Annotated in this window: 91 protein-coding genes, 1 tRNA gene, 1 other RNA gene and 1 riboswitch (2 of these 94 running past the window's edge); of the genes, 35 read left to right on the top strand and 58 right to left on the bottom strand. The window is 65.9% G+C overall.

What is annotated here, in order from left to right; translation table 11 throughout:
• Window positions 1-619: the 5' portion of an acetyl-CoA C-acetyltransferase gene (locus tag G154_RS22930; RefSeq protein ID WP_019514531.1), read on the bottom strand. The gene continues 593 nt to the left of window position 1, outside the view; the window shows 619 of its 1,212 coding nt (coding positions 1-619); its start codon is at window positions 617-619; the stop codon falls past the left edge of the window.
• A complete protein-coding gene (fabG, locus tag G154_RS22925) occupies window positions 619-1,359 on the bottom strand; it encodes a 3-oxoacyl-ACP reductase FabG (protein WP_019514530.1) in 741 nt (246 codons plus the stop codon). Before fabG ends, G154_RS22930 begins: the two co-directional genes overlap by 1 nt.
• 92 nt (window positions 1,360-1,451) lie before the next feature.
• On the opposite strand from fabG, the gene G154_RS22920 reads away from it, so the two are divergent.
• On the top strand, window positions 1,452-2,651 hold the full coding sequence (locus tag G154_RS22920) for an acyl-CoA dehydrogenase family protein (RefSeq protein ID WP_019514529.1): 1,200 nt from the start codon (window positions 1,452-1,454) through the stop codon (window positions 2,649-2,651).
• 8 nt (window positions 2,652-2,659) lie between these two features.
• Here the strand turns inward: G154_RS22920 and G154_RS22915 are convergent, their stop codons facing one another.
• Window positions 2,660-3,112: a MaoC family dehydratase gene (locus G154_RS22915; RefSeq protein WP_019514528.1), complete on the bottom strand. Its 453-nt coding sequence runs from the start codon at window positions 3,110-3,112 to the stop codon at window positions 2,660-2,662.
• 410 nt (window positions 3,113-3,522) lie between these two features.
• On the opposite strand from G154_RS22915, the gene G154_RS22910 reads away from it, so the two are divergent.
• From G154_RS22910 to G154_RS22900, 3 genes are read left to right on the top strand one after another with little or no spacing between them, the layout of a single operon-like run.
• Window positions 3,523-4,281, top strand: coding sequence for a hypothetical protein (locus G154_RS22910; RefSeq protein ID WP_019514527.1), 759 nt, complete (start codon window positions 3,523-3,525; stop codon window positions 4,279-4,281).
• Entirely contained in the window at window positions 4,278-6,422 is a 2,145-nt protein-coding gene (locus G154_RS22905) for an Rv1355c family protein (RefSeq protein ID WP_019514526.1), read from the top strand. The genes G154_RS22910 and G154_RS22905 overlap by 4 nt, the downstream gene beginning before the upstream one ends.
• Window positions 6,423-8,264: a bifunctional diguanylate cyclase/phosphodiesterase gene (locus G154_RS22900; RefSeq protein ID WP_019514525.1), complete on the top strand. Its 1,842-nt coding sequence runs from the start codon at window positions 6,423-6,425 to the stop codon at window positions 8,262-8,264.
• Window positions 8,265-8,279: 15 nt separating this feature from the next.
• Here the strand turns inward: G154_RS22900 and G154_RS22895 are convergent, their stop codons facing one another.
• On the bottom strand, window positions 8,280-9,116 hold the full coding sequence (locus G154_RS22895; RefSeq protein ID WP_019514524.1) for an FAD-binding protein: 837 nt from the start codon (window positions 9,114-9,116) through the stop codon (window positions 8,280-8,282).
• A gap of 312 nt (window positions 9,117-9,428) precedes the next feature.
• Here G154_RS22895 and G154_RS22890 point away from each other — a divergent pair, with 312 nt between their 5' ends.
• From G154_RS22890 to G154_RS22870, 5 genes are all read left to right on the top strand, one after another.
• Window positions 9,429-10,661, top strand: a complete 1,233-nt coding sequence (locus tag G154_RS22890; protein WP_019514523.1) for an acyl-CoA dehydrogenase family protein — start codon at window positions 9,429-9,431, stop codon at window positions 10,659-10,661.
• Window positions 10,662-11,777: an acyl-CoA dehydrogenase family protein gene (locus G154_RS22885; protein WP_019514522.1), complete on the top strand. Its 1,116-nt coding sequence runs from the start codon at window positions 10,662-10,664 to the stop codon at window positions 11,775-11,777. It abuts the gene before it with no gap.
• A gap of 59 nt (window positions 11,778-11,836) precedes the next feature.
• Window positions 11,837-12,073, top strand: coding sequence for a hypothetical protein (locus tag G154_RS22880; RefSeq protein WP_019514521.1), 237 nt, complete (start codon window positions 11,837-11,839; stop codon window positions 12,071-12,073).
• 143 nt (window positions 12,074-12,216) lie between these two features.
• Window positions 12,217-12,798 (top strand): hypothetical protein, encoded by a 582-nt coding sequence (locus G154_RS22875; protein ID WP_045546495.1) that lies wholly within the window; start codon window positions 12,217-12,219, stop codon window positions 12,796-12,798.
• Between the two features lie 22 nt (window positions 12,799-12,820).
• Window positions 12,821-14,254, top strand: a complete 1,434-nt coding sequence (locus tag G154_RS22870; protein ID WP_019514519.1) for an AMP-binding protein — start codon at window positions 12,821-12,823, stop codon at window positions 14,252-14,254.
• Here the strand turns inward: G154_RS22870 and G154_RS22865 are convergent, their stop codons facing one another.
• The 6 genes from G154_RS22865 to G154_RS22840 form a co-directional block, all read right to left on the bottom strand.
• The gene (locus G154_RS22865) at window positions 14,255-15,019 is read right to left on the bottom strand and encodes a DUF2127 domain-containing protein (RefSeq protein ID WP_031601413.1); all 765 of its coding nucleotides are present in this window, start codon (window positions 15,017-15,019) and stop codon (window positions 14,255-14,257) included.
• Between the two features lie 107 nt (window positions 15,020-15,126).
• Window positions 15,127-16,896, bottom strand: a complete 1,770-nt coding sequence (locus G154_RS22860; protein ID WP_019514517.1) for an ABC transporter ATP-binding protein — start codon at window positions 16,894-16,896, stop codon at window positions 15,127-15,129.
• Window positions 16,893-18,569 (bottom strand): ABC transporter ATP-binding protein, encoded by a 1,677-nt coding sequence (locus G154_RS22855; protein WP_023985526.1) that lies wholly within the window; start codon window positions 18,567-18,569, stop codon window positions 16,893-16,895. Before G154_RS22855 ends, G154_RS22860 begins: the two co-directional genes overlap by 4 nt.
• Before the next feature lie 207 nt (window positions 18,570-18,776).
• On the bottom strand, window positions 18,777-20,114 hold the full coding sequence (locus G154_RS22850) for a lysine N(6)-hydroxylase/L-ornithine N(5)-oxygenase family protein (protein WP_019514515.1): 1,338 nt from the start codon (window positions 20,112-20,114) through the stop codon (window positions 18,777-18,779).
• The gene (gene panD / locus G154_RS22845; protein ID WP_023985525.1) at window positions 20,114-20,521 is read right to left on the bottom strand and encodes an aspartate 1-decarboxylase; all 408 of its coding nucleotides are present in this window, start codon (window positions 20,519-20,521) and stop codon (window positions 20,114-20,116) included. The genes G154_RS22850 and panD overlap by 1 nt, the downstream gene beginning before the upstream one ends.
• Before the next feature lie 219 nt (window positions 20,522-20,740).
• Window positions 20,741-21,955, bottom strand: coding sequence for an oxygenase MpaB family protein (locus G154_RS22840; protein ID WP_019514513.1), 1,215 nt, complete (start codon window positions 21,953-21,955; stop codon window positions 20,741-20,743).
• Between the two features lie 70 nt (window positions 21,956-22,025).
• Between G154_RS22840 and G154_RS22835 the strand changes: the two genes are divergently transcribed.
• Window positions 22,026-22,667, top strand: coding sequence for a TetR/AcrR family transcriptional regulator (locus G154_RS22835; protein ID WP_019514512.1), 642 nt, complete (start codon window positions 22,026-22,028; stop codon window positions 22,665-22,667).
• A 53-nt stretch (window positions 22,668-22,720) separates the two neighbouring features.
• Here G154_RS22835 and G154_RS22830 read toward each other — a convergent pair whose 3' ends face one another.
• The 4 genes from G154_RS22830 to G154_RS22815 are packed head-to-tail and all read right to left on the bottom strand — an operon-like array spanning window position 22,721 to window position 26,851.
• Window positions 22,721-23,155, bottom strand: coding sequence for a DUF5078 domain-containing protein (locus tag G154_RS22830; protein WP_023985524.1), 435 nt, complete (start codon window positions 23,153-23,155; stop codon window positions 22,721-22,723).
• Between the two features lie 38 nt (window positions 23,156-23,193).
• Window positions 23,194-23,532 carry a DUF732 domain-containing protein gene (locus G154_RS22825; protein ID WP_023985523.1) on the bottom strand — a complete coding sequence of 113 codons (339 nt, stop codon included), beginning with the start codon at window positions 23,530-23,532 and terminating at the stop codon, window positions 23,194-23,196.
• Window positions 23,529-26,432, bottom strand: coding sequence for an RND family transporter (locus G154_RS22820; RefSeq protein ID WP_019514509.1), 2,904 nt, complete (start codon window positions 26,430-26,432; stop codon window positions 23,529-23,531). Before G154_RS22820 ends, G154_RS22825 begins: the two co-directional genes overlap by 4 nt.
• Entirely contained in the window at window positions 26,429-26,851 is a 423-nt protein-coding gene (locus tag G154_RS22815; RefSeq protein ID WP_019514508.1) for an MmpS family transport accessory protein, read from the bottom strand. The genes G154_RS22820 and G154_RS22815 overlap by 4 nt, the downstream gene beginning before the upstream one ends.
• 202 nt (window positions 26,852-27,053) lie before the next feature.
• Here G154_RS22815 and G154_RS22810 point away from each other — a divergent pair, with 202 nt between their 5' ends.
• Window positions 27,054-27,707: a TetR/AcrR family transcriptional regulator gene (locus G154_RS22810; RefSeq protein WP_023985522.1), complete on the top strand. Its 654-nt coding sequence runs from the start codon at window positions 27,054-27,056 to the stop codon at window positions 27,705-27,707.
• Window positions 27,708-27,747: 40 nt separating this feature from the next.
• On the opposite strand, the gene G154_RS22805 is transcribed toward G154_RS22810, so the two are convergent.
• From G154_RS22805 to pgm, 4 genes are all read right to left on the bottom strand, one after another.
• Window positions 27,748-28,329, bottom strand: coding sequence for a GNAT family N-acetyltransferase (locus tag G154_RS22805; RefSeq protein WP_019514506.1), 582 nt, complete (start codon window positions 28,327-28,329; stop codon window positions 27,748-27,750).
• Between the two features lie 140 nt (window positions 28,330-28,469).
• Window positions 28,470-28,542 (bottom strand) — tRNA-Ala (locus tag G154_RS22800).
• Window positions 28,543-28,598: 56 nt separating this feature from the next.
• Entirely contained in the window at window positions 28,599-29,867 is a 1,269-nt protein-coding gene (locus G154_RS22795; protein WP_019514505.1) for an MFS transporter, read from the bottom strand.
• On the bottom strand, window positions 29,864-31,498 hold the full coding sequence (pgm, locus tag G154_RS22790) for a phosphoglucomutase (alpha-D-glucose-1,6-bisphosphate-dependent) (RefSeq protein ID WP_019514504.1): 1,635 nt from the start codon (window positions 31,496-31,498) through the stop codon (window positions 29,864-29,866). The genes G154_RS22795 and pgm overlap by 4 nt, the downstream gene beginning before the upstream one ends.
• A 95-nt stretch (window positions 31,499-31,593) precedes the next feature.
• Between pgm and G154_RS22785 the strand changes: the two genes are divergently transcribed.
• The gene (locus G154_RS22785) at window positions 31,594-32,265 is read left to right on the top strand and encodes a hemerythrin domain-containing protein (protein ID WP_031601412.1); all 672 of its coding nucleotides are present in this window, start codon (window positions 31,594-31,596) and stop codon (window positions 32,263-32,265) included.
• Between the two features lie 77 nt (window positions 32,266-32,342).
• On the opposite strand, the gene G154_RS22780 is transcribed toward G154_RS22785, so the two are convergent.
• Complete coding sequence (locus G154_RS22780) at window positions 32,343-35,603, bottom strand: BTAD domain-containing putative transcriptional regulator (protein ID WP_019514502.1); 3,261 nt, start codon at window positions 35,601-35,603, stop codon at window positions 32,343-32,345.
• Between the two features lie 119 nt (window positions 35,604-35,722).
• A riboswitch (Fluoride riboswitch) is annotated at window positions 35,723-35,810 on the top strand.
• 15 nt (window positions 35,811-35,825) lie between these two features.
• On the opposite strand from G154_RS22780, the gene G154_RS22775 reads away from it, so the two are divergent.
• From G154_RS22775 to mbtN, 5 genes are all read left to right on the top strand, one after another.
• Window positions 35,826-36,317, top strand: a complete 492-nt coding sequence (locus tag G154_RS22775; RefSeq protein ID WP_019514500.1) for a CrcB family protein — start codon at window positions 35,826-35,828, stop codon at window positions 36,315-36,317.
• On the top strand, window positions 36,314-36,679 hold the full coding sequence (gene crcB / locus G154_RS22770; RefSeq protein ID WP_019514499.1) for a fluoride efflux transporter CrcB: 366 nt from the start codon (window positions 36,314-36,316) through the stop codon (window positions 36,677-36,679). The genes G154_RS22775 and crcB overlap by 4 nt, the downstream gene beginning before the upstream one ends.
• 84 nt (window positions 36,680-36,763) lie before the next feature.
• Complete coding sequence (locus tag G154_RS22765; RefSeq protein ID WP_023985519.1) at window positions 36,764-37,033, top strand: acyl carrier protein; 270 nt, start codon at window positions 36,764-36,766, stop codon at window positions 37,031-37,033.
• A gap of 17 nt (window positions 37,034-37,050) precedes the next feature.
• Window positions 37,051-38,625 carry a long-chain-fatty acid--ACP ligase MbtM gene (gene mbtM, locus G154_RS22760; RefSeq protein WP_115657296.1) on the top strand — a complete coding sequence of 525 codons (1,575 nt, stop codon included), beginning with the start codon at window positions 37,051-37,053 and terminating at the stop codon, window positions 38,623-38,625.
• Between the two features lie 5 nt (window positions 38,626-38,630).
• Entirely contained in the window at window positions 38,631-39,803 is a 1,173-nt protein-coding gene (gene mbtN, locus G154_RS22755; protein ID WP_234713081.1) for a mycobactin biosynthesis acyl-ACP dehydrogenase MbtN, read from the top strand.
• A gap of 16 nt (window positions 39,804-39,819) precedes the next feature.
• Here mbtN and G154_RS22750 read toward each other — a convergent pair whose 3' ends face one another.
• Window positions 39,820-40,449: a GNAT family N-acetyltransferase gene (locus tag G154_RS22750; RefSeq protein ID WP_019514495.1), complete on the bottom strand. Its 630-nt coding sequence runs from the start codon at window positions 40,447-40,449 to the stop codon at window positions 39,820-39,822.
• 256 nt (window positions 40,450-40,705) lie between these two features.
• Here G154_RS22750 and G154_RS22745 point away from each other — a divergent pair, with 256 nt between their 5' ends.
• Complete coding sequence (locus G154_RS22745) at window positions 40,706-42,319, top strand: patatin-like phospholipase family protein (RefSeq protein WP_234713082.1); 1,614 nt, start codon at window positions 40,706-40,708, stop codon at window positions 42,317-42,319.
• Here the strand turns inward: G154_RS22745 and G154_RS22740 are convergent.
• From G154_RS22740 to G154_RS22725, 4 genes are read right to left on the bottom strand one after another with little or no spacing between them, the layout of a single operon-like run.
• Complete coding sequence (locus tag G154_RS22740; RefSeq protein WP_019514492.1) at window positions 42,316-42,711, bottom strand: DUF2237 family protein; 396 nt, start codon at window positions 42,709-42,711, stop codon at window positions 42,316-42,318. The genes G154_RS22745 and G154_RS22740 overlap by 4 nt on opposite strands.
• A 7-nt stretch (window positions 42,712-42,718) precedes the next feature.
• On the bottom strand, window positions 42,719-43,873 hold the full coding sequence (nagA, locus tag G154_RS22735) for an N-acetylglucosamine-6-phosphate deacetylase (protein ID WP_019514491.1): 1,155 nt from the start codon (window positions 43,871-43,873) through the stop codon (window positions 42,719-42,721).
• Window positions 43,874-44,659, bottom strand: a complete 786-nt coding sequence (nagB, locus tag G154_RS22730) for a glucosamine-6-phosphate deaminase (RefSeq protein WP_019514490.1) — start codon at window positions 44,657-44,659, stop codon at window positions 43,874-43,876. It abuts the gene before it with no gap.
• A complete protein-coding gene (locus G154_RS22725) occupies window positions 44,659-45,120 on the bottom strand; it encodes a PTS glucose transporter subunit IIA (protein ID WP_019514489.1) in 462 nt (153 codons plus the stop codon). The genes nagB and G154_RS22725 overlap by 1 nt, the downstream gene beginning before the upstream one ends.
• A gap of 82 nt (window positions 45,121-45,202) precedes the next feature.
• On the opposite strand from G154_RS22725, the gene G154_RS22720 reads away from it, so the two are divergent.
• Entirely contained in the window at window positions 45,203-46,747 is a 1,545-nt protein-coding gene (locus G154_RS22720; protein WP_019514488.1) for a PTS transporter subunit EIIC, read from the top strand.
• 3 nt (window positions 46,748-46,750) lie between these two features.
• Here G154_RS22720 and G154_RS22715 read toward each other — a convergent pair whose 3' ends face one another.
• Both G154_RS22715 and G154_RS22710 read right to left on the bottom strand, forming a co-directional pair.
• Window positions 46,751-47,299, bottom strand: a complete 549-nt coding sequence (locus tag G154_RS22715; protein WP_019514487.1) for a chorismate mutase — start codon at window positions 47,297-47,299, stop codon at window positions 46,751-46,753.
• On the bottom strand, window positions 47,299-49,059 hold the full coding sequence (locus tag G154_RS22710) for an amidohydrolase family protein (protein ID WP_019514486.1): 1,761 nt from the start codon (window positions 49,057-49,059) through the stop codon (window positions 47,299-47,301). The genes G154_RS22715 and G154_RS22710 overlap by 1 nt, the downstream gene beginning before the upstream one ends.
• A gap of 285 nt (window positions 49,060-49,344) precedes the next feature.
• On the opposite strand from G154_RS22710, the gene G154_RS22705 reads away from it, so the two are divergent.
• Entirely contained in the window at window positions 49,345-50,166 is an 822-nt protein-coding gene (locus tag G154_RS22705) for a hypothetical protein (RefSeq protein WP_019514485.1), read from the top strand.
• Between the two features lie 2 nt (window positions 50,167-50,168).
• On the opposite strand, the gene G154_RS22700 is transcribed toward G154_RS22705, so the two are convergent.
• The gene (locus G154_RS22700) at window positions 50,169-51,164 is read right to left on the bottom strand and encodes an LmeA family phospholipid-binding protein (RefSeq protein ID WP_019514484.1); all 996 of its coding nucleotides are present in this window, start codon (window positions 51,162-51,164) and stop codon (window positions 50,169-50,171) included.
• Window positions 51,165-51,286: 122 nt separating this feature from the next.
• Between G154_RS22700 and G154_RS22695 the strand changes: the two genes are divergently transcribed.
• Window positions 51,287-53,053, top strand: coding sequence for a sulfatase-like hydrolase/transferase (locus G154_RS22695; protein ID WP_031601410.1), 1,767 nt, complete (start codon window positions 51,287-51,289; stop codon window positions 53,051-53,053).
• 1 nt (window position 53,054) lies between these two features.
• On the opposite strand, the gene G154_RS22690 is transcribed toward G154_RS22695, so the two are convergent.
• A complete protein-coding gene (locus G154_RS22690) occupies window positions 53,055-53,738 on the bottom strand; it encodes a YceI family protein (protein WP_019514482.1) in 684 nt (227 codons plus the stop codon).
• Between the two features lie 4 nt (window positions 53,739-53,742).
• Window positions 53,743-54,315, bottom strand: coding sequence for a TIGR00730 family Rossman fold protein (locus G154_RS22685; protein ID WP_019514481.1), 573 nt, complete (start codon window positions 54,313-54,315; stop codon window positions 53,743-53,745).
• A 49-nt stretch (window positions 54,316-54,364) separates the two neighbouring features.
• Here G154_RS22685 and G154_RS22680 point away from each other — a divergent pair, with 49 nt between their 5' ends.
• The 3 genes from G154_RS22680 to G154_RS22670 are packed head-to-tail and all read left to right on the top strand — an operon-like array spanning window position 54,365 to window position 56,606.
• Complete coding sequence (locus G154_RS22680; RefSeq protein ID WP_023985517.1) at window positions 54,365-55,984, top strand: peptide chain release factor 3; 1,620 nt, start codon at window positions 54,365-54,367, stop codon at window positions 55,982-55,984.
• A 44-nt stretch (window positions 55,985-56,028) separates the two neighbouring features.
• Complete coding sequence (locus tag G154_RS22675; RefSeq protein ID WP_019514479.1) at window positions 56,029-56,235, top strand: CopG family transcriptional regulator; 207 nt, start codon at window positions 56,029-56,031, stop codon at window positions 56,233-56,235.
• Complete coding sequence (locus tag G154_RS22670) at window positions 56,232-56,606, top strand: type II toxin-antitoxin system death-on-curing family toxin (protein ID WP_019514478.1); 375 nt, start codon at window positions 56,232-56,234, stop codon at window positions 56,604-56,606. The genes G154_RS22675 and G154_RS22670 overlap by 4 nt, the downstream gene beginning before the upstream one ends.
• Here the strand turns inward: G154_RS22670 and G154_RS22665 are convergent, their stop codons facing one another.
• The 18 genes from G154_RS22665 to G154_RS22580 form a co-directional block, all read right to left on the bottom strand.
• Complete coding sequence (locus G154_RS22665) at window positions 56,607-57,551, bottom strand: mechanosensitive ion channel family protein (protein WP_019514477.1); 945 nt, start codon at window positions 57,549-57,551, stop codon at window positions 56,607-56,609. It abuts the gene before it with no gap.
• Between the two features lie 30 nt (window positions 57,552-57,581).
• Window positions 57,582-58,079 carry an O-acetyl-ADP-ribose deacetylase gene (locus G154_RS22660; RefSeq protein ID WP_019514476.1) on the bottom strand — a complete coding sequence of 166 codons (498 nt, stop codon included), beginning with the start codon at window positions 58,077-58,079 and terminating at the stop codon, window positions 57,582-57,584.
• Window positions 58,080-58,086: 7 nt separating this feature from the next.
• On the bottom strand, window positions 58,087-61,188 hold the full coding sequence (locus G154_RS22655) for a DUF87 domain-containing protein (protein WP_019514475.1): 3,102 nt from the start codon (window positions 61,186-61,188) through the stop codon (window positions 58,087-58,089).
• Complete coding sequence (locus G154_RS22650) at window positions 61,188-61,799, bottom strand: hypothetical protein (RefSeq protein WP_019514474.1); 612 nt, start codon at window positions 61,797-61,799, stop codon at window positions 61,188-61,190. The genes G154_RS22655 and G154_RS22650 overlap by 1 nt, the downstream gene beginning before the upstream one ends.
• 39 nt (window positions 61,800-61,838) lie before the next feature.
• A complete protein-coding gene (locus tag G154_RS22645) occupies window positions 61,839-62,807 on the bottom strand; it encodes a hypothetical protein (RefSeq protein WP_019514473.1) in 969 nt (322 codons plus the stop codon).
• 254 nt (window positions 62,808-63,061) lie between these two features.
• Window positions 63,062-63,721, bottom strand: coding sequence for a hypothetical protein (locus G154_RS22640; RefSeq protein WP_019514472.1), 660 nt, complete (start codon window positions 63,719-63,721; stop codon window positions 63,062-63,064).
• 334 nt (window positions 63,722-64,055) lie between these two features.
• Entirely contained in the window at window positions 64,056-65,060 is a 1,005-nt protein-coding gene (locus G154_RS22635) for a CBS domain-containing protein (RefSeq protein WP_157884744.1), read from the bottom strand.
• 186 nt (window positions 65,061-65,246) lie between these two features.
• Window positions 65,247-65,930: a hypothetical protein gene (locus tag G154_RS22630; RefSeq protein ID WP_019514470.1), complete on the bottom strand. Its 684-nt coding sequence runs from the start codon at window positions 65,928-65,930 to the stop codon at window positions 65,247-65,249.
• A 77-nt stretch (window positions 65,931-66,007) separates the two neighbouring features.
• Window positions 66,008-68,227: a 3'-5' exonuclease gene (locus tag G154_RS22625; protein WP_019514469.1), complete on the bottom strand. Its 2,220-nt coding sequence runs from the start codon at window positions 68,225-68,227 to the stop codon at window positions 66,008-66,010.
• The gene (locus G154_RS22620; protein ID WP_023985516.1) at window positions 68,228-74,608 is read right to left on the bottom strand and encodes a DEAD/DEAH box helicase; all 6,381 of its coding nucleotides are present in this window, start codon (window positions 74,606-74,608) and stop codon (window positions 68,228-68,230) included.
• 3 nt (window positions 74,609-74,611) lie between these two features.
• Window positions 74,612-75,313 carry a hypothetical protein gene (locus tag G154_RS22615; protein ID WP_023985515.1) on the bottom strand — a complete coding sequence of 234 codons (702 nt, stop codon included), beginning with the start codon at window positions 75,311-75,313 and terminating at the stop codon, window positions 74,612-74,614.
• Window positions 75,314-75,315: 2 nt separating this feature from the next.
• A complete protein-coding gene (locus tag G154_RS22610) occupies window positions 75,316-79,914 on the bottom strand; it encodes a DNA methyltransferase (protein ID WP_019514466.1) in 4,599 nt (1,532 codons plus the stop codon).
• Between the two features lie 3 nt (window positions 79,915-79,917).
• Entirely contained in the window at window positions 79,918-82,815 is a 2,898-nt protein-coding gene (locus tag G154_RS22605) for a helicase-related protein (protein WP_023985514.1), read from the bottom strand.
• Window positions 82,816-83,526: 711 nt separating this feature from the next.
• A complete protein-coding gene (locus G154_RS22600) occupies window positions 83,527-83,817 on the bottom strand; it encodes a hypothetical protein (RefSeq protein ID WP_162269041.1) in 291 nt (96 codons plus the stop codon).
• Window positions 83,818-83,921: 104 nt separating this feature from the next.
• Window positions 83,922-85,655 carry a DUF1998 domain-containing protein gene (drmB, locus tag G154_RS22595; RefSeq protein WP_019514463.1) on the bottom strand — a complete coding sequence of 578 codons (1,734 nt, stop codon included), beginning with the start codon at window positions 85,653-85,655 and terminating at the stop codon, window positions 83,922-83,924.
• On the bottom strand, window positions 85,652-88,861 hold the full coding sequence (locus G154_RS22590; protein ID WP_019514462.1) for a helicase-related protein: 3,210 nt from the start codon (window positions 88,859-88,861) through the stop codon (window positions 85,652-85,654). Before G154_RS22590 ends, drmB begins: the two co-directional genes overlap by 4 nt.
• Window positions 88,862-88,875: 14 nt before the next feature.
• Window positions 88,876-90,690: a UvrD-helicase domain-containing protein gene (locus G154_RS22585; protein WP_019514461.1), complete on the bottom strand. Its 1,815-nt coding sequence runs from the start codon at window positions 90,688-90,690 to the stop codon at window positions 88,876-88,878.
• On the bottom strand, window positions 90,680-95,350 hold the full coding sequence (locus G154_RS22580) for a DEAD/DEAH box helicase (protein ID WP_019514460.1): 4,671 nt from the start codon (window positions 95,348-95,350) through the stop codon (window positions 90,680-90,682). Before G154_RS22580 ends, G154_RS22585 begins: the two co-directional genes overlap by 11 nt.
• A gap of 213 nt (window positions 95,351-95,563) precedes the next feature.
• Between G154_RS22580 and G154_RS22575 the strand changes: the two genes are divergently transcribed.
• The gene (locus G154_RS22575) at window positions 95,564-96,697 is read left to right on the top strand and encodes a DNA cytosine methyltransferase (protein ID WP_234713076.1); all 1,134 of its coding nucleotides are present in this window, start codon (window positions 95,564-95,566) and stop codon (window positions 96,695-96,697) included.
• Here the strand turns inward: G154_RS22575 and G154_RS26135 are convergent.
• The gene (locus tag G154_RS26135) at window positions 96,673-97,125 is read right to left on the bottom strand and encodes a very short patch repair endonuclease (RefSeq protein ID WP_267885072.1); all 453 of its coding nucleotides are present in this window, start codon (window positions 97,123-97,125) and stop codon (window positions 96,673-96,675) included. The genes G154_RS22575 and G154_RS26135 overlap by 25 nt on opposite strands.
• Between G154_RS26135 and G154_RS26595 the strand changes: the two genes are divergently transcribed.
• The 4 genes from G154_RS26595 to G154_RS22560 all read left to right on the top strand — a co-directional run bounded on the left by G154_RS26595 (window position 97,110) and on the right by G154_RS22560 (window position 100,329).
• Window positions 97,110-97,607, top strand: coding sequence for a hypothetical protein (locus tag G154_RS26595; RefSeq protein ID WP_131701311.1), 498 nt, complete (start codon window positions 97,110-97,112; stop codon window positions 97,605-97,607). The genes G154_RS26135 and G154_RS26595 overlap by 16 nt on opposite strands.
• A 272-nt stretch (window positions 97,608-97,879) precedes the next feature.
• Window positions 97,880-98,257, top strand: a complete 378-nt coding sequence (locus G154_RS22570; RefSeq protein WP_019514458.1) for a hypothetical protein — start codon at window positions 97,880-97,882, stop codon at window positions 98,255-98,257.
• 69 nt (window positions 98,258-98,326) lie between these two features.
• Window positions 98,327-99,610 (top strand): hypothetical protein, encoded by a 1,284-nt coding sequence (locus G154_RS22565; RefSeq protein WP_234713077.1) that lies wholly within the window; start codon window positions 98,327-98,329, stop codon window positions 99,608-99,610.
• Window positions 99,607-100,329, top strand: a complete 723-nt coding sequence (locus G154_RS22560; RefSeq protein WP_019514456.1) for a hypothetical protein — start codon at window positions 99,607-99,609, stop codon at window positions 100,327-100,329. Before G154_RS22565 ends, G154_RS22560 begins: the two co-directional genes overlap by 4 nt.
• 89 nt (window positions 100,330-100,418) lie before the next feature.
• Here G154_RS22560 and G154_RS22555 read toward each other — a convergent pair whose 3' ends face one another.
• From G154_RS22555 to G154_RS22545, 3 genes are all read right to left on the bottom strand, one after another.
• The gene (locus G154_RS22555; RefSeq protein ID WP_019514455.1) at window positions 100,419-101,513 is read right to left on the bottom strand and encodes an acyl-CoA desaturase; all 1,095 of its coding nucleotides are present in this window, start codon (window positions 101,511-101,513) and stop codon (window positions 100,419-100,421) included.
• A 221-nt stretch (window positions 101,514-101,734) separates the two neighbouring features.
• Window positions 101,735-102,244, bottom strand: coding sequence for a hypothetical protein (locus G154_RS22550; RefSeq protein WP_019514454.1), 510 nt, complete (start codon window positions 102,242-102,244; stop codon window positions 101,735-101,737).
• A 75-nt stretch (window positions 102,245-102,319) separates the two neighbouring features.
• Entirely contained in the window at window positions 102,320-102,955 is a 636-nt protein-coding gene (locus G154_RS22545; RefSeq protein WP_019514453.1) for a TetR/AcrR family transcriptional regulator, read from the bottom strand.
• Between the two features lie 186 nt (window positions 102,956-103,141).
• Here G154_RS22545 and G154_RS22540 point away from each other — a divergent pair, with 186 nt between their 5' ends.
• Window positions 103,142-103,393 carry a hypothetical protein gene (locus G154_RS22540; protein WP_019514451.1) on the top strand — a complete coding sequence of 84 codons (252 nt, stop codon included), beginning with the start codon at window positions 103,142-103,144 and terminating at the stop codon, window positions 103,391-103,393.
• Here G154_RS22540 and G154_RS22535 read toward each other — a convergent pair whose 3' ends face one another.
• Together G154_RS22535 and G154_RS22530 are read right to left on the bottom strand one after the other, a co-directional pair.
• Window positions 103,394-104,509 carry a PDR/VanB family oxidoreductase gene (locus tag G154_RS22535; protein ID WP_110806982.1) on the bottom strand — a complete coding sequence of 372 codons (1,116 nt, stop codon included), beginning with the start codon at window positions 104,507-104,509 and terminating at the stop codon, window positions 103,394-103,396.
• The gene (locus G154_RS22530; RefSeq protein WP_045546498.1) at window positions 104,506-105,411 is read right to left on the bottom strand and encodes a metal-dependent hydrolase; all 906 of its coding nucleotides are present in this window, start codon (window positions 105,409-105,411) and stop codon (window positions 104,506-104,508) included. The genes G154_RS22535 and G154_RS22530 overlap by 4 nt, the downstream gene beginning before the upstream one ends.
• A 103-nt stretch (window positions 105,412-105,514) precedes the next feature.
• Here G154_RS22530 and G154_RS22525 point away from each other — a divergent pair, with 103 nt between their 5' ends.
• Genes G154_RS22525 through G154_RS22515 form a run of 3 tightly spaced genes read left to right on the top strand, consistent with a single transcriptional unit; the run spans window position 105,515 to window position 107,234 of the window.
• Window positions 105,515-106,024: a MarR family winged helix-turn-helix transcriptional regulator gene (locus tag G154_RS22525; RefSeq protein ID WP_045546485.1), complete on the top strand. Its 510-nt coding sequence runs from the start codon at window positions 105,515-105,517 to the stop codon at window positions 106,022-106,024.
• Between the two features lie 33 nt (window positions 106,025-106,057).
• A complete protein-coding gene (locus G154_RS22520) occupies window positions 106,058-106,429 on the top strand; it encodes a nuclear transport factor 2 family protein (protein WP_023985510.1) in 372 nt (123 codons plus the stop codon).
• Between the two features lie 55 nt (window positions 106,430-106,484).
• A complete protein-coding gene (locus G154_RS22515; protein WP_019514446.1) occupies window positions 106,485-107,234 on the top strand; it encodes an SDR family oxidoreductase in 750 nt (249 codons plus the stop codon).
• Between the two features lies 1 nt (window position 107,235).
• Here the strand turns inward: G154_RS22515 and G154_RS22510 are convergent, their stop codons facing one another.
• Both G154_RS22510 and G154_RS22505 read right to left on the bottom strand, forming a co-directional pair.
• Window positions 107,236-108,666 carry an SDR family NAD(P)-dependent oxidoreductase gene (locus G154_RS22510; protein WP_019514445.1) on the bottom strand — a complete coding sequence of 477 codons (1,431 nt, stop codon included), beginning with the start codon at window positions 108,664-108,666 and terminating at the stop codon, window positions 107,236-107,238.
• A gap of 40 nt (window positions 108,667-108,706) precedes the next feature.
• A complete protein-coding gene (locus G154_RS22505; protein WP_019514444.1) occupies window positions 108,707-111,544 on the bottom strand; it encodes an RND family transporter in 2,838 nt (945 codons plus the stop codon).
• A gap of 162 nt (window positions 111,545-111,706) precedes the next feature.
• Between G154_RS22505 and G154_RS22500 the strand changes: the two genes are divergently transcribed.
• Window positions 111,707-112,669: a DNA polymerase domain-containing protein gene (locus G154_RS22500; protein ID WP_019514443.1), complete on the top strand. Its 963-nt coding sequence runs from the start codon at window positions 111,707-111,709 to the stop codon at window positions 112,667-112,669.
• A gap of 45 nt (window positions 112,670-112,714) precedes the next feature.
• Entirely contained in the window at window positions 112,715-112,942 is a 228-nt protein-coding gene (locus tag G154_RS22495) for a hypothetical protein (protein ID WP_019514442.1), read from the top strand.
• Here the strand turns inward: G154_RS22495 and G154_RS22490 are convergent.
• From G154_RS22490 to G154_RS22485, 3 genes are all read right to left on the bottom strand, one after another.
• A complete protein-coding gene (locus G154_RS22490; RefSeq protein WP_019514441.1) occupies window positions 112,911-113,831 on the bottom strand; it encodes an alpha/beta fold hydrolase in 921 nt (306 codons plus the stop codon). The two genes, G154_RS22495 and G154_RS22490, sit on opposite strands and share 32 nt — an antisense overlap.
• A 168-nt stretch (window positions 113,832-113,999) precedes the next feature.
• Window positions 114,000-114,368: a transfer-messenger RNA gene (ssrA, locus tag G154_RS26130) on the bottom strand.
• 65 nt (window positions 114,369-114,433) lie between these two features.
• On the bottom strand, window positions 114,434-115,343 hold the final stretch of the coding sequence (locus tag G154_RS22485) for a bifunctional diguanylate cyclase/phosphodiesterase (protein WP_023985509.1). 1,364 nt of this gene lie beyond the right edge of the window; only the last 910 of its 2,274 coding nucleotides appear in the window; its start codon lies off the right edge, out of view; it ends in the stop codon at window positions 114,434-114,436.

Here is a 115,343-nt window from a genome sequence, read left to right as displayed (position 1 = left end):
TCACCGGGATGATCTCGTCGGCCAACACCCCGCTTTTTTGGGCGGCGACGGCGTTCTGGTGTGAGCGGACCGCGAGTTCGTCCTGCTCGATCCGCGAGATGCCGTAGCGGCGGCGCAGATTCTCGGCGGTCTCGAGCATGCCGCCGGGCACGGGATGAAACCTGCCGCCCGCGGTGGTCCGGCCGCGAGCCAGGCCGTCATGCACGGCGATACCGCCCCGGGACCCGCCCCAGCGCATATCCGTGGAATAGAAGGCCACGTTGCTCATCGACTCGGCGCCGCCGGCGATCACCAGATCGCTTCCGCCACTGCCGACTTGCAGTGCCGCCTGGATGACTGCCTGCAGCCCTGATCCGCAACGACGGTCGACCTGCATACCCGGCACGGTGGTGGGCAGACCGGAATCGAGGGCCACCACGCGACCGATCGCCGGGGCCTCGCTGGACGGATAGCAGTGCCCCAGCACGACATCGTCGATATCGTCGGGATCGATCCCCGTGCGTTCCAGCAGACCCTGCAGTGCGGCGACACCGAGATCTACCGCGGTCAGCGCCGCGAACATCCCGCCGTAGCGGCCGATCGGTGTGCGTACCGGCTCGCAGATGACGGTGTCGCGCACTAGATGTGCCGCCCGCCGGTCACTTCGAGCACCGTGCCGGTCATATAGGACGACAGATCCGAGGCCAGGAACAGTGCCACCGAGGCGACCTCACTCGGTTCGGCCGCACGGCCCATCGGGATCTCGGCGAGCTTCTGATCCCAGATCCGCTGCGGCATGGCCTCGGTCATCGCCGACCGGATGAGTCCGGGCTGGATGGCGTTGACCCGCACACCAAGATGGGCAACTTCCTTGGCGGCCGCCTTGGTCAAACCGACGATCCCGGCCTTTGCCGCCGAGTAGTTGGTCTGCCCCACCAGCCCGACCTTGCCTGAGATCGACGAGATGTTCACGATGGCACCGCTTTTCGCCTCACGCATGATGTTCGCGGCCAACCGGGTGCCGTTCCACGACCCCTTCAGATGTACCGAGATGACCTGATCGAACTGCTCCTCGGTCATCTTGCGCATGGTGGCGTCGCGGGTGATACCTGCGTTGTTGACCATGACGTCGAGGCTGCCGAAGGTGTCGACGGCCGCGCCGACGAGTGCGCCGACCTCGCCGGCGTCGGTGACATCGCACCGCACCGCCTTGGCCACCGAGCTACCACCCAGACGCTGCACCGCTGCCTCGGTGGCTTCCGGGTTCAGGTCGCCGAGCACCACCCGGGCGCCTTCGGACACGAACCGCTCGGCGATGGCGAATCCGATTCCCTGGGCACCACCGGTGATCACCGCGGTCCGGCCATCCAACAAAGCCATGAAACCACCCTCCTCAGGCACGAGCCTTCCAAAAACATAAAATATGATATTTGTGGGATCAAACCACATCCGGACGTACAGGAGGGCCCCAGATGGCCGAGAGCGTCACCACATCACCGTCACCAGAGACCGTCTCGGATGCCGACTTTGCCGATATCCTCGCGGCCACCAAGCAGTTCATCCGCACCCAGGTGGTGCCGAGGGAACTCGAAATCATGTCCACCGACCGCGTGCCTGATGACCTGCGGGACCAAGCCAAGAAGATGGGCCTGTTCGGGTATGCGATTCCCCAGGAGTGGGGCGGGTTGGGACTGAACCTTGTCCAGGACGTCGAGCTGGCTTTCGAGTTCGGCTACACCAGCCTGGCGTTGCGGTCGATGTTCGGCACCAACAACGGCATCGCCGGTCAGGTCCTGGTCGGCTTCGGCACCGACGAGCAGAAGACCCGATGGTTGGAGGGAATCGCCTCGGGCGCGGTGGTCGCGTCCTTCGCGCTCACCGAGCCAGGGGCCGGTTCGAACCCGGCCGGGTTGCGCACCAAGGCCGTTCGCGATGGTGACGGATGGGTGATCACCGGCCAGAAGCAGTACATCACCAACGCTCCGGACGCCGATCTGTTCATCGTCTTCGCCCGCACCCGACCCGCGGATGACGACGGTCCCGGTATCGCGGTCTTCCTGGTCCCCGCGGACGCAGCGGGCGTCACCGTCGGCGCCAAGGACTCCAAGATGGGCCAGGAGGGCGCCTGGACCGCCGATGTGAACTTCGACGAGGTGCGCGTCGGCAACGACACCCTCATCGGCGGTAGCGAAGACATCGGCTACCGGGCGGCGATGACCTCGCTGGCACGGGGGCGGGTACACATCGCCGCACTGGCCGTCGGCAGTGCGCAGCGCGCACTCGACGAGTCGGTCTCCTACGCCGCGACCGCCACCCAGGGCGGCACGCCGATCGGCAGCTTCCAACTGGTACAGGCGATGCTCGCCGATCAGCAGACCGGGGTGATGGCCGGTCGGGCGATGGTCCGTGAGGCCGCTCGCCTCTGGGTCACCGGCGAAGACCGCCGTATCGCACCGTCGTCGGCGAAGCTCTTCTGCACCGAGATGGCAGGCAAGGTCGCCGATCTCGCCGTCCAGATCCACGGCGGCAGCGGCTACATGCGCGATGTTCCCGTGGAGCGCATCTACCGCGAGGTTCGGTTACTGCGCCTCTACGAGGGCACCAGCGAGATCCAGCGGCTCATCATCGGCGGTGGGCTGGTCAAGAATGCCCAGCGCCAGATGACGAGTTGAGCCGTCCGCTAGGCGATGTAGCGGATGATGGACTCTGCGACGGCGGCCGGCTTCTCGGACCCCTCGATCTCCACGGTGATGGTGACCGTCGACTGAGCGGCACCCGCCAGCTCGGCCACATCGGTGATGACCGCGCGCGCCCGGATGCGCGCACCGACCTTGACCGGGGTGATGAACCGCACCTTGTTGTAGCCGTAGTTCACCGCCAGCGAGATGCCCTTCACACCGTAGAGGTGGTGCGAGAAGTAGGGCAGCAACGACAGCGTCAGCAGCCCGTGGGCGATGGTTCCACCGAACGGTCCACTCGCCGCACGTTCGGGTTCGACGTGGATCCACTGCCGGTCCTCGGTGGCTTCGGCAAATTGGTTCACGCGCGCCTGGTCGATCTCCAGCCAGTCGGTCGGCCCGAGCTCGGTGCCTGCCGCGCCCACCAGCTCGTCCAGACTCTCGAAAACCTTCATGCGCACTCCTCCAGTCGACAACGGTTGCCCCGTCATGCATAGCCTCCCGTTCGCGCCGCGTCGGCACCGGGTGGGCCCCTGCGACACCTGACGTTCACGTGCAAGAGCAGCGAATTGACCGAACGCCCCAACTTTCACCCGAGTCGTAGAAAACTCGGCGGGATGATGATCGAATTTGCCGCAACTGACGCTGGCGATAATTTTGCCAGAGTCAGACCCATTTCAATTATCGGCCGGTGAATTGCTGCGATCCGTGAATGGCGATTCTGGCAACTACTGTCAGTCCGTGACACTTATTTAAATCTGGCATTTGCGCAGGATATAGCGATACTTAACCCGACTATTTGAAATTATCCAGGGACCATACGCCCGCGTGGCAACCTCCCTGTACCGATCGGTGGGTCAAGTTTATGAGCGTGTCAATCGCCGAAGCCAGCGTTAGCGCACTCCCGGACAATGCGTCGGTTCAGTGGTGGGATCGCGATACCGAGTGCACCCTGGTGCTCGCGACGCCGGCGGCCGAACCCGAACTATGGGACGACTTCCTCGACGGCGCCCTGCGCAGTTATCGCAAACACGGGGTCGAACAGGCAATCGAGCCGAGCGCGGTGGCCGATCCCGCCACCACCTCGCTGTTCCTGACCGCGATCGACGATGCGGGTCGGGTGATCGGCGGCGTGCGCGCCCAGGGGCCCTACCGTCAAGCCGACGAATCGCACGCCCTCGTGGAGTGGGCCGGCCAGGACGCTTTGCCGAGGGTCCGCAAGATGATCGCCGACCGCATCCCGTTCGGCGTCGTCGAGATCAAGACCGCATGGACGGCCGACGACCGGCGGGGCGACCGCGAGCGCACTCGCCTGCTCACCCCGGCGCTGGCACGCATGCCATTGCACTCGACGCTGGTGCTTGGCGCTAAGTTCGCCATGGCCACCGCGGCGGCCCATGTCCTGGCGCGCTGGGAATCCTCGGGCGGTGTCGTTGCCACCCGCATCCCGGCCACGCCGTACCCCGACGAGAGATATGAGACGAAGATGATGTGGTGGGACTACGCGGAATTCACCCGCACCGCCGACCCGGACCAGATCCTCGCGATCCGCGCCGAGGCGCGGGCACTCGCCCCGATGCTCGAGGGCACCGACGCAGTCCCGGCGATGTTGACCGGCCTGTGACCGACACGCACGCCGCCATCGTTCTCGCCGAAGATCATCCCGAAGACGCAAAACTGTTGTGGCAGTTGCGCGCCCGGGCCGATATCGAATTCGTCGACAACATCGGCAGACAACACAACGCGCTGGCTTCCCTGACACCGCCCGTCGACGCCGACATGCTCGCCGAACCGCATCGATGGGTCTACTACCCGTGGCGACGGTCCGTGGTGGGCATGTTGGGTCCGCGCGCTTACCGACGATTGCGCCTGGATCGCAACCGAAACCTGATCACCGACTCCGAGCAGCACACCCTGGCAGCGCTGCGGATCGGCGTGATCGGTCTCAGCGTCGGACATGTGATCGCCCATACCCTTGCCGCACAGGGGATCTGCGGTGAGCTACACCTCGCGGACTTCGACGAGCTCGAAGCCGCGAACCTCAATCGGGTGCCCGCCACAGTCTTCGACGAAGGGGTCAACAAGGCCATCATCGCGGGCCGCCGCATCGCCGAACTGGATCCGTACGTGCGGGTACAGGTACACCCCGAGGCTGTCACCGCCGACACCATCGATGCCTTCCTCGACGGACTGGACATCATCGTCGAGGAATGTGACTCGCTGGACACCAAGGCGCTGGTCCGCGAAGCGGCCAGGCACAGGCGGATCCCGGTGTTGATGACCACCAGCGACCGCGGGCTGGTCGACGTCGAGCGCTTCGACATCGACCCCGATCGCCCGATCTTGCACGGAATGCTGGGCACGGTGAACACCACGGATCTGGCCGGGCTGAGCAGCACCGACAAGGTGCCATACGTGCTCGGCCTGCTGGACGCCAAGTCGCTGTCCCCGCGCATGGCGGCTTCCTTGTGCGAAGTCGGCGAAACACTGTCGACCTGGCCGCAATTGGCCGGTGAGGTGGTTCTCGGTGCAGCACTCATCGCCGAGTCCGTTCGCCGCATCGGCCTCGGCGAACCGTTGGCATCCGGACGGACGCGATTGGATGTCGCAGCCGCCCTTGACAATGTGACCGATCCGCTCCGCACACCGCGGTCCCCGCACGACGGCGGAGTCGAAGTCGAGCGCGAACAAACCGAATTCGGTTCGGTCCTGGACGCCATGGCCTACGCCGCGCATCGGGCACCCTCGGGCGGCAACTCCCAGCCATGGTCGATCGCGGTCCGCGAGGACAGCCTCGATCTACGCATCGACCCGGGACGCACCAGCCAGATGGATGTCGAATTCCGCGGTAGCGCAGTCGCACTCGGTGCCGCAGCGCTGAACGCCCGAATCGCGGCGGCGGCCCATGGGCACGGAACGCGACTGCTCACCGGCACCGGGGAGCACACACCGCTGAAGATCTCGGTCGAATTGGCGGGGACAGCCGATCCCGCACTCGCCGAGATGTATGAGCCGATGCTCGAACGCAGCACGAACCGCCATCTCGGGGTACCGGTCGCCTTCAGCGCCGACCTGCGGGAGGCGCTGCACGCGGCGGCGCTCGCCCACGGTGGTCGGTTGCGGCTGCTCACTGAGCGGGACGAAATTCGGGAATGTGCCGAGGTTCTCGCTGCTGCCGATCGAATTCGCTATCTGACCAGTCGACTCCATTCGGAAATGTTTGCTGAGATCTGGTCACCCGGCGATCCGGCGCCCGAGTACGGCATCGACGTGCGCACGCTGGAGTTGGCGCCATCCGATCTGGCGGTACTCGACGTCTTGCGCCGCTCGGACGTGATGGACGAATTGGCCCGGTGGGACGCGGGTTCGGCGCTGGGCAACAATACACGTGACCGGGTGGGCGGAGCGTCGGCCGTGGCCGTCATCACCACCGACGGCCATGACCTCGCCGACTACGCGAGGGCGGGGGCGGCGGTCGAAGCGGTGTGGATCACTGCCCAGACAGCGGGTTTGGCCACGCAACCGGTGTCGCCCGCCTTCCTCTACGCCCATACAGATCACGAATTGGCACAGTTGGCCCCGGCATATCCCGAACAACTCGGGCGCCTGCAATACACTCTCCGCAGGCTCACCGGAACCCCGCCGGAGGAAGCGCAGGCATTGGTCATGAAGATCACCAGTGCACCGCGCCCGTCCCTGCGGAGTCGCCGGAGCCCACTGCTCCACACAACGTCGCGCCCCGCGACACCACATCGAGAGGTCTAGGTGCCCCGCAGCCTCGAACTTGTCGTCACGGCGGCCGCGACGCGACTCAGCGCCGTCGACGCCGCGACCGCAGCGAGCGTGAGCCAGCAGGTACTTGCCGAACTGGTCACCTACTTCAATGTCGATTTCAGCTTCCTGCGCCACAACGACCATGCGATCCATGCAACCCGCTTGATCGCCGACTGGCCGCCGCGTCCGGCCGATCTCGATCCCGATCCGCTCGAACTGATCTATTTCGCCGACGCCGACCCGGTATTCGCGATGGCCGAGCACCTCAAGGAACCAACGGTGTTCCGACCCGAGGCCACCGACGACTATCAGCACACCATCGAGGCGGGACGGCAGATACCGACCACCTCGATGGCCTGCGTGCCGCTGTTGTCCGGCGACGTGACCACCGGGGTACTGGGCTTCGTCAAGGTCGGCGTCCGGGAGTGGAGCGCAGAGGAACTCAACGCCCTGGTGGCGATCGCCACCCTGTTCGCCCACGTCCAGGCGCGGGTGGAAGCCGAGGACCGCCTGCGGTTCCTGGCCGAGCATGACGACCTCACCGGACTGCACAACCGGCGCGCGCTGGTGGCCCAGTTGGATTCCCGGCTCACCGAAGGCGAGCCGGGGCCCGTCGCGGCCCTCTACGTCGACATCGACCGGCTCAAGGCGATCAACGACTACCTCGGACATACCGCGGGCGATTCCTTCATCCGCGTGATCGCCGATCGTCTCACCGAAGCCGTGGGGATCGGCGTGATCGCCCGCCTGGGAGGTGACGAGTTCGTGGTGGTGCCAGACTCCCCCACCACCATCGACAAGGCCGAAGCCCTGGCCCACCAGATCCAGGACGTTCTGTCCCAGCGGGTGCCCATCGACGGCGAGATGGTGACCCGGTCGGTGAGTATCGGTGTCGCAGTGGGCGTTCCGGGCCGGCACTCAACCTCCGACCTGATGCGCCGGGCAGATCAGGCGATGCTGACCGCAAAGAAGGCCGGCGGCAATGAGGTGACGGTGTACTCGGATGCGATCGCAGCGGAGAGCGAGTTCCGCAACGATATCGAATTGCACCTGCAGAACGTCATCGAGACCGGCGCCCTGTTCCTGCGATTCCTACCCGAGATCGACATGCGCACCGGCAAGGTGCTCGCCACCGAGGCCCTGGTCCGCTGGCAGCATCCCACCCGTGGCCTGCTGTCGCCCGACGCCTTCATCGGGGTTGCCGAATCCATCAACCTGGCCGGTGAACTGGGTCGGTGGGTCATGCGCACCGCCTGTGCGGAGTTCGCCCGCTGGCAGGCTGCCGGCGTCGGACACGATATCGTCCTGCGGGTCAACGTGTCACCGGTGCAACTGGTGGCCGACGGTTTCGTCGAGTCGGTCGCGGCAATACTCGACGAGTACGCCATCGACCCCGGATCGGTCTGCCTGGAAATCACCGAGAGCGTCGTTGTCCAGGACATCGACACCACACGCATCACCCTCGCCGGTCTCCACAAGGTGGGCGTGCAGGTCGCCATCGACGATTTCGGCACCGGGTACAGCGTGCTGTCGCTGCTGAAATCCCTTCCGGTGGAGGCATTGAAGATCGACAAGAGCTTCGTTCGTGACTTGGGATCCAGCCCGGGGGATCTGGCCATCGTGCGCGCGATCGTCGCGCTGGCCGAGGCGTTCGGACTGCAACTGGTCGCCGAGGGTGTGGAAACCGAGGCCGCCGCCGTGACGCTGTTACGCCATGGTTGCCATCGCGCTCAAGGCTTTCTGCTCTCTCGCCCCATCCCCGGTGAGGAGATGGAGGCGCTGCTGCGCAGGGGCCACGTCCCGGTGGATTTCACCCCGGGACTTCGACCCTGACGGGCCGCCACCCGCTCATGTCGCGGGCGGTGGCTCGACCTCGCGCAGCACCTCCAGCCTGCCGAAACGGCCCGCTCGCCTACCGACGAGACCGATCCGGTCGCCGGCGTCGAGGCGCTGCTCGGCCGGCACAGCCTGGGTGCCCGTGATCGCCACGCCGATCCGGGCACGCACCGCCCAGGCGCCCTCCGGGGTATCGAGAACGACACCGTCGACCCAACCATCCTCACCGAACACCAGGCGTTGCAACGTGCACTCCTCGGAGATCTCGATCCCCCGGTCGTCGGCCATCTCGTCGAGAAAATCACCGAGAGTTCGCCCCGGCGTGGCCACCTCACCCAGTACGGCAACATCGACGGCCGTTCCGTCGGTGCTGCGCATCGGCACGGTCGGCCAGTAGTCCACTCTGGTGAACAGCACGCCGAAGGGCGACCCCAGACAGGTTGCCGCCCAATCCCACAACCGGGAACCCACGAACGTGTCGATCGGGCGACGACGGTTCGGCTCGGCGCGTTCGACGCGGTACACCTCGCTCGTCGCCAAGTCGGGCGCATCGGCGGTCGGCAGTTCGGCGCTCAGCGCGTCGAAGTAATCGGCGGTCGCCGGGTCGTCGAGTCGAGGCAGCCAACCGTGGACATCGTCGGCATGGCCGCTCTGGACCGCCGAGGCGGGCCGGGCCACCACGATCTCGAGGTCGCCGGCGGCCGCGACGATAGCGCATGCCAGACCTGCCGGTCCGGCACCGACGGCGACGACGTCAGCCTCGTAATCCCAATCATGGCTATCACCATTGCCATAGCTGAACTCGTCGTGGGAGTCGGCACCATTGCCGTGCGATTCGCGGCCGGTCATGCCTCTCCAACCGCATTCACGTCGCCGATATACCCCGCCATGTGACGCGGAAACGGATGTGCCGCGTTCCGCGCGGGGGTACGGGGGAGTTTGCCAGCGCGGACCGCGGGAACGTCTTGACGATAGCATTCGGCATATCGGCCCCGTCGCCGGCCGGTCGCCTCGGTCGCCATCGGGGGCTGCAGACAGATCATTCGCACGAGCCACCCTATGTCGCCGTGGCGGCAGAACAACCATGGCCGGGGTTTCCCAACACCATGTCGGGCTGCTAGTTATATAGCTAGGTTAGATAGCCGAACACTAGGAGAGCCCGTGGACCTGAGCTGGTCAGAGGCGGACACCGCGTTCCGCGATGAGGTCCGTCAGTTCATGGCGGAGAAGATGACACCGGAGATCTCCCGGGCCGGCCGGCTGATGACCAGCGTCTACAGCGATCACGAGGCCAGCCTGGCGTGGCAGGCCATCCTGCACGAACGTGGCTGGGCGGCGCCGGCGTGGCCGGTGGAGTATGGCGGCTGTGACTGGAGCCTGACCCAGCACTACATCTTCAGCCGCGAATCCCAACTCGCCGGCGCGCCGTCGCTGTCACCGATGGGCATCCGGATGGTCGCCCACGCGATCGTGAAATTCGGCACACCCGAACAGAGAGAGTTCTTCCTACCGCGCATCCTCACCGCCGAGGTCTTTTTCTGTCAGGGCTACTCCGAGCCCGAGTCCGGTTCCGACCTCGCCTCGTTGAGCATGGCCGCCACCGATGATGGCGATCACCTGGTCTGCACCGGCAGCAAGATCTGGACCACCCACGCCACCGAGGCGAACTGGATGTTCGCGCTGGTGAGGACCTCTCGCACGGGCAAGAAACAGCACGGCATCACCTTCGTCCTTGTCGATATGACCACCCCTGGTATCGAGGTGCGCCCGCTGGTCATGACCTCCGGCGAAGAAGTCCAGAGCCAGGTGTTCTTCGACGCGGTCCGCATTCCGAAGGCCAACATCCTCGGCAACATCGACGAGGGCTGGACCGTGGCCAAGTACCTGCTCGAATTCGAGCGCGGCGGCGGCGCCACGGCGCCGGCGCTCCAGGTGATGGCCGAGGACATCGCACAGGTCGCGGCGAGGCAACCAGGCCCCGGCGGCGGTGTCCTCATCGACGACCCCGCCTTTGCCAGGAAACTCGCCGACGCGCGCATCCGCACCGAGGTGCTGGAGATTCTCGAATACCGCGTCCTGGCAGCACTTGCCGGCGGAGGGAATCCCGGTGCGGCCTCCTCGATGCTGAAGGTGATCTCCACCGAACTGAGCCAGACGCTGACCGAACTCGCATTGGAGGCGGCCGGACCGTGCGGTCGGGTCTACCAACCGCACGCGACGTGCCCGGGCGGGCCGATCGCCGATTTCGAACCTCCGGCCGACGGCTACGTGTCAGGTGAACCGTGGCAGGCCGTTGCACCGCTTCGTTACTTCAACGACCGAGCCGGCTCGATCTACGCGGGCAGCAACGAGATTCAGCGAAACATCCTCGCCAAAGCAGAGTTGGGACTCTAGATGGACTTCACCCTGACCGACGAACAGGACCTGCTACGCGACGGGCTGAACAAGTTTCTCTCATCGCGTTACAGTCTCGAATCCAGCCGCGCGGCAGCAAAACTCGGGCCGGGTTGGCAGCCCGCCATCTGGCGGACGTTCGCCGACGAACTGGGCATCCTCGGTGCGGCGCTGCCCGAGCGGGTCGGCGGGATCAGCGGCGGGCCGGTCGAGGTGATGGTGATCGCCGAAGAGCTGGGCCGGGCGCTGGTCATCGAGCCCTACGTCGACACCGTGGTGGTCGCCGGCGGCCTGCTCCAGCGTGCCGGAGGCGATATCGCCGATGCACTACTGGAGCGGATCGCGGGCGGCGAGGCCATCGTGTCGCTGGCCACCGCCGAAACGTCATCCGGGGATCGCTGGCAGGACGCGTCCACCACCGCCGTCGCCGACGATGCGGGCTGGGTGCTCGACGGCGCCAAGATCGCGGTGCCCAACGCTCCGCTGGCCACACATCTGCTGGTGACGGCCACCACGTCAGCGGGGCTGTCGCTGTTCCTCGTCGACCTGGCCGGCCAACCCGCCGGCCTGAGCATGCACGGTTATCGCACCATCGACGACCGCCGAGCGGCTGATATCGAACTCGTCGGCGTCCCGGCGATCATGCTCGGCACCGACGGTCAGGCCTGGGACTCGCTGGCACGCGCGCGGGACGAGGGTGCCGCGGCGGTGGCCGCGGAGACCGTGGGTTGCATGCGAAAGGTGTTGGCCGACACCGTCGAGTACTGCAAACAACGTCACCAGTTCGGCACGCCGATCGGCAGCTTCCAGGTGCTGCAGCACCGGATGGTGGACATGCACATGGAGGTGGAGCAGTCGGTGGCCGCGGTGTACCTCGCCGTACTCAACCTCGACGCCGACGCCGAAAAGCGGGCGAGAGCGGTATCGGCGGCGAAGGCGACCGTCGGCCGGGCGGCCCGGTTTGTCGGCCAGAACGCGGTGCAACTACACGGTGGGATGGGGATGACCGAGGAGTTGGCTATCGGCCATTACTTCAAGCGGTTGACGGCCATGCAGTACGAGTTCGGTTCCGCCGACAGCCACACCATGCGATACGCAGAGCTCACTCGCCCCTGAGAACTTCTCTCAGATCTTTGCTGCCATCGCCGCTTGACGATAGGTACGCTGATCTTGTCATGGAGATCTCAGCGCTCACCGTTGCTGCCTACCTGGTGGTGGGCGTGGCGAGTGGCGCCTGGTTCTGGCGCATCATCCGACTCAGTGGACACCGGGTCAACCTCGCGTTGGTCGTGGTGAGCGCCGTGTTCGGCGGGCTCTGGCCGGTCATGATGCCCGGAGTGACGCTCTATAGGTTCGCGCTCGGGCGGCCCGGCAGGCGGCCCCGCGACGTACCCGCGGCCGCGCAGGGCTGAGCCCAACCCGCCAGCACTGGACAGTTGTCTGGCCGGCGCCCGCAAGGAGAACCCGACCGTGCGCACCGGGCATGGTCGACGCCGATAATCCCTTGTCGAAGCTCCACATTGCGATCCATTCGGCGCAGCTCTATCTTGGACACATGTCCAGCGCAGCGGCGGCTGATGTCACCTACCTGTGGGACCAGGCGTCCCGGCGCAAGCGCACCCACCGTCGGGTGTTCGGCGCCGCGACGGCGATCCTGGACGCCCGTGCCGAACTGTCGCTGACCGAGCTTGCCGCACGGGCACGGATCACGCCGGCCGACGTCTCGGCCCACTTCCCGACCGTCGATACCGTCTTCGCCGAGCTGTACCTGACCCGCCTGCACGATCTGGCCCTGGTCATCGACCCGACCGCACCGATGCGCGCCAGGGTCGGCGATCAACTGCGTGCGATCACACTGGTGATGGCCGATGAGCCGCTGCTCGCGGCGGCATGCGCCAGGGCACTGCTGTGTGAGGACGACGACGCGGTCGCCGGGGTGCGCGCACGGGTGGCCGCCGAGGTGCACCGCCGCAGCGCTGCCGCGCTCGGGGTCGGAGCGTGGCCGGAAGTACTCGAAACCGTGGAGACGTTGTTCTGGGGCGCCCTGCTGCAGGTACGCGCCGGAGTCATGACCTACCACGACATGGCCGACCGGCTGGACACCATGCTCGCACTGGTCTTGCCCGATATCGATTGAGCACCGCGTAACGTCACCGGCGATGAGCATAGATCTGATCCACGAGCTGGTGTCGGCCGCGGCCGCGAAGGCTCCGGACCGCGCCGCCGTCATCGGTGCCGACGGTGAATCGATCAGCTTCGCGCAGTTCGACTCTCAGGTTCGTCGGCTCGCATCCTGGGTGGCCGCGCACAGCGCGCCCGGGGATCGCATCGCGGTCGTCGCCGACAACAGTCCCGACTATGCCCGGCTCTACTACGCCGTCCCGCGTAGCGGCCGCATCCTCACCATGATCAACCAACGCCTCAGCCCCGCAGAGCAGCTCACCGCGCTCGGCTCGGCCGAGCCGACCCTGGTGCTCGGTGACCGCGGCTACCTGGATGCGCTCCCCCATTCCTCGGTACCTTTCGGCGATGTCGACTGGAAACGGTTTCCCGCCGATGTGTGCGCCGATGCCCCAGCGCCCGACGATCCGGCCTGGCTGCTGTTCACCAGCGGTTCGACCGGCACTCCCAAGGGGGTGCTGCACACCCACCGGTCGATCACCACAGCGGTGCGCGGCACGGCGGCGGGCCGGGCGGTGCCCTCCGGTGGGGTCTATCTGCTGCCGTTCCCGATGTGTCACATCGCCGGCTACAACATGCTGGTCCACCATTCCCGCGCCTCGACGGTGCTGCCGGTGGCGGCTTTTCGGCCCGATACCTTCGTTTCCACGGTGCACGCGCACGGTGTCACGTCGTGTTCGTTGGCCCCGACCATGTTGCACAGCCTGTTGGCCCATCTCGAGCAGACCGGGCAGACTCTGCCGACCCTGCGCGATATCAGCTATGGCTCGGCGGCCATCCCGGCCGATCTGCTGCGCCGCGCCGTGGACACGTTGGGAGTGGGATTCCACCAGGGCTACGGCATGACCGAAACCGGCGGCAACGTCACATTTCTGGGACCGGACGACCATCGCAGCGCGGACCCGGCAATCCTGCGCAGTGCCGGCCGACCACACGCCGAGGTCGAGGTCCGGATCGCGGCGAACGGTGAAATCCTGGTCCGCGGGGCACAGGTGGCCGCACGGTACTGGCCGGACAGCCCGGTTACCGTCGACGGCTGGTTGCCCACCGGTGATATCGGCATCCGCGACGAGCACGGCAGGCTGGTGGTCACCGACCGGCTCAAGGACGTCATCATCACCGGTGGTGAGAACGTCTCCTCCCGAGAGGTCGAGGACGTGCTGTCACTGCATCCGTGCGTGGGGCAGGTCGCGGTCGTCGGCGTCCCGGATCCCTACTGGGGCGAGGCGATCTGCGCCGTCGTCGTGGCGGTGACACCGGTGCGCGCCGAAGAGCTGATCACCCATGTGCGCGCCCGACTCGCTGCGTTCAAACGTCCAAGGCATGTGCTCTTCGTCGACCGGTTGCCGTTGACCAGCAACGGCAAGGTGGCCAAGGAGGCCGTGCGCCATCAGGCCCGCGCGGCGGTGTGATCAGGCGCGGTTCAGGCCGGCGCGCTCGACGCTGAGCAGACTCTCGGTGTGGTGCTCGGCGTGGTAAGCCGCGCCGCCACCGTTGAGTCCGAACAGCCGCTTGCTCCACAACAACCACACCACTGCCACGATGTTGATCAGCACCGCAAGCACCCGGAGTGCGGTCACCTTCTCGGTCAGCTCGTAGATCTCCAAAGGCAAGAAGGCACTGGTGGCAATGACGGCGAAATACTCGCCCCACCGTTTCATCGACCACAGCCCGACGGCCTCGATCAGTTCGATGAGGGCGTAGCCGATCAGGCCGATGCCGACCCACAGCAGGGTGGTCTCCGACAGCGTGAAGGCCTCCCCGATGTGCTGCACGATCTTCGAGTCCTCGATGTTCCAACCGATCTGATCGCTGAGCGGCTTGATCAACGGCAACTCGGCCTCGAACTTCTGCTGGTACTCGGCGCGGGCGCCGCGCAGCTTGAACACCGCCACCGCACCCAGCAGGACGATCAGCGCCCGGATGACCCGTTCGACGGCCAGCACCCGCATCAGGGTGCGGTCGCGCAGCAACCGGCCGCGCGGTACCTCGGGGGCGGTATCGGCGGGACCGCGCCCGCGCGGCGGACCCACGACGAACGTTTCGCAGCGCAGGCAGCGCCACGCCTCCCCGACCGGGGTGTCCACCCGCAGCCGGTCGCGCAACTCGGGCTCGTCGGGGGCGAAGGTCGCGTGCCCGTGCAGACCGCACGACCGCAGCGCGAAATCGATCCGCATCGCATCCTCCCGGCGCCGGCCCGCCATCTCGGCGCGCATCCTCGTACCGTCAGCGTACGAGAACGCCTATGGCGCAGACCACGCCGGTCAGTGCCGGCGTGGTCGGCTCAGTTTCCCTCGGATGCCGTGTGGTGGGCGGTCCAGGCGCGCCACAGCTGAGCGTAACTGCCCTGTGCCGCCACGAGTTCGTCGTGCGTGCCCTCCTCGATGATCGCGCCGTGCGCCATCACGATGATCCGGTCGGCGGTGGCCGCCTGGGTCAACCGGTGCGCCACGATGAGGGTGGTGCGCCCGGCGGTGACGGCGGCCGCGGCCCGTTCCAGGTCGCGCGCACCGAGGCTGCCCGCCTCGGCGGTCGCCTCGTCGAGGATCGCCACGGCCGGATCGAGCAACAGCAACCGCGCCAGGGCAACCTGCTGGGCCTGGGCGGCGGTGAGCTCGTGGCCGCCCTCACCCACGATGGTGTGCACACCGTCGCTGAGTGTGGCGACCCATTGTTCTGCTCCGACGGTGTGCAGCGCCGCCGCGATCTCGTCGTCGGAGGCATCCGGTTTGGCGAGCCGCAGATCCTCGGCGAGCGCCCCGGCGAACACGTGGACGTCCTGGCTGATGATGGCGACATGCCGACGACGCTGCTCGGCGGTCATGTCGTCCAGCAACACACCGCCGATCCGGACCTGGCCGCGCTGCGGGTGCAGGACCCCGGCCGCAATACCGGCCACGGTCGATTTGCCGGCACCGGTCGAACCGACAAGTGCCACCCGTTGCCCGGGGTCCAGCCGGATGCTGACATCGCGCAGGACGGGATGATCTCCGTCATAGCTGAATTCGAGGTTGGTCAGCTCCAGCGAGGTGTCGCGTGGTGGCACCTCGGTCCCGCTGACGGCAGGCGGTTGTGGAATGCTCACCAGACCGACCAGCCTGGCCAGACTGGCACCGGCGGACTGCGCCTCGTCGGCGGTGAACAGCAGCATGCTGATCGGGTTGAAGAGTCGATGGAACAACAGCGCCGCGGCGGTGGTCTGGCCGACGGTGACGGCGCCGTCGGAGACCAACCAGAAGCCGGTCACCAAAATGACGGAAAGTCCGATGAATTCGGAGCCGTTGACCCGCCCGACGAACCGGGTGAAGAACGTGAACACCCCGATGGAGATGTCCCGCACCCGCGCCGAGGCATCCTCGATATCACGCTGGTGAGACGCGTGCGAATGGTAGGCGTGCACGGTGGGCGCGCCCAGCATGCTTTCCATCAGCACCTGCGACCGCTCTGCGATGACGCGCCGTTCCTCGGCGTACCGCGGCGCCGACCGCGGCAGATACCACCGCAATGCCAACAGGTAGAACGGAATCGAGACGGCGCCGGCGATGGCCAGTCGCCAATCCACGCCGAGCATCGACGCCAGCGTCAACGCCGTCAGCATCAGCGCCGAGAACATCGTCGGGATGACCTCGTTGACGGCCTTGGCGATGGTCGCGACGTCGGTGCTGACCCGCGACAGCAGATCTCCGCGTCCTACCCGCTCCACCGTGGTCGTCGGCAGGGCGAGGGCGCGGTCCACACCCGCCTCACGCAGATCGGCCAGCATCACCGAACCGAGCCGGGCGATCAGATAATTCGACGCACCCGTGGCCGCGCCGCCCACCAGTGCCGCGGCGACCAGCGCGGCCGCGATGGTCACGATGACCGAGGACGGTGAACCGTCGATGATCCGGTCGACGAGAGCGCCGAGCACGTACACCGGCAAGACCGCGGCCCCCGCGGCGAGGATTCCGACCAACACCGTGCCCACGAGTACCCCTGGGCGACCGCGGAGTTCGTGGCGCAACCATCGCCACGTCGCGCGACCGCTTGCGACGGGCAGAATATCGGCGCTCATCGCAACACCGCCGATCGATACTCCGGACGAAGCATCAGATCCTCGTGGGTGCCCTCGAGCGTCACCCGGCCGTCGTCGACGAGCACGACGCGGTCGGACACCGCCAACAGGGCCGGACTGCACGTCACGATGACGGTGGCGAAGCCTTCTGCGTCCGGTCCGTGGCGCAGGCCCGCGATCCCTTGTGCCACCGCATCTTCGGTGACCGCGTCCACCGCCGTCGTGGGTTCATGTAGCACGAGCACCGGCGCTGCCCGCAGCAAGGCGCGCGCCAGCGTCAGCCGCTGGCGCTGACCACCCGAAAGACTGGAGCCGCGTTCGGTCACGATGTGGTCGAGGCCGTCGGGGTGGGCATCGATGACATCCACCGCATTCGACGCGTGCAGCGCACCGGCGAGGACATCCGGATCTCGCCCAGCACCGAGATTACTGCGCACCGAACCGGTGAACAGGTCGGTCCGGTGTGGTTCGACCAGCAGGGCGCGGCGCGCCTCGTCGAGACCGAGATCTTCCAGAGGCACACCAGCGACCCGGATCTGGCCGGTGTACTCCTCGCGTGCGACACGGCCGGACAGCACGCCGACCAGAGCCTCCGCGTCACTCGACCTGGTCGTGACCACCCCGACGAACTGTCCCGGTGCCACCGTCAAGCTGATATCCCTGAGCCCGCCGTACCCGACCCGGTCGAGCGCGATGCCGTGCGGTGCAGCTCCATCGAGGGTCGTTGCACCGGGTGTCAATGCGAACGTGGCGTCCTCGATCCAGCCGACACGTTCAGCCGAGGCGCGCGCCTCGGCGATCCAGCTCGGGGCCTCGGCCATCGTGCCGAATGGTTCGAGCAGGAATTGGGCGAGTCCGATCACGGTGATGAGCTGTCCGACGGTGATGCTCCCCCGCAGCGCCAGCCAGCCGGCCAGCACCGCGATCCCGACCGCCAACAGTGAGCTCAGCACGCTGGAGAAGCCGAGATACACACCCTGGGCGCGCGCCGCTCTGATGCTGGCGCGCAGGGCATCCCGGCTGACGGTGCGGTAGCGCGCGGCAGCGGCGTGTTCGGCACCGATACCGCGCAGCGGCCGCAGACCGGCAACCAGATCGGCCGACATCGCGGTGGCCTCACCGGCGGCCTCCTGTTGTTCGGCGACTCGCCGGGTGATCACCGGTCCGCCGAACTGCAACGCGAACAGGATCACCGGTGTGCCGATCAACACCGCGAGACCGAGCGGCACGTCGATGGTCAGCAGCACCGTGGCACACACCACGATGGCGGTGATGGCACCGGCGATCCGCGGGATGTAGTCCAGCAGGTAGGACACGTTGTCGGCGTCGGTGCTGGCGATCGACAGGAGTTCACCGGAGCGCTGCGAGGTCCGCAGGCGCCGTGGGTCCAGGATCCTGGCCGCCAGGTCGATGCGCAGCTGGTGTCCCTCAGTGGCGATCGCGCGCATCAGGTGTCGAGCACCGAAGCGGTAGCACGAGGTCAGCACGGCGAACAGCGCCGCCAGGACACCGATCCAGATGACCAACTGCGTGGCGTCGCCGGGTTTGACGGCGCGATCGACGAGCACACCGATGAGTACCGGAACCATTGCCTCGCAGAGCTGATGGCCGCAGATCAGCAATGACCCGCTGGTCAGCCTGCGCGCGTTACGGGTGACGGTGCGCCACAGGATGGCGGCCCCGGTCCGGGTCCGCCCGCCACCGTCTCCGGGGGTGACATCGGAGCTCGAGTCGTCCAACGGATTGCCCGACAATGAAACTCCTATGCGCCTGCATCGTTTCCGGAGCGCCTGCCGCGTGCCCGGTCGAACGTCCCGACACTAGCAAAGCTGCACAGCAGCAACGCAACCCATATATCTGACCGATCCGCGCAGGTCACCTCAGTGGCCGACCGCCAGTTCGGGGGTCCGCTCGGCCAGTCCGACATGCTCGGCGATGGAGCTCACGATCTCACCGCTGCGTACCGCGATGTTGGACAGCAGCGACGAACTGAGGCCGTGCGTATGTTCGGTACCGCCCTGCAGGTAGATGGCGCCGGATATCTGCCTGCTGACCTCGAGTCGGTAATCGCGGGTCAGCTCGGGTCGATCGGGCCCGAATCGCGCGAGATCGTACAGCTCACCGAGCATGTCGGGAAGCGGCATCGGGATGAAGCCGGTGGCGTAGACCACGGCATCGCAGTCCAACACATCGACCGAGCGGGTCGGCAGATGCTCGATCGTCACCTGCACACCGCTGTCACTTTCGACGGCTTGTCGCACCTCCGACGCGCCGCGGAAGAACAGTCGTCGACGACCGGCGACGCGCTCGGCATACTCCTTGGTGTACAGGTCCTCGATCAGAGGCAGATCCACGCAGGAGTAGTTGGTCGACCGGTGATAGTCGATCAGGCGTTGCCGCACAGATGTTTCCGCGGCGTAGAAGTCGTCCACCGCGGCGGGATCGAAGATCCGGTTGGCGTAGGGACTGTCGTCGGCCGGACTGTATCCGTACTTGGCGAAGACCCCGTGAACCTCCGCGTCGGGATACGTGGAGTGCAGGTAGTCGGTGACTTCCGCGGCGCTCTGACCCGCACCCACCACGACGAATCGATCGTGGGCGGTCGACGGGACATCCTTGATCTTGGTCAGCAATTCGTGGTTGTGGAACTGGCGCGCGGTTTCGGTGACACCGCGCGGCAGATGCGGCTTCAGGCCGCCCGCCAGCACGACCGTCCTGGCCAGCAGGGTTTCCCGACGCGACGTCTCGACATGCTCGACATCGATTGCCAGACAGTGTCCCTCATCGCGCACGGCGAGCGCCCTGGTGCCGTAGCGCACCGTTGCCGCCACCCGTTCGGCGGCCCACTCCAGATAATCGTGGAACTCCAAGCGCGTCGGGAAGAAGGTCTGGTGGTTGATGAAGTCGTTGAGACGCCCGCGATCGGTCACATAGCTCAGGAACGTGTATCGGCTCTGCACGTTGCGTTGACTGGCGAGATCCTTGAGGAAGGAGATCTGCATGGTAGTGCCGGGGATGAGCATCCCGGTGTGCCAACCGAATCGGGGCTTCGCCTCGACGAACTCGGCAGTGATCCGCCCGGCTGCGGGCCGTTGTTCGTTGAACTCCTCGATCGCGATGGCCAGGCCCAGGTTGGACGGGCCGAAGCCCACGCCGACGACATCGAGAACCCGCCGGCCACCGTTGGCGCTGGTGCCGTTCACGGCGGTGCTGGACATCAGGCTCCCGTGAGCTGGTCGACAGCCCCGGGCACCGGCTCGGACGGATCGCTGCCCAGCGCGACGATCCGGTTGTCGCCGTCGACGTGGACAACCCGCGGAATGTGTTCGCCGAGCTCGCTTTCCTCGACCGTGCGGTAGGTGAGAATGATCACGAGATCACCCGGGTGCACCAGATGTGCTGCGGCACCGTTGATTCCGATGACGCCCGAGCCGGCCGCGCCGGTTATCGCATAGGTGGTCAGGCGCGCTCCGTTGGTGATATCGACGACGTCGACCTGCTCGCCGTCCAGGATGTCCGCCGCCCGCATGAGATCCTGGTCGATGGTGATCGAACCGACGTAGTGCAGGTCAGCTTGGGTGACAGTGGCGCGATGCACCTTGCCCCCCAACATGGTTCGGAACACAAGTCCCTCCATCACTTATTGAGTTCGACTCCCCGCAGACCTACGGATCTGCGTTCAAGCGTAGGTTAACCTACCCTTATATCGGTCACAACGCTACATGCCGCCCATGGCACCGGCGGCCTCGCCACCGCCCGCAACCGGTACTTTTCGGTACCACCTGCTCACGCACCCTCACCAGCGCTTCGGCGAATATTCGCCCGCGTCAGTAAAGGCTCGGATTCAGGCGACCTGCACCACGTGCGCGGCGGAATCGCCGATCCGAGCCTGGGCATCGCCGATCATCGTGTGAAGTAACGCCTTCTGCTCTCGATCACCCCGGGCGGCATCGGCATCGGCCAGCGCGGGCCGCACCAGCACCCGCAGGCTGCGCAGCATATTGACCGGTAGACGCAACGCCGGGTACCACGGCAGCACATGGGCCGGCAGGCCCAGCGCGCGCATGGCCCGCGGTCCCAGGAAGGCGCTCGTCACCGACAGGTGCTGCGCCCGGGCCACCCTACGGCGGATACCGCTGAGATTCTCGTAGTGCCACCCCATCGGATCCTGGGCCATCGGCACCGCCAGCGCCCTGGTGGACTCGTCGGGTTGCGCCAGCGCCGTCAACGTGTGGAACAGCACCCGGATGCCATCGCGGTAATCGCACGGCAACCATTCGTCGTCGACCCCGATGAGCCATCCGACGTAGCGGGTCAGGTGTGCGATGCCGGCATAGTCGCCCGGGGACAACAGCAGGCCCATACCGATTCCGCCCGCAGAGGGCGCGATCAGGGCGCCGACCAATGTCGCCGCCATATCGGTCTGGTTGATGGGCAGACCCCATTCCGCGCCGCGCCAGTCGGGCATGGCCGCCACGTGGCGCCGCACCATCGCATGGATCAGACGAACCCGCAGGGTCGATCGGTAGCCGACACCGCCGGGGTCCATACCGTTTTCGGAGATGACGTCCATCGCCCACTGCATCGTCTCGGCGAATCGCTTGTTCGACCCCTTCTCAAGGGCGCCCGTGCGCACCAGGGTCTTGTTGAACCCGGAGAACTGGTATCCACCCAGCAGTGAGACATCACGCGCGATATACATGCCGTCGGCACCGCCGCGGCGCATGGCCCGTTCGCCGCGCCGGATCAGCTTCCAGTCGACCCAATCGGGCACCGTCTCCACAATGTCGAAGAACTCGCGCAGCGGCGCCGGCGCGTCCGGGACCCCGGCGATCCCCTGGGCCAGCGCGCGCTCGAACAGCGGCCGCGTTTCCGCCATACCGGCTTGCAGCATCCACTCGACCAGTCGGTCGGCGGCCTCGTCACCGACGGTCAGCCGCTCACCCAGCCTGCGCCACTGGTCGTGATCGGGTTGGTCGAGTCCGAGGAGGCCGGCAAGCAGTCGGATAGCGCCAGGTACCGCACCCGGACGGTGCGGGTGTCGCGTCGGCACGCTCATCTCGGCTCCGTTCTACACACTTTGGATTACATGCGTCGTCCGAATTTAGGGCGCGGGTAGGGTGCTGTCAATGAACCGCGCGAAGGTGGAGCGGGATTACGGCGGGATCAGCGCAACCGACCGTCGCGCCGATCGCAGACGCCGCCTGCTCGCCGCGGGCCGCCAACTCTGGGGCGAATCCGGGGTGGCGGAAGTCACCGTCCGCGGCGTGTGCGCCCAGGCCGGGCTGATCACCCGGTACTTCTATGAGCAGTTCGACAACCGCGAGGCATTGATCTTCGCGGTGGCCGATGATGTGCGCGATCAACTGTTGGCCGCGATGGTCGCGGCGGGTGTGGGCGATCCCGGCACGCTGGCCGACAAACTGCGCTCGGCCTTGACGGCGTTCCTGGAGATCATTGCCGCCGACCCGCACGTGCATCGGATCTCCACCGGGGACGTCAGCACCGTGCCCGGCCTGACCGAACACCGCGGCAAGATCCTGGATCTCATCACCGACGAGGTGACCCTGCGGGCGCCCGACGTCCTCGACGGCGAGGTGCCCGGACCGGCCGAGTTGCGCCGCGGCGCGCTCTTCATCGTCGGCGGGGTCAACCAGCTGATCGAGGACTGGTTGTCCGATCCGCAACTGGCGCCCGCGGAGTTGGCCGCGGTGGCCGCCGAGATGTGTGTGGCGCTGTTCCGCGGGCTCGCACACTCCCCTACCCAGTGATTTCGGCGCGCTGACGATCGCTGCGCGAGCGCGAGCGCGCCGAAATCATCGGGTCAACGGGCGACGGGCCAGGCCCACACGGACATGTCACCGCGCGGGTAGTTCATGCACACCGCGGCGGCCTTGGCCACCACGCCCTTGTTGTTGAAGAACACCTTGGCCCAGTTGCCCCAGCGGGTGGCCACCTGCTCGTAGTAGATGTTGGTGGCGGTGTCCTCGGAGTACTGGCGGCGTCCCGCGGCATCGAGTGAATAGAACCAATGGATGCGGTCGACGGCCATCTGCTGCACATCGAGGGGCCGGTTGCTCTTGTCCAACATGTACCGCTCGAAGTAGATCGGGCTGGTGTCGCGTGCCGCGGCCAGATACTGCTCGGCGTCACACTGGGTTTCGATCTGCTTGCTGGGGATGGGGTACTCGTCGGTGGCATCGGCCTGCGCCGACGGCGAGCCGAGCACCGCCGCCGACAACGCGGCGACGGCCAGCATGAGTGTGGTTCGGACGGGCCGGTTGTGGGTGTGGGCGTTCATGGCTGCTCCTGATTGACCGTCAACTTGTCCAGGTGCACCGGGCAGTACATGCGCAGTGCGGTCCCGAGGAACTGATAGACCTGCGCGGTGCTGTTCGTCCGCGCCAGGTTCTGCGCCAGGAAATGCGCGGAATCCGTTGCGGTGGCGTCGACTCCGGTGTCGATTCGCTTACAGGTGATCTTGGCCATCCAGGCGTTGAAGTCTCGCTGGCCGTAGATCCCGAAGCCGTGCAGTTCGTTGGCGAAGTCGGTGTCCCGATCGGCGACCGCGGTGGCGGTTCCGATCGGCAACACCATCGTCAACGCCGCGGCCGCCGCGATCACAAATCGTCTCATGAGAGCACCTCTTCCGGACTGCGCTGCAACGGTTTCGGCCACGGCTGCGGCTTCGGGCGTGGCCGCACCTGCAGTGGCCACCAGAACCACCGGCCCATCAGCGCCGCGATCGACGGTGTCATCAACGACCGCACGATCAGGGTGTCGAAGAGCAGACCCAAGCCGATGGTGCTGCCCACCTGGCCGATCACGATCATGTCGGAGACCAGCATGCCGATCATGGTGAAGGCGAACACGAAGCCGGCCGCGGTGACCACCGAGCCCGTACCGGCCATGGATCGGATGATCCCCGTGTGGATGCCGGCGTGCACCTCTTCCTTCATGCGCGAGACAAGGAGCAGATTGTAGTCCGCACCGACAGCCAGCAGCACGATCACCGACATCGGTAGCACCATCCAGCCCAACGGGATTCCGACGATGTGCTGCCACACCAGGACCGAGAGGCCGAACGCCGAACCGAGACTGAGCACGACGGTGCCGACGATGACGGCTGCCGCCGCCACGGCCCGGGTCAGGATCACCATGATCAAGAAGATCAGGATCAGCGAGGCGACCGCGGCGATCAGCAGGTCGTAGTCGGCACCCTGCTGCATGTCCTTGTACATTGCGGCGCTGCCACCGACATAGACCGTGGACCCTTCCAGCGGGGTGCCCTTGATGGCGTCGGCCACGGCGACCCGCATCGGATCGATGCGCTCGGTACCGTCCTCGGTCAGCGGATCACCCTGATGGAAGACCGTGAAACGCACGGCCTTTCCGTCCGGCGACATCATCAGCTTCATACCGCGCTGGAAGTCCGCGGTCTGGAAAGCCTCGGGCGGCAGGTAGAACGTGTCGTCGTTGCGGGCGGCGTCGAAGGCCTCCCCCATCGCGGTGTTGTCGTCCAGGTTGGCCATGTTCTGGTCCTGCTGCATACGCTGCGCCTGGTACTGGTTCAGCATGATCTGCTTCTGGTTCTTCAGCGTCTGGATCTGTGCCGGCAGTACCGCAGCCATCTGTGGCGTGAGCCGAGCCATCTCCTGCAGATCGGGGACGATTTCGGTGAAATCGTCACTCATGGTGCTGATGCCGTCCAGGCTGTCGAACACCGACCGCATCGACCAGCACAGCGGGATGTCGAAGCAGTGCGGTTCCCAGTAGAAGTAGTTGCGCAGCGGCCGGAACTGATCATCGAAGTCCGCCAGGTGATCACGCACCTCGTTGAGATTGTCCGAGGTGTCGGACATCTTGTCCGCCATCCGCCGGGTCACCTCGGCGAGTTGCAGCGTGACGTTGTACATGGTTTCCATCGAGTCGATGCTCACCTGCAGGTCGTTGGCCTGCTGCAACGTGTTGTCCAGTACCGTCTGCTGGAAGTCGTTGTTCATGATCTGGCCGTTTCCGCTCTGGGACACGGTGTAGGCCAGCGTCGAATGCTTGATCGGCTTGCCGTCGGGCCGGGTGATGGTGGTGACCGAGGCGATACCGTGCACCTTGATCAACGCCTTGGCGATCTTGTCGATCACCAGGAAGTCCGCCGGATTACGCAGATCGTGGTCGGCCTCGACCATCACCAGATCGGGATTCATCTTGGCGTCCGAGAAGTGCCGGTCCGCGGCGGCGTAGCCGACGTTGGCGGGCACGGTGTCGGGCAGATAGATCCGGTCGTTGTAGGTGGTGTGGTAGCCGGGCAGGGTCAGCAAGCCGACCAGGCACAGGACCATCGCACCGACCAGGATGGCGCCGGGCCAGCGCACCGTGGCGGTGCCGAGCTTGCGCCAACCACGCGCCCGCGCAGTGCCCTTGGGCTCCAGCACCTTGCCGAATCGCGTCACGATCGAGATCAGCGCGGGACCCATCGTCAGCGCGGCGGCCACCACGATCGTCATACCGACGGCCAGCGGGAAGCCCATGCTCTGGAAGTAGGGCAGCCGGGTGAAGTGCAGGCACAGCGTCGCGCCGGCGATCGTCATACCCGAGGCGAGCACCACGTGTGCCGTGCCGTGGAACATGTCGTAGTAGGCGTCTTCGCGGTCCAGTCCCGACCGGCGGGCCTCTTGATATCGACCGATCAGGAAGATCGCGTAGTCGGTGGCCGCGGCGATGGCCAGCGTCACCACCATGCTGGTGGCGAACGTCGTCAGGCCGAACACCTCGTAAAAGCCGAGGAATGAGACGATTCCGCGCGCGGACAGCAGGCCGACGAAGACCATCGACATGACCACCGCCGTCGTGACGACCGACCGGTAGATGATCAACAGCATCACGATGATGATGCCGATCGTCACGCCCTCGATGGTCTTCATGCTGGCGTCACCGACGATGTTCTGATCGGTGGTCAGCGCGGCGGGACCGGTGACATATGCCGCGACGCCGGAAGGTGCTGGCGTACTTTCTACGAGGTCACGGACCGTCTGCACCGACTCGTTGGCCAGCGCCTCGCCCTGGTCACCGGCGATGTAGACCTGAACGTAGGCGGCCTTGCCGTCGATGCTCTGCGCACCGGCCGCGGTCAGGCTGTCGCCCCAGAAGTCCTGGACGTGCTGGACGTGCTTGGTGTCGGCGTTGAGCTTTCGGACGATTTCGTCGTAGAACGTGTGCGCATCGGCGCCGAGGGGTTGATCGCCTTCGAGCACGATCATCACCGAGCTGGAGGTGTCGTACTCCTGGAACTTCTCGCCGACATGCTTGGTGGCGATCAGCGCGGGCGCGTCGTTCGGGCTCATGGAGACCGCGCGGAGCTTGCCGACCTCTTCGAGCTGCGGGACGACGGTGTTCAGGATCGCGACGATGGCGATCCAGATGAGCACGATCGGCACGGCGAAGGCGCGGATGAAGCGCGGCAGCTTGGGCCGGCTTGCGGCGGCATGGCGGGCGGGCGGGATGGGGCCGGTCGGCGCATCGTCCAGGGAGGTGCTCATGCGGCCTTCACCAGGCAGTAGGTGGCGGCGTTCATACCTTCAGCCGTCCTTTCGTCTTTGACCTCGTCGTCGACGGTGACGCGGCAGCTGATGGAGGAACCGTCGCCCTGGGCCATGATGTTGGGCATCACCGAGGGCAGCGTCGTCTCAAGGGTCAGGGTCCACGGCAGGCTGACTTCGCCTGTGCGCTGGGGCTTCCCGTCCAGATCGGCGTAGTTGATCTTGGCGTAGGAGCCGGTACCGAAGATCTCGTATTTCACGACCTTCGGGTTGAAGTTCTCGGCGGTGTCGGCGTCGATCGGGGTGACGATGGCGCCGTCGGAACCGAACACCGAACGCAACTGCGAGACGGTCAGACCACCGACCACGATCGCGCCGATGACCAGGACGGGTAGCCAGACCCGTTTGACGACGTTCACCGCTCTGCTCGATGCGCGCCGGAACGGCTGCTACGCAACGCGTTCACACATCCTGAAATCCCCACGACTGATCAAGCCTTTCCATCGGGTGACACCGCGCAACGATGGGCGGCGAGCGATCCTGAGAGAATCTAAGCTTCTTAAGTGGATAGAGTCAATCCGCTTCTAGCCAACGGTAAGGCTCATCACTAAAGTGGGCCACGTGATTGACAAACCATGCCGCGGCCTGCGCAAGGACGCCGAGCGCAACAGACAGCGTGTGCTGACGGCCGCGCGCGAGCTGTTCGCGATCAAGGGCATGGAGGCCACCCTCAACGATGTCGCCCACCACGCGGGCGTCGGTGTCGGCACCGTGTACCGCCGCTTCGCGACCAAAGAGGATCTGGTCGAGGCGATCTTCGAGGACGGTATCGCCGAGGTCGTCGAGTTGGCCGAAAAGGCTCTGCAGCACGAGAATTCGTGGGAGGGGTTCGTATGGTTCATCGAACGGCAATGTGAGCTCGCCGCCACCGACCGCGGCCTGCGGCAGATGATCTACAGCCGCGCCTACGGCGGTGACCGCGTCGACTGTGCCCGCGAGGAACTGGTGCCGCGGGTCTACCAGCTCGTGGAACGAGCCCGTCGCGACGGCTACCTGCGACCCGATATCCAACACCCCGACATGCCGATCATGGGCCTGCTGGCCGGCACCGTGAGCGAGTGGGCGGGCGATGTCGATCCCGAACTGTGGCGGCGCTATCTCGCCCTGCTGCTCGAGGGCATGCGCAACCGGCCCGATATCAAACCGCTCGGCGTCGACCCGCTCAACGAGGAACAGATGCACGAGGCGATGCACGGATGGGATCCGGCGAGCTGATCGCTGATCAGACGATCACCGAACCTGGCGTCGGCCGCGCTCATTCGGTCGGCAGCACCACGATGGCCTGGTAAGGCCTGGGGCGAGCAACCTCGGAGAACCCCGCGTCGACGAACATCGAGAGCGTGCCCGTGAAGAGGTTGTTCGCGTAGAGCTTCTTGGCGGCCGGATCCATGGGGTATGCCTCGATGACGCGCGCTCCATGCTCTCGGGCATGCGCCACTGCCGCGTCCAGCAACTGAGCCGCCAGCCCCATCCCCCGGTACTCGCGACGCACGACGAAGCACGAGATCGACCACACAGATGGATCGTCCATCGCTTCGCCGGACAGCGCCGCATAGGCCCGAGTCCGCACAATGCGCGACTGGCCGACTCGCGGCCCCACACGCACCCAACCCGCCGGTTCGTCGTCCACATAGGCGATCAATGCCGGGGGCGGACCTTGCTCGATCTCGTCATGGAGCAGCTGTTCTCGGTCAACAGCAGTGGTACCCCTCCACTGCGTACTCGTGAGCATCCACCACTGGCATCGGCAGCTCCCGCCCTCTCCTCCACCAGTGAGTGCATGCGTGGCATCGACGTAACGCTCGGGGCTGACGGCACGGACCTCCACGATGGCCATGCCAGACAGGAAAGCACGGCTCGATGTCCCGGATGATGCGCGGCGCGCGGATGTCGCGACGCCAACCCGACGCGGACGAATCAGACCCCGGAAAACATGAAACCCGCCCCGACCGGTGGTCGAAGCGGGTTTCCTCCGAGTGGAGCTAAGGGGATTCGAACCCCTGACCCCCACACTGCCAGTGTGGTGCGCTACCAACTGCGCCATAGCCCCGTTTGTTGTGCTGTAGAAACGTACACCACAGCCCCGCAGAGGTTCAAAACGCCTGGTCAGGGCACCTCTCCGCCGGCCTCTGGGCCCAATGGACGGGCCGGCGTGTGCCCGGCGGGCGGCCGTCGGTGGGTTTCGGGGGCGAAAACCCAGGCCAGCGCGGCCAGCAGCATGATCGCCCCGCTGATGACGAAAGCCCAGGAAAACGACAGGTACTGGGCGATCAACCCGACCAGCAGCGAGCCACCGATCGACCCGACATCGGCCATCATCTGGAACGTCGCCACCGCGGTCCCGCCCCGCGACCTGCTGCCCACCACATCGGCGACGGCGGCCTGCTGCGGTGAGACGAAGATGCCCGTGGCCGCACCCGCGATATAGGCAGCCACCAGGAACACCGGCAGCGAGGTGGTGAACCCGACCGCCCCGGTGGACAACGCCGCCAGGGTCAGCCCGACGATCAGCAGCGTGCGCCGCCCCAGCCGGTCCGACAGATACCCGCTGGGGATCACGACGGAGATGTTGCCGACCGCGAACGCGGTGAGTGCCAGCCCGGCCACTCCCGGGCTGCCGCCCAACACCTCCACGACGAACAGCGGGACCAGGGCCACCCGCAATCCGAACGAGGCCCAGCCGGTCGCGAAATTGGACAGCAGCGCCGCCTTGTAGGCCCGATGGGCGAACACCGTGCGGAACGGCACCGGCGGGCCGTCGTCGCCATCGGAAGAGGCGATCACCGCCGAATTGCGCAGGCTGACGAACACGACGGCGGCGGCCACCAGCAGGGCGGCACCGTAGATCAGGAACGGCGCCGACAGGCCCAGGCCGGCGGTCAGCGCGCCGAGGATCGGGCCACCCACCGAGCCGATCATGAACCCCGATGAGAAGAGCCCCGAGACCCGTCCGCGGGCGTCGGGGGGCGAGATCCTGATCATCAACCCCAGCGAGGACACCGTGAACATCGCCGACCCGACCCCGCCGAGGGACCGGAACAGCAACAGCTGCCAGTAGGTGTCGGCCAGCGCGCAGGCGCCGGTGGACAGCGCGACGATGATCAGCCCGCCGATGTAGACGCGTCGCTCCCCCAGCCGCTGCACCAGGAATCCGGCCGGCGGCGCGCCGGCCAGCCGCATGATCGCGAACGCGGTGATGACGAAGGTGGCCGCGGCGATGCTGACACCGAAGTGCCGGGCGTACTGCGGTAAGACCGGGGCCACCACCCCGTAGCCGAGGGCGACCACGAAGTTCGCAGCGGCCAGCACCCAGACCTCCCGCGGCAGCCGCGGCTTGGGTCCGGTCTGACAGTCGTCCTCCGTTCGAGAGCTCACCCGATGACTGTATTGACCACCGACTTGGCGGCCTCCTGCACCTCCGCCAGGTGCTCGGGGCCTTTGAACGACTCGGCGTAGATCTTGTAGACGTCCTCGGTGCCCGACGGCCGCGCGGCGAACCACGCGTTCTCGGTGGTCACCTTCAATCCGCCGAGGGCCGCCCCGTTGCCCGGCGCCGCGGTGAGTTTGGCGGTGATCGGCTCGCCGGCGAGCTCGGTCGCGGTGACCTGATCTGCCGACAGTTTGGCCAGCCGTGCCTTCTGCTCCCGGTCGGCGGGGGCGTCGATGCGGGCGTAGGTCGGCGCACCGTAGCGCTCGGCCAGTTCGGCGTAGCGCTGCGACGGCGTCGACCCGGTGACCGCCAGGATCTCCGAGGCCAGCAGCGCCAGGATGATGCCGTCCTTGTCGGTGGTCCAGGTCGACCCGTCGGTGCGCAGGAAGGACGCACCGGCGCTTTCCTCACCGCCGAAACCGATTGTGCCGGTGACCAATCCGTCGACGAACCATTTGAATCCCACCGGCACCTCCACCAGCGTGCGGCCCAGCCCGCCGACCACCCGGTCGATGATCGAACTGCTCACCGCGGTCTTGCCGACGGCGGTGCCCGGCGACCAACCGGTCCGGTGTGTGTAGAGGTAGTCGATGGCCACGGCCAGATAGTGGTTGGGGTTGAGCAGACCACCGTCGGGGGTGACGATGCCGTGCCGGTCGGAGTCGGCATCGTTACCCGTGGCGATCTGATAGCTGTCCCGGTTGGCTATCAGCGAGGCCATGGCGTTCGGTGAGCTGCAGTCCATCCGGATCTTGCCGTCGGTGTCCAGCGTCATGAACCGCCACGTCGCGTCGACCAACGGGTTGACCACCGTCAGGTCCAGCTCGTGGGTCTCGGCGATCGCCGCCCAATAGTCGACGCTGGCCCCGCCCAGCGGGTCGGCCCCGATGCGTACTCCCTCGGCGCGGATCGCGTGCAGGTTCACCACATTGGGCAGATCCGCCACGTAGGCGTTCAGGTAGTCGTGGCGCTGTGCTGTCTGCAGGGCCCGCGCCAGCGGGACACGCCGCACATCCTTGAGACCGCCGCGCAGGATTTCGTTGGCGCGCTTGGCGATCACCGAGGTGGCATCGCTGTCCGCGGGCCCACCGTTGGGCGGGTTGTACTTGAAGCCACCGTCGCGGGGCGGGTTGTGCGACGGGGTGACGACGATCCCGTCGGCCAGATCGGCATCGCGGCCGCGGTTGAACGTCAAGATGGCGTGGCTGACCGCCGGGGTCGGGGTGTAGCGATCGGCGGCGTCGATCATGGCGACCACCTCATTGCCGGCCAGCACCTCCAACGCCGACACCCAGGCCGGCTCGCTCAGCGCATGGGTGTCGCGGCCGATGAACAACGGTCCGGTGGTGCCCTGCGCGGCGCGGTACTCGACGATGGCCTGCGTGGTCGCCAAGATGTGCGGCTCGTTGAACGCACCGTCCAGTGCCGAACCGCGGTGCCCCGACGTGCCGAACACCACCTGTTGGGCGACATCATCGGGATCGGGTGCCACGGTGTAATACGCGGTGACCAGATGCGGCAGGTCGACGAGATCTTCTGGCAGTGCCGGCTGCCCGGCTCGCGGATTGGCCACCATGGGTCCATCCTTGCCTACCCACGGGGCGTGTGTCTCCCCGTACTCGCAAGCCCGTCGCAAGTTCTCCGCAAGTGGACACCGACAAGGTGATCGTCATGAACAGCTCCGAACAAAAAGCCCAACTCACCGCCGTCGAGCCCGACCTCAGCGGGATCCTGCTCGCCCATCGCGCCATGGTCACCGATATCGGCAGGCTCGCCGAGCTGACCACCGCCATCGCCCAGCGCCGCACCCCGTGCAGTGTGACCCGGGCCCGCGCGATCACCCGCTATGTCGCGTTGATGTGCGAGTCGATCCATCACCACCACACGATGGAAGACGATGTGCTGTGGCCGATCATCGAGTCCTCGGCGGCGGGTCTGGTCGACCTGACCGAGCTCACCGATGATCACGCCACCCTCGATCCCCGACTGGACCGGCTGCGTACGGTCGCGACGGCTTTCGCCCGCTCCGGGGACGCCGAGTTGGCCCGGCCGTTGGCCGCCGGGCTGGCCGATCTACACCGGCTGCTGCACGCCCATATCGCCGACGAGGAACGCGAGCTGTTCCCGGTGATCCGCAGGCACGTCTCGGTGGCCGATTGGCAGGCAGTGGAGACCGCGGCCCGCAAGACCGGCCGGTTGTCCTTCGAGGGGCCGCGGGTGTTGGCGGTGACCACCGATACCGAACGCGCCGCCATCGCCGCCGAGTTGCCCGCCCCACTGATGCTGGTCCTGCGTTTTCTGACCTGGCGGCACAACCGCTTCGAGCGCACCGTCTTCGGCTGATCCGCACGCCGAGAGTGACGCAACGGCAGCTCCACTCAGGCGGTTCTGTGCCATTGCGTCACTCTCGGCATGAGGATTCAGCCGAGCAGGGCCTGGGCCGCCGCGCGGAGTCGGTCGGTCAGTTCGGCGGCGGCCCGCCGGTGGTCCGCTGCGCGCCGGTGGTCACCGGTGGCCTCGGCAACGGCGGCCAGCGCGTCGTCGACCGGCCCGGTCAGGAGCGTGCCGTTGTCCAGCCCGGCGAACCGGCCGGAGTAGGGCCGCAGTTCCTCGGCGGTGCGCACCGCCACCTCGAGGTCACCGACTGCGACCGCGGCGTGCGCACGCAGGGTCGCCATCGCCACGAAGTAGAACGATCGCTCGATGGGGATGCGCTCGGCCCAGATCTGTGCGGCCTCCTCCGGTCGGCCGGCCTGGTGCAGCGCGATCACGGCGCCGTCGGCGATCATCCTGGACACGTGGCGATGCACCGCGACCAGTTCGTCGGCCGTCGGCGCGAGGCTGCCCCGGACCAGGTTCGCACTGACCCGCCCGACGATCCCGATATGGGCCCCGTTGGCGACGCCGTACTCGGCCAGCTTCGCCGAGACCGCGACATAACCGCGTTCACCCTCGTCGGGGTGGCCGGCCAGCACCGCCAGCTGTGCGCCGAAGGCGTCGAGGACGCCGAGCAGGAAGCCGAGTTGCCCGGTACCCGCCCGCGCAACGGCCTGGTCGACGTGCGCGGCGGCGCGCGCCAAATCCGATCGCCCCGAGGCGTCCAGGAAGGCAAACCAGTGTGCGACCGCCTGGTAGTCCACGGCGTCGAGCTCCTCGGCGACCGAGAGCATCTCGGCGAGAACGCTTTCCCGTTCGTGGGCGAGGTCGGGTCCCAGGCAGGCGAAGGCCCGGACGTTGAGTACCGCCAACAGCAGGCGCCGGTCATCGAGGCCACGCACCAGCTGTAGCGCCTCGGTACTGGCGGCCAGCGCGGCGTCGTGCTCGACACCCTCGAGTTCGGTGAACAGGGTCAGCAGCAAGCGGATTCGGGTGGGGGTGTGCCGCTCGCGTCCGAGCACCCGGCGTAGCGGATCGACGATGACCGGGTCGATCTGGTCCCCGACCCGCACCCGCCAGACCAGTGGGCTGGTCGACGCGGTCAGCGCCCGCACGGCCATCCCGTCATCGTGCCCGAGGGCCGCCATGGTGCGGTGCAGTTCCTCGCGGGAGCCGAGCGCATCGCCGGCCTGGGCCAGTGCGGCGATCAGCCCGCAGCGCGCCGCTATCGCGGTCGCCTCCTCGGCACCGGCGAGTTCGAACATCTGCACCGCGCTGCGCCATTGCCGGGCGGCCTCGCCGGGGGCGCCGATTGCATCGGCCTCGGCGGCCGCGCTCATCGCGAAATCCGCGGCCTCCATGGCGTTTTCGGCGGTGGCCGCGGCGACGGCATGATAGGCCAGCGAGGCGGTGTCGGCGCTGCGCCCGCGCAACATCTGCAGGGCCGCCGCGTGCAGCCGGGACCGTCGCAGCACTGACATATCGTCATACAGGGTGTCGCGAATGAGGTTGTGCGCAAATCGGATACGGTCCGGTGCCGGTTCCTCCACCAGCCCGGCCAAGACGGCAGGTTCCAGCGCGTCGAGTAGCGCATCGTCATCGCTGCGGGCGAGTTCGCCGAGCAGGGTGATGTCGACCTCACGTCCCAGCACCGCGGCCTGGCGCAACGCGGTGGCGGTCTGCGGTGGCAGCCGAGCCAGCCTGCGGCGCACCACGTCACCGACGCCGACAGGCACTCCGCCGTGCGCGGCATCGATACCCTCGGCGACCATCAGCCGGACGAGTTCCCGTGCGAACAACGGGTTACCGCCGGTGCGTTCGCGCAGCAGCCGCAGAGTCTCGGGCGTCACCGCCACCAGACCGGAGTCGGTGGCCAGTTGGGTCAGCGCCGCGTCATCGAGACCGTCGAGCAGCATGTGCGCCGCGGTGTGGTTGGCAAGGGCCGCCCTGGCCTGCCCGAGTTCGGCGCCGGCCTCGGATGGTCGGTAGGTGCCGATGACCAGTACCGGCTGGGTGGCCAGCCGGTCGGCGGTCAGCCGCAGCAATTCCAGGGTCAGGCCGTCGGTGCGGTGCAGGTCGTCGAGCACGACCAGCAGCGGCGCTCGTCCGGCCGCCTGCTCCAGCACATCGGCCAGCGCGTGCGCGGTCCAGAATGTGCCGATCTCCCCGACCGGCCCACCGGTGTGCAGCAACGGCGCCAGCGCGTCGGCCTGCTCGGCGGTCAATGACGCCGCGAACGCCCGCAGCACCTCGGTCCACGCCCAGCCCGGCGGGGCACCGTCGACTTCGGGGCTGCGCCCGGCCGCCACCACCCACCCGGCCTCGCGCAGCCGGTTGGCGGCCGCATCGACCAATGTCGTCTTGCCCGCCCCGGCTTCCCCGCCGATCCACACCACCTTCAGACCACGGGCTGCGGCAGTCGCGGCGCCGGCGAGCTCGGCCAGTTCCGCGGAGCGGCCGCGCAGTGCGATGGTCGTCGGCACCTCGTGCTGCGGCGCCACCGCGACCGGCTCCAGCTCGATCGGTTCGAGATGATCGGCCTGACGCAGTATGTCGCGTTCCAGGTCCCGCACCGCCCGGCCCGGCTCCAGGCCGAGTTCGTCGACGAGGTAACCGGTGGTGCGGCGCAAGACGTCCAGGGCGGCCACCTGACGGCCGCTGCGATAGTGAGCCGAGGCCAGCAGGCAGGCCGCCGCCTCCCGGGCCGGGTGCGCGCGCACGACGGGTTCGAGCGCGCGCACCACGGCGGCGTGATTGTCCAGTGCCGCTTGGGCGGCGGCGTGGGCCTCGAGCATTGCCAACCGGAGTTCGGCCAGACGCGCCACCTCGGGAGCGGCCCACAGGGCATCGCGCACTTCGGCGTAGGGATCGCCGGTCCAGGCCAGCACCAGATCCTGCAAACGCTCGGCCTGCTCGCGGGGCGGCGCGGGCGACCGTTCCGCGGCCCCATAACCGGCTTCCAGCGCCCACACATCGACGGCACCCTCGGGCAACCGCAGGCAATAGCCGGGCGCGGCACTGACGATCACCTGCGCGGGCGCCCGACGTTCACGGCCGGGTTCGAGCACCCGGCGCAGATGCGAAATGTAGGCCTGCAGCGCGGCCAACGCCTTCGGCGGTGGCTCTCCCGCCCAGAGATCCTCGATCAGCCGGTCGACCGAGACCACCTCACCGTGGGCGAGCACCAACCGCAGCAGTACCGACCGTTGTTTCGGGCCACCCAGATCCACCGGTGTGCCGTCGACCCATGCCCGCAACGGCCCCATGACGCAGACCCGCACCGGGAAGGGAACCTGCACTGTCATGGTGTGCCGACTTTATCGGTCGGGCGATCACGCCACATACTTTGTCGATGGCGCTCACCGATCGACGGGAACTGGCCGCCGCGCATCGCCACTCGCAGTCCGGGGACGACTCCGATATTCTCGACGACGGCGATGGATCTCCGCCGAGACGCCCGGTGACAGGTGTCTGAACCGCCTCGTCCGGAGGCTGATGGCTCCTTTCCCCGAGGAAGGAGCATGCCCATGGCCGATCACGACGATCCGATCGCTGCGCCATCGGTCGACCCCGATGCCGTCGAGCCCTCCCAGAGTCCCTTGCACGTGCGGCCGTCGGCGATCGCCGCAGTGGCCCTGGGCGGCTTGCTGGGTGCCCCGGCCCGCTACGGCCTCGAGGTGGCGTTTCCCCAGGTTGGGGGCCAATGGCCGGTGACGACATTCGCCATCAACGTGACGGGGGCGTTCCTGCTCGGTGTGTTGCTGGAAGGTCTCAGCCGACTGGGCCCGGACACCGGTTGGCGCCAACAGCTACGGCTGAGCGTGGGCACCGGCGTGCTGGGATCGTTCACCACATACAGCACCCTGGCCGTGGACACCGATGAGCTGCTGCGTCGCAACGATTGGTGGGCTGCCGGGTCCTATGCGGTGGGCACTGTGCTCGTCGGTGCACTGGTCACGGTGATCGGGATTGCGGTGGGCGCTCGAGTGCCCCGCCGTTCCGAAGGGGCGGGCCGATGATGGTGTTCTGGGTGGCGTGTGCGGGCAGCCTCGGGGCGGTATCGCGGTTCGTCGTCGACGGAGCCGTCCGGCATCGGCGCAGCACGGAATTCCCCTGGGCCACGGTGCTCATCAATGTCACGGGATCGCTCTTGCTCGGGTTCATCGTCGGCATGGTGTTGTTCCACGGGGTTCCCCGGGAACTCCAGCTGATTGTCGGCGTGGGATTCTGCGGCGGCTACACCACCTTCAGCACCGCCAGCGTCGAGACGATCCGCCTCATGCAGCGCGGCAAATACTGGGCGGGTGCCCTCAACGCCGTCGGCACGCTACTGATCACCGTCGCCGCGGCAGCGGCAGGAATGGCCGTGGCCGCGCTGTGAACAGATCACGACGACGACACCGCGACGGACAGCACATCAGGTAAGCCTACCCTGAGTAAAATCTCAGGTGTAGGGTCGCCCGACATGGAAATCTCACAGTCCGACGCAGTGGATCCCCAGCTCCTGGCAATCCTGCGGGAAGACCTCAACATCGACGTCAGCCGGCTCAGCCGGGACTCGCGACTGGTCGACGACGCGGGCATGGACTCGGTCGCGTTCGCCGTCGGCATGGTCGCGATCGAGGACCGTCTCGGCGCGGTACTCGACGAAGAGGACCTGCTCAACTGCGAGACCCTCGGCGACCTGGAGAAGGTCGTCCTGACGAAAATCCCTTCGGCGCAGGCCAACCCGTGAGCGCAGCGCCATCGGTCCTGGCGCAGGCGTTACGCGAGTCGATGACCTCGACCGACCGCGCGCTTGCCGTCCTGGACACCGCCGCAGGCACCTGGAACCGTCACCCCTGGGGTGAGATCCACGCGCGCGCCGAGAACGTGGCCGCTCGGATCTGTTACGACGAGGCACCCGCGGTCGGACTGGTCGGCGATCCCACCGTCGAGTTCATCTCGGCCATCCCGGGGGCATTCCTGGCCGGGGCTGCGGTGTCGATCCTGCCGGGCCCGGTCCGCGGCGCCGACCCGAAGCGCTGGGCGCGAGCCACTTTGGACCGATTCGCCGGTATCGGGGTGCGCACGGTCTTCAGCCACGGTGCTCCGCTGCGGGAGCTGAGCGCGGCCGACAGCCACATCGCCGTGCATGACGTCGCCACCGTCGCGCATGCGCAGCGCTCCCATAACCATCACGGCACGGTCGGCGATGCCCGCATCGCGGTGCTGCAGGGCACGGCCGGTTCGACCGGGACACCGCGGACCGCCGCGCTGTCCCCCGCCGCGGTGCTGGCCAATCTGCGGGCGCTGGTCGCCAGGGTCGGGGTCACCGAAACCGACTGCGGCCACTCCTGGTTGCCGCTCTATCACGATATGGGGCTGTCCTTCGTCCTGACCACGGCGCTGGCGGGTGCCGAGCTGTGGCAGGCCCCCACCTCGGCGTTCTCCGCCCAACCGTTCGGCTGGCTGAAATGGATCACCGAATCCCGTGCCACCCTGACCGCCGCGCCGAACATGGCCTACAACATCATCGGCAAGTACTCCGGGCTGGTCAGCGACGCGGACTTCTCGGCATTGCGGTTCGCGCTCAACGGCGGTGAGGCCGTCGACTGTGCGGGCAGCCGGCGTTTCGCCGAGGAGATGGCCAAGTTCGGACTCGGCCCCGGTGTGCTGGCACCGTCCTATGGTCTTGCCGAATCCAACTGCGCGGTGGCCGTTCCCGCGCCTGGTCGCGGGCTGCGGGTCGACGAGATCCAGGTCGTCACCGACGACGGCGGATACCGGCGCACCCACGCCGTGCTGGGGCCCGCCATCCCGGGCATGGACATTCGGATCGTGGCCGGCGAGCAGTACTCCGGCGGAGTCGCCGACCGTGAGGTCGGCGAGGTGCAGATCCGTGGCACCTCGATGATGCACGGCTACCTCGGCGAATCGCCTCTGGATGATCAAAGCTGGTTCCCGACAGGTGATATCGGCTATCTGCTTGACGACGACCTGGTGATCTGCGGACGCGCCAAGGAGATCATCACCGTCGCCGGACGCAACATCTTCCCCACCGAGATCGAGAATGTCGCCGCGCGGGTTGACGGTGTGCGGGCCGGCGCGGTGGTCGCCGTCGGCACCGACGGCCCGGCCAGCAGATCGGGTCTGGTGATCGCCGCGGAGTTCAAGGGTGCCGACGAACCGGCGGCCCGCACCGCCATGGTGTCGCTGATCGCGTCCGAATGTGGTGTGGTTCCCGCCGATATCGTCTTCCTGGCGCCCGGATCGTTGCCGCGAACGTCCTCGGGCAAGCTACGGCGACTGGAAGTCAAACGCAATCTGGAAGGTGCCGGACAGTGACCGTGATCGACGAATCACCGGCGGCGACACTCGACGAGTTCGAACACCTGTTGGACAGGGTCTTCGACGACCGGGTGCGACGTTGGACTGCCGAGGCCGAACGCACCGACGCGTTCCCCCGAGAGCTCATCGAATACCTCGGGCGCGAAGGTGTTTTCGAGGCCAAGTGGGGAAACAACCCACAACCCGATGTGGCCAAGGTGATCGCGCTGGCACTGCACCTCGGCAGGCTGGGGTCCGCAGGCATCGCGGTCGGGGTGAGCCTGCACGATTCGGCCATCGCACTGCTGCGTCGGTTCGGCCGCACTCCGCACCTTAAGTCCATCTGCGAGCGGGCGATTCGCGGTGAGGTGGTGCTGTGTGTCGGCGCCTCCGAGGAATCGGGCGGCTCCGACCTTCAGATCGTCGGCACGACCGTACAGTCGGTGGGCGACGGCTTTCAGGTGACCGGTATCAAGAAGTTCGTCTCGCTGTCCCCCATCGCCGATTACGTCATGACGGTCGCCCGCAATATCGACGGCGATCCCGACAGCAGGCACGGCAATGTCGTGGTGATCGCGGTCCCACTGCGCGATCCCGGGGTGCAGATTCAACGGCCGTACAAGAAGGTCGGCGCCGGACCGCTGGACACCGCCGCCGTGCACATCGACACCTGGGTGCCCGCCGATGCGCTGATCGCGCGCGCGGGCACCGGACTCGCCGCCATCTCCTGGGGTTTGGCACATGAACGGATGTCGGTGGCCGGACAGATCGCCGGTAGCTGTCAACGCCTGCTGGGAATCACATTGGCACGCATGATGAGTCGCCGCCAGTTCGGGCACACCCTCTACGAGCACCAGGCGCTGCGGATGCGGGTCGCCGACCTGCAGGCCCGGGTCGACATGCTGCGGCACGCGTTGAACGGGATCGCCGCCGGCGGCAAGCTGGACCTGCGCACCGCCGCCGCGATGAAGGTCTGTGCGGCCCGCCTCGGCGAAGAGGTGGTCTCCGAATGCATGCACATCTTCGGCGGCACCGGATACCTGGTCGACGAGACACCGTTGGGTCGGTGGTGGCGCGATATGAAGCTCGCCCGTGTCGGCGGCGGGACCGATGAGGTGCTCTGGGAACTGGTAGCCGCCGCGATGAAACCGGACCACGACGGCTACGCCGAGATGATGGCCGCCGCGTCCGACTAGCCGAAAGGCACGGCTGTCAGCGCAGATCCGGGATATCTTCCGGCGTGCGGGTAAACGCGTACAGGGCCATTCTGCGGTTCGACATCTGGTGCTCGCCGAGGAACGTGGAGCCCACGTACTCCACCAGTCGGCGGGCACCGGCATTGCGGTGGTCGGGGTCGAACATGACCCGCCGGCATCGCGGTTCCTGGGCGAAGATATCGGCCATCAGCTTGGGCAAGATCAGCGGCGCGATACCGCGGTTGACCAGTCGGGTGTCGGCGATCGCCGCGTGCACCCCGAGGTCATACGGGTCGGCGGCATATCGCGTCGCGATGGAATCCTTTGCTGCCCGGTATATCTCGACGTAACCGATGTCCTCGCCCTTGCGGCTGGCCAGAAACGGACGGGAGAACGTGCCGGCCAACTGGGCCTTCAGGTACCCCCGCCAGCGCTCCGGTGGCCACGCGTACTCCCAGGCCTCGGCAAGGTGCGGCAGGTTCATCCATTGCGAGATCAGCTCGGCGTCGGCGTCGGGATCGACAAGACGCACGCCGTATGGCGGCGCGACGGTGGGCGTCAGCGGAGGCCCGACCACGCGCACGTCTTCAGGGATGTCGGTCAGCTCGCGCGGCAGGATCGGCAGCGGCTCGTCAGTCTCGATCATTTGACGCACGAGCCTACCCAACAGCGCCGATCCGGGGTCGGCTACATACCTGATACCTGCCCGCGGACCAATGCGCCCGTGGTGCGATGGTGGAGACATGTTCTGTGACCACGTCGAAGAGCTGCGCCGGTGGGAGGATTCCGGCGCGGCACTGCTCGCCTACGTCGGTTCACGCGACAGTTCGGCCTAGAGTCACGTCGTGCAGATACCGTTCCTCGACCGGCGTGGCCCGGAACCGGCGCCCGTCGCCGAGGCCATCGCGGATTCGGCCGAGGAGCGGGAGAACGTCGAGGCCCAGGACGCGGATCTGCCCACCGATGACCCGTCACTGGTGTTGCAGAAGATGGAGAACCGGCTGGTGCGGCTACACCTGGCCACGCCCGGAGTCCTCAACGACGAGCAGCTGCGCCGGTTGCGCTATCTGCTGAACTTCGCGAAGTTGTCCGATTTCGAACCCGGTGCCGCAGGCCCCGGCGGCACGCGGGGCCGGGGCGACGTCTCGGTGGGCGCCGAACTGGCGAACTGGCGCGCCAGGGTGGCCAACACCCTGCACGGCCCGCTGCGCGAGGACCGCGATGCCACCCGTGCGCTGACCGATGCCCGCCACATCCTCGACGCCCTGTCCGACGACCAGGACGAGCAGCGCAGCGAGCTCACCGAACGCCACGGCGCCCGGTTCTCCCAGCGCGAACTCGACGCCGAGATCGGCCACAAGAAGTTCGTGACGGTCCTCGGCGGCGGTGGCGGCGCGGGTTTCGTCTACATCGGCGGGATGCAGCGGCTGTTGGAGGCCGGCCAGGTCCCCGACTACATGATCGGTTCGTCGATCGGGTCGATCATCGGTGCGGTGATGTCGCGGTCGCTGCCCGTGCCCATCGACGAATACGTGGCCTGGGCCAAAACGGTGTCCTACCGTGCCATCCTCGGCTCCGAGGAGCTGCGCAGACGGCACGGACTCACCGGCATGTTCGCCCTGCGGTTCGACGAGTTCGCGCACCGGTTGTTCACCCGCGAGGACGGCGAACAGATGCGGATGTCCGATCTCGGCATCCCTTATGAGGCGGTGGTGGCCGGCGTGCGCAGGCAGCCGTTCGCGGCGCTGCCCGCCAAGTTCCGCCATCAGGAGCTGGCCGTGCTGCGAATGCGCACACTGCCGTTCCTGCCCATCGGCATGGGCCCGGAGGTCGCGGCCCGGATGTGGCAGGCGGCCGCGTTCATCGACTCCCGGGTGGTCAAGGCGATCGTCGTCGGCGGTGACACGTTGACCCGTGAGCTCAACGTCGTCGACGCCGCATCGTTCTCGTCGGCCATCCCCGGTGTGCTGCACCATGAAACGCGTGATCCGGCGATGGTGCCGATCCTCGACGAGATGCTGGCCGCCCATGACGTGGGCGCGATCGTCGACGGCGGCACCGCGAGCAATGTGCCGGTGGAATTGGCATGGAAGCGCATTCGCGACGGCCGCCTCGGCACCCGCAATGCCTGTTATCTGGCCTTCGACAGTTTCCATCCGCAGTGGGATCCGCGGCATCTGTGGCTCGCCCCGATCGCGCAGGCGATCCAGCTGCAGATGGTGCGCAACCTGCCCTACTGCGATCACATCGTCCGATTCGCCCCGACCCTGTCGCCGCTGAACCTGGCGCCGTCGACCGCCTCGATCGACCGGGCGTGCGGGTGGGGCCACAAGCGGGTGGACAAGGCCATCCCCATCACTTCGGCACTGCTGCAGCCGATCTGGTGGGAGGACGTGCCCGCGCCGGAGGGCTCACGCGCCGCCAAGGACACCGCGACGCCGATGAGCACCGTGCTGTCGGAGGCCCAGCGTCCGCGCAACCGGCTCGAACGTTGGCGCGACCGCTACCTCACCTAGAGATCGCTGGCGTCGTCGGGCACATCGACGGCATGCTCGGCGAGCACCTCGATCGGCACGATGCTGAGTGTGCGCTCATGGGTGCACGCCATCACCACCGGTGCGGCGAATCCGTCCTGATAGGCGCGCAACCAGTTGACCGCCGTCACGCACCAGCGATCCCCTGGCACCAGACCGGGAAACCGGTACTGCGGCATGGGGGTGCTCAGATCGTTGCCGATGGACCGCTGATGTTCCAGGAATTCGGCGGTCACCACGGCGCAGATGGTGTGCATCCCTGCGTCTTCCGGACCGGAGGAACAGCAGCCGTCGCGGTAGAAACCGGTCACCGGATCGCTGCCGCACGGTTCCAGCGGGCCGCCCAGCACATTCAGTTCGGGGTGTTCGGGCATGCCCCCATCATGCATCCCCGTCCGCCGGGTCGAGTACCCAACCGCCGCGCCGCAGCACACCGGTCACCGCGAGGTCGGCGTCGAGCACCACCAGATCGGCGGCCGCCCCGGCCACCAGCCGCGCGTCGGGCAGCCCCAACGCGCGCGCCGGATTCACCGATGCCTGGGCCACCGCCGCGCACAATGCCGCATCGCGCGCCAACCCGCTGTGGGCCACTGCGAACCGGAACACCCGGTCCATCGTGGCGGTGCTGCCCGCGATGGTCTCGGTGCCCGCAACCCGGGCCACACCATCGCGCACCTGCACCCCCAGCGGACCCAGTTCGTACCAACCGTCGGCCATCCCGGTGGCCGCCATCGCATCGGTGATCAGCGATACCCGTTGCAGACCTGCGCTTTTGGTGATGTGCCGGTAAATCGCCGGGTCGACGTGCACCCCGTCGGTGATGACCTCGACAGTGACCCGGTCATCCTCCAGCAGTGCGATGATCGGGCCGGGCTCGCGGCGGTCGATGGGCCGCATCGCGTTGAACAGATGGGTTCCGACTCCCGCGCCTGCGTCGATGGCCGCGCGGGTCTGCGCATAGGTCGCCTCGGTGTGCCCGACGGCCACCACGACACCCGCCGACCGGAGTTGGGTGATCGCGGCGAGCGCGCCGTGGCGTTCCGGGGCCAGCGTCACCATCCGGATGCAGCCCGCCCCGGCGTCGAGCACGCGCGCCACCTCGTTGGCGTCCGGATCGCGCATCAATAAGGGTTCGTGTGCACCGCAACGCAACTCGGAAAGCCACGGCCCTTCCAGGTGGATACCGTCGAGCAGTCCGGCCCGCACATCGGCGGCCAGCGCGCCGACCTGGCGCAGCAGTTCATCGGGCGCCGCGGTGACCAGCGAGGCGACGATCGTGGTGCTTCCGTGCCTGCGGTGCAGGCCGACCGCCGCGGCCGTCTGCTCGGTACTGCCTGCGGTGAAGTTGGCGCCGGCCCCGCCATGGACGTGGGTGTCGACAAACCCGGGCACCACGGTGACCGCGCCCAACACCCGGTCGGGAGGGCCGGGCGGTTCGCCGGAACCGGTGGCGCGCACCGTCTCCCCGGCGATGTCGATCCACCCCGGGCGCAGAAGTTGCGCACCGGTCAGCAGGGTGTCGGCGACCAGCAGCACTCAGATGCCCTGCCAGTCGGGCTTGGACCGGTAGGTCTCGCGGTAATACTCGGCGAGCTGCAGCCGGCGGGCGGCACCATCGTCGAGCAGCACCGTCACGTGCGGATGATGCTGCAGGACGGTGGCCGGCCACATCGCGCTGACCGCACCCTCCACCAGGTGGTGCACGGCCTCTGCCTTGCTCCGCCCGATGGCCACCAGCACGATGTGCCGCGCCTCGAGAATGGTGCCCAACCCCTGGGTCAGGCAGTGGGTGGGCACGGCATCGATATCGTCGCCGAAGAAGCGGGCGTTGTCGCGGCGGGTCTGTTCGGTCAGCGTCTTAATCCGGGTGCGCGAGGCCAGCGAGGAACCGGGTTCGTTGAACCCGATGTGCCCGTCGGTGCCGATCCCGAGGATCTGCAGGTCCACTCCCCCCGCGCCGGCAATGGCCGCCTCGTATGCCGCGCAGGCCGCCGGGATGTTCTCGGCCAGGCCGTCGGGTCCCTGCACGGCACCGTCGGCGAAGTCCACCCGGTCGACGAAGACGGTGTCGATGACGTTTCGGTAGCGCTCGGGGTGCTCGGCGGGCAGACCGACGTATTCGTCGAGGGTGAACCCGCGGACCTGCCGGAACGACAGCCCGCCCGCGGCATGGCGGGTGACCAGTTCGTCGTAGATGGACAGCGGTGAGGACCCGGTGGCCAACCCGAGCACGGCATCGGGCTTGCGATCCAGCAGCGTACCGATGGCGTCGGCGGCGACGCTGCCGATCGCGACGGCGTCGGGCAGGATGACGACCTCCATCAGCTGTTCGCCACGAACAGTCCGGCCCCGGCGGTCAGGTGGGCCCCCAGCGGCGGGGTCACCGCGATATTGCCCGGTTCGCGCTCGTCCATGATCACCACGGGCACGATCGGGTTGAGCCCCTTGGCCACCACCGCCGGGACGTCGTAGCTGATGACGACCTCACCGGCGGTGACCTGCACACCCTCCTGCAGCACGGTGGTGAAACCCTCGCCGTTGAGCGCCACGGTGTCCAGGCCCAGATGCACCAGCACGCCGACGTTGTCCGGGGTCAGCACGATGAAGGCGTGCGGCATGAGCTTGAGCAGCTTGCCCGACACCGGCGAGACGGCGTCGACGACCTCGTGCGGCGGGTCGATCGCGGCACCGACACCGACCATGCCTTGGGAGAACACCGGATCGGGTACATCGGCCAGGGCGACGGCGCGTCCCGCCACCGGCGCCAGCACGTTTGTCGTCATGGCTGCAACACTACGAGCGGCGCACCTCGGGCGTTGCCGAACACGGCCTTGGATTGCGGTCTCTGGGGCTAAGCTGCCGCGAATGGGTGGGTCGACCAAACCGCAGAACAATCCCCGCTTCCCGGGGTTCGCACAACTTCAGCGGCTCGGCAAGAGCCTGATGCTGCCGATCGCCGTGCTCCCCGCGGCGGGCATCCTGTTGCGGCTGGGCCAGCCGGATCTGCTGGGCCGCATCGAGGCGCCGGTGGTCGGGCCGTTCTTCCAGGCCATGAGCGCGGCCGGCGGCGCATTGTTCGACAATCTGGCGTTGTTGTTCGCCGTCGGTGTCGCGATCGGTTTCGCCAAGAAGGCCGACGGATCGACCGCGTTGGCCGCCGTGGTCGGTTATCTGGTGATGGACAAGGTCTTCGAGACCATGTCGCCGTTCGTCCTAGCCGGTGTGCTCGACAAGGCCGGCGAACAGGCACAGATCAACTACAGCGTGTTCGGCGGCATCGTCATCGGCCTGTTGACCGCCTGGCTGTTCGACAAGTACCACACCATCGAATTGCCCTCGTATCTCGGCTTCTTCGGCGGCCGCCGGTTCGTACCGATCGTGGTGTCGCTGGCCAGCCTCTTCGTGGCGTTCGCGATGAGCTACTTCTATCCGCTCTTCGACTCCGGGCTGACCAGTCTGGGCCAGTTCATCGGCGGCTCCGGTGCGATCGGTGCGTTCGTCTACGGGTTCGCCAACCGGATGCTCATTCCGGTGGGCCTGCACCACATCCCGAACTCCTACATCTGGTTCCTCTACGGCGATTACGACACCCCCAACGGTGTCGTCACCGGCGAACTCACCCGCTTCGCCGCGGGCGATCCCACCGGCGGGCACCTGACGGCAGGCTTCTACCCGATCTTGATGTTCGGTCTGCCCGCCGCAGCGCTGGCGATGATCCATGTCGCCGACAAGAAGCAGCGCAAGGTCGCCGTCGGCATCCTGTCCGCGGCGGCGCTGACGGCGTTTCTCACCGGCGTCACCGAACCGCTCGAGTTCGCGTTCATGTTCGTCGCGTTCCCGCTGTACGTCATCCACGCGGTGCTGACCGGTCTGTCGCTGGCGATCGCCTACGCCCTGGACATCCACCTCGGCTTCTCGTTCTCGGCGGGCCTGATCGATCTGCTGCTCTACGGCGGTGCCCCGGCGGCCAAGAACATCCCGCTGTTGGTTGGTATGGGCCTGGTGTTCTTCGTCGTGTACTACCTGTTGTTCCGGTTCGCCATCACCCGGTGGAACCTGCGCACGCCGGGTCGCGAGCCCGAGGAGGAGTTCGTGGCCGAGGAGGCCGCCAATGTCGGTGCGGGCACCGGGTCTTCCACCGCGGTGGTCGCCGGCACCGGTTCCGCTCCCGGCGCTGCGGCATCGCGTACCGAGCAGGTCATCGCCGCATTCGGCGGCCGGGACAACCTGGTCAACGTCGACGCCTGCATCACGCGCCTGCGGATGGAGGTCGCCGATCCGTCGAAGGTGGATCAGGCCCGGTTGAAGAGTCTCGGCGCGGCCGGAGTCATCGAGGTCGGCAACAACGTGCAGGCCGTGTTCGGCACCGAGGCCGAGGCGCTGAAGAACGACATCAACAGCGCACGCTGAATTTCAGCGGCAGTAGTCGTGTGTCGCGTACTCCAACGCGCGCCGGAACACCGGGTCCAGCCCGCGGTTGCGTGCCGTCTCGTCGACCGCGGCCGCCACTTCGGCCGGACACGACGGGGTGTGCAGTTCCTGCCATCGGTGCCCGATCTCGGCGACCATGGTCTGGTTCAGCGTGTCGATCTTCGCGCGGGTGTCCGCGAGGTCGGGGGCGGTGACGGGCGCGGCCGCCGGTTCGATCTTCCAGTACGCGAAAAGGCTGTGCTGCAACGAGACCGAGGCGTCAATCTGGTCGCGGAAGACCTCGCGCACATAGCCGGGATCGATCCCCTGCCCCTGCGCGGCGGTGGCGACACCGTCGAGGACCTGCTGTTCGCGCGGTGGGTCCGAAATCGCACCGCCGGTCAGGTATTTGGACGCCGCGACGGGGTCAGCGGTCTGCAGCCGCTGCGCGGCGGCGTCCACCAGCGGTAGCAGCGGGCTCACCACATCGGCACCCGCGGCCGGGACGACCGTCGCGAACGCCAGCGCGGCGGCGATCAGGGGCGTGCGCATCAGCGGGACCCGCGCAGCAGCCGGCCGGGCCGCTTGCCGGTGTCCACCCCGTCGCGCCGGGTGATCACGCCGTTGACGATCGTCGCGGTGTAGCCCGATGCGCCCTGGACCAGGCGATGCCCGCCGGCGGGCAGGTCGAAGGCCATCCGCGGTGCGTGCAGCGTCAGTGCGTCGAGGTCGATCACGTTGATATCGGCCTTCTTTCCGGTCTGGATCACGCCGCGGTCGGTGAGCCCGAACAGCTGCGCGGTGTCATGGGACTGTTTGCGAACAACGTACTCCAGCGGCAGCTTCTCGCCGCGGTGTCGATCGCGCGCCCAATGCGTCAGCAGGAAGGTCGGATAGGACGCATCGCAGATCATGCTGCAGTGTGCGCCACCGTCGGAGAGTCCCAGCACCCCGGCGGGATGGGTCATCATCTCCCGGATGGCATCGTGATTACCGTCGGCGTAGTTGAACATCGGCAGCATCAGCATGTTCGACGCATCGGCCTCCAGCATCAGGTCGTACATGGCGGCCAGCACATCCTGGCCGCAGTCGGCGGCGATGGCGGCCACCGTCTTGTCGCGTGTGGGCTCGTAGTCGGGCGGTTCACCCAGCGAATACAACCGGTCACCGGAGTACTGCGCCAGCGCGAACATCCCATCGAACAGCACGTTCGGGTCGATCGGCAGATCCTCTTCGGACAGAATGGCCTGCCGCACAGCCGGTTCGGCCAGCCGGGCCGCCAGTTCCTCGCGGCTGCACGACGCCTTCAACGCGCGGTAGGTGGGTCGGTGGGTGAAGGCGTGGTGACCGGGAAAGCCCAGCAACATGCCGAACGGGCGGGCCGCCACCTGCGGATACAGCCGGCTGCCCGCCTGATGCGCGGCCGCCGACAGGTCGAGCTGCTCACGCCACAGCTGCGGGTCGGCGTCGACCTGGATGAGCGCGAAGCTCAGCGCACAGTCGATCTCCTCGCCCAGCCTGCGCATCCACTCCAGCTCCCTGCGCGGAGCGACGATGTCCTCACCGGCGGCACCCTGCGGGGCCAGTTCGAAGACCGCACCGCCGCCGGCCGCGGTGGCCCGGCCGAGGGCGAACAGTTCGTCCTCGGCGGCAAAGGTTCCCGGCACCGGTTCGCCGTCCATGGCCCGGTGCGCCAGCGTCCGCGACGACGAAAAGCCCAGCGCCCCGGCCTCGATGGCCTCCCGGACGATGCGGCTCATCGCGGCGATGTCCTCGGGTGTGGCCGGCTCGTTGCGGGCGCCGCGCCCGCCCATCGCGTAGGCCCGCACCGTCCCGTGCGCGATCTGGCTGCCCATGTCCACGGCGAGCTCGCGTCGTCCGATGACGTCGAGATACTCGGCGTAGGTCTCCCAACCCCAGGTGATGCCCTCGGTGAGCGCGGTGCCGGGAATATCCTCGACACCCTCCATGAGCTCGATCAGCCACTGTTCCTGACCGGGCCGCACCGGGGCGAAACCCACCCCGCAGTTGCCCGCGACGACGGTCGTCACACCGTGGCTGCTCGACGGTTCGAGCACATCGTCCCAGCTGACCTGTCCGTCGTAGTGGGTGTGGATGTCGACGAAGCCGGGCGCGACGATCTTGCCGGTCGCCTCGATGGTCTCGGCGGCCTCGGCGGCCAGCGGCGGGTCGCCAGGGCCACGGCGGCGCACCTCGACGATGCGTCCGTCCTTGACTGCCACGTCGGCGGTGAACCGGTCCGCACCGGTGCCGTCGACAACTGTTCCGCCGGTGATCAACAGATCGAACACAGGTCACTCCTTCGGTCCCCTGCGTCGTGTGTAGCACCGCTCGCCGCGCGGACCAGGCAGATTTGAGAAAGTGTTCACTCCCCGGTGTCGGGACAGGTATGCATCACGACGCTTGGACGAGATCGGCTGGAGGGTCGTGGATGCACCGAGGCGACCGCACAACCACAACCCTCACACCGATCTCGCCCGAGCAATTTCAGACGGTGCCCTCCCGGCCCGATGGTTATCCACAGGGTGGACGCGCGAGTGCGTCGGCTTGTCGGTGGCGGCGCGCACCATCCCGTCATGGAACCGTTCGTGGGCAGCGAGGCGTTGGCCGGCGGGGTGATGACGCGCGGCGTCCTGCGGGCCCGCTACACCGCAATCCTGCCCAACATCTATGTCGCCAAAGGCACCGAGCTGACGCTGGAGGTCCGCGCACGGGCGGCCTGGTTGTGGAGCGGCCGAACCGGCATCATCGCCGGCCGCACCGCCGCCGTCATGTACAGCACGCCGTGGGCGGTCACGACCGACCCCATCGAACTCATCGCCCGTCGCACCGAGCATCCCGACGGGCTGATCATCCGCAATGAGCGCATCGCGATCGACGAGATCGGGATATGGAACGGACTCCCGCGCACCAATCCGGCGCGCACGGCGCTGGATGTGGCACGCCACCATCCCCGGGATGCCGCGGTCATGCTGTTGGATCGGTTCTGCGCGGCATCCGACACCAGCTCGGAGGAGATCTCGCAGCTGGCGGGCCGCTACCGAGGCGCACGCGGTATCAGAACCGCACTTTTGACCGCCGCCGAGATCGATCCCGGCGCCCTGACACCGGAGGAGACACGGGTCCGGCTGATGCTCTCGGATTTGGGGCTTCGGCCGCCGCACAGCAGGATTCACGTCACCGATGGTTGCGATGAAGCCGTGCTGGACATGGGATGGCGCACACTGCGGATCGGCATCGACTGCGAACGAGCCGACCCCCGCGACAGGTCCGACTTCCTGCAGAGCCTGGGCTGGATCTACCTGACGATCGCACCCGGCGAGAACCACACCTCGGTGAGCTCCCGGGTCCGCCGGGCGATGCGGGCCAGGAGACGGCACCTGCCGGTGTGGCGCTGAGGTCAGAGGTCGGCGAAGCAGGCGTCGCTTTCGCCCGACGGGATGGTCGCGTCGGCACTGGAGAAGGTGCCGTCGACACCGGTCTTGGTGACCTTCACCGAATCGGCCTTGATACCCAGCGGGTAGTTCTCGTTGAGCTTGGTGGTCAGCTCGCTCAGCGCGGTCTGCACCGTGGCCTTGTCGAACGCGCCGGCGACATCCTGCACGGTGAGTTCCAGATTACCCTCGCGCACTTCGGGTTTGGCGGTGATCGTCGTTCCCCCGGCGGCCTCCATGATCAGGGTGCCCGCGTTGGCGTCGGTCCGCACCGAGGTCACCAGATTGCCGACCACCGGCAGGCTCTCCTGCACGGTCTGCTTGATGCCCTCGGCGGTCCAGGAGAGCTGAGCAGTCACCTTGCCGATGGTGCCCTTGGAGTTGGCCGAATCCGCAAGCTCGATATCGCTGAGCGTCACGTCGGCGGTCATGCCCTTGGCGGCCTGGACGCGGTCACCGGTGGTGACCACCGAGATGTCGGTGTAGTGATCGGTCAGGTACTGCCACAGGAAGGGCGGTGTCACCGAGTAGGAGACGTCGGCGGTGTCCTCGACCAGGCAGTCGGTGATACCGGACAGCACGGTGCCCGCGCGGTACCTGGCGAAGAGCTCCGCACCGGCCAGCACGGCCACCAAGGCGGCGATCACGATCACCGCGGTGAGCACGATGGTCTGACGGTTGCGGGCGGGCCGCGGCTCGGGTGGCTGCGGTCCCGGCGGCAGCTTCTGGATGGGCGGTGGCGGGATCGGCGGCGGTGGCGGGACCGGGATCTTGCGTGTCGCGGGTTCCGGTATCCGGTGCTGCTGCGTGGGCGGCTCGGGCCTCGGTATCCGCTGCGTGGGCGGCTCCGGCCTGGGGATGCGCTGAGTGGGGCTGTGCGGGTCACCCGGGCGCACCGGCCTGGGGATACGCCGCGTCGCCGGGTCGCGCGGCTGGTCGGGCGGCAGCTGTCCTGGCGGCATCTGACGATTCTGCCAGGACACTCTGCCAAAACCTCGGCGGCCGTGGTCACCGCCGCCGCAGGACACGTACATCGATTGCGCTTCCACTACCGGACCCGAGAATTCGGGTGTTGGATGTCGTCATGAACCGGCCCGACATCGTCATCCTGATGACCGACGAGGAACGCGCGATCCCGCCGTACGAGGCGGACGACGTCCTGGACTGGCGGCAGCGGGTGCTGACCGGTCGGCGGTGGTTCGACGAGAACGGCGTCAGCTTCGCCAGGCACTACACCGGTTCGCTGGCCTGCGTGCCGAGTCGTCCGACGCTGTTCACCGGGCACTACCCCGACCTGCACGGTGTCACCCAGACCGACGGGTTGGGCAAGCGTTACGACGACTCACGGTTGCGCTGGCTGCGCCGTGGCGAGGTCCCGACGCTGGGCAACTGGTTCCGGGCGGCCGGCTATGACACCCACTACGACGGCAAATGGCATATCTCCCATGCCGATCTGACCGACCCGGCCACCGGGAAGATCCTGGCGACCAACGATGACGACGGTGCGGTCGACGAGACCGCGGTGCGGGCCTACCTGGACGCCGACCCGCTGGACCCGTACGGCTTCTCGGGCTGGGTGGGTCCCGAACCGCACGGAGCGGCCATGGCCAACAGCGGTTTTCGGCGCGATCCGTTGGTCGCCGACCGGATCGTCGCGTGGCTCGAAGATCGCTACGCCCGTCGGCGGGCCGGTGATCCCGCGGCGTTGACGCCGTTTCTGCTGGTGGCCAGCTTCGTCAATCCGCATGACATCGTGCTGTTCCCGGCCTGGTCCCGGCGCAACCCACTGGCGGCGTCGCAGGCGGACCCGCCGCACGTTCCGGCGGCACCCACCGCATCGGAGGACCTGTCGGCCAAACCCGCCGCCCAGGCCGCGTTCCGCGACGCCTACTTCTCCGGGTACGGACCCTCGCGTGCCGTCCGGCGCACCTACCGCACCAAGGCCCAGCAGTACCGCGACCTGTACTACCGGCTGCACGCCGAGGTGGACGGTCCGCTGGACCGGGTTCGCCGAGCCGTCACCGAGGGCTCGGCCGAGGCCGTGCTGGTGCGCACCTCCGATCATGGCGAGTTGCTGGGCGCGCACGGCGGATTGCACCAGAAATGGTTCAACCTCTACGACGAGGCGACCCGGGTGCCGTTCGTGATCGCCCGCACCGGGGCCGGTGCCACCGCGGCGCGCACCGTGGCGGCGCCCACCTCACATGTGGATCTGGTGCCCACCCTGCTCGGCGCCGCCGGCGTGGACGTCGCATCGGTGGCCGCCGAGCTCGCCCGCACCTTCAGCGAGGTGCATCCGCTGCCCGGCCGGGATCTGATGCCGGTCGTGGACGGGGCGCCCGCCGACGAGAACCGCGCGGTGTACCTCTTGACCCGCGACAATGTGCTCGAGGGTGATTCGGGCGCGTCGGGCCTGGCCCGCCAGTTGGGTCGCGATGTCAATCCGCCTGCACCGCTGCGCATCCGGGTACCCGTCGACGTGGCAGGCAACTTCGAGGGCCTGGTCGCCCGGGTCGACGGCCGGATGTGGAAGCTGGTGCGCACCTTCGACGACCCGGGAACCTGGACCGAGCCCGGTGTCCGTCAGCTCGCGTACACCGGACGGGGAGCACAGCGCTACCGCAGTGACGTCCTCGACGATCAGTGGGAGCTCTACGACCTGACCGGCGACCCGGGTGAGGCGGTCAATCGCTGGGACGACCCGTCGCTCGACGGGGTGCGCGCGGCACTGCGCACCCAGCTCAAGCAGGTGCGCGCCGAAGCGGTGCCCGAACGCAACAATCCGTGGCCCTATGTCCGGCGGCGCGGCACGCAGCAGCCGAAACGCTGGTGGGCACGGCTGCTCGGCTGACTCAGCTCTTGGCCAGGTACACCAGGAACTCGATGACGGCCGTCGGCTGCACCTCCAACAACGAAGCGAACGGTTTCGGCGGCGTGACGTTGAAGTCGGGCAGCCGCACCGGGACCGTGCCCACCGCCTCCACCCGGTCGCCGTTGCGCCGCACATCGACCTGCGCGGTCTCCGGGCGGGTAACCCCCTTGATGGTCAGCTGAACCGGAACCTCCACTCGGGTCGAGCTGCCGTCGGCCGGTATCGCGGACACATCGGTGGGGACGTTGCCTACCAGCTCGGCGGTCGGGAATGTGTCGGTCTCCAGCGCGTCGGCACTGCGGAACTTCTCATCGCGCCCCGAGCTTCCCGTTTCCAGGCCTGCCACGTCGACGGTGAACTTCAACGATCGCACGTGCGAGTCCTCGATCTCGGCGCTACCGGTGACCGTGTCGCCACGTCCGGCGACATCAACTGTCTCCCAGAGCAATTGCTGCTGCACCCGGTAGCCGACCTGGGATCCGGGCTGCACGGTCCACGTGCCGTCCAGCGCGCCGCCACCGGGCTGGGCCGCGGCGGCGAAGGCCAACTCCGGCTCGGGCGGGCCCTGGACGTAGTTCTTGTAGGCCCACGGCGTGGCTGCGACCACCGCGACAAGCAAGACCACCAGCACTCCCGCGACGATCGCCGCGACCCTTTTCTTCACCGGGTCATGGTGACAAAGGCGGCGAGCCCGCGGGGCGATCTTGATCTAATTCACACCGTCGCAAGTAGTCGAGGACGTCGGCGCCGTCGGCGGTGACGTAGACCAACTCGTCGAGCGGCAGCGGCAGGAAGCCGTCGCTCTCCATCCGGCGCAGCTGCATCACCAGCCCGTCGTAGAACCCGGCGGTGTTCAGCAGCACCACCGGTTTGGTGTGGTGCCCGTGCTTGCGCAGTTCGAGGATCTCGGTGGCCTCGTCGAGCGTGCCCAGACCCCCGGCCAAGATCACCAGGGCGTCGGCGCGGGCCAGCAGCTGGGCCTTGCGGTCGGCGAGGTCGCGGGCGAACACCATCTCATCGGCGTCGGCGCGGGCCTTGGCCCGCAGGAACTCCACCGAGATGCCACACAGCCGGCCGCCGGCCTGCTGGACACCGTCGGCGATCACCTTCATCAGCCCGGTGTTCGAACCACCCCACACCAGGGTGTGCCCGGCCGCCCCGAGCGCGGTGGCGAACTCGCGGGCCGGGGTGGTGTAGCGGGCGTCGAGGTCGGCGGCCGACAGAAACACGCAGATGTGCATGCTTACGATTATCGGTTTATCGACCTGGGCAAATATCATCGACACCGAGATGACCGAGAACGCCGTGACCACCGCCGACACCAAATCCGCCGCCCGGATCAGCCAGGAGGCCGCCCGTCGGCGCACCTTCGCGGTGATCAGCCACCCCGACGCCGGTAAGTCGACGCTGACCGAGGCGCTGGCCCTGCACGCCAGGGTGATCAACGAGGCGGGCGCCATCCACGGCAAGGCCGGTCGCAAGTCCACCGTCTCGGACTGGATGGAGATGGAGAAGGCCCGCGGTATCTCGATCACCTCGACCGCGCTGCAGTTCCCCTACCGCGACTGCGTCATCAACCTGCTCGACACCCCCGGGCACGCCGATTTCTCCGAGGACACCTACCGGGTGCTCACCGCCGTCGACGCCGCGGTCATGCTGATCGACGCCGCCAAAGGCCTTGAGCCGCAGACCCTGAAACTGTTCCAGGTGTGTAAGCACCGCGGTATCCCGATCATCACGGTGATCAACAAGTGGGACCGTCCCGGCCGGCACGCGCTGGAGCTGATGGACGAGATCCACGAACGCATCGGGCTGCGCACCACCCCACTGACCTGGCCGGTGGGTATCGCCGGCGACTTCAAGGGTGTGATGGACCGCCGCAAGGGTCACTACATCCGCTTCACCCGTACCGCGGGCGGCGCGACCGCCGCACCGGAGGAGCACATTCCTGCCGATCAGGCGTATGCCGCGGCCGAGGGCGACTGGGACACCGCGGTCGAGGAATCCGAGCTGCTGTCGATGGACGGCTCGGATTACGACCGTGACACGTTCCTGTCCGGCGAGTCCTCCCCGGTGCTGTTCACCTCGGCGGCGCTGAACTTCGGGGTCAACCAGCTGCTGGACGTGCTGGTCGACCTCGCGCCGCCGCCGGGCCCGATCGTCGACGTCGAGGGGAACCCGCGTCCGGTGGACGCACCGTTCAGCGCGTTCGTGTTCAAGGTGCAGGCCGGGATGGATTCCTCCCACCGTGACCGCATCGCCTACGCCCGGGTGTGCTCGGGCACCTTCGAGCGCGGGGATGTGCTGACCCACGCCGGTACCGGCAAACCGTTCGTCACCAAGTACGCGCAGTCGGTGTTCGGCCGGGAGCGATCCACTTTGGACGATGCCTGGCCCGGCGATGTAATCGGGCTGGCCAATGCGGCGGCGCTCCGGCCGGGCGACACGCTGTATCGCGATCTGCCGGTGGCCTTCCCGCCGATCCCGAGCTTCTCCCCCGAGTACTTCTCGGTGGTGCGCGGCAAGGATCCCAGCAAGCACAAGCAGTTCCGCAAGGGAATCGAGCAGCTCGATCAAGAGGGCGTGGTGCAGGTGCTGCGCTCGGATCGCCGCGGTGAGCAGGCGCCGGTGTTCGCCGCCGTCGGCCCCATGCAGTTCGAGGTGGCCGCGCACCGCATGGAAACCGAGATCGGCGCCGCCATCACCTTGGAGTCACTGCCCTATCAGGTGGCGCGCATCGTGGATCCCGAGGACGCCGAGTTCATGAACAAGCAGGTCTCCGCCGAGGTGCTGACCCGCTCCGACGGCGTCATGCTGGTCCTGTTCTCCACACCGTGGCGCCTGGAGGGCTTTCTGCGGGACAACCCGACGATCACGCTGCGCTCGCTGGTGGCCGCGGCCGACGGGTGAGTTTCGGCCCGTCGGCACCGGTATCACTTCGGTATCATGCGGGGATGGGCATGACATTGCGTACCAGCGAGGAGCAAACCGAGGCGCTGCGTCGGCAGGCCGCCGCCGAGGGGCGGTCGATGCAGGCCGTCGTGTTGGCGGCCATCGACGAGTACATCGCGCGGCACGCGCACAAGACGAAGGTCGACGCGGTCCTGAATCGGGTGCTTGTCGAGGAAGCCGGGGTTCTCGAACGACTCAAAGACGCGTGACCGAGTACCTGGATCTCGAGGACCTCATCGAGATCACACGCCGAGCAATCGACAAAGACGTGGTCATTCGCGATCACGGACTGCTCGAATCCGCCCTGTCCCGGCCGCGTGCGACGGTGTTCGGCGAGGATGCCTACCCTGATCTCTTCGTCAAGGCCGCGGCGCTGATGCACTCGATCGCTCGCAATCACGCACTGGTCGACGGCAACAAGCGGCTGGCATGGACGGCATGCCGCACGTTCCTGGCACTCAACGAGAAATGGGTACACGCGACGGAGGACGATCGTTTCGATTTCGTCATTCAGGTCGCGACAGGCGCGGAGCCGGACTTGGATCGCATTGCCGACCAGCTCCGCGCCTGGTGCGCTTGACTATTCGGCCTCGGCGCTCACCGACACCGGCGTACGCAGATGCGGGTAGGGCAGGTCGATCCCGTTCTCGTCGTAGGCGCGCAGGATCTCGCGGCGAAGCCGGCGCTGAACCGACCACTGCGCGTTGGGCTTCGTCTTGATGGTGAGTCGCAGGGTCACCTGGTCCGATGACATCGTCTGCACGCCCAACATTTCCGGTTCGCCGAGCACCTTCGCCGCGATGGCCTCGTCCTTGACGGCTTCGCGGGCGGCATCGAGTGCCACCCGTTCGGCTTGCTGCAGGTCTGCACTGAGCGCCACCGGCACCTCGATGCGTGCGACGGCGTAATCCTGACTCATGTTGCCCACCCGGGCGATCTCGCCGTTGCGGACGTACCAGAGGGTGCCGTCGATATCGCGGACGGTGGTGATGCGCAGGCCCACGCTTTCTACCTCACCGCTGGCCTCGCCCAGGTCGACGGTGTCGCCGACGCCGTACTGGTCTTCCAGGAGCATGAAGACCCCGGTCACGAAATCGCGGACCAGGTTCTGCGCGCCGAAACCGATGGCGAGGCCGACGACACCGGCCGAGGCGATGAACGGTGCGATGTTGACCCCGAATACGTTGAGCACGCTGAGCACCACCCAGACGAGCAGCACGATCGACACCGTCGACTTCAACACCGAACCGATGGTCTGGGCGCGCTGCTGGCGGCGCGCGGCGGCCTTGGCGGCGCTGGCCGTGTTGCCGCGCTCACGCAGACCACGCAGGCGACCGGCCCGCTTGGGTTCGGCATCGTCGATGATCTTGGGGTTACGGCCGGTGGTGGCGCGGTCGATCATGCGATGCAACACGAAACGTGCGATCAACGCGACCAGCATGTACACCACGACGCGGATGGGAACTTCGATCAGCCAGTGCTTGTTGGTATCCGTCCATTCGAAGGCAAGGTTGACCACATCCATGGTTTCGACCGTACCCAGAGGGGATGGGGGTCAATCAAGTTCTGCGGTCACGGCGTCGAATGTCCGCTCCTCAAAGGCGACGATGCGCGCTTCGGTGACATTCGTCTCGGCGGCGGCGATGGTTTCGATCGCGGTCTTGATGGCATCCCCCTTGGGCCAACCGTAGATTCCGGCGCTGATCAGCGGGAAAGCGATTGTGCGGGCGTCGAGTTCGTCGGCGACCTGCAGGGAGCGCGCGTAACAGGACACCAGTAGTGAACGGTCGCGCTGACCTGCACTGTGGTTGGGTCCGGCGGTGTGGATCACCCAGCGCGCCGGCAATCGGCCGGCGGTGGTCCACCCGGCGTCACCGGTGGCCAGACCGTCCGGAAAGCGACGGATGCAGTCCTGGAGCACCTCGGGGCCGCCGGCGCGGTGGATGGCACCGTCGACACCTCCGCCGCCGCGCATGGCGTTGTTGGCGGCGTTGACGATGGCGTCCACACTCTGCTGGGTGATGTCTCCGTGCACCGCGGTGATGGTCGGCATGGGACCACTATGCCCGTGACGATGCCTGTGACAGGGCCAGCACCTCGTCGGCTGATGGCGGGCTGGCCGGGTGGTGCGACAGGCACCAGGGCGCGGTGACGCGGTGAAAGGACTTCCCTTCGGTGGCGACGTAGAAGTTGCCCGCCCGCAGCCGGCTGATATCGGTGATCAGGCCGCCCTTGGCACGGGCCATCTCCTCGGCGGTGGCGATCTGCACCGGCGAGTTGAGCAGGCCGTAGAACTGGGTGGCCGCATTGCCCGGGATGTGGTTGTGCAGGCCCTTGGGCGCCTGGGTGGCAAAGATCAGCCCGAGTCCGTACTTGCGGGCCTGCGACGCAAGGGCCAGTGTGCTGCGGGTGCTGGCGGTCAGACCGCGAGCCGGCGCCAGGGTCTGTGCCTCGTCCATCACCAGCAGGCCGCTCAGCGGCTTGTCGGCGGCCGGGTTGCGCTTGATCCAGGCGAACAACGCCATCTGCAGCTGGCTGACGAAGCTCTGCCGCTGTTCATCGCTGGGCAGGCCGATCATGCTGATCACCGAGACCCTGGCCCGTTTACCCTCGGTGGGGGTCAGCAGCTCACCGGGGTCCAAAGCCTTTCCGGCGCCGCCGAACAGCGGGTCGTTGACGGTGGCGGCGCGCAGGTTCTGCGCCATATCGGCGGCCATCTTGGGGGCGTCGGCGAGCTCGCTGACATCCTCGGGCAGGTCGGCCAGCATGCCGATGAACCCGGGCAGCGTCGGGTCGGGTTGACGGCCGTAGTGCTGCAACGCTTCTCGCAGCACGGCGCGCGAGCGGGCGGCCTTGGCGGTCTGTCCGCTGATCTGGGCGCGCGGTTCCAACGCCGCGACGGCGGATTCGACGGCCTCGGTGAATTCGTCGTGGTCGTCGAGCACGCTGGCGAAATCGGGTAGCGGCTGGAAGGCCAGTGGGCGGCCGGTGCTGCGGCGCGGGGTCCAGATGACCACCTCGGTGTTGGCCAGGTAGTCCGTGGCGCGGGCGTCGTCGGCGCGCTGCCAGCCGCTCGGTGTCTGCGGCCAGGCGCTGCCCAGGCGCGACAGATCGTTGTTGGGGTCCAACACGATCGAGGAGACCCCACGCAGCGCGGCCTCTTCGACGAGGCGCCGGATCAGCACGGTCTTGCCCGATCCCGAACCGGCGAAGATGGCGACATGTTTGCGCAGCGCGGCCAGGTCAATGGCGACGGTGGTGTCGGTGCGCACGTCGATACCCAGCGGCATCTTCGACTCGGCGGCAACGAATTCCGGCCCCTCGTCGGCTGCCTCCGTTGTTTCCTCGATGACGGTGATGGAGTCGTCGCCGTCGAAACCGAGCGCCTCACGCAGCACGGTGATGCCGTGTGCGGGGCGGCGGGCGCGCAGCCAGGCGGTCAGGCCGGCGACGTCGTCGTCGATGAGGTCGCGCAGGGCGGTCATGGTGCGGATATCGTCGTCGGACAGGGTCAGGGTGCGGCCACCCTGCTTTTCGAAGTCCTTGATCAGGGCCTCGGTCTTCGGCCCCGACGGCCATGGTGTGTTGCGCAGGAAGAACAGGTTGCGCCGGTCGGTGTGGGCGTTCAAACCCGTTGCGCTGAGCGTCTTCTTGACGCGGTTCTGGGCGGCGACGGCGTTGGTGGCGCCGATCGCGCGGAAGGCCCAGTGCCGTTCGTCATCGGTGGCAGCATCCAGGGTCTGGCGCAGCCGGGCGTGCAGCACGACGTGCGAGCCGGGCGGTGGGTCGCAGACATAGGCCTGGTCGTCGCCGTGCTCGACGATCCATGCGCTCAGCGCGGCGCCGAGCAGCGCCGGGACGGCGGTGTCCTCGCCGTCTGCGTCGAGTGCGGCAGCCGGCACGGCCCGGGACCGGTATTGGGCGAACAGCCGGTCGATGGGTGAGGTGTCGGCAGTGTCGTTGTCGGGCTGCTCTTCTGGGGCCAGCTCGTCGGACAGGTGGGCCAGCTCGACGACTTCCTTGCGGCGCAGGCAGCCCCGCACGTGAGCGTCGGCGCGGATCAGCAGCTGGCGCGGGGTGTAGCCGGCGGCGTCGTCGAACGCCGAGGGTTTGATGGGCCAGCTCGGGTAGGGCGGGGTGAAGCCGACGGTCAGGTAGGCGGCCTCGAAGCGGCGTTCCAGGATGGCGCGGCCGATATCGGCGCTCGGCAGCGGGGACAGCGGTGCGGTGACGCGGAACCGATCGGACACGCTGGCGGTGGCACGATCGCGGATGCTCTCCCACGCCGAGGGCAGGCAGGCCACCACGGGGACGGTGCGCCGCAGGGTCTGGCGCACCGACATCAGGCCGTGCGCAACCTGTTCCAGCACACCGTCACCGGCTCCCCTGGATTCGTCGGTGCGCGTGGAGGATTGTGCGAGCAGGGTGTCGATCTGGTCCAGTGCCAGCACCGACGGTCCGGCCAGGGCGGTCAGCCGGGCGATATCGCGCACGCAGTGCTGGGCCGAGGGCGCGGTGCCGCGCAGCCGCCAGTGCAACCGGTCGTCGGAGCCGACCTCATCGCTGCCCTGCAGGTAGGAGTCGCCGATATCGCGGGCGACAAGATCGTTGGCGGACAACAGAACCAGTGCGCGCAGGGTCTGGTGGCAGTCGCGGACATCACGGCGGGCCTTGGCCAGATCGTTGACGAAGGCGTCCAGGGTTTCGCGGTCCAGGTCCTCGTCGCCGATGATGGCGCGCCGGTCGGCGCGTGAGACGTGCGCGATGGAGGACAGTTCCCACAGCAGGTCTTTGAGCTGGGTCTCGCGATTCGCACCGCGGCGACCGAAACTCTCCAGCACCCCGGCGCGCACCGATTCCCAGAAGCTGGCGGCGTCGAGCAGTTCGACGACGAAGAAGTAGCCGCCACCGGCCTGGACGCGTTCGCGGATCTGGCCGAGCAGGTGGGTTTTGCCGGAGCCGGCCTGGCCGCGGATGGTGACCCCGAGCGGCGCGGATTCGGGGTCGCGCTGGGCGTCGGCGAAGGCCTCCATGACATCGTCGACGGCGCGTTCGTTGAGTCCGCTGACGTGGGTGGGTGCCTGCGGGCGCCACAGGTCGTCGCTGGTGGGCGCCCAGGTGAGCCGGAGGGCGGCGAGTGCTTCGCGGTGTGCGTCCTGCATCAAACCTCAATTGCGATCAGGTGTTTGGCCTGTCCACCGATGGTGATGGCGGCGGCACGGTCCTCGTCGGTGAGGACCTTCTGGTTTTCTTCGGGGATCAGGCTGATGGCGCCGGTGCGGTACAGCTGGGTGAGCGTGTCGTCCAGGTCGGCGACGTCGTCGAGCTGCTGGCGCAGGGTTCTCAAGCCAACCCAGGCGCCGGGTCGCTCGGCCAGCTCGGTGTAGGCCTGCGTGATCCGGTCAGCGGCGCTCGGGGCTTGTTTGGGCCAGAACAGCTCGGCCAGGCTGAGGTCGGCGGTGTCCAGGTAGCGGCCGAGCCCGGCCAGCACGGTGTAGAGGGTCTTGGCGGGGCCGGTGGAGCGCGGTGGCGCGCCGGCGGCGATGATGTCGCGGCAGAGCCGCCAGCCGCGGTCGGTGAGCTCGTGGACGTAGCGGCCGCCGACGCGCTCGGATTCGATGAGGTCGAGGGTGTTGAGCTTGTCCCGGCTGCGTTTGTCCAGCTTGGGGCCGTATGCCAGCAGGTCGGCGTTGGGCACCGGGCGTGCCTGAGCCATCAGGACGAGCAGCACGGCGCGCTCGGTCCCGGTCAGGTCGGTGGGCGTGACACTCACGCGTTACAACGTAGCGGCATGGGCGCGGAGGCGTCCGCGCTAGCGGATGCGGTCGATGAACGGGACGCGGTCGAGCACCGGGTTGTCCCGAATCCGGGGCACCGGTGGCGGCGGTGGTGCTTGGACGGGCGGCGGCGGGGGCGCAAGGGCGGGCGGCGGCACATTGAGCAGCTTCGCGCGTTCCAGCGGCTTGGGCGCCTTCGGCGGCGCCACCGGTGCCGCGGTCTGCGCCGACTGCGGTTGGGGGTCGGGCTCTGGGGCGGGGTCCGGCGTGGAAGGCCAAGTGAGGGTGAGGGATACGGAGACGACGAAGACGATGATCGCGGCGATCAGGGTGGCGGTGAGCGCGGCGACGGTGATGTTGCGCGGTGCCTGGTCGGATTCGTCGGGGATGTTGGCGATGTGCGCGGAGGCCAGGGCTGCGCCGCGGGTCAGGGCGAAATCGGCCTCGGTGGCGGTGATGACGGGGCGGTCGGCATCCGCGCGCAGGGCGGCGACCAGGTCATCGGTGTCGGCGGAGCCCAGGATGTAGACGGCATCGGGCCTGGGCTTGGCGGCGCGTACGACGGCCAGCACGCGGTCGGTGAGGGTGGCGGCGTCGGCGTGGTCGACGCTTTCGACGTGCATGTCGAAGCCGTCGACGGTGGCGACGACGGAGCTGTCGGGTTCGACGACGCAGACGACCAGGAAGTCGTGCCCGGTGAGGTCGGCGATGCCGCGGGCCAATGCCTGCGCGGCGTCGACGTCGCGGACCGGGACGATCGGCGCTCCCCCGCTATAGGTGTCGAGCGCCTCGCGGACCTTGACGGCCTCGTCCTCGGCGTCATGGGTCCAGGTGAGGCCGACGGCGTGCAGGTCGGCGTCGGCGGGCAGCTCGGCCAGGTAGTCCTCGATCTCGTCGACATCGAGGACGCGACGGTCGAGGTGTTCGCCCTGGCCGGTGACACCGTCGACCAGCTCGCCGTGGACGTCCTTCGAGGTGACCGAAAGACCCAGTACGAGGCTCACGTCGTTATCCCCCTGATCTGATTCTGTGATCTTGAGGTTACCTAAGTGAAGGTGCGGGTGGCTCGGTGTGGTGGATGGTCGTGGTCGTGATCATTTGCGTGAGCGCGGGAACGCACTGATGAACAGGCCGCGAAGTTGTCATGCCCGGTTCGGAGCAACAACACCTGACGAGTTGTAGTACTACCAGCGGTACTACGGCAAAAGTGATACTGCGGGTAGTACCAGTTTTTGCATCGCGCTATGGCGTCGACCGGCTATTTGTCATTTCGCCATTCGTGCGCTCGGCGTCTCGGTCTGTCGATGTAATAGCCGATGGCATACGCAAGCGGCGGCAGCAGGAAGATCGGGATAGACACGACGACGATCAGCGCTGCCTGAACCCACTGACCGCGGGCGATCGGAAAGCCGTCATGCTGATCGATGTATCCGGTGCCGGCCAGCAGTACCACCGCAAAGACCGCAATGCCAAGCGTGGGGCCGGACATCCCAAGCACGACGGCGCCTACGGCAGCACACACGCTGACAACCGCCATTAGCCACCACTGTGCTGCAGCAGTGACTATTCCGCGATAAGAGTCCGGTGGTGGGATTACCGGAGGTCCAGGGCTGCCGTCGGGGAGCGGATCGGGCTGCGTCCTGGCGATCCAAAATGAGAAGATTCTTCCGCCGACTTTTAGATACGACGTACGGAAGTAGGCGAACGTCACGCCCACCACCATCACCGCGTACGCCACGACCGCGGAGCTCCATCCGCGCTGCAAAAGAAGACCGACCATCATCACAGCGCCACCAACCAACCAACTGAGCCAATAGATTCGGCGTTCGATCCGCACGTTGTCGACGAGGCCCAGGCTCAGTGCACCGATGAGCGTAATGGCGACTCCGCTCAGCAACCACGGGTCAATCGATGTCATGCAGCCACATCATCTCTGCCATCGACCTCCCCGATCTAGATCTCGATCTTGGCCAGGCTATCCGAGTCCGGGGTTCACAGAATTAGCCGCGAAGTCCATGCCGTGTGCGATCGTCTTCGCGGTTTGGGCCTCGCGCACGACATTGTCGCAAAACTCACGGGGATAGGGCCTGCCGTGGAGACATCCTTTCAGCCTGCCCACCCAGGGCAAGCCCAATTCGAATATCACCTATTTACTGCAGCAGATCTGCTGAAAGGCGCTGCGCACATAGCAAACAGCGCGAAAGTTACGCAGACTTGCAGTGTGATCACCGATAGGAGAAAAACTCAGACAGTCAGCACTTGTCGACAAGCCGTAGCCAGTTCAGACACTTATCGATGGCCTCGACGTCTTGCGAATCCAGATCGGTCGGCCTGAAATGCATCACGTCGTTGCGGACTGCGTTGACCTCCCTCAGGTTCTCGACAACCGTCTTGCGGTCGAAGGGCAGGGCTAACTGATTCCAATTGTCATCCTTGCCGAGGACGGCGACATACTGACCGAACGACAGATCAGCCGCGGTCTCGATCAACCTCGTGGCATGTGTGGATTCTGCAGCCGTCTGGATCGCCGACAATGGCAATTGACTGACGAGCGCACGTAGTCGGTTTTCGATCTCCCCGATCTTTATGAACGAGCCGGCAGTCGCGTGAAAGCCCTCGGCGAGGTCGGTAGCCGTCAGGATCCCTACATACACACCTGTTGGGTCCTCAATATAGAGAAAATCGTTCTCGATGATCCTGTTGATGTGAAGAAGTAAGCCGTCGCTGGACCGGGCTGTCTGACCATCTTTCTCCATGACTTGTCGAGCGGTTGCCTGAGATTTGTCACCGTTCCATCGTGCGATCGACTTCCAGGTGACTGAGCCATAAAGCTTCCGGTGACTCGCATTCATCACCGGAATCTGCGAGAAGTCATGCATGACCATGAGTGTTTCCACCGTCGACAATGACGCTTCTGGGCCCACCGATATCAGGTCGCGCTCTGGATCCAGAAGCGATGAAACGAACCAGGCGACCTCAACCTCAGGATGCTCCGCAAGGTCGCTTAGATAGGAGATTTCGATACTGCCGTAGTAATCGGCCAGGGCGATGTCAGGTGACGCCGTCAAACCTCGCCTGGTCAACTCACGGTTGATCAACCGAACGATGGATGCACCACGCTTCTGGTAGCCCCAGAAACCGAGGAACTTTCTGACTGAAATCGACTTCGGTTGCTTGGGTTTGACAGTGTCGAGGAAGGCGCCGACCTTGGCACGTCCATCCAGATCCATTTGCTCGTCGATGTCATTCTCGGACAACTGGTCACACCCCCGCAGTTCGTATCCTCTACAGCACCGCACATTCCGTTCGGAGCGCACCGGCGCAATCATCGCGTCCCGCGATTTTTCCACATCCAACGCTGGATTAATGCCTCTGACAGTTCATCAATCATTCTAAGGTCGTTTTGGCCCTGATTCGCGGTGGTCACCAGACCTCCGCCCCAGTCATTTGCCGGCCGACGAAGCCTCGAGTGCGGTTGCACCACCGATCTTCTTATCGCCAACGAATCCGAGCAGCTTTATCACGGCATCTTGGGCAGATCGAAGTTGTTGGACACGAGATGATTTGGAGTCGCTGAACGCGGGAACGCAATTGAGTTCCGCCGAGATCCGTGTTTCCAGTGAGGTCAACTGTGACCACATATCTGCATCAGACCGGACGTCGATGAGCCTCAAGGCGTATTCAGCAGCAACACGAAGCGTCAGCTGAGTGACGTTCAGCGCGAAAATTTCCGCGTTTGAACCACCAAGTGCAGCGCCGGCAACGACCCCTGCACCGCTGGCCGCGAGAGCACCTATTGTGGCCACCCCGCCCATCATGCCGCCAGGACCAAGCGCCGCCGGCCCACCCGTGATCGCAGCGGCCACGAAGGCTGAGGCAGGGGCCGCTGCGGCCAGACCGATCGGGCCGGCGGCAATCAAAGCCAATCCTGCGGCAGCAATACCGATGCGGCCCCATGGGATCCCGCCGGTCCCGTTGAGCAGCTCGTCGACTTCGGTCAACGCCTTCGTGATGGTGACTCCAATGTTGGGCTGGAGGCCGAGATTGACCGCCATGGACTTCAGCGCAGTCTTGGGCGCATCACCAGGGTCGATCTCGTACGGCTCGACAAAATTCGTGGCAGTCAACGTGGCGATCGCAATGACAGCTTCGCGAAGGTCGAGCCGATCAGAGATAGTAGGCGTCTGCCCATGGACACGAGTTGTCAGACATGGCTTGGTCCCAGCAGACCACTCTGCTTCCCACTCCACGTCACCACCAATGCATCCCGCGCTCGGCTGCTCGCGACGTACAGCAGCGAACGCTCCCGCAGCAGCGCTTCCGCACGCTCCTCGTCAGGCACGTTGCGCAGAGTGGCCGGCGAAGGAACGTGCTTTTCGTCCGCCCCGGCAAGAACGACCCTGGAGAACTCCATCCCCTTGGCGCGGTGCATCGTCATGACGAGAGGCTGACCCGGCGTCGGAGCGTTCTTGTCGACGGCACGCACAGTGACGCCGCGCTCTCCGAGCCCGCGGACGAAACGATCGCGCTCGTCCTGGCTGCGGGTGAGCACAGCGATGCTCTCGGGCTCGACATCGCCGTCTGCCAACCAGGCCTTGACCTTCGTCGCCACGGTCTCCAGCTCGGCGGTCATGTCAGAACACGGAATCATCTCCGGCGCAGGGCCGTTCCGCGCGGAGCGATACTCGCTGGTCGACTCCTCCCCCTGCTCCAGATCGCGGTACTCCGCACCGGAGAGCACACTCACCGCGAAGTGGAGATTCTGCGCCGTGGTCCGGTAGTTCAGCGTCAGCCGACGGGACCGGCCGACGATCTTGACCCCGAAACGGCTCAACACCACCGGGCTTCCGTAGATCCGCTGGTGCGAATCCTCGGCGATGAACAGGTCATTGGGGCCCTCGGCTACCAGTGCGCGCAACAGCGCCCAGTGGGTGGCGTGCAGATCCTGGGCCTCGTCGACGAGGACGTGGTCGGCCAGGTGGGTGCCGTCGCGCTCGGCACGGACGCGCAGCGCCTCGGCGGAGAGTGCGAGGACTTCCGGGAAGCTGATGGATTCGTCCATTTGACTCTGCCGGCGGTAGGCGTCGACAAGCTTCCAGACGGCGATGCGTTGCGGGCGGCTGAGTCGCACGCCGCGGCCGGGTCGCGCGACCTTGGCGTACTGTTCCAGTGTGGTGACGCGATTCGCCAGAACCACCGCCACGTATTCGGTTTCCAGAAATGCGGGGGTTGCGAGTTTCGCGTCGAGCCCGGAGTCGACGGACTGAGCAACCTCCCGCCAGACCGCGTCGGATGCCGTTCGCTTGGAACCGAACTCGATGGCGTGGCCGAACACCCGCTCGCCGGCAACTGCCGTGGCATCGCCGGCTCGGTGCAGCACGTCTCTGCCGAGGGCATCGATGCCGCCGACGTAGACGCCGGGGTATCCTGGCTTCTCGGCGATACGCAAGCCGGGGTCCAGCGCCTTGAGGTCGGCTTTGAGCCCCTGCGCGAGCGTGGCGTTGTACGTCGTCAGCACGATGCGCGCATCTGGGTTCGCCCGGGCGAGCCTTCGCGCCCGGTGGATCGCGACAACAGTCTTGCCGGTCCCGGCCCCACCCGAAAGGCGGAAGGCGCCTGAGAAATCCGACTCGACGTACTTACGTTGCTCGGGATGCAGGAACGTGCGCCACGCGGCGAAATCGCCACCTTCGATGACTCGGCGTAGTTCTTCGTTGTCTTCGATGTACGCGAACTGCATCTTCGAGGCTGGGCGTTCCAGCGCGGCGATGATCTGCTGGTCCTCATCGAGTGACTTGTCCACCGGCTCTTTGGCGAACCCATGGTTCTCGCGAATCGTCTCAATCGCGGTGCCGGTGGCGAGTTCAAGTAGGGCGCTGCCCTCCCATTCGAGCCCTTCCGACGCGACCTCCAACAGCGCCGACTCGTCGGGTGCTTCCATCGCCTGGGCTGCGAGCAACGGGTTGATGCCCAACCCGTCGACCAATTCGGCAAGCGTGTATCCGACCCCGGCTAGGTAGGACAGCGCCGCTTCCGGCACCGGTGGCACGATGGCCTGTTCCTTCGCGGGCTCCGCGGACGCCGACTCTCCGATCAGTCCCTCTAGGGTGCCATTGATGGGATTGACCCGCAGGGTGGCCCGTTCCGCAAGCTTGATGGCATCGTCGTGGGGCCAGGTCCCCATGTAGATGTACGTCGGTCCGCTGTCCTTGTCGTCGACGCGGAACAGCACTGCCCGCCAATACAGGTCGACGCGTCCAGTGCGAACACGAGGATCGATGGCCCCTTTCATTGGCTCGATGTGCAGCTTGGGTGAGGTGTCGTCGGTGGCGAGCTTCTCGAAGAAGTCGTACACCTTGTTCTTGACCGAGCCGTCCAGCTTGGACATGCCCTTGCTGTTCGACGCAATGACCAGATTCGCCACCTACACCACTCCGTTCAATTTCAACGCCTCGACAATCGAGTCGACATCAGGCGAGCACATCGTCCACCCGTCCACCGGATCGCCATGGTCGAACACCACTGCCACTCGACCACCGGCCCAAGCCATGTCGAGTACGACACCGTCCGTCGTCTCGTAGCCGAGTTCGGGTGCCGTCGCCCCTGCCGCGGCAAGGGCACGAATCAGATCGCGTTCGGCGTCCGACACCGCTTCGTCGAACACCTGCTGCCATTCCTCGGGCAACTCGGACGCCTCGGCTGCCGCAGGCCCGGCTACCGTGGCGGATGCCAGCAAGGATCGGGCGCTCACGCGGCCGGGGTCGCAGATTGCCAGCCAGTTCGACAGCCGCAGCCATTCCTTCCAGGCTCTACCGTCCAGGCTTTCCAACCGCTCGTCACGGTCATCGACGGCAAGCATTGCCCGCGGTGGGTCTGAAGTCGTGCGCACCCCGGCGGCGATGGTGACGCCGCCGTCGGTATACGCCCAGCACACGTCGGAACCGGCCGCGTCGAACGGCGCAGTGCCGTCCAGCGCCGCCAACGCCGCAGCAGTGACTGCGCCGGAATCGGACTTCACCCGGTTGTCGCCGCGGACGAACAGGTACGGCATCCAGGTGCTGAAGTGTCGCCACGCCTCGATGTCGGGGGTGACGATGAACTCCAGCAGCTGCGACACAGGGTCTTTGGCCTGCAGCCGAACCAAACCCGGTTGAACGTGGAACCGGCTGGTGACGAAGCTGGTTGCCTTCTGGTCGAGCCATGTCGGCTCGACCGAGTCACCGGATTTGAAGCGCTGCAGATCCTCGTGACCGAAGGACCACACCAGATAACCTGCAGCCCGCAATGCGGCGCGTTTGTCAGCGTCGTCGGCCACGCGATTGCAGCCGGGAACGGCGTGGAAGGAGCGCCCGTCGGCGAAGATCGCGATGCGCGGGATGTCCGGGTCGGCCGTCTGCAACACGAAATCGGGCTTGACGAAGTCAAGCGAAACCTGCGGTCGCAGTGACCATTTGCGCGCCTTGCTGCCCTGCAAGGTGATGGTCGCCGAGGGACCGTACACGCCTGGCTTCTCCACGACGGCCGCACCCATCAGCTTGAGCCGTTCGATGAACGAGCTGTAGAAGTCGCGTTCCAGGAATGACTCGTCGCTGAGCGGCGTGCTGGGCGGCGCCTGCTCGGCGACCTCTGCGGTCCAGGAATCGAGGTCGGGCGTGCCGTGGGCCCCTACGTCCAGGATGTCGTCGAGTAGCTTCAACGCGGTGAGCCGAGACACCTTGTCCAACTCATACGGCGCGGCGAACGGAAGCAGGCATCGGTGGCAGGCCAGCCGCTCCTCGTCCCGGCACGGGCACTCCCGCAGAATTTGGCGGGCCGCCGCGAGCACCGCGAAAACCTTTGTGTGGTCGGCGAATTCGGCGAGATAACCGGTCCCCCCGGGGACGGTGTCGTGGATCAGCAGGGCACGCCGGTCAGGCGCCCACAGCGCGTCACTGATGGTGGCAACGTCGAGATGCTCGGGGGATCCGCCAATCACCTCGCGTAGACCGAGCAGGATCGCAGCGGCCAGGCTGGGGTGGGCGAAGGTGTCGTATTCCATCTGCGCCGGCAAGTGCAGCAGCACGCCCTGGGTACGCAGCCGTCGCGCCAAGGCGATGTCGCGGACATCCTCGGCGGCCGAACCGCGCAGACGGCACCAGGTACGGTGCTCGTAGCGACTGTTGCGACCGGCGTCGCGATCGAGTTGCCCGCAAGATGCGCAAACCCGGAACAGGCCGCTGGTCGACTCCTGCCCGGCGATCATCCGCGTCTTACCTTTGGATGTTCGCGCTCCGAGGTTGAGCCAGCGGATGTCCAAGCGCCGCAGGTACTCCGCACCGAACGAAGAAGTGGAACGAAACCATGTGCGGCCGACCTGGGTGGGGTCGATGTCGGCGGCGGTCACCACCGTGAACGGTTCTTGTTGGCGGTTGTCGCGGAGGTCGCTGATGGTGGCCTCATCTCGACGCACTTCGGCCGAGACCCGTGTCATCTCGACGACAGCCAGGTGCTGGCTCACGTCGGCAATGCCGGTGCTGTGGCAGCGCGGGCAGCTCGACACCGGCGCGGTCACCGCGGCAGATGGTCCGCTGTGCACCCATCCGCATTGTGGACAGACCTGCCACGCGTGGATGTTGGATTCACCGGCGCCCAGGTCGACAGCGTCGATGGCGACCGCGAGGCCTTGCGCGTAGAAGGTGGCGCCGGGGGCAAGCTCGGTGAGTGCTACTCGGGAGCCACGCTGATAACTGAGTTGTTCGCCCATGTAGTCGTTGCTGTCCGGGTCGATCCAGGTGACCCCGACGTCGAGAGTGACGGAATCGTCAAGCAGTGTGTAGTTGGGGAGGACCCCGTAGCGTTCGAGGACCGAGATCCAGTAGTCGCGGGTCAACGAGGTGATCTGGGCGCCCAGCAGTTTGCGGGAGCCCTTGGCGATCTTGAAGGCGCGCCGGTCGTCGTCGGTGGCGGCGGGTGAGGTGGCCCGCCGTTCGAATTCGGGAAGGTCGGCCTCGACGGTCGCGAGCCGTTCGGTGAGTTCCTTCAGGTCGAGTTGCCACTGGTGGGCCGCGGCCATCAGGCGCTGGGTGAGGCCGCTGGGTCCGCCCTGCGGTGGTGTGCTCGCCCAGGTCCGCAGCGCGTCGACGGCGTCGGGGCTGAAATGGGAACCGAATTGCGCCAGGAAGCGGTCCAGCAGCGCGTCGGCGTCGGTGGCGGCGGTGTCCATCAGTTGGGTCAGCCAGCCGTCGGCGCCGTTGTCGCCGAGCACCGATCGCGCGTCCTTGGGCGCCACCACCTGAGGGTCGCGGGCGAACTGGTCGACGATGTGCGCGATGTACTGGCGTTGCAGGATCTCCTCGGCATTGAGGAAGGTCGCCGGTGGCCGCACGTCCCCTTGGATCACCGAAAGCGGCTCGAACAGTTTGGGCAGATGTTCGCCGCGGCCACGAACGTAGGCCAGCACCAGGGAGTTTCCGGTGAGTCGGCCGGCGCGCCCAACACGCTGCAGGTAGGACGACACCGAGCGAGGCAGGGACCCGAGCATGACGGTGGACAGGTCACCGATGTCGATGCCCATCTCCAACGTCGGGGTCGCGACGAGCACGTTGGGTGCCTGCGGGTCGGTGCCCCCGCGTTTGAAGGCGGTCTCGTAGTCGAGCCGGGTCTTGGTCGGCAGCAGACTGGTGTGTTCCCGTGCGACGACCCGTTTCATCTGTGTGGAGTCATAGAGCCTGCGGTAGAAGTTGTCGGCTTTCGCGCTGCGGTGCAGTCGGCCTGGGCAGCGGATCAGCGTGCAGGGTGCGCCGTCGAGTTCGTCGACGGTGGTGGCGCTGCCCGGCGTCGGGGTTTGGCAGATGTCGCAGACCAGCAGGTGTCGCCCGTCTTCGAGCGCATCCAAGGTCGGAGCGCTGACCTGGACGGTGGCCGCAGGCAGCCCGTAGACGACGGAACCAGTCTCGGTCGCCACGGTGGACAGCAGCATCTGTTCGACGAGTTCGGCGAACAACGCCTTGGCCAGGAAGGTCCCGTCGTGGGGGCTGACGTCCAGGCATCGCGACGTCCACTGCGCGTACCAGGACGATGGTGCGGTGATCGGATCGAAGCCCTCTGGCAGAGCACCGGTTCCGGATTTGAGGGCCGGGAACGCCGGGGCGGGGCGTCCTTTCGGGAAGGCCGGCATGCCCTGGCCGCGTGGCCGCCCACCCCAGATGTGGTAGCGACTGGCGTTCTTCTCCAGGTAGGGCCGCAGCCAGTCGTGGTGGATGCCGCCACGGGTACGGATCCGATCGACGGTGCCCCGCACCCAGCGGGACAGTGCCGCATCGGACACGTCGGTCAGCGGGAGCTGGGTGGGGTCGGCCTTGTCGAGGGCACGGCGCCCGAGGATCGGGGCTTTGTGCGCCGCCCCGAGGTAGACCTCGGCGACGACACTGCCGGTCAGTTCGAGGGTGCGGCCGGTGCGGGACTGCAGGCCGAATTCCAGGTCGACGTCGAACCGGAGCCGACGCTTGGCCTTGTTCTCTGCGGCCCTCCGCGAGTTCGGGTGCACGTCAGGCTTCCAGAAGGCGACGAATTCGTCGCGGTCCACCAGGTCCGGCGGCAGTAGTTGGTAGCGCAGCATCGGGTTGTTGCCGGCGCGGTCGATGACGGCCCTGGTGAGTTCGTCCAGGTCGAGCTCGGCATCACCGAGCGCCCCGCGCAGCGCTGTGCGCAGGCTGAGGCTGTGGGAGCGGGCCTGCACGAACCCAGCGCGGTGCGCGGCGTCCTGCACGCTGTCGGTGAACATCAACGCCTTCTTCTCGGCGGCGTCGAGGTGCTTGTTGCCGAACAGGTTCGAAAGCGTCACCGACAGTTGGGTGGCGACCGCGCTGCCGAGGAACCGGATGCCGTCGACGGCCCCGCAGGCCGGGCACATGTCGTTCTTGGATTCCTCGTCAGCTTCTGGTCCGACCAGGGTGAGCACCGGCAGCACTCGGCCGTCGACGACGTCGGGGCTCTGCGGGTCCGGCGTGGTGTCGAGGAGTTCGCGGTGGTCCAGGTGGAACCACCGCAGGCCGTGGACGCCGCCGGGTACCTGTGCTTCGGCGGGTGCCGAGATCAGTGCGCGGAACCGGGCGGCGCCGGCGGCGTGGTCGGCGCGGATGGCCTCGTCGGTGACGTCCAGGGCGTTGCCGGTCGGCGCGAGTCGGGCACCCCAGCCTGAACGTCCGCAGTGCCGGCAGAACACCGCGGGCAGATACAACTCGTCGTCGACGGAGGTGCCGTCGTCGGACCAGCGGTATTCGGCGGCGGTCCGCACCGCGCGGTCCACGCGGCTGAGTTCTCGGATCCACAGGTGCACGTCGACCCCGAGCGCCGCACGTCCGGTCTCGGCGCGCACGTGCGACAGCATGGCAAAGACGAACTCCAGGAACCGGATCTGGATGTCGCGGGTGCGGGCAGCATCGCGATCGACGGGCACCGCCGGGAACACCTTCTCCGCCAGATCGGGCAGGGATACGGCGTCGACGGTGTGCTCCAGCACCGCCTGGATGAACCGATGCCGTTTGAGCTGATCCAATATGTCGGCGATGGTCAGGGTCGAACCGACGGCGGGACCACCCGCATGTGTGGACTGCTGAAAGAGATCGGACTGTCCGGGCGTCTCGAAAAGCTCGGATTGGGTGGGTTTTCCGAAGAATTCGGATGGAGTGGACCGCTCGAAGAGTTCGGCGAAGACCGCAGCGGCAATGGCGTGGTTATCGGTGGCGGAGGCTGCTGCGTCAGTGATCCGGTCGAGTGCGTCGGGTAGGGCGGGTTCGATCGGCCGCCAGGCATGGTCGTGGCTGCCCAACCGTGCTCGGCGCCATTCGTCGGGAGTGAGGCGAGTTTCTTCGATCACCGCATCGTCGCCGAACGGTTCCCCGAAGACGGTGTGGGCGAAGTCGAGCATGGCGGTCGGAGCCGCGCGCGATCCCAGGGTGGCCGACGTCGCGACCGGGGTGACTTTGCCGAGTGGACGGGCCCGGTCCTCGTCGGTGACCCGCGACGTAGCGGTCCAGTGTGCTTTGAGTGTGAGCCCGAGGCGACGCAGCAGCATGGCGACGTCGGTGCCCTGCGCGCCGTCGTAGGTGTGGAATTCGTCGAGCACCAGGTATTGCAGCGATTCGGCGGACAGCCGCCAGATGTCGGCGCGACCGGGGTGCAGCAGCATGTGGTCGAGCATCTTGTAGTTGGTGAGCAAGATGTCGGGCGGTGAGTCGTGCATGAGGTCGCGGTCGGTGATCAGCCCGTCGGCGGAGACCCGGGTGCGCCCGCCGCCACTTTGCTCTCCGGTGTAGAGGCCTGCGGTGACCGCGGCCAGGGCCGGGTCCTCAGAGAGGACCTTGGCGAGCCGCTCGGCCTGATCGTTGGCAAGCGCATTCATCGGATAAAGGATCAACGCCTTCATACCGGTGACGCCGGACTTCTTGGCCCGCAGCACGTGATCGAGGATCGAATACAGGAATGCCTCGGTCTTGCCGGACCCGGTGCCGGTGGTCACCAAGGTGGGTTGGGGACGGCCTTGGTGCTGGGTTGAAAGCCGCTCGAATGCTCGCGCCTGGTGCCCGTACGGGGTGAAATCGGCCGGCCACCAATCCAGATGGTCACGCCAGCCATCGCCGGCCGGGGCGAACGGCAACCGCAACCGCACATACGGCCCCTTGAACATGCCGTTGTCGGGATCGCCGATGAAGTCGGTGAGCGCCGCCTGCGCGTCGGGGTCGGTCAGCGCGAATGTCGTTGCCAGGTAGTGGGTCAAGCCCTCACGCAGGTGTGTCGCCTGGAGAGTCGGGAGGAGTGCGCCCATCGGTTACATCCCCCGCCCGGCGTTCCACAGCGCATGGTCTATCTCCCAGGCCGTAACGGGGCGCTTCAGCCCAGCGCTGACGGCTGGAACGAGTGCAGCAATGAGGTCGCGCGCACCGACAGGATCGATGGTCACTTCATGGTTTCTGAACCAGCGCAGCACCATTCGGTCGGGCTTGATGAGATCGTCCTGGCCGATGAGCATCCACAGGTAGTCACGCCGCACCGCATGGGCTCCCTCGCCGGGGATCTTCCGCAAGTCCGCGTTCACGGCGGCGAACCGCTCGTCGTCGCCGAACAACACGATGGCATCGCCCAGATCTTTCACACCATGTGATCGAAAAACGTGGATGTACCGAAGCACGGCGTCGGCCTTCCGGATCCCACCTCGGGTCGATGTGTTCTGCCGGTTGGTGAGCGGAATCAATTCGTCGACGGTCAGGTCAGCCAGTTCGGCGAGCGGCAATGGGTCGGCGCCGAGCGACTCGCTCATCGGAATCGTGGGTTGCTCGACACTGAACTTCGTAGCGAGTTTGCGCACCAATGGGACGACGACGTTGTCGTAATGCGCTCCGATGCTCCACACGGCGTCTGCGATGCACAGACTGAGGCTGACCCAACGCCGTTCTCGTGGATGGGGATCGAGCGCGACGACGGACTCGGCGAGTTCGTCAAGCTTGGCTGCGTCGATGGCAGGCAAAGGCATGATCACGCTCCTGCGCTTGCGATGTCGCTGAAGTGCTTGTGCGCCAGCTCCATGTCACGCTCCCGATCCACACCGACGAATGGCTCGACATAGGTGACGCCGCACACCGTTAGGTCGTCAGGCTTCAACGTTCCCTTCCTGCGGTACTCCGAGGCCAGTTTGCCCGGAAGCTGTCGACCGTTCGCGTCGTAGACCGCATCCCGCTCGTACTTCTGCAGAACAGGGAATTGAGTGCGGTAGATGGTGAGCAGTTCCTCGGCTGTGATGCCCAGCATGATCGCAACGATCGCGTCGATTTCCACTAGCGCCTGGCGGCGGTCGGCGGCGCGACGCAGCGGCGTGGCCCATTCCCACTTCGGACCGATGGCACCCAGCGGCGCGCGGCTGGTGTAGTCCACACCGATATGCGGCACCCACGAATCCTGCTGCCACGCTTCGTCGTATAGCTCCTCCCAGAGTGGTGCGTAGGGCCGGACGAAGCAGTTGAGGCGGAGCGAGCGCAAGAGAATTCGAGATTCCAGCACCTCATTGCGGACGAGCGGCAAACGACCCATGCTGCTGTACTTCAATTCAGAAAGGCCCGCTACCTTTACAAAGAAGTCGGCAACAACCGATGACCATATTCCAGCGGTGCATGCAAGGGTTCGACTGGAACTAAATGAGGCAGTGCGCACTAGGTCAACATGGCAAGGTCCCGGAGGAAGAATCGCCGCGTGCAGCGTACGAACCGTAGAAGGGTCCGCCATTCGCCTCCATGCCAAACGGAAATACATCGAGCTAGACTCGCCATGCCACTTTGGGTAGGAGGCGATGTACTCGTCGCGCGGTTTAGCGACCTGGTAGTTAGTGCGCGGAACGAAATCCTCACCGATCACATCAAGGTCGATCGACTCATAGAGACGTTCGCGTCCTGGTGCAGAATCGGGCTGCTGGAATAATGGTGTGGCAACGGTGAAGTGCGGTCCCTGCACGATGACGTCGTCCCACCCGTCCGCGACGGCAACGGCGGACTTGAAGAAGCCCAACTTACGGTGAGTAGTCTCGTTCCAACCCATAGTCCATTCAAATCCGATGTCACTAAGCCGCGGGGCGGCTGCGATCTTGTCCAGCACGTCCGCGCTCGCACGATTAGCCGGATAGAGCATGCGAGCCTCTGCAGGTGGGGTCCCGGGTTCGTCGATGAGTGCTGCCCAGCCAGCCAGTACTGTCTCGTCAACATGAACGATGCGTTCGCGGTGAGGGCGCAGATCCCAATTGTCATCGACGTCCTTCATCCCGGGTGCAGGCCCAGACCCATCGTGAACCATCGACCGTTCAACAACGCTGGGCGCGAAAATCCAACTGGCGTGGATGAACCCAATGGGTTTCGATCGGCCGTAGGCATGTACGCCGAATGTTTTCTTGTGTCCGATTTCCGGGAACTGGTAGGTGTTGTTGTGGAACTTGAAATGCCGCCGCAGCCGGTGATAAGTCTCCCGACGAAGTCGGTTTGCCCTTAGCTCCGTGAAATGACTGTCAGGGTGAATAAGGCACACGATCCCATCGAAAGCAAGGGACCGCCAAGTGCGTTCCATAAAGCAGCGGTACAGATCGGTTCGGAGCCCTGTTAGGACAGGGCGGTCTACACCGGAGCCGAGGTGCTCGGTTACACCGGCCTGCTCGGCACGCTCATCGAGGAATTCGCCCAATACCTCTGGATGTGCGAGAACTTCCTCCTGCTTACTCCGTTTGATCGCTTCTGCGGGCTTTTCGGCCAGCTGCCACCATGGATCGAACTCGGCCAATACCCCAGCTTCATCCCAGTCAGGCCGCACCCACGGCGGATTACCCACCTGCAGATCGAAACCGCCGCCGGCGAATACCGGTGCGAAGTCCAATTCCCAATGGAAGAACCCCTGTGCTGCGGCGATGCCGGCAGCGACGGTAAGCCATGGAAAGCCGTCGAGCGCCTTATCGATTGAAAGCGCTTGAGCGAAAGTACGGTCGTTGCCCTCGGCGATGTCGAGATCCTGCCAAGACAGGTCTCCGGCGAAGCTGATCTGCCCGTGCTTTTCGAACTTGCCGGCTTTCGGCGGTACGCCCAATATCGCTTCCAATCCGCCGACCCAGTGGTCCCAGTCTGGTGGTTCGATGTCGGTGGTCAGCGGCCAGGACCACAGAGCACACCAAGCGTCCATCACGCGACGCAGTCGTCGGTAAGCACCGTTCTCGTCGTTGAGCACAGCCTCGATCTGCTCGCGGGTCACCGCACCTCCGGAAGTGTCGCGAGCCTCCAAGCCCCACACATCGATATCGCGGCGAATCTCCGATTCGGCGATGGTGACCCGGCGCACAGTCAACTCCCACAGGGTCTCGACTCGCTGCGCCAACGCGGCTAGCCGCTTCTTAATCGAAGCGCTCGGGTTGGATCGAATACCGTTGCGCCACAGACGTAGTTCTTCACGCTTGTCCGGGGCGTAGGTCTTCGCCTCGGGTGTGTCGATGACTGCACCCCAGCCTTCGGACGGCAGCAGGAAGTGGTGGATACCCGCGCCGACCTCGGTGCCGAGCGGTACATCCTTGGGCACCTCCTTCAGCCAGGCCTTCTTCACGAGTGACGTCGGCATGTACACGGCTCGCCGTGCACCGATCAGCGAGTTGCCCCGCCGCAGATGCAGACCAAACCACGGTGCCTGCAGGCCGGCAACCATGGTGTCCAACCACAACGAGATCTCGGCCAGCTCGACCGCCGTCGCATTCAGGTCCACCCCGTACACCTGGTGCAGCGCGAGGTACGCCTTCACCTTCTGCAGCTCGACCTGATACTGGTCGGCGTCGATGACCTCGCCGCGATCTTCCTGCTGGCGTTTGAGGTACTCGGCGGCCAGTTGACGGACCGCCTCGATCGCGAACGCCCCTGATCCGAGCGCGGGCTCGCAGATGGTCAGCTGAAGGATCTGTTCCGGCGTCGTCCGCTGCCCGTTCTGGTCGAGCAGTTCTTCCAGCGCCTGGGAGACGACGAACTTCGTCAGCACTTCGGGCGTGTAGTACGAAGCCGACTGCTGGCGTTCCCGCCCTGCGAGCCGGAACACGAAGGTGCCCTGTCGGTGGATCACCGGGACGCGTTCACCGGTGGCCTCGTCCTCGACCGTCACGAAATCGGACTCCGAGAGGTGATCGGCACGGGTCACCGGCACGACCCACGACCCCTTCTCCGGGTCGCCGTTCTTGGCGACCTCGTACAGGTCTTCCTCGGCGAAGAAGCCGGTGTAGGACATCAGGCCCTCATACACCGCGCCGAGCTGGTTGATGCCGAGCTCGGCGTAGGAGATGAACCCGCGGTCCGCGCCTTTGCGTCCCTTGGACTCTTTGGAGAGAAGCAGGTGTTGCAGTACCTGTTGGGTCGCCTCGTTGCTGAGCCCGACCTGGTCGATGAGCGCGGTGGCGGCTGGTGCGAACAGGTCGGCGCGCAGCGCGTTGAACTCCAGGCCGGGTGCCGGGTCATCGGTTCCGTCGCCGGCGACCGGCGTGCGGGGATGGTGCCCGCGGTCGACGAGGTGAAACAGCGTGGCCAGCGACTCGTACAAGTGCGTGCCGAATTTCGCGGTGGGCGAGACCAATTCGGTCAGGGTCAGCTCACGCAACCGGTCCAGGCCGTAGCCCTCGCCGTATTCGGGGGCGCCGGACGGCAGCACCCGCATCTCCGGGGATGCTTCGGCGTAGAGCAGGAACAGAATGCGGTAGAGGAACCGCAGCGAGTGTTTGGCGAGTTGTTGGGCGTCGATATCCTCCAGCGGCAGGCTGCGCTCGGCTCGGCGGCGCACCACGTCGTTGGCGATGATCTCGATGGACAGCCGGATGCCCTCGCGCAGATCCTTGGACACCCCGACGGTGTGTTTGACCGAATCTTCGAGAACGCTCGTCCACCAGATGTTTCCGTCCGCATCGGGCAGCAGGGCTTGACGTCCGAGAATCGCAGCAGCGCGGTCGAGTTCACCACCGCGCTTGTCGTCGCGGCGTTCGGTGACCACCAACAGATCGACGGCGAGGTATCGCCCTTCGGCCCACCGCTGCGCCTCAGCGAGCAGCACCCATTGCCCGGCCTGCACCACGATGAACGCAGGGGGCTCGTCGGAGCGGAACGCGGCCGACACCGCCTTGGTCACCGAGTCGATGGGCTTGCCGTCCTCCTCCCCCGCGTCGAGCAGCAGCCCGGTGTCAGGGGCGAGCAGGTCGTCGACCGATTCGACCGGGCGGGCCTGCAGGAACAACGTGCTCGTCACACCGGCCGGCCGGGCGTTGGGGAGTCGCAGCTCGGTACCGGCACGCTCGCCGGTGTAGTCGGTCAGCGTCTCGGGGAAACCGAGGACGGTCCGGATCAGGGCATGCGCCGGGGGCGCCCCGTCCGGATCCTCCGCCAGCGTCGACAACGCGGTCTGCAGGTCACCGGCCGCGCCGACCAGCCGTCGTCGCACCGTGTCCCGGCCCTCGGCGGCCTCGGCGTCCCACTGCTTGCGGAGTTCGAGAACCTTGCCCTGGAAGGATTCCCGAGGCGAGTCGGTGGTGAAGTAGTGCTCGCTGATCCAGTCCTCGCCGACGACGATGGAATCGTAGGACGGCATGGCTCAGAGTTCCTTTCCGGCAACGGGGGTGGCAGCGGGCACGATGACCAGCAGCGGGCGGACCAGCTGCTGGGTGGGTGCCAACAGGTCGGCCAGGCGCTGCTCCTCGTTGATGCGCTGCCCGAGTTTGCCAACCTTCGAGCGCTGGACTCCGAAGAGCTCGAGTTGTTGCGCATCGGCGTGCCAGCGCTGGGCCCGCTTGCGCCACTGCGCCAGGCGTTCGGTGGTGACCTCTTCCTGCACGTCGAGTATTCGACGCATCTCGCGGCTGGCGTGCTCGACCGCGACCGGGATCAGCGCCTGGTAGCGATCGGGGTCGGCGATGGGTCCGGGGTTGGAGGCGCCGGGTTGGAGCCCGGTTTGCGTGGTGAGGAAACCGATGTCCTCGAGAGCCTCCACCATGCAGAAACCGGGGTTGGCCGGGTTCGGGAACTCGGCGGTAGAGAACACCCGTGAGATCAGTTGTCCTCGTTTGTTGCTCAGTGTCCCCATGAGCAACACAGTGGGGGCGTCCACGTCGCCGCGGATCGCGAACACCTGGTTGCGGCCCAGCGCCGTCAACGCGCGGTCGCTGGCCCAGTCCAGCACGGGGTGCAGCGGGCCGAGGAAGTGGGCCTCCGGCCACGTGGTGTTGTTGACGCCCTTGCCTTCTCGCGCGACGCGCAGTTGGGCGGTGCCCACCGTCGGGTTGGTGGCGAGCTTGAGGCGCTCCAATACCCGACCGTGGTGTAGGTAATTCTGCGGCAACTGTGTCAGCCGTTGCCGAAGGTCGCGGGGCGGGGACAGCTCGGCGATGCCGTGCGGGGCACTGACGGTCCAGCCGATGCCGCCCTGCTCCGGTTTGGCGTGCGGTTTGTCGTGGAATGCGGCGTGCAGTGCCTCGTCGAGGAAGGTCAGGTCGTCGGGATAGAGGCTTTGGCGGGGTGCGGCCGGCAGCGGCGTAGCGGTCGCCTCGGCTGCGTCGAACTCGGCGAAGAACGCGTCCAGGTCGTCCCCGGCAGCGACCTCGTCCGCGGTACGGACCGCGTCGTCGAGGTCGGCGCCTTTGGCGAGCACATCGCGGATCGCATTCTCCTCCTCGGTGACGCTGTGCTTGCCCATCAGAGAGGCCACGTCGCCGAGCGTTTCGTGAGCCTGGTTTTCCCGTTCCAGCAGCCGTGACAGCACCCGCAGGTCGCCGGAGAACTCGGGGTCGGAGGGTTCGAGGATCAGCGAGGAGATCACCGGCGGGTGCTTCTGCCCGTAGCGGTCGATGCGGCCGTTGCGCTGCTCGATCCGGATGAGGCTCCACGGGATGTCGTAGTGGATGAGGTGGTGGCACTGGGCGTGCAGGTTCACCCCTTCGGAGGCGACGTCGCCGGTGACGAGCACCCGGATGGGTGAGGTTTCCAGCTTGAAGTTGTCGACGATCTCTTGCTGCTCGACGTCGGAGAGTCCGCCGTGGAGCATGGCGATGTTCTCGTCTTTCAGACCGAGCGCCGCGGGCAGGTTCTTGCGCAGCCAGGTCAGTGTGGCGATGCGTTCGGCGAACACGACCGCCCGCGTCTCCGACCCTTTGCCGACGCCGATCTGCTTGAGGCGCTTGACCAATGCGGCGAACTTACCGGCCTGCTCTGTGAGCGCGGCCTCGTTCAGCTCAGCGAGAGCGTTGAGGGCCTTGATCTCGGCCCGCTGCGCAGGCACGTTCTGGTCCAGCTTGGCGCGACGCTGTTTGATCGACTCGGCCAGCGCGGCCGGCGAGGACAGGAACGCCTTGGCCAGCGTCCACGGGAACAACGCCTTGGTGTCGCCGGAATAGGGCGAGCTGCCGGTGGCGGGGTGCAGCCAGGTCTGCGACAGTTCGGCGGCGACCGCGTCCTCGGCGGCGGACGGCTTGACCAGCAGGTGCACCGGCTCGGCGCGCTCGGCCCAGTCGCTGCCGACCTCGGCGGCCACGTCCGGGCTGTGCCGGTGTCGACGGATCAGCAGGGACTCGACATCTTCTTTGGTGAACGTGCCGTCGGCGTGAACCACCGTCGGGTCCAGCAGCCGCAGGAGTTCGGCGAAGGACTCCTCCCTGCCGTTGTGCGGGGTGGCCGACGCCAGGATCAACGCCTCGGTGTTCGGGGCCAGGACGCGGGCCAGTTCGTTGTTCTGGGTGCCGGCGTTGGTGAGGTTGTGGGATTCGTCGATGACCACGGCGTCCCACTGCTGGCGTTCCAGGTGGGCTTTGTAGCGGGGGCTCTTGAGCGTGTCGATGGAGATGATGGCCCGCTTGAAGTAGGTGAACGGGTTGCGGGTGGCGGGCAGCTTCTGGCGGACCTTCTGGATGCCGGTCGAGTCGAGGCGGACGAACGGCAGCGCGAAGCGGCACCACAGCTCGTGCTGCATCTGCTCAAGGACATGCTTGGGCGTGACGATCAGGATGCGTTCGCCGCGGCCCCGACGTACCAGCTCGGACAGGATCATGCCGATCTCCAGCGTCTTGCCCAGACCGACTGCGTCCGCGATCAGGATGCGGGGGCGGATGTGCTGCGGGTCGAGCGCCTTGGTCACCGCCGCTTGCTGATAGGCCAGCGCATCGGCGAGCATGTGCGTCGACACTGTCAGGTTCTGGTCGCCGTACGGGACGGGCGTCTTCCTGATCAGTGCTTCCAGCCAGAGGCGGGAGTCGCGGTATCCCGAGGACCCGTCCGGGACGACCTTCGCCTCCCTGGGGTCCTGCACTTCGATGTTGTCGAGGCTGGAGTAGAACGCGGCGGTGGTCTCGGCGACCAACTCGGAGAGCCCACGCACCCGGACGAGCCAGCCGTCGGCGCCCTGCTCGGCTGAGGTGACCAGCCATTCCTCGTCGCGGATGACGACGATCGAGCCGGGAGCAACGTTGAGCTCGGCGGGGTTGGTATCGACAGCTGTGGTCACATCATCTCCGGGCGGTGGTGCTGGGGTCTTGGGGGTTGTGGTCGGCGGTTCTGGCCTCACCTGGGCGGGCGGTTCGTCTATGGTCTCGTGCGGCTCGGGGTCGAGCTCGCCGCGGTCGATGAAGGCCTCCAGGACGACAGCCCTCAGGGTCTTGGCGTTCCTCAGGCGGCGCAGATACTCCATCTGATCTCTGCGCTTCCTGAGCTGCCCATCCTCGCGGCGGGCGGTCCGGATGGCCGCGACGACGCGGTCACGTGACTCTTTGTCGTGAGAGAGCCAACGTTCACAAAGCGTTTCCCACGCCTCTTCGACGAAGTTCTCCTTCGGGCGGGCGCCGTAGGCGTCGTGCAGAACTTCGGCCGGCGCGAATCCGGTGCTGTCCTCGAACAAGCTCTGGCAAAGCCCATCAAGGAGTTCCTCCGGAAGGTTTGACCATCGAAACTTGTATCTAGGCACTGAACATCCACCGACCAGTCGCTAGAACTCCCGCTACTGTTGGCTCTTCCGTAGTGACCATAGGCGGCGCATCTTTAGTAGTCCGAGGTTCCCGGAATTCTCCTCGGCACTCGCACGAGGACGGCAACTGTCCGAACAGGTCGATGCGCCAAAACATGTTGAAGTCTCCAGCTCAAACCGTCGAGTGCGGGTGCGGCGAACGACCGAATCTGGACTCTCGATGAATCGGCGGTTGACGAACATGCGTCCAGCCGTTCACCGTTGCTCAGGCAGGACCGTGAACCCGTTCTCTGCGTTGTACGCCATCAGCCGCTCGGCGACGACTCGCGGCAGCTCGCGGTACTTGACCGGCCCCAGGTCACGGGTGGCCTTCCATCGGTAGTCGAGGTCACGCTCACCATCTGAGCCATCATCGAGCAGCTGCGGACCCCACACCGTCACCTGCACGAGAACACCGTCGGTCCAGTCGGCAGTGAAATAGGTCGGACGGAAGTCTCTGACCCGTCGAATGCCGTTTGCCTCGTCGGTGACCGCACCGCATCTCATGTCGCGAAGCTCCCCGTACTTGAGGGGGAATCTCTGATGGTGTTTGTCTTTCATCGGATCGCAGATCCTTTCATCGATCACCGCCGCTGTTTGATCGGCCATGCTCAGCGAGCGCGCTCCACGAGCTCGCTGAACAAGCCGACATCCTCACAACCGTCATCGTGGGTGCCGAACAGCAGCGCCCGGTCCAAAAACGAGTTGTTCATCTCGCAGGATGTCTCCGGCGCGAGGACGCAGGCATGACATGCGGCGAGGTTGAGCCCGTCGGTGCCGGACCCCGCCGATTCGATGCACACGGGGTCGGATGAGCACCAGGAGAGACGCTGCAAGCCCTCCCGGAGTGCCGCACCGAGGTGCTCTGTCTCCGCCATGGAGGCAACCCCACCGAGGCTTCCTGCGGAATCCGAGCTGGCCGTGTAGACAAGCAGTCCCGCCATCTTGTCATCCACGAACAATCGTTCCCGCAGCGCGGCAGCCGGATACCCGGCGTCAAGAGATAGCTGATCGATGATGATGTGTGACAACGTGTGTATCGCAACCTTGACGATGTCGACCGGGGCAGACGGGCGACCATACTCTGCGGCAGAGCGGTCGGCCGCCTTCTGCAGGATGGCCAAGCGCATCTGGGCGTAGTCGCTTGCTGCCCACTCGGCAAGCGCATCACGGTCAAATGCGAGGAACACACCTTCACCGATCACCTCGATCGCGGGCAACCAATGCAGATGGGTCGGCGCGAGCGCACACAGCTTCTGGGCCGGGCCTGACGGGTCTGGAGCGCCATCGAGCCGCGTAAACCCTTGCAGCGCACGTACTTCTCGAAGCCTCGTCACCTTCCGTACGTCAGTGATCAGGGACTCGAAACCATCGGGGACATCGCGTCGGACACAGACAAAGTCCTGGTCAAGGCTTTCCTCTTCACGCCCTTCGACCAGTGCCTTGTATTCGTCGGCGCGGAGCTTGGCCTCAGAGACTTCCTCATCGTGTTCGCCCTCGCCACGACGCCGTTCGATCTCGCGAGTTATCTGATCGACGCTGAACCGTCCCTTGGACATCGCAGCCAGCCCCGCGAGCACGGGCGGGATAACGGCGGCCGGATCTTTCACCATCTCCCAGTGCTTGTCCACAAACTTCGCCAGCGCCTCTGAGTACGGCGGTATGGAGATGGAGGACCGCACGGCGGGGAACCAGACGTTCGAGGCACCACGCTGGACGGCGCGTGGATACTCGTTGCATTCCTCCGTCGTGTCGAGCCCGAGCCACGGTCGCAGTCCCCTGCACTTGCCGAAATCCACAAGTGATCCGGAGCCGATCGCCCCGTCAAGGCTTCGTTTGTCGACGCCACACGTGCATTCCAAGACCAGGTCACCAAGCGACGAAGTCCGTCCGAGCACGTTGAGCTTCATCTCGTGCCTGTCGTCCTGAATCTTGGCTTGTTGCCCAGTGTGCAGCCACCAGTAGACGGGGAACTCGTCGACGTGGCCGTTTCGACAGGCTCCGATGAGCCTGAAAGGGCTCAGGTCGACGTTGTCGTCCTTGCATTTGGCCTCGTTCTTGTCCTTGGACAGTTCTCCGAGTGACCCGATACGCCGGCATTTCGGACACACCTGGGTGTACGGGTAGCGGATGACGGGGACATCGCGCTTGCCGCCGGCGGGCGGTGCTTTGAGTTCGGTCACGCCGAGGGCCCTGGCCAGTCGCGGTTCGGAGATGTGTTCTGCTTTGCCGACGTTCCACTCATGTAGGCCGGCGATCATGAAGCTGGTCGATTCCGCCGGGAACAGTCCGCCGACACCGTATGTGCTCAGTAGCTGGCTGCGGCGAGCCTTCGCACCGTTCATCGGGGGACCTTCCTGGCAGGGATCTGGTACAACGTGCTTTCGGCGTCGACGTCCCGCATGCTCCGCAGCGTCGGCCACGGCGTCTCTCGGGTGGAGTACTCGATGTCTTCAGTTGTCAGCGCTTCGTCAGACGGGACGAGCAGCGACTCGTCGTAGTTGTTGGCACTGTTCCTGTATTGCAGATCCGGGCGAGTTTCGGCAGCTTCAGCCCAGACTTTGAGAAGCTCTCCGAGCTGCTGCTTGGTGTCCTCTGCTTCCTCCGGGTCGGTGACGGCCTGCGCGCGCTGCTCCAGGAACTCCACGAGCTGCGCGAGCTCGTCGTATCGAGCAGTCGCGTTGTGAGCCGACTCGTTGGCTGCGAGGTCATCGACCAGGAGACGGGCAATCGAGACGAGCACTCCGTGCAGTGCTCGATCCCGCGCGCGAGCGGCGAACGGCGTGGCACTGGTGGCCTCGACTGCGCGGTACAACGCTTGGTGATAGGGCACGAAGTTCTCGTAATGCGACCGGTCACGTGAACGTGCAGAGTTGAAGATTGTGACGACCAAACCAGGGTGCTGACGTCCGACGCGGCTGGTGGCCTGGATGTACTCGGCACTCGACTGGGGTTGCCCCATCACCGCCATCAGCCCTAGCCGGTCAATGTCGACACCGACGGAGATCATGTTGGTGGCAAGGACCACATCATTGGCCGAACCGGAGGAGACGTCCTTCTCGAGACTCTTCAGCGTGCGCGGGATCTCGGCAGACGGAACACGGCTGGTCAGCTCGACCGGCGGCCTCAGATCGCGCGGCGCCGCCTGTTTGCGCCGGGCGACAAGTTGTAGTCGGTCTCGAACGTCGCCTTCCACTTGGAGATTCGCGCTGCCGAGCACCCGGAGGCTATTGAAATATCCAAGGAGCGTCCAGTATGGATCCCTGGCCTCGGGGCTACCGGAAAGACCCTGGGCTGCCTGCAGTATGGCCGCGTAGACCCGAACCATCAACGTCGCGTGACTGGTACCCGGCGCCATCACACCGATGTACTCGCGCGTGCCGTAGAGGTCGCGCGGAGCCGGTTCTGCGAAGAAGGACTGATCGGGATCAATCCCGGGGGGTGGGAATTGCTCGGCGCGACGGTTGAACACAGCGCAGATCTGACGGTCGGCGCGGCGGATGGTCGCCGTCGAGGCGATGACCTTCGGACGGCCGCGGATGACCCCTTCGGATGTCAGTTGTCCACAGGCGGCGTCGATCGCGGCTTCGTACAGCCCGACGATCGAGCCGAGCGGACCGGAGATCAGATGCAGCTCGTCCTGGATGATCAGGGACGGCGCAGTACCGACTCCGTCCCGGGCAAACAGGTTTCGAACTTTTTCGTTCCACGCCATCTGCGCGAATTTGTCGACGGTGCCCAGGACGAGTTCCGGTCGCACTCGGTAGATGTCTTGGTCGACGACATAGGCCGGAAGCCCGTTTCGAAAGTCACATGCATTGTTCCCGCACGCAATCCTGAGCCGTTCATCAGGTGGCTTGACCACCGAATAATGAGTGTCGTTCAGATCCTGACCGCACCACGGGCACTGGGTCAGCTGCACCGGGTTCTTCTCGTTCAGTTCCCGGCCATCGGCGATGGCGTTCAGTGACTTACGAGCTTCGACCAACGTGTTCGGGGTGGCCGCCTGTCCAACCCACAGGCCGATCGAGAACGGGCGGTCCCCGAGGTCGTTCTCACGCTGACGTATCCGCTCCAGCGAACACATCAGCATGGTGGCACGTTCGAACTGTTGAATTGTCAGCAGCCGCAGGGTGTAGCGCATGATGACGGCCACACCGAGCGTGTCGGAGTCTTTGAGCCGGCGGTGAAAGATCGTGAACGCAACCAGACCGAGATAGGCCTCTGTCTTGCCACCACCGGTGGGAAACCACAAGAGGTCCGCAATGTCGCGGTCCTCGTGATCCGCATCGGCAAGGCCCGGCAGATTCAACAGGATGTAGGCGATCTGGAACGGTCTCCAACTCTGCGCGGCTCCGTCACCCACCGCCCCTACGGCACCGCTTCGGACCCAGTCCTGGCGTGCACGCTGCATCTGCATTGCGGCGTTCGCGAGCCGGAACGCACGTCCAGCATCGGCATCGGTGACGATCAGATCGATTCCGTTCTGCATTCGTTCAGCCGCGTTCCGAGCACGCGCGACATGCTCCTCGGCGACGACCTTCAGGCCGTCCTCGACGTCGGCCTCGCCCCGCTGAACGCTCTCGCTCAGCCGGTCGATCCACTCCCGGTACTCGGTGACCAACTGGCCGAGATTCCAAGCCAATTCGTCGTCGGAGGCATTGCTCAAGAAAGACATTCGAAGGTCTACAGCGGAGCTGACACCGCCGGGTTTCGCCCTGGAGATCTCCTGACGAGGAATGAAGGTAGTTGACACCCCGCCGACGTGAGAAGACGTTCCGTCGCGATCCCACGTGGCAGCACAACCGTGGCCGATCGCGAAGACCCGCGCGTTGCGGTACAACAATGCAGCCGAGCGTAGGTCGGCATCCTCACTGAGTACACCGTACGAGGATCGGTCGACGATGGCCTGTTCGGGCGACCGCGCTTCCAGTCCGACCTGAAACCACGCAAACCCGTCACGCAGTTCGCCCTTGGGCGGCACCTGTGTATTGCGCAATGCGACCGACACCGCTACTCGCTCGTTTTTCGGAACACGGGTGTAGACGTAGAGTTGAAGACCCGGTACGACATCGATCCTTCTCGCGCCCGGCGTCGCGACGTCCCAGTCGATGAGATCGATGACCTGCGGGTGACGCGTCCAGGAGGCCGGCTTTTCGATCTGCTTACGCCGCGTCGGACGCTGAGAATCAGCAGAGTCTTGATGCCCGCCGGCACCCGTTGGAACGTACCTGGCTGCCGTGACGGCGATTTGCACCGATGAAGCCATTGCCAAATCAACGGAGAACGTGATCCCCATCGAGGTCGGATAACGCATCAGTGCCTGGGAGATTGGACTGTCACCGACGTCGTTCTCCTCGGCCTCCCCGCTGACGGGCTCCGCTGCTTCCTGCAGCACACCGTCTGCCGGCCAGAGAACACCGGCGACGTACCGGTCCAGCGGAAGATCGGTGATGACCTCGTCATCCCCCTCCCCCGGTCCGACCAGATCCTTGATCAACTCATCGACGATGTCGTCGCGAAATCCGTATTGCTCAGCAAGATTTGCCATCGAGGCTTCAACTCCTAGGTTGTGTTCAAGTCAGGGCGGGCCAGGCCGGTTATTCGTGGCACCAGCCAGAATCCCGAGCTCCCGAGGCCGGCCATTTCCGACTCGCGGTAATCACCTGCGACTGTCTCCACCGATACCAGGGTGAGCCCATCGATGACCGTCGGGCGGTTCTTCAACCAGCCGAACGTCTTCTGAAAGGTGCTATCGAACGCAGCGCTGGTGCGTCCAAGAGGTTGCTGATCTTGTGTCACCAGCAGGTACGACGGGGATTCATCGGTGGACTCGGCTTCGTCGAGTTCCGCATAAACTCTCATGCCGACCTGATCCAACGATCGCAGTGTCTGTTGGATCTGACTGGCATCGACTGTGTGTGTCGATGCCGGGTATGCCGTTTCCACGTCGCCGTAAAGGAATTCGAAGGCCTTGGTCCATGTCGCCCCGCGCTTCTTCCTGCTCCAGGCTTCCTCTTTGAACCGGCCGAGCCGATCGTCGGCCTTGATCTTCGTCTTCGACTGGGGCAACCTGCAGGTGTAGATGTGATCGCGCGCTCGGCTCAATGCCACGTATTCGCGACGCACCCTCGTCCAGCTCTCCTCGTCTTCCGGCAACCAGTTGGGATCGACGATGAAGACGGTATCGAACTCCAAGCCCTTGGCGCGATGGATGGTCGACACGATCACCGAGCTGTAGTCGGGTTCTGTGAGGGGGAGCGGTAAAGCCCGTGCCTTGACAAGACTGTGAACTCTGCTGATGTCCAACGAATCATAACTACTCGTGCGGCCTTCGATGGACTTCAGCTCCGCCCACTTCTGCGACACATCGTTCTCGGTCAACAGACGCTCGAGCGCGGCTTCGACCTCAGATTGGCGTTCCTTTGGTCCGGGCAGCGGACCGAGAGCACCTGCAATCCACCGCGCAGCACCGAAATCCTGGGACTGCCTGCGGACAGCGTGCGCCACAGCCTTTTCGTTGAAGTATCGCGAGACCCGTAGTACTTCTGCATTGGTCGTGCACAGGACCGCAGTCCTCTTACCTCGGTCCGGGGTGACGAGGCTGTACCAATCGGCGATCTCTCCCCGATCCGGAATGTCGAGCAACAGATCCTCGATCAGTTCCTCGGCAATGTCGCCATCGTCGAGTTCTCGAAGCTTCTCACCCAGGACAACGGCTTGTTTCGGCATCTTTCCCTGGGCTCGGTAATTCTTGCCCAGGCCGACGGTGTCGCAGCCGAAGGATTCGGTCAACGTTTCGAAGACCTTCGCTGCGGAAGTCCTGCTGACAGAATCATCGAGCTGGAAGTCGTATACCCCCTGCAGTGGGTCTCCGAGCGCTGTGATTCCGGCATTCTTGTCAAGCCGGTTCAGCAGCGCCAGCACGAAATCTGCCCGGTCCCCGACCAGGTCTTGTACCTCGTCGAGGATGACGTGTCGCAGGAACTCCACGTCTTCAGGCGGCTGTTTCGCCTCCCTGAGCACCTGCGTCGCACGGCGAATGCGGGCATCGAAACTGCCTTCGGGTTGGATGTCAACCGCCAGCAACAAGACGCTGGCGAACGAGTCGAAGGTCCGGACGTTCGGTGCGGCCACGTCCCGCACATCCAACCGGGTTCGGACAGCAGATACCGCGGCACGGGAGAAGCTCAGGACGAGTACCTCATCCGAGGGCACCAGCCCCTCGTCCTGGACGAGGCTGCGGATTCGGCTGACCACAACCTCGGTCTTGCCTTGGCCGGCTCCAGCGATCACCAGTAGCCGCGCGTCAGCGGGTGCTTCGACTACGTTGAGTTGCTCATCATTGAGCTCGACCTCCCACATGGTTTCACCCGACACCGGCGGACTCCTGGACCTGATCTGCTTCGGTAATCTCCTTCAAGGTCTCGTAGACGATGCTGTCGGCGAACTCAAGGAGGTTGTCGAGCATGTTGACTATGAGAACTTCTTCGGTACCACCGTTCTTCGGCCCGCGTAGACCTCGACCCACCATCTGCATATATCGAACCTCACTGCTGGTTGGACGGGTGATGTACACGGCATCCGTCTTCGGCGCGTCAAACCCTTGAGACAGCACCGCGTAGTTCGTCAGTACCTTCAGCTCTCCCGCCTTGAACCGCTCGATTGCCACCCTCCGATCCTCGGGGCTCGTGTCTTGATCGATCGACGCCGCGGATCGGCCCTGGAGTGTCAGCAGGGTCGCGAGAGTCTGGGCGTTCTCGACCGATGCGGCGAAGACCACGATCTGCCAGTCCTGTGGCCTACCCATGATCGAGTCGACGATCGTACGGGTACGGTCCTCGTTACGACCGAGACGGATCTCGGCGCTCTTGGCCAACCATCCGAGCTTCTTGAAGTCATCGATCTCACGGTCAGACAGGTCGATGGACACGCCGTCGATGATCTCAAGACGGGCACGCGCGAGCACCCGATCCCGCTGCAGCCGCACCTGCGGGAGATCCTCGCCGAACACTCCTTCGTCCAGCTGATTGCCACCGAATCGCCGAAGCAACAGTTCGGTTTGCGCGCTGTCACGGCGTCCTCGGAACGGCGTTGCCGTCAGCCCGACCAGTGTCTTGTCGCGCTCTCGGATCGATCGACCCAGCCACTCCAGAATTGTTGTGTAAGAGGGGGTGTAGGCACCGTGCGCCTCGTCGATGATGACGATCGGTGCTTCGGCCAACCAGGCATATGAGTCGTTGCCGACGGCCCGCGACTTGATCTTCTGCCATGTCGCCACGACGACCTGGACACCGCCGACCTCCTCTTCCATCTCGTAGGACGACCAGAACCGGCTGCAAATGAGTTGTGTGTCTTGCCGTCCGACAGAACGCCACAAATAAGACCACGCATCGATAGCCTGCTCGCAGAGCTCTTCCCCGTCTGCCAGCCACAGGATCGGGCCGGCGAAGGCGCCGCTCGAGCTGAACCGGTCGAGGTCGCCAGAACTGATGGCTTCGATGATCGTCTGGACCGCCACGCGTGTTTTGCCCGCACCCGTCGGCAGCGAAATGTAGGCGCGTTCGTTGCTGATCAACACGTTGCGCAGTCGTTCTGACACCACTTGCTGATAGTCATGCAGTTTCTCGAGCTGCGTCGGGCCGTCGATGTACTCGGTCGGCTTGTTTCGCTGCCGTGCCGGCCGTCCCGCCCACTCGTCGCCGAAGCCGAAGTTGTTCACCCACTTTCGGGTGGCGAACGATCCCGCCCAGGTGGAGGGTGGCGCGACGGGAAGTCCAGCCGGATCGACCTTGCAAGCACGTTCCAGCGCACGGACACCCAGCATGCTCACACACAACTCGGCCAGCGCATGCCCGCGCGGCTCCAGAGTGCCCTCGTTGACGAGGTAGCTGAGAGCATCCTTCGGGATGAGCGGTCGTAGTCGATCTTCTCCGACGAGCATGAGGAGACGTTCAGCATCTGATCTCGCGTTTCTCACCGCACGGACCTGCTGGGAGTTCTTCCTTCTGTCCATGTCCTTGAGTAGCGCGTCCACGTGTCGATCGGAATCGTCGTAGAGCAGCTGCCCCAGAACTTGTTTCAGCATTTGTGAGTCGGTGGTTCCGGTGACAAGAATTCGGTTCGACTCACGGCCGGATGCGCATGCAATGCGCACTTCCGGCTGTCCTGGAACGGCTGCAACCTTGCTCAGGGAGAGGCACTTCTGGAGGATCAGACCATCGAGTTCGCCATCGGTTTCAAGCGCGTCCAGCACCGGGAACACGTCGCTGAGGAGGACGGGCTCTGCACTCGTTTCGTACGAGTAGGTCACGGGTAGGCCGCGATCTTCCAGACATCCCCAGAATGTGCTGAGGGAATGCACATCTTCGGCGGAGTCGACCAATATGCACGGTATGCCGAACTGCTCAAGCTCGGCCAGCGCATCCGAACTGTGCACCACGGCAACGCTGGTGCGCTCGCATTCCGACCACTCGCCGCCTCTGTGTATCCACATCAGCTCCGGCGGGCCAACCTCTTCGTGAGTCCAGCACCACCACGCATAGCTCTGGCTCACACGTTGAATGTCGTTCTTTGCGACGTGCGCCTGAACAAGCTTGCGGAACCCGGTCGGTTCGAGATCGCTGATTTTCGTCTTCAGCTTCAGTACCCGCTCAGCGTCGGGGCTAAGAACAACCTGGGTCACACACGGCAGCAGTCCGTCCGGTGCGTCCTCCACGTGAGCGACGAAAGCGTCAGAAATCGGTGTCGGTCCGAGCACTGTCGGCAAGAAGCCCTCCTGCCTCGCCCACCAGATTTCGGGCGCGACGTAGCGGGCGGTCTTCGGTACGTTCGGGTGGCTGACTCTTACACGCGGGACGTCAACATCGTTGAGGAGGGCGACAGTCAGAGCGGTCCGGTTGGTGACGCTGAGGTCAGGCAGACATTCGAGGGGTCCCAGAACAGCATCAAGGCCATCGATGACGAGCGCTTGACGCGGCTGGACTCCCAGCGAGAGTTCGTCACCGATCCGATGCCGGACCTCGTTCGCGTACTTCGACACCCACCGCTCAGTCGACCCAGCAGCCATCCGTGACGGCCGGGATCGCACCCCCAACATGTACAGAAGCTCCTGATCACTGGCGTGGTACGCGCCGTCGACCAGGTAGTCGCCATCCTCTCGGAGCTGTTTCAGACATTCGCCCGCGAAGTACAGGCCCTGCGGGAGCACCCATCGGCCATTACCGTTCTTCACGTTGATGATTCGCGCGGCGCGACCTTCGAGGACGCTCTCGAAGGCTTCATGAACCCGGTGAACACCAGACCCACGCATTGCAATCCACAATTCGTCCCAGTCCACCTTGCCCGTGCGCCTGAGCTCGGTGAGTAACTGGAGCATCTCGCCGCCGTCTTCGAAGGCGGTGACTCCGAGCGCCTCCAGTGCGGCGACTGCCGTGGCACGCGCTGCTACATCGCTGTCAATGAACGAGCTGCCCTGCTGGTCCGGCTTGGTCCGCAGGAAGCAGCGCCCGCGTACCGGCTGGGCCATCGACCCGTTCTCAAGGAGCACGATCCGGGCGTCTCGGACTTCCATTTCCGTGTTGCCGCCTTTGCCGATCAGTTGCGCAGCCAACTCGACCGCTGCTGCGGACTGGCTCGGCCCCGGCTCCGCCACAACCGACTGCAGCCAATGAAGCACCCTGCCTGGAGGCTTCACGCGGTCGCCGTCGCTCATGAGGCGATCCACTTTGGACCTTCGCTCAGTGGTGCTGGTGCATTCCGGGTGGACCCAGTCGCCACGATTGCCCGCGACCGCCAGCCACATCTTGGCGTATTCCATGACGTCGTCCGGCACACGCTGCAGCGCAGACGGCGCCCGCAACTGACCGTCCAGATCGGGCAGACACCGTGAGTCCCTCAGTTCCCGGTAAACGGGCTCATTGAGTACCTTGTCGGCCCAACTCCTGGCTTCCTTGCCGCGGGCCGGAAGAACATCGATGTATCGGCCATAAGCGTCGTCGTCGACCAGATCCTTCCGCGCCGAGACGACAAGCTTAGGTACGACATCTTCGAGAATCTCCAGATTGAACAGGCACTCGATCACGTTGATTCGGTCGTCAGAGAGCTTCCAAGGTGCGTTGATCCGGCCGCTGAGGGTGACATCGGACTTCACCGGAAAGTAGGCGGACAGCCGGCCGACACCCACCGCACCGCTCAAGGGCAGCGCCCAGCTGACCATGACCGAATCCCTCCGAGCCGAATGACCTGCCGACTCCAGCGCGCGGGATGAAGGCTCGTGCTGTTTGGATACGACCAACCACTCCCTGTCGCCATCCGGCGTCGTCAGGGTGACCCGGTTCCCCTTCTTCGAAGCCGCAAATCGGCGTGACACAGGCTTGATGTGATCGACCAGATCGAGGATCCGTACATGCGGCGCAAAAAGATTGAAAGACTCGTCGAACTCCTCCATCTCAGTGGAAAGCTGCGATTCCGCTCCGTCCTTGAGCGGCACCTTGACCACGGTGGTCGCCCACGTCGACAGCTCGGCGAGATGCGGGTCGGTGCGAAATTCTGCCACCGGGTCGAGCGTCCACGCCAGGCGAAGCGCCGGGATGTCCGACGGTTGATAGTGCCGTTCCAGCTCGGTCGACAGTTGATCTGCCGACTGCGCTCGACTGAACTCGAACGACACCGATCGACTGAAGACCTGCGGATTGTCCGAGATGCCACTGATCGACTTGAATCCCAACCCGAACCGCCCGATCTCGGTGCCGATCTTGTTGGACAGGTGAGTGTACAGCAGGGCTCGAACACCCGTGTCCTCGAACGCTTTACCCTCGTTCGCGACATAGAGCGCGCCGTCGGTCAGGCTGACTTGAATGCGTCCCGGTGCGCCCTGGAGCGCATCGGCCGAGTTCTGGACGAGTTCCTGGATCTGCTTGCGGCCATACCCGCCCTCAGCAATACCGCGCTCCTTGCCGGCGTCCTCCTCCACGCGGTTCGGATCCTCGATGTAGACCCGAATACATCGATCGCGAAAATCATCGACCAGTCCCCCCAACGCAGGATCAGGATCGGTCCAACTCCTGGCTACCACGGCTCAGCCCCCACCAATCACCGACAGCAAATATTGACTGCGACGCTGAACGTCGCCTCATAAGTGTGTCTATCATTCGCGTCCGACAATTTGTTGTCACTCCGCGAGAAGATCTCACGATCGGCTGTATTCGGTACCGGCGGTCCGACGGAAATCAGCTGCGCGCCGCCGTGGTGCATGCAACGCGCGCCGGCTAGCATCTGTGGCATGCCGCGGGAAGACGTCACCACGGAGCCGCAGCCACAGATCATCGACCTGTTCGCCGGTCCGGGCGGCTTGGACGTCGGTGCGACATGGCTGGAGATCCCGGTAGAAGGCATCGAGTGGGATCCGAATGCGTGCGCCACCCGCCGTGCGGCCGGCCTCGTGACTCACGAGGGGGATGTCAGAGATTTCGGTCCCGACAGTTTCCCCGAAGCCAACGTGCTGACCGGCGGACCGCCGTGCCAGACGTTCACCGTCGCAGGCACCGGTTCGGGCAGGCAGGCCCTGGACCAGATCGTCGAGCAGGCCGAAGACATGGCGGCCGACCCAAGTGACGGAATCCCGCGCGGTGGGTTCGCAGACGACAGGACCGGGCTGGTCCTCGAGCCCTTGCGCTGGGCACTACTCGCCATGCGTGCGCGCCGGCCCTTCCGAGCAATCGTCCTCGAACAGGTCCCTGCAGTTCTTCCGGTCTGGGAGGTGTACGGCAGCATCCTCAGACGCAACGGCTACGGAGTCGCTTCGGGAATACTCCGGACGGAGGAGTTCGGTGTTCCGCAGACACGGCGACGGGCAATCCTGATCGCGCGACTCGGCGACGGGAGAGTGTCGCTGCCTGCGCCGACCCATCAAGCCTACCGGCGCAGCGGAGTAGAGCAGGGCGCGTTGGAGCTCAAGCCTTGGGTTTCGATGGGCGAAGCGCTGAACCATCGAGAACATTTCACCGTGATCTCGAATTACGGTAGCGGGGGGGATCCTCGCAACCGAGGCCGGCGCCGCTCCGATGAACCGTCGGCGACCATAACGGGAAAGGTGATGCGCAATCGCCTTCACCTGAAGGATGGCGACGAGGACCGCTTCACCTATCAGGAAGCGGGGAGACTGCAGACGTTCCCGCTCGATTATCCGTGGTCCGGTCTCGACATCGGGCAACAAATCGGAAACGCGATCCCGCCCCGCCTGGCGGTGCACGTTCTGGCTCACGCCCTCGACATCGAGTTGGATCTCGACGAGCTGGACCGAACGATCGATTCGTCATGGATGGACGGACGGCCTGTGCCGCTCGGCAGGCGACTCGCGGATCAGGTACCTGTCGCGCTGGATTGAGCGGACCGCTTCACCGCGCTAAGCTCTGCAAGCTTGGTGCAGATGGCATCGGCGCACGTACTTGGCCTCTCGTGCTCCCAGAACCGCAATACCGTCCAGCCACGATTGGTGAGCTCCAGATCGGTACGCCGGTCGCGCTGGATGTTTCCGTCGAGTTTCTCAGCCCACCACCTTCCATTCGCCTTGGGCCTGGTCGCATGAACGGGACATCCGTGCCAGAAGCAACCGTCGATGAAGACTGCCAGCCGCAAGCCCCGCCACAGAATGTCGGCCCTACATCGCATCCCCGGCTCGGGCGCGGCATTGACTCGATAGCGGATACCCCGCGAGTGCAGAATCTGCCTGACGAGCAGTTCTGGCTTGGTGTCGCGTCGACGCTGCCGACTCATACGGGACTGCACCGAGGCCGACGATGCGGCAGGCCTCACCGGTGCGGCCCTTCGACGTCATTGATCAGTTGAACGTCCACATGTGCAATCTGCCACCTGGCTGGATTGAACATACAAGTGACCCGATCCTTGCGAATGTTGTTGCCGTCGTTTGTACCATCCACCTCGTTCCGCGTTGCGGTGCGGACAGTCGTGACCGCCAGCCGGCGAAGGACTCAACCATGATTGCGGATCACAGCGAACGCTTCCCACTTGCACCCGACGCGCTGCCGAACATGGCATGCGGGGTGAACGGAGTCCCGTTCGAACAGATATTCCGACCTCAGTACTTTACAGCTGAGTGGAAGGGCGGCTCGCTGGCGGACGTGAGGGTCTGGGGACAGCGAGTGCTCAAAGACGGTTCGCTCGGCAAGCGGCATCTCGACCACCGATGGAAGCAATCTACGGCTGGGCCGGTCCGCCTTGCCGATCTGCCCGGACCGGTCGCGCAGAAGCTGCGAGAATTCGGTTGCACCTACTGAGACGATATCGATTCGGAACAGAAGTCTTCGCCCGGTCAAATCATCGTCGGTCACGGAACGCCCCCACCGCCGCATGGAATCTGAGTCCTGGTCACCGCCAACAGATCCCAACGCCAGCGATCTGGCGGGTGGCGGCCCCGACTGGGATGGCCACGGCTATCGCGGAAACAGCGCGCGAGCTTGTACATTCAACGGCGAGCCGGGAATCGGACACCGTCTGCACTTCACGCCGCGTCCCGGACACCGACACACGCCGCGAAGGCGCACGTTTCGTGCCTTTCAAATCCCTGTCGGCGGTCTATGAAATCAGTCATAACATTGAACAGGAAGAAACTGATTCGTTGGTCGAAGGACAGGGGGAACTGGTGTTAGTCGACCCGGAACTACTGCGGGCGTTCTCGCGTCAGGTGGAGACGGCATCCAGCGTCGTCACCAGCACCGAGGTCGGACTCAAGGCATCTACAGCAGCTGACGGACTACCTGGCTCGACCACCCAGTGGGCCGCGAGGCTCGTCGGTGAGCACCTGACCCAACGGTCGGACACAATCGCGGAGAACGTGGCAGGCATGGGAGTAGCGGTCCGCGGCGCAGGCGACCGGTACGAGGTGGACGACAATGCCTTGGCCAGTCAGTTTGACGGGTTGTTCTGATCGATGCTTCCGTCACGCCCGCGGTTACGCAGCTGGCGCCCCGAGACGCTCTCCCCTGCAGCATCGGCGTTGGATGATGCGGGCCAATCCGTGTACAAGGCGATACGAGATCTCGACGAACGAATCGACGCGATGCCCGAGTCGTCAGCGTGGTCAGGCCAAGCGCACGATGCGGCGTCGTCGATGTTTCGGCGCGCCACGGACACAGCCTCGAATCTCGCGCACTACAGCGAGGCGGTGGCGACCGCCTTTGATCGAGGCAGCGGTTCAATCGGAGGTGCTCGGACTTCCCTGTTGAGCCATGCTGATGAAATCGATGCTGGCGAGCTCCAAGTGACGGACATGTGGGTTGTGATCATCAAACCTGCTCGGGTCTCGGCAGAGAAAGCGGCAGCGTTGCTCGCGCAAGCACAAACAGAGCAAATCGAGATCAATCGGCTGTTGGTGGCTCTCGGGGATGCCGACAACGCGACAGCGTCAGCAGTTCAGTCCGCAGCACAACACTTTGGATTCACTCCGCCTGCACCCAATAGCTTTCCGGGCTTGGATCCGTCATCGGGGGCGCACCGGCCGGCCGACGAGGTGCCGAACCCGATGTCACTCGATGGACTCATTCAACAAGGTGTCATCCGCGATCACGACATGGCTCAGACTGTGCGTGAAAGCCATGCATGGACAACCAAAGACGGGCAACGGCGTAAGACATTGACGATGATGGACGGCAGCCGTCACGAGATCACCGAGTGGAACGAATACGCCCCCGCCGTTATCGACACGTACTACGACAGGCACGGGAACAAGATTTCAAGCACGTTCTCGCAAGACAAGACAAATTTCGACGGATCTAAGTTCACATCCATCACCTTTGCCGACGGTACCGAGGTCACCATGACTCAGACATCAGATGGCACTACCACTGGAGGAGTGATAGCTGCTGACGGGCGCCAGGGCGTCCTGCCAGATGCGTTCTTCACACATCCTTCGCTCACCATGGTCGGAGGTGCTTTGACCGGACTGGAAGAGCAGACGAAGCGTGGGATACCCATGCTGTCGCCCCAGTCGGTGGAAGACCTTGGAAAGGCCGCAAAATACGGCGGTCCGGCGTTGGGCGTAGCGACGGCGCTGTACGACACGGTTACCGCAAAGACATTTCACGATGCATGCGTTGCCAGTATTTCCGGAGGTGCAGGAGTCGGTGGCGGATACGTAGGTGGCACTTTGGCGGCGGCAGGAGTCTCAGCAGTAGGCATGCCCGAGCTCGCACCGGTATTCGCTGCAGGCGGAAGTATGGCCGGTGGATGGACATTCGGTTATGTCGGCGGCATTGTCGGCAACATAGTATGTCCCAAATGAAGCTCGTGCCGCTCGCCATTCTCTGTGGAGTCTTGTTCGGTCCGCTCGGCGCGCTCTGTATTGTGTGGGCGGTCATCAACATCGGACATGGTGAGCTGCTGACCGCCTTGACAGCAATCGGATTCGCGATGTTTTCCTTCGGTTTCATCGCCCCTTTCGTCAAGACGGTGCCAGGTAAAGTAGCACCACGCGGAGAGTTCGACGACGCGGGAACCACGGTCCGGCCGGACCGTGGGGTCGATGTGTCACTTCAGATCGCCCTTCTGGGCTTGACAATCGCCAGTGGCCTGACAGCGGCACTCGTTCCACTTGGGCTGGTGGAAATTCCAGTGCCGGAGCAATTGCGCTACGCCCTCCCGTTCGTCGCTGCGGTCGTTGCGCTGATGGGGGCACCGATCGTGTGGCGAACGCTACGCCGTGGCAGCCTCAAGTATCTTCGCCTCACGCCCAGTGGATTCATGGTCGCTCAGGGCTCGCGACCACAGAGCGGTGACTGGAAGCAGGTTGTCGACATCACAGGGACTCCCCCGAACCAAAATGCGCCCACCGCCGACGCAATTGCGATGGTGATGTCCGACGACAGCGTGATCTCGATGCCCGGCGCATCGTTCACTCCGGAGGGGAAACAGCTTCGTGAATGGGTTCGATTCTACTGGCTTCACCCGGACCTTCGCGAAGAACTCACTGACGAACGGGCCCTGAAGCGGCTTGCCGAGTGAAAGAACCCGACACTGCAGACATTTGGACCGCTTTTGTGACCGAGCAGTACGGCGGCGGGAGCGAACCCCAACCTCTCAGTAGAGTGCGGCTACCGCTTCAACCGTCCTACTGCCGCATAAACCCACCGCGGCACCGCCAACCCGTGAATGATCCGCTGCGTCCGGAACAGCTGCCGCGGCAGCGACGCCGAGTTGTACGGCAGGTCGTACTTCTCGCACAGCAGCCGCACCCGCTCACTCACCTCGGGCAGCCGGACACTAGGCAGGTCCGGGAACAGGTGATGCTCGATCTGGTAGCACAGATGCCCGCCCGAGATCGCCAGCACGGGACCGGCTTTGAAGTTCGCGGTGCCCAGTAGCTGTCGCAGGTACCACTCGCCCTGGGTCTCGTCCTTCACCACGGCGGGATCGAATGTCTCAGCGCCGTCAGGGATATGCCCGCAGATGATGTTGACGTACACCCACAGGTTGCGGATGGTGTTCGCGGTGAAGTTGGCCGTAAACGTCCGACGCCATCGCCGCCCGCTCAGCACGGGCAGGAAGACGTAGTCCTTGCTCAACTGCCGGGCGACCTTGCCGAAGAACGTGCGCCTCTCCCCCGCCATCACCGCCGGGTCGTCGCGCAGCTTCTCCGAATGCAGGCCGTGCAGAGCGATGCCCCACTCGAACATGGCCGCCAGCACGAAGTTTCGCAACGGCGTCGCCAGATACCACAGCCGCCACGGTTGGTCCTCGGTGACCCGCAACAGCCGGTAGCCGATGTCCTCATCCATGCCGAGCACATTGCTGTACACGTGGTGTCGATAGTTGTGCGAGTACCGCCACTGCGCCGACGCCCCGACCATGTCCCACTCCCAGGTGTTGGAGTGGATCTCCGGGTCGTTCATCCAGTCCCACTGACCATGGGAGATGTTGTGGCCGAGCTCCATATTCTCGATCGACTTCGCGTACGCCAACGCGCCCGTGCCGACCAGCCAGCCGGTCTTGGACTTGCTGCAGGCGATCACCAACCGCGCGGCGACATCCAGGGCGCGCTGGAAGTGGATGACGCGCCGGATGTAGGCCGCGTCCTTGGCACCGAGCGCATCCTCGATATCGCGGCGGATGACGTCGAGCTCGAACGCGATCTCCTCGACATCCGCGCTTGTCAGATGCAGGTAGGCAGGCACGTCGGCGATCGCCATGGAAGGTGTCCTCGGGTGAGTGCGGCGTGAGCGGCACATACCGGGCCACTTGTCAGGGTCAGACCGCAGTTTAGGGCGTCAGCCTGAACGGGAGGTAATCGACATCCGCCACCTCAGCAAACTTTGCCCCTGACCTGCGGAAGATCAGCTGAAGACGTTCTCAGCAAGGACCCGCAGAGTCGTCGCCTGCACAGGCCGACGCCCGCTCTCCGACGATTCGATCATTCTGCGAAGACAAACGGCTCCCAGTAGCCCATGTCAGCAATGGCAACGACCCCGAACTCGCGCACGCGTGGCGGCTGTCCTTCGCACAGCTCGTCGACCTTTGCGTTGAAGCGATACGTCGACACGGGTGTCGAGAGTCCGGGAGCGTCTAGCTGCCGCTGTTCCCCGCGGTCTTCGACGCTCACTAGTTGATACATACATCCACGAGCAGGCATGACCTCCTTGATGGAGGACCGCTGTTCGGAGGTCAACTGACCGTTGACCCTATGAACCGGAACCTGTTCCGGTTCATGCGTATTCAACCCGGCAACAAGGCGCGCTGCCCACTCGTTTTGCTTGTCAGATCCATACTCGCCGAGCGAGGGACCGTCAGGCTCTGACGAACGCCACAGCCACGACGCCACAGCCACCAACACGACAACAAGCAATGCGACCCAAGATGCGCGGGCGTGCGCCCGGTACCACTGCATCAGGCGCTCACCCCCGCCGCGATCCGCGAAGCACATCCCCCGAGTGCTCCGCGGATCGCGTCGAATGCCGGTCCGTGCGTACCCCTCGAACGCTGACCGGCCCGGCCGTGCCTAGTCCGACACGCCCGGGATGAACTGACCCCGGCGAATCAGCGAGGCGACCGCGGTGTCCCAGCGCAGCAGTTGCTCGGGCGTGTAGAACGGGGCCGGGATGTGCCGCTCGATGTGGTTACGCAGGATCATGGCGCCGACCCGCAGGATCAGCGGGTTGATGGCGCCCCAGATGGAGTCGAGGTCGGGCCGGACGAGCCCCTGGGCGGAGAATCCCTCACCCTGCGCGATGCTGATTTGCAGCAGCCCGTCGAAGATGACATTGCCGATCTCGTCACCCTGGCTCAGCGCGTGCGCGACGTAGTCGGTGACGTCGGGATACTTGTGAAAGAGCTCCGCGAATCGCCCGCGCAGCGCCTCGGATTGCTCGCCGGGCGGTTCTGGGAGCGGATCAGCCTCGAGAACCTCGCCGAACACCTTCAGCACGTGTTCGTCGACCGCCGAGATCAACCCGGCCTTATTGCCGAAGTAATGCTGAACCAGCCCGACGCTGACACCCGCCGAATCGGCAACAGTCCGGAGCGGGGTATGTGAAACGCCGTGCTGGGCAAAAGATTTCACGGCAGCGCTGATGATGCGCTCCCGGGTGGATGGCTCGACCGGGGCGGACGGACGAAGGAATACGGTGCCTGCCACCGTCCGACAATACAGCAGTGCGGCTAAACCATACAAGTGTCCAGCCTTGCAATATCGACATGGGGTACTGCAATATGCACATATGGTTCATCGCGGGGGCGATTCGGACGTATCCGAAGACATGGTTCATCAGCAGGCAATTGCTCGCGCCGGGCGCGTCTCGGCAAATCTAATCCAGAGTCGGATATGAATTCCGCTCTGCGGGAGCAGATCCAGTCGATATGCGATCTTCTGTACCGCGATCCGCACAACACGGAGGCGTTCGATCAGCTGCGCACGCTCCTCGGCATCGACGACCACCACCGCGTTGTGCCCCACGATAATTGGCAGCGGATGGTACAGAAGGCCTGCGACCGGCTGTTCGACGAGCCCGATAACGCCGACGCTCGCGATCTCCTGCTGGTGTTGCTGACCGCGGGCGCAGAACTCACGCCGTAGCTACAGGTCGAGCGTGAGCCGCTCACCGGGGAACCGCGCCCGCGACACACAGACCAGCATGTCGCCGGCGGCCCGCTGAGCCTCGGAGAGAATTACGTCGCGGTGCTCCACCTCGCCGGACGTGACCCGCTGCACGCAGGTCCCGCAGAAGCCCTGCTGGCACGAGTAACTGACATCCGGTCGGCTCTGCCGCAAAGCCGCCAGCGTGCTCTGATTTGCCGGCACCGCAACGACTTCGCCGCTGCTCAGAGCCACCTCGAACGGCGCCCCGTCCACCACCGGCAACGGGGAGAACCGTTCGACATGCAGTTCTGTGCCGATCGGCAAGGCCAGTCCGACCATCTCCATCATCGGCGGCGGGCCGCAGGCGTAGACCGCGGTCGACCCGTCGACGCCGTCGAGAAGGTCTGCAGCAGTGGGTAATCCGGCGTCATCGGAGCGCACCGTCACCTTGTCGCCGAAAGCGGCCAGCTCGCCCAAGAAGGGCAGACTGTCCAGGGACCGCCCCGTGTAGCGCAGCGTCCACGGCACCCCCTGCTGCTCGGCCAACCGGACCATCGGCAGGATAGGGGTGATGCCGATGCCGCCGGCAATGAAACGCAGCCGCGCGGCCCGCGATCCGGAGCCGGGCAGCGGCATCAGGAAGGCGTTGCGCGGGACGCTGACCTCCAGCTCCTGCCCCACCGCCAGCTGATGTACCTCCGCGGATCCTCCGAGACCGTCGGCGTTGTGCCGCACCGCAATCCGGTACTCATCCACCCGATCGGGGTCGCCGCACAGCGAGTACTGCCTGGTCCGTCCCGACGGCAAGTACACGTCGATATGGGCGCCGGCATGCCACCCCCGCAACGGCTCACCGTCGGCGGAGGCCAGCGTCAGCGCCACCACGTCGGGATCGCGGGCGACGATATCGCGTGCGGCCACCCGCATGGTCCGGCGGTTCACCGCCGCCGGCAACTCGGGCAGATCCTCATCGGCGGTGAGCCGCATGACCACCGAGAGGAAGTGCGGTACCGCCGCACCGGCAATGCGGATCAATCGGTCGGAGGTGGATCGATACAACCCGGGCGGCGGTTCGCCACTGTACGGTCGCAGCAGCCGCGACACTCGGCTCATGAAAAGGCGCGCGCTGCCGGGGAACTGGCCAGATACGCCACGGCTTGCGCCGTGCTGCCCTCATCGGCCGGGTTGTAGTCGCGTTTGAGCAAGGTCAGACCCGAACGCACCCAGAAGCCCAGTCCCGGGACGGCCCCGGCCTTGGCCGACTTGCGCAGTTTCCAGATTATCCGCGCATAGCCGAGATTGGGCAGCGCCGGGTCGGCCCGCACGATGAATTTCAGACCGCGCAGCAGCACGATCGGCAACGCCGCACTGACCATCAGCCCGGCCGCGGCCTGGGCGATGTAATCCATGCCGAAGTACTTGGCCACGTTGTAGGACACGTGGCGGTGTTCGACCTCTTCGGCGCCGTGCCAGCGGTAGAGATCGGACAGGATCGGATCGACGTCGAGCTCATCCCAGTTGTTGTTCAGCGCCCACGACCCGAGTACACCGGTGAAGTGTTCGGCCGCACTCAGGGCGTGCGTTCCCGAGGCGATCGCCTTGCGCCTGTCGGCCGCACTGGCGCGGGCCAGCCGCTGGTCGTACTGCGAGACGACCCACTCCAGCTGGACTAGGAAAGGTCCCGGATCGATCCCGTGCCGGCGCAGGTAGTCGACGAGCACCTCGTCGTGGGTCTTGGCGTGCACGGCCTCCTGGCCGATGAAGCCGATGATCTCCTCACGCAGGTGATCATCGCGGACATACTCCAGCGCATCGGCCAGCAGTTTGCTGAACCAGCGCTCGGCGACCGGCAACAACAGGTTCAGTGCGGTGGCCGAGTGCGAGGCGTACGGATCGCCGGGTATCCAGTGCAGCGGAGGCGTCGACCAATCGAACTGGACGTTTCGCGGACGCAGCGCGATCTCGTCCGGGGCAAACGCATCGGCCGCGCTCAGGTTGGCGCGGATTTCAGACATCACATCATGCTGCCCGTTGATCTTGTAACTGAAACATCGGCGAGCAAACGCTGCGCGTACCGGATACCGCCGAACCGTGCACTGGGGCGGCATACTCGGCGGCGTGGCGACGAAGCGGGACACATCACGAAACGGCCGGTCGGCATGGCTGACCCCCGAACAGCAGCGCGCCTGGGTCGCCTTCATGCGTGTCCAGCTGCGGATGGACTACGAGATGAACCGGCAGCTGCAGGCCGATTCCGGGCTGTCGCTGTCGGATTACCACGTGCTGGTGGCCCTGAGCGGCGCTGCCGAGGACGGTATGCGGGTGGGTGATCTGGCCGCCCATATCGGCTGGGAGCGCAGCCGGGTGTCCCATCAGTTGCGTCGGATGGAACAACGCGGACTTACCCGGCGCGAAGCCGGCACCGAGGATGCCCGCACCACGAACGTGGTGCTGACCACCCAAGGCCGGGCGGCCATCGAGGAGGCCGCGCCCGCGCACGTCGACCTGGTCCGCCGGCTGTTCTTCGACGCGCTGCCCGCTCCCCTGCTGGCGCCGTTCACCACCGCCCTGGAACATATCCACGTCAATCTCAATCTGAACAGTTCGCTGCCGCCCACACCGCACTAGAATGGTGATTTGTCACCCAATGAGGAGGCTCCGATGAGCGCTACCGTCAGCGACCTGATGCAGGCGAACCTGCTCGCCGTCTTCAACGAGCGCGACCCGCGGGCGCGCGCCGACGCCATTGTCGCCACCTACGCCGAAGAAGTCCGATGGACCGACGACGAGGGCGTCGTCACCGGGCATGACGCCCTCAATAGCAAAGCGGCTCAACTGCAAGCGGGCCTGACCGGTATGCACTTCACGGCGGCAGGACCGGTCCGCCAGACCCGCGGCTTCGGCTTCCTGGCCTGGGAGGTGCGCCGCGACGAGGACGATGTCGCGGTGATGACCGGATTCGACGTCGCCCTGATCACCGACGGGCACATCACCGACCTGTGGACGGTGCTGACCGGACCACCCACGGAATAGGTGATACGTCACGTAACGTTCTGATCGTCGTAGCACTTCGACGAAAGGAACGATCATGGGACAGCTCGACGGCAAGACAGCGCTGGTGACCGGCGGCACCTCCGGCATCGGCCTGGCCGGCGCCAAGCGATTCGCCGCCGAGGGCGCCGAGGTCTTCGTCACCGGACGCGATCGCACCCGCCTCGACGAGGCCGTCGCCGCCATCGGCCCGCGCGCCCACACGGTGCAGGGCGATATCAGCAAGGTCGCCGACCTGGACATTCTCGCCGACGCCATCACCGCGGCCGGACGCGGACTGGACGTTCTCTACGCCAACGCCGGTGGTGGCGACTTCGCGACGCTGGCCGAGGTGACCGAACAGCACTACCGCGACAACTTCGATCGCAATGTCGCCGGCACGGTGTTCACCGTGCAGAAGATGCTCCCCCTGCTCAACGACGGCGCATCGGTCATCCTGACCGGATCCACGGCCGCCACCGAGGCGACCCCCAGCTTCGGCCTCTACGCGGCATCCAAGGCAGCCATCCGCTCACTGGGACGCACCTGGGCCGCCGAACTGGCCAACCGCAACATCCGGGTCAACACCATCGTCCCCGGCCCCATCGAGACGCCCGGCCTGACCGGATTGGCCGGCGACGCCGAGCAGGAGAAGGCGCTGTTGGACGGTCTGTCCGCCGGTGTGGTGCTGCACCGCCTCGGCCATGTCGACGAAATCGCCTCGGCCGTCCTGTTTTTGGCCACGGACCAGAGCAGCTATATGACCGGAGCCGAACTGGCGGTGCACGGCGGGAAGCTACAGATCTGAGTCACCAGTCGGCCTTGGCGTAATCCTTGAGGAAGCAACCGTGGAGGTCCTCGCCGGCCTCACCCCGCACGATCGGGTCATACACCCGGGCGGCACCGTCGACCAGGTCGAGCGGGGCGTGGAAACCCTCCTCGGCCAGCCGGAGCTTGGTCGGGTGCGGGCGCTCGTCGGTGATCCAGCCGGTATCGACCGCGGTCATCAGGATGCCGTCGGTCTCCAGCATCTCGGCGGCGCTGGTGCGGGTGAGCATGTTCAGCGCGGCCTTGGCCATATTGGTGTGCGGGTGGCCCGGCCCCTTGTACTTGCGGCCGAACTGACCTTCCATCGCCGAGACGTTGACGACGTACTTGCGCCGCGCCGCGGCCGCCGCCATCGCCGGGCGCAACCGGCTGACCAGGATGAACGGTGCGGTCTGGTTGCACAGCTGCACCTCGAGCAGTTCCATCGCGTCGATCTCGTCGACATGCTGGGTCCAGCTGTTCACCGACGCGGTATCCGGCAACAACCCGCCGGCGTCGATAGCGGTGCCCGCGGCGATGCGCTCCGGGGAGGCGCTGCGGGCGGCCAGCGCCAGCTGGGTGAGTGCGTGCGGGGTCTGGTGCTCGCCCAGGCTGCCGGTCAGGGCCGCCGGGTGCGCGTCGCTGACCCGGTCGAAGGAGATGACGTCGACCAGTTTGGAGACCAGTTCCGGCGGCGGGGTGCGCTCGGCCTCGACCAGCGCCGAGTACGAGCCCGGCGAGCGGCGCACGGTCTGGGCGGCATTGTTGATCAGGATGTCGAGCGGCCCGGCGGCGGCGACGGTATCGGCCAGCGCGACGACCTGGGCCGGGTCACGCAGGTCGATACCGACGACCCGCAGCCGGTGCAGCCAGTCCGCGCTGTCCTCCATCGCCGCGAAACGGCGCACCGCATCGTTGGGGAAGCGGGTGGTGATGGTGGTGTGCGCCCCGTCTCGGAGCAGCCGCAGCGCGATGTACATGCCGATCTTGGCGCGCCCCCCGGTGAGCAGGGCCCGCCGTCCGGTCAGATCGGTACGGGCATCGCGCTTGGCGTGGTTGAACGCCGCGCACTCGGGGCAGAGCTGATGGTAGAAGGCGTCGACGACGGTGTGATGCTTCTTGCAGACGTAGCAGGCCCGGCTGCGCAGCAGGGTGCCCGCCGAGGCGCCGGCGGTGGCAGAGACCAGCGGCAGGCCGGCGGTCTCGTCGTCGATGCGCCCGGGCGCTCCGGTGGCGGTGGCGGCGATGACGGCGCGGTCGGCGGCGGCCACCTCGTCACGCTTGGCAGCTCGGCGGGCCTTGCGCACCGACTTGAAGATCCCGGCGGTGGCGCGGCGCACGGCCACGGCATCGGGGTGCTCAGGGGGTAATCCCTCGACGTCGGCGAGCACCTGCAGGCAGGTGGCCAGCTTGTCGGGGTCGATCGCGTTCACCGAGGTAGCGTACGGGCTCTGCCCTGCTGAGCGGGAATCGTCAGACCCTGACGCCGCTGTCGGCCAGCCGGCGACGGGAGGCCTCCGACCGGATGATCTTGGGCCACCAGAACCAGCGGCCCAGCAGCGCGGCCACCGCGGGCGTCATGAACGAGCGCACCACCAGGGTGTCGAACAACAGCCCCAGCGCGATGGTCGTACCGACCTGTGCCATCACCGTCAGGTCACTGAACGCGAACGAGGCCATGGTGAACGCGAACACCAGCCCCGCCGAGGTGACCACCGAACCGGTGCCCGCCATCGCCCGGATGATGCCGGTCTTCAGCCCACCGTGCAGCTCCTCCTTGAACCGGCTCACCAGCAGCAGGTTGTAATCCGAGCCGACAGCGAGCAGCAAGATCACCGACATCGGCAGCACCATCCAGTGCAGTTCGAGGCCGAGCACGTGCTGCCACAGCAGCACCGACATGCCGAAGGATGCCCCGAGGGACAGCAACACCGTGCCGACGATGACGGCCGCCGCCACCAGGCTGCGGGTGATCAGCAACATGATCACGAAAATCAGCGCAGACGCAGCAATTCCGGCGATCACCAGATCCCACTGCGCACCGTCGTGCATGTCCTTGTAGGTGGCCGCGGTCCCGGCGAGGAACACCTTCGATCCCTCCAACGGCGTGCCCTTGATGGCCTCGCGGGCGGCCTGTTTGATCGGGTCGACGTGGGCGATGCCCTCCGGAGTGGCCGGATCACCGTCGTGACTGATGATGAACCGCACCGACTTTCCGTCCGGTGAGATGAAGTTGTCCATCCCGCGCTTGAAGTCCTCGTTGTCGAAGGCCTCCGGCGGAAGGTAGAACGTGTCGTCATTGCGGGCATCGTCGAACGCCTCCCCCATGGCGCTCGAGTTCTCCTGCATGGCCGAACCCTGGTCCTGCATACCCTTCTGGGTCTGATACATCAGCAGCATCGACTCTCGGGTGCTCTTCAGCACCTCGATGTTCTGCGGCATGATCTCGGCCAACTGCGGCATCAGGGTGTCCAGATGCTGCAGGTCCGGGAGTACGGTCTCGATATCGGTTGTCAGCACGTCGATTCCGTCGAGCGTGTCGAACACCGAGCGCAGCGCATGGCAGGCCGGGATGTCGTAACAGTGCGGCTCCCAGTAGAAGTAGTTGCGCAGCGGACGCATGAAATCGTCGAAGTTGGCGATGTAGTCGCGCAGATCGGCCGTGTCGGCGGTCAGATTCTCGGTCTTCTCGACCATCGAGTGCGTGACGTCGGCCATCTGTTGGGTGACGGCCGCCATCTGCTCCATCGTCTCGATATTGGTCTGCATATCGTCGGCCTGGCGCAACATGTCCGCGAACTGGTCCTCGCGGTACTTCTCGTTCATGGTCTGGGTGGCGCCCTGCTGGCTGAGCATGAACGGAATCGTGGTGTGCTCGATGGGTTTCCCGTTGGGCCGGGTGATGGTCTGCACCCGCGCGACGCCGGGCACGGCCAGGATCGACTTCGCGATCTTGTTGATGACCAGGAAGTCCGCCGGGTTGCGCAGGTCCCGGTCGCTTTCCACCATCAGCAGTTCGGGGTTCATCCGGGCGGCGCCGAAATGCCGCTCGGCGGCCGCATATCCGACGTTGGCCGTCAGATCGGTGGGCAGGTAACGACGGGCATCGTAATTGGTCTTGTAGCCGGGCAGGGTGACCAGGCCGATCAGCGCCAACGCCAGCGTCGCCACCAAGACCGGTCCTGGCCAGCGCACCACCGTAACCCCGATGCGCCGCCACCCCCGCGACCGGATGGCCCGCTTGGGTTCGAAACGCCCGAACCGGCTGCCGATCGTGATGACCGCGGGCCCCAGCGTCAGCGCCGCGAGCACCGCCACCAGGGTGCCGATCGCACACGGCACACCCATGGTCTGGAAATAGGGCAACCGGGTGAACGACAGGCACAGCATGGCCCCGGCGATGGTCAGCCCGGAGCCCAGCACCACATGCGCGGTCCCGCCGAACATGCTGTAGTAGGCGGGCTCTCGGTCCTCACCGGTGCCGCGTGCCTCCTGATAGCGCCCGACGGCGAAGATCGCATAGTCCGTGCCCGCGGCGATGACCATCAGCGTCAACAGGTTCACCGCGAAGGTCGACAGCCCGATGAGCCCGGAGTTCGCCAGAAACGCCACGATGCCGCGGGCGGCGCCGAGTTCGACGAACACCATCAGCAGGATCAGGATGGTGGTGCCGACGGACCGGTACACGATCAGCAGCATCGCCAGGATGACCCCGAGGGTGATCATCGTGACCAGGAAGATGCTCTTGTCCCCGGCATGGTGCTGATCCGAGATCAGCGGTGCGCCACCGGTGACGAAGACGTGCAGGCCCGGCGGCGGCGGGTTCTGCGCGACGATATCGCGGACGGCGGCCACCGATTCGTTGGCCAGCGTCTGGCCCTGGTTGCCGTGCAGGTAGAGCTGGACGTAGGCGGACTTGCCATCGGCGCTCTGCGCGCCCGCCGCGGTGAGGGTGTCACCCCAGAAGTCGGCCACGTGCTGGATGTGGGCGGGGTCGGACTCGAACCTGTCGATCAGGCCGTCGTAGTAGCGGTGCGCCTCGTCACCGAGTGGCTCGTCGCCCTCCAACACCACCATGGCGTTGGAATCGGAGTCGAACTCCTCGAAGTTGGCGCCGATGCGCTTCATCGCGATCATCGACGGCGCATCCTGGGCGCTCAGCCCGACGGTGTTGGCCTCGCCGACCTCTTCCAGGGACGGAACCAGCACATTGGTGGCCACCACGATGGCGAGCCAGGCCAGCACGATCGGCACGGCGAGCGTGCGGATCAGCTGGGCAATTCTCGATCGCTGGCCATTGCTGGCATTCATCCGATGGCCCCGTCACTGTTACAGAATCGCTACTGCGCGTAACTTACGTAGCCCGTTTAACCATGACAACTCGTGGACCGAACTGACAGCAAACTCACAGCTTCATTCGACGAGCTCGTCGAGAGCGCCAGCCCGGGCCCGATCCTGTGGTGGAGTGGAGTGATGACCGCGGACGAGCAGCGTGCCGGCGTCGAGCTGACCAACCTGGATCAGCCGCTCGGGCCCGACGCCGGAGCCACCAAGCGCGACCTGGTGGACTACCTGGACGCGGTCGCCGACCGGATTCTGCCCGTGCTGACGGATCGGCCGCTGACGGTGCTACGGGCATTGCGCGGCCGGGCACCGTTCATGCAGAAGAACGTCCCCAAGTACACGCCGGACTGGGTGAAGACGGTCCCGGTGTGGGCCGCGGCGTCGCACCGCGAGATCCACTACGCGCTGTGCGACGACCGGCGCACGCTGCTGTGGCTGGCCAACCAGCGGGCAATCGAATACCACCCGGCGCTGGGGTTGGCCGCCGACATCTACCGCCCCACCCATCTGATTCTGGACCTCGACCCACCCGACGGTGCGGACTTCGCCGCGGTGGTGGCGGTGGCGCTGCTGGTCCGCCAGGCCCTGGCCGATTCGGGTTTGACCGGCGCCGTGAAAACCAGCGGCTCGCGCGGAGTGCACATCTTCGTGCCGCTCACCGAGGACGCGGCCGGCGACGATGTTGCCGCCGCGACCCGGGCTCTCGCGGCGCGCGCCGAGGCCCTCGATCCGTCCATCGCCACAACGGCTTTCATCGTCGAGGACCGGGCGGGCAAGGTGTTCGTCGACGCCACCCGCTCCGGTGGGGCGACGGTGGCGGCCGCCTACAGTCCGCGCTTCAAACCGGGCATCCCGGTGTCGTTTCCGGTGTCCTGGTCGGAGCTGCCCGAGGTACACCCGTCCGATTTCACCGTGCGCACCGCACTCGAGCGCCTCGGCGACGGCGATCCCTGGGCGGCCGAGATGCCCGCGCCGCAGCGATTGCCTGCCGATCTGATCGCGCAGGGCCACACCATCCCGGTGGCGCGGGTCGCCGCCATGCACGAGGGCAAACGGCGGGCCAAGGCGCGACGCGAGCAGGGCTCGGTTTGATCACAAGCATTGCCCTGCGGTGCCCGCCGCTGTTGGACTGGGCAGGTGTGGACACTGGCGCTGATCGTGGTGGTCGCCGCCGCGGCCGCGGCGGGCGGTTACGCCGTCGGCAGGCGTAGCCAGACGCGCACCCGCCGGGTGTTCCTGGTCGGTTTTCTCTTCGGGTCGGTGGCGGGCGCTCCGGTGCGGCGTCGGCTGATGCGCCTGGTCGCGGCGCGCCGGTCGGTGGTGCGTGGTCCGGTCAGACCGCTGATTGCTGCGCAGCGCCGATGAAGTCGACGCCGGCGTTGATCGCCGCGCGGTGCCGCAGAATCCGGTAGTGCGCCAGCCTGCCGAGACCGCGGGTGGTGACCAGTTCCGCGTCGGGCCAGTCGTCGATGAGCGCCTTGCTGTAGTGGTACGGCGCGTCCGGGTCATCGGGGTCGTGAATGACCAGCAGCGGTGTCGGGGTCTGCAGGTTGGACCCGATGACCCCGAGATCGGTGTCGAACAGCGGCATTTTGATGCGCTTGCTGAGCCGGCGGTGCAGACCGTCGCGGATGCGCGGCCCGAATCCGTGCCGCTCGGCGAACAGGTCCAGATAGAACCCGAAGTCACCCATCGGCGCCAGGAACACCATGCGCTCGATCTCGGTGCCACGGGCCAACGCCAACGCGGCGGCCTTGGCGCCCAGCGAGTGCGCGATCACCGCGCGGGCGGGCCCGTGTGTGCGGACGACGGCGCGGAACGCCTCGGTGCACTCCACGAGATGCGTGCGTCCCTCGGCCAACGAACCGGTCTCGGAGTCGTTGTGCGCGGGCAGGTCGAAGGCGATGACGCGGTGCCCGGCATTGACCAGTGGCTTGACGAAAACCCCGAGGTGGGCGCGGCAACCGCCCCAGCCGTGCACCAGGTAGACCGCGGGCCCCTCGCCCCAGGCCTCGCCCGCGATGCGATGCCCGTCCCAGAAGGCCTCGATCGGCTCACTGGGCGGCACCCCGGGCGGCATCCGCAGGCTGGCGTCGACCTGCGGCGGGGTGCACCACAGCTCGGTGGCCCACTTGGCGCCGATCGCGGGCGCGAACCGCTCCAGCAGGCCGAGGGCCCGGCGGATGCGCGGTTCGACCGGCGGCTCGATACCCGAACCGGCCTGATCCCCGGACTGCGCGCTGTCGCCGACCATCAACTGTCCCCTCGCCCCATGCCGCCGATCCTAATTGCACCAGGCTGGTGCCCTGGCAAACTGTGCGTCACCGAACGGAGTACTGCGCCGCGCGTATGGCGCCGGCAGTCGGCGCACGAGTCAGGTGAGCGCACGAAAAAGGCCCGGACCTCGCGGTCCGGGCCTTTCTTGTGGAGCTGCCGGGAATTGAACCCGGGTCCTACGGCATTCCCTCAAGACTTCTCCGTGCGCAGTTCGCTAAGTCTCTACTCGGATCTCCCGGTCACGCGAACAAGCCGAGATGACGATCCCAGTCGCTGTTTGATGTCCCCACGGGTCCCGCGACCGAACCCGTGGGTGGGTCCCTCTAGCTGATGCCAGGGTCCGGGCCGAGGGCGCTCCCGGTCTGACAGACACACCGTCGCTTAGGCAGCGAGGGCGTAGTCGCGCTGATTGGAATCGGCGCTTAATTGGTTGCAACGACGCTTACGGTGGTCTCTTGCCTGCACCGGCACGCTTCCCTTGATTCGATGCGCGAAGTCGAAACCGTTCAGCCCCTCGCACCCCCGCCGAGGTTCGGCAGGACTTTCCATACTAACGGTTTCTACAACCCAGGCCAGCCATTAAATAGTCCGCACGGCACGGCGCTGCATCTCGGCCAGCTCGGACATCGGCACCGGACGCCCGAACAGGTACCCCTGACCGAACCGTCCGCCGGCGCGGCAGACCATATCGGCCTGGTCGTCGGTCTCGATTCCTTCGGCGATCACCTCGAAGCCGAGCTCGCCGCACAGGTTGATCACCGAGCGGTAGAGCGTCAGGTCCCGGCCGGCGTCCATATCCGAGGCCAGCGTCCGATCCAACTTCACGATGTCCACCGGCAGGCAGTGCAGGTAGAGCAGCGAGTTGAAGCCCGAACCGAAATCATCGAGGGCAACCTTCACGCCAAACTCCCCGAACCGGGTGATCTGCGTCGCGGCCTTGTCCAGATCGACGATCGGTTCGGTCTCGGTGATCTCCAGGATCAACCGTCCGCGCGGGATCTCGTGGCGTTGCAGCACCTCACGGACCACCTGATCGAAACCCGGCGTGCCCAGCCTGGCCCCGCCGATGTTGACGTGGATGTCCAGGTCGATCCCGGCCGCGCGCGCCTCGCCGCACGCCATGTCGAGCACCAACGAATCGAGTTCGGCGCCCATGCCCGCCGCTTCGGCATCGGCGACGAATGTCTCCGGCGATATCTCGACACCATTGCCCGCCGTCCAGCGGGCCAGCGCCTCCACGGCCACCAGCTCTCCACCTGGCAGGGCCACCACCGGCTGGTAGACCAGCCGGAAACCCTTCGGCGGCGCGCCCAGCGCCTCGCGCAGCATCGTCGGGAAGTCGACCACCGCGCCGGCGAGCGGGTTGTAGACCACGGCGGTGTTCTTACCCATCCGCTTGCCGGCATACATGGCGACATCAGCCTGACGCAGCAGGCTGTCCGAGGTCTGCGACAGGCCGTCGGCATCCGGGCGCACCAGTCCCATGCTG

The organism is Mycobacterium sp. VKM Ac-1816D, from assembly GCF_000416385.1.
GTDB lineage: Bacteria > Actinomycetota > Actinomycetes > Mycobacteriales > Mycobacteriaceae > Mycobacterium > Mycobacterium neoaurum_A.
Note: the sequence above shows the minus strand (reverse complement) of the source record. Positions and strands in the feature narration are given on the sequence as shown.

Bases quoted from the DNA above. Each gene is read 5' to 3' on its own strand.
- fabG (WP_019514530.1), bottom strand. From the start codon at position 1,359: ATGGCTTTGTTGGATGGCCGGACCGCGGTGATCACCGGTGGTGCCCAG.
- G154_RS22920 (WP_019514529.1), top strand. From the start codon at position 1,452: ATGGCCGAGAGCGTCACCACATCACCGTCACCAGAGACCGTCTCGGAT.
- G154_RS22915 (WP_019514528.1), bottom strand. From the start codon at position 3,112: ATGAAGGTTTTCGAGAGTCTGGACGAGCTGGTGGGCGCGGCAGGCACC.
- G154_RS22910 (WP_019514527.1), top strand. From the start codon at position 3,523: ATGAGCGTGTCAATCGCCGAAGCCAGCGTTAGCGCACTCCCGGACAAT.
- G154_RS22895 (WP_019514524.1), bottom strand. From the start codon at position 9,116: ATGACCGGCCGCGAATCGCACGGCAATGGTGCCGACTCCCACGACGAG.
- G154_RS22885 (WP_019514522.1), top strand. From the start codon at position 10,662: ATGGACTTCACCCTGACCGACGAACAGGACCTGCTACGCGACGGGCTG.
- G154_RS22880 (WP_019514521.1), top strand. From the start codon at position 11,837: ATGGAGATCTCAGCGCTCACCGTTGCTGCCTACCTGGTGGTGGGCGTG.
- G154_RS22875 (WP_045546495.1), top strand. From the start codon at position 12,217: ATGTCCAGCGCAGCGGCGGCTGATGTCACCTACCTGTGGGACCAGGCG.
- G154_RS22870 (WP_019514519.1), top strand. From the start codon at position 12,821: ATGAGCATAGATCTGATCCACGAGCTGGTGTCGGCCGCGGCCGCGAAG.
- G154_RS22865 (WP_031601413.1), bottom strand. From the start codon at position 15,019: ATGCGGATCGATTTCGCGCTGCGGTCGTGCGGTCTGCACGGGCACGCG.
- G154_RS22860 (WP_019514517.1), bottom strand. From the start codon at position 16,896: ATGAGCGCCGATATTCTGCCCGTCGCAAGCGGTCGCGCGACGTGGCGA.
- G154_RS22850 (WP_019514515.1), bottom strand. From the start codon at position 20,114: ATGTCCAGCACCGCCGTGAACGGCACCAGCGCCAACGGTGGCCGGCGG.
- G154_RS22840 (WP_019514513.1), bottom strand. From the start codon at position 21,955: ATGAGCGTGCCGACGCGACACCCGCACCGTCCGGGTGCGGTACCTGGC.
- G154_RS22835 (WP_019514512.1), top strand. From the start codon at position 22,026: ATGAACCGCGCGAAGGTGGAGCGGGATTACGGCGGGATCAGCGCAACC.
- G154_RS22830 (WP_023985524.1), bottom strand. From the start codon at position 23,155: ATGCTGGCCGTCGCCGCGTTGTCGGCGGCGGTGCTCGGCTCGCCGTCG.
- G154_RS22825 (WP_023985523.1), bottom strand. From the start codon at position 23,532: ATGAGACGATTTGTGATCGCGGCGGCCGCGGCGTTGACGATGGTGTTG.
- G154_RS22820 (WP_019514509.1), bottom strand. From the start codon at position 26,432: ATGAGCACCTCCCTGGACGATGCGCCGACCGGCCCCATCCCGCCCGCC.
- G154_RS22805 (WP_019514506.1), bottom strand. From the start codon at position 28,329: ATGGCCATCGTGGAGGTCCGTGCCGTCAGCCCCGAGCGTTACGTCGAT.
- pgm (WP_019514504.1), bottom strand. From the start codon at position 31,498: ATGGTGGCCAATCCGCGAGCCGGGCAGCCGGCACTGCCAGAAGATCTC.
- G154_RS22785 (WP_031601412.1), top strand. From the start codon at position 31,594: ATGAACAGCTCCGAACAAAAAGCCCAACTCACCGCCGTCGAGCCCGAC.
- G154_RS22780 (WP_019514502.1), bottom strand. From the start codon at position 35,603: ATGACAGTGCAGGTTCCCTTCCCGGTGCGGGTCTGCGTCATGGGGCCG.
- G154_RS22775 (WP_019514500.1), top strand. From the start codon at position 35,826: ATGGCCGATCACGACGATCCGATCGCTGCGCCATCGGTCGACCCCGAT.
- crcB (WP_019514499.1), top strand. From the start codon at position 36,314: ATGATGGTGTTCTGGGTGGCGTGTGCGGGCAGCCTCGGGGCGGTATCG.
- G154_RS22765 (WP_023985519.1), top strand. From the start codon at position 36,764: ATGGAAATCTCACAGTCCGACGCAGTGGATCCCCAGCTCCTGGCAATC.
- G154_RS22750 (WP_019514495.1), bottom strand. From the start codon at position 40,449: ATGATCGAGACTGACGAGCCGCTGCCGATCCTGCCGCGCGAGCTGACC.
- G154_RS22740 (WP_019514492.1), bottom strand. From the start codon at position 42,711: ATGCCCGAACACCCCGAACTGAATGTGCTGGGCGGCCCGCTGGAACCG.
- nagB (WP_019514490.1), bottom strand. From the start codon at position 44,659: ATGGAGGTCGTCATCCTGCCCGACGCCGTCGCGATCGGCAGCGTCGCC.
- G154_RS22725 (WP_019514489.1), bottom strand. From the start codon at position 45,120: ATGACGACAAACGTGCTGGCGCCGGTGGCGGGACGCGCCGTCGCCCTG.
- G154_RS22720 (WP_019514488.1), top strand. From the start codon at position 45,203: ATGGGTGGGTCGACCAAACCGCAGAACAATCCCCGCTTCCCGGGGTTC.
- G154_RS22715 (WP_019514487.1), bottom strand. From the start codon at position 47,299: ATGCGCACGCCCCTGATCGCCGCCGCGCTGGCGTTCGCGACGGTCGTC.
- G154_RS22705 (WP_019514485.1), top strand. From the start codon at position 49,345: ATGGAACCGTTCGTGGGCAGCGAGGCGTTGGCCGGCGGGGTGATGACG.
- G154_RS22700 (WP_019514484.1), bottom strand. From the start codon at position 51,164: ATGCCGCCAGGACAGCTGCCGCCCGACCAGCCGCGCGACCCGGCGACG.
- G154_RS22695 (WP_031601410.1), top strand. From the start codon at position 51,287: ATGAACCGGCCCGACATCGTCATCCTGATGACCGACGAGGAACGCGCG.
- G154_RS22685 (WP_019514481.1), bottom strand. From the start codon at position 54,315: ATGCACATCTGCGTGTTTCTGTCGGCCGCCGACCTCGACGCCCGCTAC.
- G154_RS22680 (WP_023985517.1), top strand. From the start codon at position 54,365: ATGACCGAGAACGCCGTGACCACCGCCGACACCAAATCCGCCGCCCGG.
- G154_RS22675 (WP_019514479.1), top strand. From the start codon at position 56,029: ATGGGCATGACATTGCGTACCAGCGAGGAGCAAACCGAGGCGCTGCGT.
- G154_RS22665 (WP_019514477.1), bottom strand. From the start codon at position 57,551: ATGGATGTGGTCAACCTTGCCTTCGAATGGACGGATACCAACAAGCAC.
- G154_RS22660 (WP_019514476.1), bottom strand. From the start codon at position 58,079: ATGCCGACCATCACCGCGGTGCACGGAGACATCACCCAGCAGAGTGTG.
- G154_RS22655 (WP_019514475.1), bottom strand. From the start codon at position 61,188: ATGCAGGACGCACACCGCGAAGCACTCGCCGCCCTCCGGCTCACCTGG.
- G154_RS22640 (WP_019514472.1), bottom strand. From the start codon at position 63,721: ATGACATCGATTGACCCGTGGTTGCTGAGCGGAGTCGCCATTACGCTC.
- G154_RS22620 (WP_023985516.1), bottom strand. From the start codon at position 74,608: ATGGGCGCACTCCTCCCGACTCTCCAGGCGACACACCTGCGTGAGGGC.
- G154_RS22615 (WP_023985515.1), bottom strand. From the start codon at position 75,313: ATGCCTTTGCCTGCCATCGACGCAGCCAAGCTTGACGAACTCGCCGAG.
- G154_RS22610 (WP_019514466.1), bottom strand. From the start codon at position 79,914: ATGCCGTCCTACGATTCCATCGTCGTCGGCGAGGACTGGATCAGCGAG.
- G154_RS22600 (WP_162269041.1), bottom strand. From the start codon at position 83,817: ATGAGATGCGGTGCGGTCACCGACGAGGCAAACGGCATTCGACGGGTC.
- drmB (WP_019514463.1), bottom strand. From the start codon at position 85,655: ATGAACGGTGCGAAGGCTCGCCGCAGCCAGCTACTGAGCACATACGGT.
- G154_RS22590 (WP_019514462.1), bottom strand. From the start codon at position 88,861: ATGGCAAATCTTGCTGAGCAATACGGATTTCGCGACGACATCGTCGAT.
- G154_RS22575 (WP_234713076.1), top strand. From the start codon at position 95,564: ATGCAACGCGCGCCGGCTAGCATCTGTGGCATGCCGCGGGAAGACGTC.
- G154_RS26595 (WP_131701311.1), top strand. From the start codon at position 97,110: ATGCGGCAGGCCTCACCGGTGCGGCCCTTCGACGTCATTGATCAGTTG.
- G154_RS22560 (WP_019514456.1), top strand. From the start codon at position 99,607: ATGAAGCTCGTGCCGCTCGCCATTCTCTGTGGAGTCTTGTTCGGTCCG.
- G154_RS22555 (WP_019514455.1), bottom strand. From the start codon at position 101,513: ATGGCGATCGCCGACGTGCCTGCCTACCTGCATCTGACAAGCGCGGAT.
- G154_RS22550 (WP_019514454.1), bottom strand. From the start codon at position 102,244: ATGTGCTTCGCGGATCGCGGCGGGGGTGAGCGCCTGATGCAGTGGTAC.
- G154_RS22540 (WP_019514451.1), top strand. From the start codon at position 103,142: ATGAATTCCGCTCTGCGGGAGCAGATCCAGTCGATATGCGATCTTCTG.
- G154_RS22535 (WP_110806982.1), bottom strand. From the start codon at position 104,509: ATGAGCCGAGTGTCGCGGCTGCTGCGACCGTACAGTGGCGAACCGCCG.
- G154_RS22530 (WP_045546498.1), bottom strand. From the start codon at position 105,411: ATGTCTGAAATCCGCGCCAACCTGAGCGCGGCCGATGCGTTTGCCCCG.
- G154_RS22520 (WP_023985510.1), top strand. From the start codon at position 106,058: ATGAGCGCTACCGTCAGCGACCTGATGCAGGCGAACCTGCTCGCCGTC.
- G154_RS22515 (WP_019514446.1), top strand. From the start codon at position 106,485: ATGGGACAGCTCGACGGCAAGACAGCGCTGGTGACCGGCGGCACCTCC.
- G154_RS22505 (WP_019514444.1), bottom strand. From the start codon at position 111,544: ATGAATGCCAGCAATGGCCAGCGATCGAGAATTGCCCAGCTGATCCGC.
- G154_RS22500 (WP_019514443.1), top strand. From the start codon at position 111,707: ATGACCGCGGACGAGCAGCGTGCCGGCGTCGAGCTGACCAACCTGGAT.
- G154_RS22490 (WP_019514441.1), bottom strand. From the start codon at position 113,831: ATGGTCGGCGACAGCGCGCAGTCCGGGGATCAGGCCGGTTCGGGTATC.